Below are 115,343 nucleotides of genomic sequence, written 5' to 3' on the forward strand. Positions count from 1 at the left end.
TCGCTTCGGCTGGCGAACGGCCAGGAGCTGGTGCGGTGCGCCTTTTCTGGTTCCGCGCTCCTGGGCGTGCGCCCGGAAGATATTTTGCTGGTCCATGAGGAGCCGGCCAGTAAGGAGCTGGTCTTCCTTCTCCCCGTGCGTCGCACCGAGGACGTCGGCTCGCACCGCGTCCTTTCAGCCGAACTCGCGCCGGAGGTCATCCTCCGCATCGCGACGTCCCAGGGCGGGCGGTTCGAGGCAACCGACGCGGTTCGCATCGCCCTGCCCCGCGACCGCCTGCATCTGTTCGCATCGGTTACCGGCCGTGCGATCCCCAACGCATTCAACAATTGAAAGAGCACGAGTTCATGGATCTGCCTGCACGTTCTTATGCCGACTATATCGCCGACCCCGATCGGGCCTGTGCGATCATCGCCCACCGTGGTGTTTGGCATGAGGCCCCGGAAAACAGTCTGCTGGCGATTTGGAAGGCCATCGCAGTCGGTTGCGAAGTGGTGGAGATCGACGTGCGGCGCAGCGCCGACGGCGAGTTTTTCCTGTTGCACGATGACACGCTGGATCGAATGGCGGGCGTCAATCAGAGGCCCGAGACCCTGACGCTTCAGGAATTGCGCAGCCTGAAACTGCGCAATCGTGACGGCGGCGAATCCAATCTCTTGACGAGCGAAAGACTGCCCAGCCTGAAGGAAGTGTTCGATCTCACGCGCGGCCGCATTTTCGTTCACCTCGACATCAAGCATAGGCAAATGCTGCCGGAGGTCATGGCGCTTGCCCGCTCGATGGATGTCGACAGCCAGGTCGACTATTGGGGCGACCTGAAGACGCAGGCAGACCTCGCCTGGATCCGGGGGGCGGTGGAACCGCATGGCGTTCTCTTCATGGCCAAGACCCACCTCGACCATCCCGACGCGGGCAATCAGCTCGACCTGTTGTTCAAGCTTTCCCCTGCCCTGTGCGAGATCTATTTCGATCGGCTGGATCAGGTAGCGGCGCTAAAGGATAGATGCCGCGAGGCCGGCATCGCCCTCTGGTACAATACGCTCGATCCCGTTTCGTGCGCCGGTTTCACCGACACAGCCGCGCTCAAGGATCCTGACGCGATCTGGGGCCGCCTGATTGATGCTGGTATCTCCGCCATCCAGACCGATCATGCAGAGGTTCTGAAGACCTTCATCGCCGACCGCGCGAAGAACAAAAAGGCCTTGGCCCTATGAAGCCGAGTGGTTTGATTTGGAAAGACGACTGACCGGATGACATTCGACATTCACAAACTCGCAGACGTCCTGCGGGCGGCAGCGAAAGCGGAAATCCTGCCTCGGTTCGGCCGGCTCGGCGAGGGCGATGTCCGCACGAAGACCGAGGCGAAGGAGCTGGTCACCGAGGCTGATGAGGCCGCGGAGCGGTTCCTGAAACGCGCGTTCGCGGAAATGATGCCCGAGGCGCTGTTCATCGGCGAGGAATCGGCGGCCGCGGATCCCGCCTTGCTGGATATGGCGCTTGATGCCGACCTGGCCGTGGTGGTCGACCCCATAGACGGAACGGCCAATTTCGTCGCCGGTATGCCGCTCTTTGGTGTGATGGCAGCAGTCACACGGCGCGGCGAGACCGTCGCCGGCCTGATTTACGATCCGATGGGCGACGACTGGGTTCTGGCGGAAAACGGCAGCGGTGCCTTCCTCCTGCGACCGCAGGGCGACAAGCACCGGCTGAGCGTTGCCGCTCCTGTTCCACTCCAACAAATGGCTGGCTATGTCTCAACCGACTATCTGCCTGCCGAAATCAAATCCGGGATTCTGGCCAATCTCGCCAAACCGCGCATGTTCGCCAGCCATCGCTGCGCGGCGCACATGTATCGCGCGTTCTCCGGCGGCCATGCGCATTTTACCATGCTGGACAGGCTGACCCCCTGGGACCACCTCGCCGGCGTGCTCATTGCGACTGAGGCAGGTGGGCACGTCGCCTGCTTTGACCGATCGCCTTATGACATAAGCAGACGCACGGGCGCCTTGCTTGCAGCAACCGACCTCTACAGCTGGGACACTTTGATGCGTGAGGTTTTTGCGGTCTAGAGATTTTCCGCAGGGGTGGAGCCACGGATGACCAAATCGCCTGCCGTTGGAAGTTGGCCGCGCCAAGACGAGCTTTCGAGCCTGGTCGGGATGGAAGTCCAGCGCGTTCTGGCCCGCTACGACGAGGTCATGAAGGAACATGGTCCAGGCTCGTCGTGCATGGTGGGCTGCAACGCCGCCTCCGAAAGGTTGCCTTTGCCGGCACGCCAACAGGCGATGTATGACGATTTGGCAGCGCTGGCCTCCGGCTTCGTCGACAGGCTCGCGGCCGAGGCGGTGCGGCGCCTCGATGCCGGCGCCGGCGAGGCGGCCGAGCCAGTGGCGCCAGCTGGGGAAACGAAGCCTTCTGGTCCAAGGGCGAGCGACCGGCCAGGCGACTACATGCGCATCCAGGACTGGGCCGGACACATTGCCGGGCCGACATTTCTAGAAGAGCACTTCGGCATCCCGCGCTCGACATTGCATTGGTGGCAACGGCACAACGACGTGGTCGCACTGCGGAAAGGCGCCCGCAAGCATGTGTTCCCGCTCGCTCAGTTCGTCGACGGCAGGCCCGCGCCAGGAATTCGACAGGTGCTCGCCTCGATCACCAATCCTCGGGTCGCGTGGCTGTGGCTGACGCGTCCTTCGCCTCTTCTCCAGGGCCGCATCCCAATCGAAATGCTTAGACAAGATTCGACCGAAGACGTCGCTTTGGCTGCGAATGACTTTTCCTCGAATGCCGATCCGGTAGCGTTCGACGCCGTCGCGAAACGCGAGGTGCAATGAAGCCGCGCCGGTGACCGGCTGGAAGGCCTCCGCGACAAATGAGCTTTGAGATCATTTATGAGCCTGCTCACTGCCGGCTGAGTGATCCGAAGCAACTCTGTGGTGAGCGTCATGCTCCCGGTCATCATCACTGCCCGGAAAGATTTCAATCTGCCTGGGGTTCAGTTGCAAAGATGGTCCTCCCTGGCGATCGGCAATCCTCGGCTATGCTGAGCAAAGCCGGCGCCACCAATGTTCCGCGCTTTTGCCCCATCCACGTGAGATTGGGATTGGGCTCAACCCAAATCATCTCTGGTTCATGTTGCGGCAAAATCTCGCGCGGCCAAAGCGACTTCTTCGGCTAAGTCCTCTCTGAGCATTTCTATGGGAACGCGCCCGTCGAGAAGAGGCGAAGGGCGGATTAGCCACAGCCACGCGACCCGAGGATTGGTGATAGAGGCGAGCACCTGTCGAATTCCTGGCGCGGGCCTGCCGTCGACGAACTGAGCCAGCGGGAACACATGCTTGCGGGCGCCTTTCCGCAGTGCGACCACGTCGTTGTGCCGTTGCCACCAATGCAATGTCGAGCGCGGGATGCCGAAGTGCTCTTCTAGAAATGTCGGCCCGGCGGCCCGACCCGCCCAGTCTTGAATGCGCCTGGATTCGAAGTCGCGGAGCGCAACTTCCGTTTTCGGGGCCGCGGATCTATGCAGGCCCTCTGTTAGCTCCGCGAGAGAAAAAGCTTCACAGAGGCCCGGGTTGAAACGCAACGCTGTCTCGCTTGCGAGCCTGTGAACAAATTCGGACGCGAGACCGGACAGATCGTGGTGGATGGACTGTTGGTTCGTTGGCGTCAGCATGTCGCCGTCAGCAACGTTGCCGGCCTTCATGGGCGAGCCCGAACCTTGTGCTTTCATGACCTCGTCATACTGAGCCAAGACGCGCTGGACTTCCTTGGCAACCAGGCTTGAAAGGTCATGCAGGCGAGGTTCATTCCCGAAATCAAAAGACTTCGCCATGTCGTGGCTCCCCTAAGTGCCCAAGTGATAGCTCCCGTCTGCGCGTAAGCGTCTAGACCGTGAAAACCCCACGCATCAAAACGCGCCAGCTATCGGGATCGGTCGCCGATCGAGCAGCTCGGCCAGAGGTGCAGGGATCCCGGACGCATCGGTCAGCCCGTCGATCTCCACGAGCAGATCGAACAGCCCAAGGTCGATCTCGTGCTCACTGTTATACGGCATTCTCCATGCTCCTTCACGACACAATTCTCGCGGCAGATGCCGAAGACCTACTGGCACATGGTAGGCCCAAAGCTGGGCGCGTCGACGACCGGCGAGCTGTCGGAGGGGTTCCGGCTTCCGGACCCTGCTTTCCGCGGCCCAGAATCTAGTACGCAAATCATGTCAAGCACCCCCCCAGCCGCGCTAACTCGATGTAGCGGGTTTGGATCTCTCGGGTTATCGGTCCGGGTATGCCATCGGCGATAAGATGTCCGTCCACGGATATCACTGGCACTACGAAAGTGGACGCACTTGTCATAAATGCCTCGCGGGCGCACCTGACCTCTTCCAGACCAAACGCCCTCTCGTCCACGTTCAGCTGCTGAGAGTTGGCGATTTCCAAGACGGCATGCCGAGTGATCCCTCCCAATAGCGCATTTGAGACGCTCCTTGTAACAAGCGTTCCATCTGCAGAAACTATGAAGACATTGCTCGATCCGCCCTCGGTCAAAAGCCCGTCCTCAATATACAAGACCTCTTGAGCACCAGCCTCTGCCGCCAACCTCTTGGCCATGACCGCCGCAGTCAGCGAAATGGTCTTGATGTCTCGGCGCTGCCAGCGGAACTCAGGCATTGTGACCGCCCGCACGCCATCCCTGGCATAAGGTGAGCCCATTATGTCTTTGACTTGGGTGAACATCACCGTCGTCGGCGATAGTGTCGGCGAAGGAATGGCAAAATCACGCTCCGCCGCGCCTCGGGTAACTTGTAAATAGATCACTCCTTGGTTCAGACCATTCGCTGCGATCAGATCCCTTTGAAAACCCGTCCATTCCTTATCGGAATACGGATTTGAAATGTGCAGCTCTGCGAGTGATCTGCTTAGTCGCCTTAAGTGCGCAAAATTATCGACGAGCTTTCCGTCGACCACCGCGGTAACCTCATAGACGCCGTCGCCAAACGTGAAACCCCGATCGGTGATCGGTACTCGCGCGTGCTCGAACGCAACCAGATGACCATTCAGAAATGCAGTGCGTTGCATGGTCCTCTTTGCCTCCTCTTCTGCGGTTTAAGTCCGCGCTGGCTGTATCTCAGTTGCCGACCCGAATGCGCCCGCGCGGGAGGCCATGGTTTGGCGCAAATCCACCCAGTTGCTGCTCAGTGGTCCAGCATCGGCTTTACTGGCCAGCTCGGGGGAGCCATCCGCGGTGCCTGCTCACGCCCTCGCCACTTCACTACGCTCCGGTAGATCGTCTGGCGGAGTATCAAAAGCGAGGCCATGGCCAAACGCACCCATCACGCTGCAGATTTCGGCCGCGTTTTGCGCTCCTGCCTCGAGAGCGCGTCCAACATCAGACGACGTACACCATTCAAGAAGAAATCCTGCCGCGAACCCATCGCCCGCGCCGAGCGTGTCAACAACGGTGGCAGGCTTGACGCCTGCGGAATAGAGCATGCCATTTTGGACTGCGAGAGATCCCTCGCTTCCCCGCGTTCCGACTGCCAGCCCGCAGCCAGCCTCCGTCCATCTATGCAGTATCTTTATACCTTCCTCGGCGTTCACATCGCCGAGCGAGAGGAAAGCGATGTCGAGATGTCCCGCCAATCGTCCCAGATGCTCGTCGTTCCATCGGTTGGAGAGATCATAGGAGAGTGACCTGCATCTATTGGCGATGGACGGAATGTACGTGTCCAATCCGCTAAAGATGCTAGTGTGTACCACGTCGAACGAAGACATATACAGATAGTCATCTTCGGTTAGGGTTATGTCTCTGGCGACCCCTTTCCGGGAGCCTAGGAACCGCCGGTCCTCACCTTCGTGACCGATCAGAGTACAGGCGTTTGGCTTATGGGAGCGCCGGCAATGCGACAGGTCAATCCCGTCCTCGGACAACGATTGGTAGATTAAGTTCCCGTATTGGTCGAACGATAGGCATCCAAGGTAGCCTGCAGGCTGGCCCTGTCTCGCCCACATCCCCGCAACGTTGACGGTGTTTCCTCCAGGAAACATGAGTCCTTTATCGACGTACACATCTACGGTGTTATCACCGAGCCCAAGGAGCCGAGGCACAACGTTCCGCATCTAAATCCCCCTAGCTCCATGTGGAGCCTTTCAGCATGAGGCGATACAATCGCCCAGTAAGCTGGCAATAACCGTGAGCACTAACGGTGAGCACTGCGTATCTATAGTCCGAGCGCAAATCAGCGCCCCATTCAGCGACGCAGTGCTGCACCAACCAGTGTAGATCCTAGATTCCGGCCTTCAGATTTCCCGTCCCGGGAAGGGACTTCATGTACTGAGAAGTTAGGTTGGCCTCGACGATGTACACCCGGTCGGGGCGCGTTACGATAAAGGCGACATACTCCGCGATGTCTTGAGGTTGCAGCAACTTCGACTGATCATCGTCGTGATTCTCAGAGCGCTGCTGCGTAGCGACGGCACCGGGTAAGACTGCTGTTGCTTTGACGTTGTAGGCAACGCCCTCAGCATCTGTCGTTTCGGTGAAACCCAACGCCCCGAACTTGGATGCGGCGTAAGCGCCGAACTTCGCTCTAGCGACTTTGCCGGACCTTGAAACGATGTTGACGATGTGGCCTTGGCGCCGGTCGCACATGTGCTGAAAGAAGGCTTGGGTACAAAGAAAGGTGCCTTTGAGATTGATAGCCATCATCCAATCCCAATCTTCTTCCTTGATATTTGGTATGGCGTTGTGAATGGCGACGCCGCCATTGTTCACAAGGATGTCCACGGCACCGAAGCGCTTGAAGGCCGCCTGGGCCATGCTCTCCACCTGGTCCTTATATTGAATGTCAGTCTCAACTGGCAGGGCATCTCGTCCGAGTGCCCTGATTTCGGCCGCAACCGCTTCGATCTGGTCTAACTCAGGCGCCGCCAGCACGATGATGGCACCTTCCTTGGCGAACTCAAGCGCGATCGCCCGCCCTATGCCCCGTCCAGCCCCTGTAATGACTGCTGTCTTACCTTCGAGTTTCATCGGCACTTTTTCTCTCGATAAAGGTGAGAATCCCGCTCGTTAGGGAGCTGGAAAGAATTTTATCTGCGGTGACGGGTAGGTAGCGGCGGCACGCCCGCTGTATCGCTTACCCTCATTGGAGTATACCAATAGTCAACCAACGGATTCCTGTCAAGCAGATCGGTCGATCATTGAGGCTTCAGTGATCTCCAAGAGAGACGGAGGAGCCAGCAGTTTCTCGTTGCTGCGCCCAGGCAGCTACGATCTCGTTCGCCATATATAGATCTTGAAGCGATATCCCCGAGCTGTCGAACACGGTTACCGCATCAGGATCCTCTCGTCCGATGCGAGCACCGGACAACACCGACCCGATCGCGATTAGCTCCTGACTGTCTCGGGCATGCTGGAATTCGCCAACCTCGCGCGACTGCGCCGGAAGATCGCAACAAAGCCTCGCGCTCTCGAATAGTCGAGGCGGCAATTCCTGCTTCCCGACTCCGTCCGAGCCCATCGTCGAGATGTGCGTGCCCTGGTTGATCCAGTCTGCTTCGAAGAGCGGTTCCCTAGATGTGGTGGCGGTAACCACAATATCGGCCTCTCTGCATGATTGCTCGGGCCGTCCAGGTCTGGCAGGCAGTCCGTTTGTGCGCAGCCGCGCAGCGAGAGCCTCTGCCTTCTCCAGAGATCGACCGACTACAGAGATACTCTTGAGCTCTCTGATGCGCGAGATCGCCTCAACTTCGTAAAATGCCTGATGTCCCGTTCCGAAGATCGCAAGCGAACAGGCGTCTTGCCTAGCAAGTGCATCCGTTGCTACGGCATCAGCCGCTGCCGTCCGATATGCGTTGACACGCGAGCCCTCGACAATAGTGCCGATTCTGCCGCACGACTGATCGAAAAGCAGAGTTATCGAACTATGTCTCGGCATTTGCTGCAGATCGTTCGAAGGAAAATACGAGCCGACCTTTAACCCTGCCAGCGCCGGATCCGAGGCGGACTTGATAGTGAATCTGGCGTCGCTCGCACTGCCACGACCGATCACCACCGGAAAGCTGTTTGCGGCTGGCAAGCATGCGGCAATCAGCGCTTCACGTACGGCTTTGAATGCGAGGGCATGGCTTACCAGCGCCGAGGACTCGGCCTCCGTAATAAAGATCATAGGCATCCTCCATCTGACGCTCGGCTGTATCTCGGGAATAGTGCGAACCACCGTTGCCCATACCAGACAAATCGTCTATAACCGGACAAAATGTCAACCCCGGCTGTACGACTGCGGTTGGTGCTCGGATGACGCGTCTTACATCGAACCCGATTGCGGAAAGCTCTATTCTCTAAATCAGCCGAGCTTGTACTCCGACGAACGACGCCCGCTGGTCATCACGCCGACACTGGGGCATTTCTCCAGGACCGACAAAAGCGCGCCAGTTTTCTTTAGTTGAACAGAGAGGAGATAATGTTGATCGCTTCAGACAATGACGAATCCGGTCGAGTAATTTTGGTTTCCGGCAGCGATGGTGGAATCGGATCTGCGATCGTCGAGAATTTAATAACTCATGGCTACCGTGTCAGCCTTGGATCTCTTGACACGGGCTTGCTGGAAACAAAATTCGGCCCTGAAGCGCCCAACAAAATCTACCACTTCTTTGACGCCTTCGATAAGGAAAGCGCCACTCATTGGGTATCCAAGACGACCGAGGTCTTTGGCCGAATTGACGGGCTCGTGAACGCCATCGGCGGCGGCGGACGAGTTGCAATGATGGACGATAACGATCAGGCGCTGGATGAGGTTTGGGAACTATTTGTCAAGACGCCGTTGAGACTGACGCGGCTCTGCATGCCGTACCTCGAAAAAAGCGGGCGCGGCCGCGTGGTAAATATCGCGTCTTTGGCTGCAAAGCGCATCCGAAACGTCACTGTTGGATATGGAGCAGCAAAGTTCGCTCAACTGGGTCTTACTCATGCGACCCGCACGTATGGGTGGGAAAAGGGGATCCGAGCTACGGCAATCTGTCCTGGATGGGTGGGTACCGCGAAAAGTGTGGAGAAGGCGGCCAACCTGAAGATGCTTCCCGACGAAATGACCCATCCTTCGACGATCGCGCATATGGTGCGAACGGCAATCGAACTACCCAATAATGCGTCGATGGCGGAGATGGTTATAAACTGCGAGTTTGAAGACCTTTTCTAGCCATTCCTCTGACGTCCGGATGCCGGTGTTGAGCGGACCATCGTTCTCCTGTCGAGGTTCATAAACTCGGGCGATCGATCTGAATGTCATAAGCCTTCGGAACGATCGCGTGCGAGGCCTTGGGCGGGTTGCAGTTAGAACCGCCATTGCCCACATATGACAAATCGTCTATAGCCAGACAAAGAGTCCACCCAAAGGCGCACACGGTCCGTGCGCGGATCCGTATATGAGCGACGCATCCTACATCGAACCGATCGACGGAAAGCTCTATCCCCTAGATCAGCCGCGCTGGTGTTCCGACGAACGCCGACCATTACTCATCACGCCGACACCGGGCATCTCCCGGGACGACCTGGAGACCTCTAGCAAGTCTCTTTGGCGCTATCGTGCAGCATTACCTGTCGACATCCCGAACCCGATATCGATGGGAGAGGGGCTTACACCGATTATACAAAGGCAGTGGGACAACTATCGCCCCTTCTTTAAACTGGAGTTCCTCAACCCGACGGGCAGCTTCAAGGATCGCGGTACCAGCGTAATGCTTTCGTACCTGCGGCAGTGCGGGATCGCATCGATCCTTGAGGACAGCTCCGGCAATGGCGGCTCTTCAGTTGCCGGCTACGGTGCGGCTGGCGGCATACGAGTGAAGATTTTAACGCCGACTTCGACGTCATCTGTAAAGATCGCGCAGGCGCGAGCTTATGGAGCCGAGATTCAGCTTGTCGAGGGGCCGCGAGACGCATCAGAAGCCGAAGCGATACGCCAATCCGACGGAACGTTCTACGCTAGCCACAACTGGCAACCATTCTTCCTTGAAGGGACAAAAACGCAGGCCTACGAGATATGGGAGGACTTCGGTTTCCGGGCGCCCGACAACATCGTCATTCCAGTGGGAGGGGGTAGCAGCGTTCTTGGCCTTCATTTTGGTTTCAAAGAGCTCCTGACGGCTGGTCAAATTGCCAGGCTCCCAAGGCTATTCGTTGCTCAGCCGCTGAACTGTTCGCCCATCGACGCCAGCTTCAAAGCCGGCACTGACGAGGTCGTCGCGCGTCCTGTGGCGAAAACGGTAGCCGAAGGTGCGTCGATCCGGCACCCGATCAGGCTAAAGCAGATCATCGCGGCATTGCGGGAGAGCAAAGGCGACACAGTCGCGCTTAGCGAGGAGGAAATCGCGGCTGCCCTTCGCAAGTCATGTAGATATGGCCTCTTCATTGAGCCAACCAGTGCTGTTGCTTCGGCGGCGTTCGCCCGCCTGGTCGCAACGGCAGTAATCAGAGCTGAAGAAGAAACCGTGGTCATGCTGAGCGGAACTGGGCTTAAGGCGGCATCGACTGTGATCGACCTAGTTCAAACACCTCCAACACCATGAGCGTGAGACGCATGCCCAAGACGAAGACAGACGCCCATTCCAGAAGTGAAGAGCGGCAGCTTCTAATCGACCAGGTGAAGCAGATCGCCAGAGGCCTCGGGGAGACATTTGCTCCGTTTTGTGAGGTCGTCGTGCATGATCTGACCGATCCCAGTCATTCTATTGTCGAGATACATAACAGCCTATCGCAGCGCGCGGTCGGCGCGCCCGCGACTGAGCTCGGCATCGCCCGAATATCCGATCCCGCCTATCCGCAGGTGATCGCGAATTACGCGAACTCGCTGAACGACGGCAGGCAGCTGAAGAGCACCTCAATCGGTATTAAGGGCTCCGATGGCGAGTATGTTGCGGCACTCTGCCTTAACTTGGACCTCTCGCTTTTCCAGAATCTGCAAGCGATGCTCGGGCGCTTTGCAAGCGTAGACACGAGCATCGTCGCAGCCGAAACAATCCAGACTGCCGGAGCAGATACGATCCGACTGAAGATCGACGAGTTCGCTGCTGTCCGCGGAACCACTCCGAGGTCGCTGTCGCTCGATGATCGTAAAACGATCCTTCAAGAGCTGAAAGCAGGTGGATTTCTCGAGATCCGTCGCGCACCAGAGATCATCGCAACTCATATCGGAATTTCCAGGGCCACCGTCTACGCCAACTTCAAGTGAGCGAAGCCATTCAACCTCGCATCGGCCGGCGATACGGCCTCAAAATCCTTACCCGAAATTGGAGAGCAAAATGGAATATCGCCAGCTCGGGCGGTCCGGTCTGAAAGTCTCAACGCTCGCCATCGGAACGATGACGTTTGGGGGCGTTGGTTGGGCGAGGAAAACCGGACAACTTGATGTTCATGGCGCACGGCGACTTGTCGATCTGTGCCTTGATGCCGGCGTGAACCTGATAGACACCGCAGATGTCTACTCCAAAGGAGCGTCCGAGGAAATTATCGGAGAGATCCTGGGCGGCAAGCGTAAGAATGGCGTGCTTGTTGCTACAAAGGCTCGATTTGGAACAGGCGACGGCGTCAACGATGCCGGCTCTTCCCGCCAGCACTTGATTGAGGCATGCGAGGCGAGCCTCAAGCGGTTAAAGACCGACACGATCGATCTCTACCAGTTGCACGAATGGGATGGTCACACTCCGATCGAGGAGACGATGGAGGCCCTCGATACGCTCGTTCGCCACGGCAAAGTACGCTACATTGGATGCTCAAACTTCTCCGGCTGGCACATAATGAAAGCTCTCGGCGTGAGCGACCGAGATAAGCGACAACGATTTGTCAGCCAGCAGATTCATTACACACTTGAGGCTCGCGACGCAGAATACGAGCTGCTGCCAATTAGCGTAGACCAAGGGTTGGGTGTAATCATATGGAGTCCGCTCGCAGGCGGCCTGCTTTCCGGAAAGCACCGCCGCAATCAGGCCGTTCCGGAAGGAACTCGACAGTTCGCTGGCTGGACCGAGCCACCCGTTCGGGACGAGAATCGCCTGTGGAACATCGTCGATGCTCTGGTTTCGATCGCGGAGAAACGCCAAGTTTCTGCCGCCCAGGTCGCTCTTGCCTGGCTGATCGGTAGGAAGGTGGTGACCTCGGTCATTATCGGTGGTCGTACGGAAGAACAGTTCGTGGACAATCTGGCTGCGCGGGATCTCGTTCTTACTGCGGAGGAGCGCAAGCTTCTCGACGACGTCAGCCTTCCACCTCTGCTGTATCCTTACTGGCATCAACGTAACGAAGCGAAGGATCGGCTGAGCGAGGCGGACCTTGAACTGATCGCCTCTCATCCAAAACGGTGATCCTCACGGTTCAGTGGTGAGACGGCAACTCGTTCCTTTAGGGCCGGTGACACCCTTACTTAGGCGATGTGTTGCCGGCTCAAGATAGGAGCTGCGGCGCACGGTGCAAATGAGGCTCCGGACGCCGCACAAAAAACGAGCGCGAACCGCCGTTGGCCAGCCTGAACGAGCTGCCCTGGCCTGAGCATGTCCTTCACTCCGTTCCGAGGCGGCCGTGTGCGACTTGCGGTAGCCACGTCACGCGGCGGCAATCACACTTCACAACTTCTCGAAACGAGATGTCGGGTCATGTCCCCTCCGCTAGAAGCTCCCGTCGAAACGCGTCTGGCCCGACTGTCACCTGTCGCTCAATGGGGCGTCTTGGTCGGGCTTACTGCAATCCTGTCCGCGCTACTCGGCTATGCGCAGTTTCCTGCCCAATTCTTGATTGGACCGATGATCTCAGCCGTCATAGTCGGCGTGAACGGAGCGACGGTCCGCCTTCCAAAACGTTCATTCAACGTCGCACAGGGGATGGTGGGCATCTTGGTCGGAGCGTCGATCTCGGTCGGTATCGTCGCGGCCTTCCTCGACGATTGGTACGTGTTCTTGGCGGCAGTCCTCGGCACGTTGGTCGCCTCGAGCGTGCTCGGATGGCTAATCAGCAGCTGGAAGATTATGCCTGGAACCACCGGCGTGTGGGGTTCCCTGCCAGGTGCTTCGACGGCGATGGTCTTGATGGCCGGTGCCTTCGGCGCGGATGCCAGGTTAGTCGCGGTAATGCAATATCTAAGGCTGATCTTCGTCTCGCTTGCCGCCGCGATCATCGCAAAGCTTTGGGTGGCTCCGACGGGCGTTTCTATAAATGCCCCTGCTTGGTTCCCGTCGATCGACTGGATACCTTTCCTGTTGACGCTCGCCGTCGTTCTTGCCGGCGGCGCAAGCGGGCGAGCGCTGCGGCTGCCATCACCATTCTTCCTTGGGGCGTTCATTCTAGCGGTCGCGCTGCATCTCGGCGGGGGCATCTCATTTCAACTCCCCGAGTGGCTGCTCGCCACCAGCTTCACTGCAATCGGCTGGACAATTGGGCTGGATTTCACACGGCCCATACTGATGCACGCATTCCGAGCGTTGCCCCAGATCGCTGCGTCAATCCTCGCTTTGATGGCCATCTGCGGTGCGATTGCATGGGGACTGGTGCAGGTCTTCGACATCGATCCTCTCACCGCCTACCTCGCTATGAGTCCCGGCGGTCTAGAATCCGTCGCAATCATCGCGGCTGCGTCAAAGAACGTAGACCTTTCTTTCGTTATGGCCCTTCAGATGGCGCGACTCCTCATTGTGCTGATGTTTGGCCCGGCTATATCAAGATTCGTGGCGCGGCATGTGAGGGAGTGAGGTGGCTTCACCCGCGCGCCCTATTGGCGTCACGACACACGAAAGTGGTGAATCTGTCCGTCTTTTGAGAAGGTTTGCGGAATCTATTCCTGTTTGATGGAGGATTACAGTAGCCCTACGTCTTGGCCCAAAAGCGCGCCGGCTTGCTCGCTGAGCAGCGTAATGAAGGCTTTTGTTCTTGCGGCCGGGCGAGGCCCCGGTGGATAGATTGCGTGAACGTCCACGCGCCTGAACTCATAGTAGGGCAGGATGGGTACCAGCCTCCCTTCGGCGATTTCTCGGCGGCAGACGGCAGCGAACAATGGACCGATTCCCCTTTCCGCCAATACTGCCTCCATGAGCGGCCTCCAGTGATTGACGCGCCATGCGGTACGAAAGGGCACTTCTACCGGGCCGCCGTCTGGACCGATCAGACGCAGACGCTCATCCACTGCAAAACCAGTGAAACGGATGAAGGAGTGTGCCGTAAGTTCCCCCGGTTCGCGCGGCAGCCCATACCGCTCGATATAGCCGGGGGCGGCCAACAAGAGCCGCCGGATCGTCCCCAGCCGGCGGGCGATGAAATTGCCGCTTCCAATATCGCCGATGCGGATGGAAAGATCAACGCCTTCGGTTAGCGGATCGACGAAGCGATCGTTCAAGGTCAAATCGATCGCCAGAGCCGGATGCCGCGCCTGGAATTCGACAAGCAGCCTTGGCAATGTCATCTCTCCAAGCCCATGCGGCGCAGCGATCCGGAATGTTCCGGTCAGCGCTGTCTCGGCTGAAGCGACGGAAGCCTCTGCCTCTTCGGCTGCTTCAATAGCGCGCTTGGCATATTCATAGAAACGTGCCCCAGCGTCGGTCGCCTGCACCGAGCGTGTGGTCCTGTAGAGGAGCCGCGCGCTCAAATGCTTTTCCAGTTTCTCGACGCGTTCGCTGACGGTGGGTTGGCCGAGGCCCAAATCGCGCGCTGCGGCCGAAAGGCTGCCGCGTTCAATGACACGGGTGAAGATGCGCATGGCAGATAGCATATCCATGGCTGTAATCTATCGTCTTTTACGATCAATAACATCGTCATTTGCCATCTGCCAAAGATAATTCCGATTGACGAATTTGAAGACCGATCAACGGTCCAATCGGAGAACCAGTCTTGCAAACCAAAATCATCCAAGCAGGCAATACACAGCCCCAGCCGTTTGAGGGGCAGAATATCGTCATCATCGGCGGCTCCTCGGGGATCGGGCTCGCAACCGCCAGACAGGTAAAAGATGCTGGCGCAAATCTCTTTCTGGTATCCCGCAATCCGCAACGTCTACGGGAAGCTGCCGAAGCTATCGGTGGTGCAGTCCAGATCGTCTCGGACATTGCCGCCCCGCAGCCGGCAATGTTCGCCGAGATTGAAAGAATCGATCATCTGCTGATCACAGCCGGAACGGTGCACCTGAAGTCGCTCAAGGATCAGTCGGAGGCCGATCTGTTGCAGGTCATCAGCGAACGGCTGATTGGGCCACTCCTGGCCATCAAAGCGGCTCTCCCCCTTCTACATAGCGCAAGCTCGATTACCATGACCTCCGGGCAGTTCGCTTCCCGTCCCGCCGCCATCGGTGCCGTCGTGGCTGCGGCAGTCGCCGCAGTTGAAAGTACGGTTCGCGCGCTCGCCATTGAATTATCCCCGATGCGCGTCAACGCGGTTTCGCCGGGATGGGTGGATACGCCGTTGCTCGACGGCTTGATGGGCGAATCCAAACGGCAGGTGCTCGAGCAAACCGCCTCAACCCTGCCCAGCCGGAGCATCGGTCGGCCGGACGATATCGCGCAAGCTATTCTCTTCCTGATGGCCAACCGCTTTGTAACAGGAGAAGTATTGCATGTGGATGGCGGCGGCCGTTGGGTGTAGTGGAGTATCTGAGCTATCCGGTCTTTGACCCTGCTGATTTTTTAGCTCTGAGTGCTTAGTAAAGCGCAATTTTTTCCAATTTTGACGCGCGCGGCAGCTTCGCGAACATTAAGCCCGGCAGCCAGATGCTGGCGGGCCTTGGCAAGCTTATCTGGTGTGACAACGGTCTGACGGCCACCGCGTCGGCCGCGCTCCTCTGCGGCTTGCAGACCGGCACGGGTTCTTTCCCGGATCAGATCACGCTCAAACTGGGCCAGAGCGCCGAACAGATGGAAGACCAAGCGACCACCGGATGTCGTGGTGTTGATGTTCTCGGTGACGGAGCGGAAGCCGACGCCTTTGGCCTCCAACTCGGTGATGACGTCGATCAATTGCTTCATCGACCGACCGAGACGGTCGAGTTTCCAGACGGTGAGCGTGTCGCCGTCACGCGCATAGCGGATCGCGTCCGCCAGGCCGGGTCGATCGGTCTTCACACCCGATGCCTTGTCCTCGAACAACTTCTCACAACCTGCTTTGCGCAGGGCGTCGAGCTGCAACGCAGATCTTGTTCCCCCGTCGAGACCCTTGCATAGCCGATCGCGGTCATGAGGCATGATTTGTCCGTGTCGCAACCCCAGCTCTCAGCATCGCCCCGAATGAACAACCTTCGTAGCTTCGATAGTGGGTCGGCACGGCGCCGTTTCAGCCGAACACGGTCGCGCCGCGATCCGCGGTTCCGACCCACGCTCTGAACCCCGCGAAGAGCTCGCGACCCATGCCATAGTGCTCGCAGCGAAGGTGCCCAAGGGCGGGGGTGAGGGTGTTGAACTCGCACTCATCGCCCAAGAACATCAGCGTGGCCTCGTTGGCGGGGAAGCCAATCAGATCAGGGATGCATGATACAATCCCAAGTCGTTCTTTCGGCCCCTGGGTCAGGCAACGACCTCGGCAACCCACCGCCAAATAGAGGCCGCCGTTGGAATGTGGCCGGGCGGGGAGTCGCGAATCTTCATTAACCACGACGATGGCAGCCAGGTGCTTCCGACAATCGTTAGGCCCCAGTCGTCCCGGCAAGTGCCCGCGCTTCCAAGACACCCGCAGACCATCATCACCGGTTCTGTCTCAAAATGCCCTGGGCACAAATGTAAGCCCACGTCATATACGGCCCCAAGGTAGTGCCGTGCTGACTAGGGGCACGCGTTCCGGTTGGGTTCGCCATCGTCCCGCCAGCGCAATACAATCCTGGAATCAGGCTTCCATCCGGTTTCGTAGCCTGTCCGAAGCGATCAGTCCGAACACCGCCCTTGGTTCCGATCACTGACGCTTGGAACCGTATGGCGATAAACGGCGGCTTATCAATCGAAGCCATGAGACCGACATCAGCGGCCAGTTTCTTCTCATATATCGAGGCGACACCTCGACCAAATTCGGGATCCTGTCCCGCCTTCGCAAATCCGTTAAAACGAGAAACGGTCGCTTCCAATGTATCGCCGTCGACGCCTATTTTCCTCGCCAGCGCCTTAATCGTGGGGGCGGCTACAAGCCAACCTGCTTTGTTCTTGTGAAAAAAGCGAACTATCGTGTTTCGCTTCAACATTGGCCGATGGGAAATAACCCAAGCTGGCTGATGTTTCGGCCTCTGCGTCTTCGCGTCGATCTCTACGAGGCGACTGGAAATATAGTATTCGTATTCGCTGCAAAAGCGCTTGCCGCTTGCGTCCACAATAATCGCATCGGGTTCAGTGTGGAATTTAATAGCGATTCCGTGAATACGCCCCTCATAGATCACGGGGGGCTGGGCGTTGACGTTCGCCTGATCCATATATGCGAAGGCCGCGCCGGCGGCCGCAGCCATCTTATGCCCATCCCCCTCATTGGTCGGCGGGCTGCTCATAAACTCAACATCTACTGGGAAGTGCTTCGCGAGCATCACACTGTCCCATTCAAATCCTCCGGTCGCCAGCACAACACCTTGGCGGGCGCCGTATTCACACGCCGTTCCGTTTTGATCGACCTTAACGCCAACCACGGCGGAGCTCGCCGGATCTATAATAAGGTCAGTCACGCGGCTTGATGTCTTGAGAACACAGCCCTTGTCGAGGCACCCCTTGAGCAGCCCCACGACCATCGCATTTCCCATGACGGAAACTTGGTTGATCCGCCGACTTAGCAGGGTCAGGCTGTACCGAATTATCCCCCGGATTGGTTGCTTCAAAATCCTACCGGCCACCCTTTCATGATAGGTCAAGGTCAAAGGTATTGTCGACTTTCTGATGCGACGGCCAAGGCTGCCGAGTATTTTTCGGCTGATCGGTTTAGGCGAAAGGAGTCGTCCTGCCGCCTTAGAGCCGGTCGCTTCAAGGTTGGGATCGGAGACATCGGTAATCTTGAATCGTAGCGGAGAATTGCTTTCGACGGTGCGAAGCATGACAGCAGCGTTCTCGGCCTGCGCTTGCCACAATGCGTCCTCGGTCGATGCCCATCCGGGCGGTGCAACCGCTCGAATATAGTCCAACGCCTCGGCCGGAGAGTCCCTCAGACCTGCCTCTGTCATATAATGATTGGCAGGAATCCATGTCATGCCGGCCGACATGGCGCTTGTTCCGCCTATTTGGTCGCTCTTCTCAAGTATCAGAACCGTTTTTTTGCTCGCGGAAACGGTCAACGCAGCCGTTAGCGCGGCGACTCCGGAGCCGACAACAACAACATCGTACACTGTGTCTTCTGCATGTCTTTGGGAGCGAACAGTCATAGATTGTTCCAGTCGGTGCGCCGGCGCGTCACTTTGCTGATGAAATCAAGTGCGCCCATCGACAGGACCGAGGGCCGAGAGCACGCCCACATCTGAAGGGGCAGCGCCCGTTCTCATGGGCAAACGATGCTTATCGAAATGGCGTTCAACCACTCTTCCACCGCAGGAAATCAGCCAGCAGAGGACAAAATAGACAACCAGGATAAAGCCGTAGACTAGGAATGCAGGGCTTCTTCCAGTGGATATGGTCGTCTGCTCGATTATGACCTGCCCAGACCTCAACAGCTCATTTGCTCCAACAACAGCTCCGAGCGACGTTGCTTGCACCCAAGCTGTCACCAAACCAACATAGGGCGGGAGGATGACCGGCATAGCTTGGGGTAGGACAATGAGGATTAGACCTCTCCAGCCCCTCAGTCCGAAGGCCGTGGCTGCTTCCCGTTGTCCCATCGGTACAGCGACAAGACCTGCACGAATAACATAGGCCCCATTGGCGCCGCCCCAAAGCGACACCGCGACCGTGCTGGACCAGAAAGGGTCCAATGAAAAACCGAGCTCCGGCATAACGAAATAAATGAGAAACACTGTGACAATTAGAGGAATATCGCGGAGGACTTCGACCAGTAATCGACACGGACGGCTAAGCAGCGGTGATCGGAGCGAGAGTCCGGCTGTAAGGACGATGGCGAACAACGTTGCGCCTCCAACAACTGCCAAAGAAAGCCTGAGAGTCGTGATAAACCCTGCGACTAGAAAGTCCTTATATTCGAACAGCAGCACCGTTCACCTCCCGACATAAGGCCGGTCGAGCCGACGCTGCAGAATACTTCCGAGACCGGAGATGAAGAACACGCACATCAGGTACAGCACGCATATTGAAGCGAACATCTCGATAGCGCGAAGTTCATACGCGACGCGCTCTACCGCGACGAACGTCAGCTCGACCAACCCGATCGCTTGAAGGTAGGCTGAGTTCTTAACCGTGCTGACGACAGTGTTCATGATTGACGGTAGGGCAGCGCGGAGCGCTATGGGCAGGACGACAAATAGCCCATGATGCCACCGCCCGAGCCCGAGTGAAGCCGACGCGTCGCCTACTCCCGGTGGAACCGCCGCCACGCCAGCTCGAATATTTTCGATATGGAATGCACTTGCCCAGACGCTGAGTGCAGCAACGCCCGACCAGAATACCGACAGCTTGAGCCCGATAGCGGGCAACCCGTAGAAGATGAAGAAGATTTGCACGAGATACGGAGTGCCTCGGATGAGCTCCACGTACCCAGTTACTAAGTAGGAGGCGGGCCTAAGCCTGGTAGAGCGCAGCAGCGACGCAAGGAGGGCGATAATCAGCGAAAGAAGTATCGCTAAGGCACTTACTGACAATGTTACCTGTGCGCCTCCTAGCAGGTCTGGAAGAGCACGGAGAATGTAAGCGAAATCCATATCAGGCGTTCCCGGAAACACGCGGTGCAACGTGCCGGCGCCCAACGGCGCGCCGGCACGTTGAGGCCTTTAGCTCAGTGCATCTCTGCTTCCGGAGGCGCATCGGTTTCGTAGCGCTCCACCATCAGCTTGACCAGTCCCGCATTATCGACAAACTTAGGCACGACCCCCGCTTGGAACTTCTCCACTTTCATCTTCTTGATGGCGGCGTCCAGGAAGGCGAGTAGTTCGGGTTGGTTTTTCCGTACGCCAATGCCATTGGATCCGAGGTCGAACCCCTCTTCAACGACACGCAGTTCCGGATTGTTGAAGGCTATGGTCGCAATTACCTCTCCGTCAGCAGCGTAGCCGTCTGCTCGACCCTGAAGCAACGCCTGCACACTGTCGGCGGTGGTGTTCAACTGCATGACTTCGGTTTTAGGCATGTTCGCTTGGAACCATCTCGCCTGAGAGCCACCTTTCGTTGCCAAGATTGTCTTCCCAGCGAGGTCAGCGACCTTCTGAATAGGGCTGTCCTTCGGTACAACGATGCTGCTGGTGCCCCAGTAATAACTGTGGGTAAAATCGATTACCTCGGCGCGCTTCTTGGTCTTACCGAGAGTCGCGAGAATCAGGTCGATCTTGCCGGCCTCCAGCGACGGGATACGGGCGTCGCTGGTTACACTGGTCAGTTCGGCTTTGTCAGGCGAGCCAAAAGCGTAGACAGCAATCTGCTTTGCCATCGCCACCTCGATGCCCGTTGGCTGGCCGTCCGGACCAGAGAAGCCGAACGGTGGGGTATCGCATTTGACGCCGATTCGGATAACGCCGGCGTCCTTGATTGTCTGCGGTAGCGGCGGCAGCTCCTGCGCCTGTGCCGAGAGCGGTTGCGCAAGAACGACAGCGGCAAGAGCCCAGAGTGTGGACGCAGTCTTCAGAAGAGTAGTTCGCATTTTCCCATTCCCCTATTTTGTGTTGGTTATTTTACGCCTGTTTCTTCGCCCATCGAACGGATGTCGATTTGAGCAGCGAAGGTCTCAATGAAGAATTTGCTGTAGGAACTTCCGCGTCCGAGCCTCCTGGGGGTTGTCGAAGAACTGGTCAGGGCGCGAGATCTCAACGATTCTTCCCTCGTCCATGAAGACGACCCGATCGGCAACTTGTCGCGCGAAACCCATCTCGTGGGTCACGCAGATCATCGTCATGCCGTCAGCTGCAAGTTGCGCCATTGTATCGAGAACCTCTCTCACGAGTTCCGGATCCAAGGCTGATGTTGGCTCATCGAACAGCATGACTTTTGGGTTCATACACAGCGATCGGGCTATCGCAACGCGCTGCTGCTGCCCACCGGAGAGCTGGCTTGGATAGAACCCAGCCTTTTCCGGGATCCGAACGCGCTCGAGATATAGCATAGCGAGTTCCTCCGCGGCCTTCCGCTGGATTCCCTTCACCCAACGTGGTGCGATCGTGCAATTTTGAAGAATGGTCAGATGGGGGTACAGATTGAAGTTCTGGAACACCATTCCAACTCGCTGGCGCACCTGGTCAATGTTCCGCCGGCTGTCGTTCACTTCAATCCCGTTGACGCGTATCTCACCTTTCTGGTGCCGCTCGAGCCGATTGATGCAGCGGATCATCGTGGACTTGCCGGAGCCTGACGGTCCGCAGACGACAATCTTCTCTCCTTCGGAGACGCTGAAGCTCACGTCGCTCAACACATGCAACGAACCGAACCACTTGTTCACCCCCATCAACTGAACATACGGCCCGGCAACGACATCGCTCATAATCTATCCCCCGCCACGCGCTCGCCGTATCCGGGAGCCGTGGTCTACGTATTTGGATTACTCCAAGGCTATATCAATGTTGTTTTCTGATGCAACATCTTTTTTGCGCGACCGCTGGAGAAAGGTGTAATTGGATGATCGTTCGCCGGAGCCGTCTATGATCGAGAAGCAGTCGAAAATCCCCGTGTACCTACAGGTTCAGCGCTTCATTGAAGAGCTTATCGAAGGGGCCGATTATGGTCCTGGGGACCACATTCCGTCGGAGCGGGCTCTCGCCGACCAGCTCGATGTCAACAGGCTTACGGTCAGAAAAGCCATTGATCGACTGGTCTCCTACGGACGGCTGGAGCGCAACAGCACCAGTGGAACGAGAATCCCCGAGCCGAGGCTCCATCGACACGCGGAAACTGGCCCGAACTTCGGAAGTCTGACCCGAGCAATCCAGCTGAGCAGCGGGACTCCTAGCAGCAGACTTTTGCATTTCGAGCTGTCCAAGGCGAAAGATGCGATCGCCAGCAACCTCGCCATTCCTGTTGACACGGATGTCGTGATTGTCCGTCGACTCTGGCGCGTTGACGACATCCCGATCATCATAGAAACAAGCTACATCCCTGCAGCCACGGTCCCAAACCTGGAGGCGGAGGATCTGATCGCAGGACAGTCGCTGTACGCACTCTTCCGGGAGCGGTATGGTATCGTCGCCGCAATTAGCAAGAGGACGATCTCTGTTCACGTACCAACGAGCTTCGAAGAGAAGACGCTCATGCTGCCGCCGCATTCATCGACGCTGTTGATGCGAATGATCGTGGAGGATACAAATGGGCGTCCGATCGAGTACGTCCGCTCAGTAAACCATCCAGTTCATGTGAATTTCCAAACCGCGCCGCAAGCCTCGGAACAGGCTCAGGTCGGACTGACTGGGACGAAACAACTCTGAGTTCTTGAAGGGCCAATTGGCGAGGTAGGCATGACTCTATGCCAGGGAAGCCCTGGCATAGAGTACTCTCGCTTTCAGACCGCCACCTGGGCAATCGGTCTTTTAGTAGTCCATCTTCCACATATAGCGACGTACGGTCAGCGGGTGACCGCGTGCTTCCGAAAGAGCCACCGCGTAAGTCCGGAGGAGAGGAAGAAACACGAACGGCGTGAGGTACTCACGAACACCCTCGTCGACACCATCGAACTCGAATTCCTGCGCGTCAATTTCGAGAACTTTCTCACTGAACTTCCCTGCGAAATTGAGCGCCCGTTGGTCCATAGAACGACAATTGCCCAACCCCTTCAACACCACGAAAGGTACGTCGGAATCAGTAATTTCGAAAGGACCGTGAAAATACTCGCCAGAATGAATGGGCTGGGAATGTACCCATTGCATCTCCTGCAAAATGCAGCAGGCCCATAGGTATGCAACGCCGAAGTTAGCGCCGCTCGCCATGGTGTAGATCACCGGCTCTCGCTTGCGCAGTTGAGCCCAGGCGAGGGTTGCCTCGCGGTGCTTAGTCTGCGCTGCCGCAAGGACGCTCGGCACCGCTGCCAGGCCGCGGAGCAGATCGTTAAGCTTCCCGTTTCCCTCGAATTTCGCAAGAATCCCGAACACTATGCGAAGGACGATCGCTGAAGGTATGTCCGCCGAACCTGCATCAGGTGTCGCATCATAATCAACGCGTGCATCTACGGCCTGGGCCAAGGGGGAATCGCCCTTGATCGTCAGGCCGATAGTATAAGCCCCGCGCTCCTTAGCGTACTGGGCAGCGGCAACGGTTTCTGGCGTGTCGCCAGACTTGGAGCACAGTATTACGACGCTCGATCTGGAAAGTCGCGCCGAATTGCGCGCAATGAATTCGGCCGAATTGTAAGCGTCGGCAGCGATGGTCTTCGCCTCACGCTCCATGGCGTACTTGGCTACGTTCATTTGCGAGAATGAGCCCCCGCAAGCAACTAAATATACGTTATCGGGCTTGCCGCGAGCTTGGATGTCGGCGAGTGCAGCTTGGATCGCCGCTTCGATAGGCGAAGTCATAGATAATTCCCCTGTTTTCCGGAATGCCCGGGTGATAGACCAACTTCATCATTGGTATACTCCAACGAGTGACATGGTCAACAGCTATTTGGATTCGGCCGGTCAATCGAGACATCGAAATGGCCGACGCTTCCGGTGGACCAACACCTCGTTGACCATTCGAATGATTTAGTTCGGAGCCGCCCATCCGCCGGCCGACGGCTCTCAATCGCTCTTCGCGATGGAGCCCTCTTCCAACACTCGATATCGGGCGAATGCGTCGCCCGCGAACTCGACAGCATCCCGGGAAAGCTCCTGTGAGAGTCGAAGTCCGTCAAGACTCGGAAGCGTCGGGCATCTCAACGCGACCTTGTAGGGTCGAATGCCGATCTTGATCGCACCGTCCAGGGCGACGGCATTCACGGCGGCTTATAGCCTCGTTGATAGGCTAAGGTCGCGCAGCACGTCCTTGTGCAAGGATTCCATCTGCAGCTCACTAGCCTGCGACTGCGCCGCGAGCGGTAAGGGCCGATTGACGCCGATTAGGATGGCGGCGGGCGCCAGCAAATGAATATCAAGGAAGCATCTGCGTGACGAGCGCTGTGCCAAACTTGGCGCCGAGCATCACCGCCTGGTTGCTCACTTGCCTAGGCGAACATCGTGCGCTCGAACGGAGCGAGCTCGCCAGCTCGGGAACGTCAACTTCCGTGAGATATGTTGTGGTTTAAGGCTTTTGCCGATGGGTTCAACTGCGGCCGCTTAGACGCCAACCCGCCCGCCTGCGCTAAGGTCGGAAACGGATCGCGACTTCATCGCCATAATTGTGTCTCCCGGAACTGCCTTGGTGCCGGGCAATCAAGGGGCAAGACCGATCATTCTTATGCTGGCACTCGTCGGTACGTTGGGCGCGACAACGACCAACCTCCTCGTTTGGCATGTCTTCACCAGCAGGTGTAACCCCCGTCGATGACGAGGATGCTGCCGGTGACGTAGGTTGCAACGTGGCTGGCGAGGTAGAGCATGCCGTAGGCGACTTCCTCCGGCTTGGCGAGGCGGCTCATCGGCGTGTTGTGCTCCCAGACTTCCAACCATCCCGACTTGGTGATGGCGTCTTTGGTCATGTCGGTCATGACGAAGCCGGGTGCCACGGCGCTGACGCGGATACTATGCGGCGCGAGTTCCACCGCCATGGACTTGATCATCTGGTGGACGGCGGCCTTGCTGAGAGAAGAGCGATCACGACGCCTCGTCGTCGGCACCAATTTGCATGGGCAGATGGACGCAGATTTCCGCCCTATTCGGATCGGCCGCGTCCGACTCGGATGATGGGGCGGCGTCGTCGGTCGGTGTCGGCTCTTCTTCGTAATCGGCGTCATCCTGGACCTCGACATTTGGGTCCTGCCGCCCCGGAAACTCGGCTGGCCACGGCGCCGGCCTGTGTAGACACGATGAGATGGCGTGCACAATTCCATATTGATTGGCCTATCTCGCCCCTTATATGCAATTGTCCAGATTGTTCTATTTGTATAGTTTGTGCTATTAGTGCAGTATATATAGGCAAATTCGTGACATAACTGCAACTGTTACTGTATATGTCACGATATCTCGCGCTTGAAGTATTGAATAATTCAACGTGTCCGATAGCGTCAAAGTGCGAGCGGGCAGCGCGATGCGCATGGTTTCTCGATCGTGGGGAATGGGGAGGGGATGCTGTCTTTCAGCAAAGATACCCTGGCCCTTTTTTTAATCTTTTGAGTGGAGATCAAAATGAACATCAAGAGCCTTCTTCTCGGCTCCGCTGCGGCCTTGGCCGCGGTCACCGGCGCGCGCGCCGCTGATGCGGTTGTCGTCGCCGAGCCCGAACCGGCCGAATACGTGAAGATCTGCGACGTCTACGGCGCCGGCTACTTCTATATCCCCGGCACCGAAACCTGCCTGCGCATCGGCGGCTATGTTCGCTACGACATCGGCGGTGGCGACATTGGCTCGTTCGACGGTGCCAAAGCAACCGACCGCCAGGACGGCGATGTCCAGGACACCTGGAAGAAGAACGCCCGCTTCACGCTGAAGACCTGGACCGGCCAGGAAACCGAGCTCGGCACATTGAAGACCTACACCGAAATGCGCTTCAACTTCGGCAACACCGCAACCAGCAATTCCGCCTTCGACAAGGGCGTTTCGGTGAAGTTCGCCTGGATCCAGCTCGGTGGTCTCCGCGTCGGCAAGGACGAATCGGCCTTCGATACCTTCATCGGCTACGCCGGCAACGTCATCCAGGATACACTGGTTCCCTACGGCAACTTCGACACCAACGTCGTCCAGTACTACTTCGACGCCGGCAACGGCTTCTCGGCCGTGGTCTCCCTCGAAGAGGGTTCTGGCGCGGTCGGCACAATCGACAACTACGTTCCGCACGTCGTCGGCGGCTTGAAGTACACGCAGGGCTGGGGCGGCATCACCGGCGTCGTTGCCTATGACAGCAACTATGAAGAAGTGGCCGGCAAGGTTCGCTTGGACATCAAGCCGATGGACAAGCTGTCGCTGTTCATCATGGGCGGCTACGGCACCGACGACAATTTGTTGGATAATGCGAACAACGCAATCGACGCTAGCGGTCGCGGCTTCTACAAGCAATGGAGCGGCAACTGGGCAGTCTGGGGTGGTGGCACCTACACCATCAATGAGACGACCTCGTTCAACGCCCAGCTCTCTTATGACGAAGGCAAGAATTTCGGCGTCGCGGCGAACATTGCCTATGAAATCGTCAAGGGCCTCAAGGTCACGGCCGAAGTCGACTATCTGCATGTCGGCGAAGACACCGTCACCAACTGGACCAATGCCGACAAGGAAAGCAACATCGGCGGCGTCCTTCGCTTCCAGCGCTCGTTCTAGCGGATCGGGCAGAGAGCCTGGGACCCGCAACTTCGCTGTTGCTGGCCCCAGGCTTCGCCGGTTCCAGCCGGCGTTGGCAAACGGACTGCCCAAAAAGCGCTCGTCGGCGGCTCCTCCCAGAATGCTAAGATCCGTACTCCCCGGGTCGAAGCGTGCCGCCGATGCGAAGGGCGCCCTTGAGCAAGGCGCCCTTCATCCTGACCACATCCGTTGATGGGATTCCGCCCGTTTTGGTGATCTAGCAACAGAAGGAACACGGTACTTGGAACCTGCCCACGTGGGCTGGCGTCATCCCGGCGAAGCGAGACGGTGGCCGGTGTGATTGTCCGATGAGAGAGTCCACTTGGTTTTATTGGCAAACGAAGGCGGCCGGAGGGCGACACGCCCAGACCGATGATTGCCGCTCCCGTCTCGCAGGGATGACAACTGATAGCGATGAGAGAACCTGCAACTTGGCGCAGACGTCTTGATGACACGTTTGAATTTCTGTGCAGAATTCGGCGAAGTTCAACTCAGCAAGAAATATGTCGGCACCTGCTTTGTTACGCCGAACGATTTGGCGCTACGAACCTCCTGGCAGGACCAATTCCCCCGCCACATGCCTTAAGGCGTGAGCAGCTTTCGCATGTCCTGCTCGACGCTTGGCCAGAACAATGGTCCGAGCGCTATTTTTCAAAGGGCTACCTTGATCGTGATCCAACCATTCAGCTTGTAAGTCGTGGCAGCAGACCCTTCCGCTGGAGCGAAATGGGTGAAATGTGCAGGATCTGCCCATCCGGCTGGCGGATCATGGACGAGGCCACCGAGTTCAAGTTGTGCGAAGGTTTCACAATACCGTTCGCGACATTGGAACGGCAGGCGGTCGGCTTTTCCGTCGCCGGCGAAAAGCTGGACCCCGACCCACACGACCGTATCGCCTTTCAGTTCGTTGCCGCCTGTGCGTTCGGCTGTGCGGCTATTCTCGCGGATGGAAAAGGGAACTCGAAACCGGTGAGTTTGTCTTCACGACAAAGGGACGTTCTGAGTTGGGCCTCCGAAGGCTTGACCGTGGATGAGATCGCGGATCGCCTCAGCATCAGTCGCAATACGGCAGACACTCACCTGCGGGCGGCACGAGAGAGGCTCGGGGTAGCAAGCACTGTACATGCTGTCGCGGAAGCTTTTCGCCAAGGCTTGATTGCCTAACTCACGCAATCGCGTGATGCCGCCGCCTTTCGGAAACGACCATTGGTTGACCTCGAAAACTGGAGGTCAACCAAGATGCTTCTTATCGTTACAGCGCAAAATGCGGAAGAATATCAGGCGGAATTGGATCAGGCATTCCGTCTGCGCCACAAGGTGTTCGTCGAAGAAAAGGGCTGGATGGATCTGCGGCGCGACGACGCTCGTGACATCGACTGCTTTGACGACGAGCATGCCGTCCATATGCTCTTTACCGTCGAGGACCGCGTTGTCGGCTACCAACGCATGCTGCCTTCGACGCGACCCCATCTTTTGTCGGAGGTCCTGTTCGATCTTTGCGAAGGCGAACGGCCAGCTGGCGCAAACATCTGGGAATGGACGCGCTACTGCGTCGAACCGCAGTTTCGCGAACGCGGACGCATGCTCAGTCCCGTCGCGAATGCACTTTTGTCCGGTATTGTCGAGTGGGGCCTGGGCAGCGGCATCGACACCATCATCATCGAAATGAATCCGCTTTGGCTGCTGCGCCTGGTTCAATTGCATTTCAGGGTGACACCACTGGGCCTTCCGAAGATCATCGGCGGCGAAGAGACAGTCGCGGTGACAGCGCGTTTCGATGAACGCACGCTGCAAAGGCTTCGCGAGACGCGCAGCCCAGGCCTCAAAAGCTCGATCTCGTAGAGCGAGACATCGTCTGCGCACAAAGGAGTTGCAATGTGGCGCTCCATTCAGCTGATCACACTCTACTGTACGATCGTTATCGCGGAGGAAGGCAGCTTTCTCGGCGCCTCCCGTCAACTGCGAATTCATCATTCGGCGCTCAGCAGGCGTATCAGGCATCTTGAATTGATGTTGGGCGTGGCTTTGTTCGAACGCCATCCGGGCGGGGTCAAGGCAACGGTTGCCGGGGAACGTTTCCTCGTCAACCTGCGCCGCATTCTCAAAGACTTGGATGATGCGCTTGAGCAGGTTGGAGCACCGGGGTCGGGGAAGACGGTCCAATCACCGATCGGGTTGGATGCGTCACCTTGCAATTGCGCGTTTCTCAACGTCGTCGCTGGGTCGATGGGCAGTGATCCCAACGTAGCTGCCTTCATTGCGTTTCTGCGAAGGCGGCACCCGGTGTCTTGACACCCATCTTCGTCCGCGCGCGAACTAGCTGCTTTACAGACCATGCCGAGCTCGGCTGAACGCCCGATCCGTCGCCATGAATCGCGCCAGCATCGGTGCAATGAGCTTTGCCGGATCGATGACCGTCTGGCCTGTCTCGCGACCGAGCACTTCGGCATAGGCGACGAGATCGCGGTGAACGGTGGCGGGTAGCTCGACTGTGATCTTGACCGGCCGATCGTCGGGAATTGCGGAAAGTTTCAGCTTGGTCATGAAGGGTCCTTCGGTGCGCCATACGGCGCCAGCAAGAGATCGCGATTGACGATGACACGGACCGGGAAACCGGGTCGGATGGTTAGTGTTGGCTGGACATTCAGCTGGTCGCGCACGATCTGCTGACCGACATTGGAAACCGAATCCTGTGCGCTTTCGCGGATGGCCTTGGCGATATCGCTTTCGCCGTCGCTGGAACCAAGCGAGGTCCCGACGCCGAGGAGGGTGGAGAGCGCCGCGGCCCGAAACAATTGCCCCCAGTGATGGTCGACGTCGTCTTCCAGCCCGGAAAAACCTTGTGTGTCGGCGCCTTGCTGGCGTTCCAGCACGTTCGAGGTGCCATCGGGCATTATAAGCCGGTTCCAGACCAGCAGCACACGCGACTGGCCGAAGGCAATTTGGCTGTCGTACTGGCCAACCAGTCTTGTACCCTGGGGGATCATCAGGGATGAGCCTGTCGGACTGTCATAGACATTCTCCGTGACCTGAGCGGTGATCTGACCGGGAAGATCGGAACGAATGCCGGTGATGAGCGCGGCCGGGATGATTGTGCCGGCCTGCACCACGTACGGCGAGGCCTTCTGGGCGAGCCGTTCGCCACTGACCGTGCGTCGGTCGGACTCGGCGTTGACAAAGGCGAGCTTGCGGTCCGCCGAGTTCTGAGGGGAGTCGGGATCGAGCCTCGGCTGCTCGGCCAGCGGCAATGAACCGGACATGGCGTCCGCGGCAATATTGCCTGCACCAGCACCCTGTCGCACCGGATTTGCCGGCGCATTGGAGCCGACAAACAGTTTTGCGACGCGCGCCGCCTCGATCTCGGCCAGGCGGCGCTGCTCGTCGGGATCGGCGCGCGGTGCATCAATGTTCGGCACCGCCGTCGGCTGTCCACGCTCTTGAGCACGCAGGATCGGCCGGCCGAGATCACCAGGCAGCGCGGGACCGAGCTTTGGAACTCCGGCGTAATCTTTCGGCAGCGTCTGCAGCCCATCGGCAGTGGACCGGTTTTCGATGGTGAAGAGTTCAGACGGCTGTTCATTGCCACGCCGCCTCGTGTCGAGCGCCCAGATCAGCGTGCCGAGGATAGCAACACTGGCGAGCCCACCAAGGCCGATCAGCACCTTGCGCGAAAGGCGCGTGACCCTGGCTGGCTCGGGGCGAAGGCGCAGTTCCGCCCTGATGTCCTGATTGGGTGCGTTTGCAGCTTCGCTCATCGGAACAGCCCCGCACTGCGCTGCGGCCTTCTCCCATCGGTACGCACGATCCTGACACGCCGCTCCGACTGTTTATCGCCCAGCCTCAATTCGGCGGCGGCGAACAGCCGGTCGACGACATAGTAGTTTTGCCGGGCACGGTAGTTGACGAGTTCCGAGCCGCCTGATGGGCCGACAACGAACAATGGCGGCATTTCCCCCTGCCCGATGCCGGACGGAAACTCGATATAGACTTTTGCACCGTCGTCGAAGGCGCGTAGTGGCCTCCAGGGGGCCGCGTCGCCCTCGATGCGATAGCGGAAATTGAGCTTCTGGATGTCGACGCCGGCAGCGACCGGCTGCGCGGCGGAAGCTTGTACGTTCTGGTGCCGCAGCGCAATCAGCTGATCTTGCGGATATTGCCACGACACCGAGGCCATGTAGGTCTTTTCCGTTGAGCGCAGCTCGAGATGATAGGTGCGGCGGTCGCTGTTGATGACAAGGTTGGTCTGAAGATCGGGGCGCGTCGGCTTGACGAGGATATGGACCTGCAGCCGGTCCCCTGCCCCACTCTGCGTATCGCCGATGATCCAGCGCACCGTATCGCCGGCGGCGACGGGCCCGGAGCCGACAAGTTGCTCGCCTGGCTGCAGCGCGATGTCGGTGACCTGGCCGGGTGCAGCGTAGACCTGATAGAGCGCGCCTTCGCTCCAGGGATAGAGCTGGATCGCGTTGATAAAACCGTCGCGGACGGGCTGCATTCTTGCTGCCTCATTCGCCTGGATGACCCGCTGTTTCGGATCCGCCGGCTCTGCCTTGCTGATCTCGACCGGCTTCAACTGGCCGGGGAGCGGAAGGGGTTTCGGAAGCTCCACCACCTTCACGGGACCAGGCGGGTCGACCTTCTGCACTGCAGGCTTGGCATCATCATATTGGATCTCAGGCGGGATGTATTTTTTCGCAGCGCAGCCTGCGAGCGCTGTCGCCGATAGCAGTGCAACTGCGAGCACGTGCGCCGCTGTTACGTTGGGCGCGGTCTGTTCCGTTGCTTTGCGTGTTGGTGCCGCACACATCATGAAAGTTCCTTCGACCAGTTGATGGCGTTGACGTAGATACCGAGCGGATTGACCTTCAGCCGATCGGCGTCGCGGGGTTGTTGCGTGACGATGGTCAGGATGGCGGTCCAGCGCTCGGTGCCGGCCAGGCTGCCGTTGTCGTAATGGCGCTCGACCCATGCGACACGGAACGAGTCCGGCGTGGCGCGGATGACGCTGGAGACTTCGACCGCGATCTGGATCTTGCCAACCTTGGCAAAGGGGTCGTTCAGGCGGGCGTAGTCATTCAGCGAGACGGCACCACGATCGGTCGTGTAGTCGTAGGCACGCAGCCAATTCTGGCGGACGATGACGGGATCGTCCGCGATGCTTCTCACCTGTTCGATGAAACGGGCGAGATGCCATGCGATCTGCGGATCGGTCGGGCGATAGTCGGCAACGGCCGAAGCGACCACCTGCGCCTCGCCGAACTTGTCGACCTGAACCACCCACGGAACCACGGAGCCCCGCGTCGACTGCCAGACCAAGGCGGAAGCGAACCCTCCAGCCAGAATGAGCGAGCCGAAGGCCATCAGCCGCCAGTTTTTCGCCTGCACACGGGCCGAGCCCATGCGATCATCCCAGACCTGTGCGGCACGTTGGTATGGCGTCTCCGGCTGAGGCGTCGTTCCGTAGCGAATGGAAGGTCGTTTGAAGAGGTTCATCGGCGGTCGTCCTGATTGAGGGAAACATTCATCGAGCCGCCGCCGTGATCGCCGGAGCGGACGGAATGCGCGGCCATGCTCGCGCCATGGCTCATGGTCTGGCCGCGCTTCATGCGGTTGGCCCATGCCGGTGGTGATCCGGCACTGGATTCAGCCATCGACGCGCGCCCTGAGGCAGGAGCTGCTGGCTGCTCTCCACCCGTTGCGGTCCATGCGGCCGCGCCGCCAGCCTGCTGGCTGGAAGACAGGGCTGAAGCCGCGCGCGACATTGCCCGCTTCGCCGGCTGAACAGCAGCGCCGGCACCAGCCTTGGCGACACCTGCAATGCCGGCGGCCATCGAGCCTGCACCGCTCTGTCCAGATATTGCCGCTGCGAGGCCATAAGCTGTCGCGGTGCTGCCGGCCAAATGCGCGCCGCCACGTGCGGCGGCTGCCGACACGCGCCCACCTGCACTGAGCGCGCTCGCGGTGCCGCTCCATCCGGCGCGGGCGCCTATGACACCAGCAGCACCAAGGCCGGCGGCAGCGAGGCTGGTGCCGACGGCAGCACCCGCGCCGAGCTGCGGCGCGCCGGAAACAAGGCCGGTCGCGATGCCCGGACCGAAGATTGAAAGCCCCATCAGTGACAGGGCGCCGAGAACCAGAGACAGCGCATCCGTGATCGTCGGTTGTTCAGCGCCAAAGCCTTGAGTGAACTCGCCGAAGAGACCTGACCCGATGCCGACGATAACGGCGAGCACGAGGATCTTCACGCCTGAGGCGACGATGTTGCCGAGCACCTTTTCGGCAAGGAACGCGGTCCGATTGAAGAGCGCGAAGGGGATCAGCACAAAGCCGGCAAGCGTCGTCAGCTTAAACTCGATCAGGGTTACGAAGATCTGGACGGCGAGGATGAAGAAGGCGATCAGGACGATTGCCCAGGCGATCATCAGCACGGCGATCTGAACAAAATTCTCGAAGAAGGAGACGTAGCCCATCAACTGGCTGGCGGATTCGAGAATCGGATTGCCGGCATCGATGCCGACCTGCGCAACGCGTCCCGGCTGCAGGAGGGCTGAGCCTGAAAGTGTCGATCCTCCGGCCTTCAGGCCCAGTCCCGAAAAGCTCCCGAAGACGATGCCAGCGAGACGATTGAAGTTGCCGATGATGAAAGCGAAGAAGCCTATATAGAGCGTCTTCTTAACCAGCCGATGCAGCACGTCCTCGTCAGCACCCCAGGCCCAGAACAGGCCGGCGAGCGTGATGTCGATGACGATCAGGGTGGAGGTGAGGAACGCCACTTCCCCGCCAAGTAAGCCAAACCCGGAATCGATGTAGCGTGTAAAAGTCTCCAGGAAGCGGTCGATAATGCCGGTGTCGTTCATGGCTTCTTATTCTCGCCGATCGAACGGTCGATCCGGTCGAAGCGGTCGTCCGCTGGCCAAGCCGGCTTGTCGCTGTCGGCGGGCATGAAGAAGCGCCTGCGATTCTCTTCCCATGCGGCCTTGCATGCTGCTTCATCGACCGCTCGTTCACCGAGCTGGCGGCAACGCGTAAGTTCGCGGGAGAGCGGGCCGCCACTGGGATCGGCCGGCCGCAAGATTGGCGGTGACGTGAATCTCTCGTCGTTGCGCGACACGATGGTTGCAGCGACCGCCAACGCGAGCGCCGTCACCGCGACAAGTCGCGCCGTCATTCTCAGGTCCATGAGAAAAACCTCAGTCGTGGAACATACGGACCGGGGACGGTCGGTAGCCGCTGCCGGTCATGAAGCGGCTGAACTGCTCGCGTGCCTGCTCCTGCGCGGCGGCCTTCCTCGCCTCTTCGATTGCAACGGCCCTCCCTTGCGCGGCGAGCATCGCCGTGAGGTCGGCGGCCTGCTTTGCCTGCACGGCGAGAAGCTGATTGCCTGCCTGTGTAGCCTGCAAGACGCCGACGGCCGACTGACTGGCGTCGACAAGAGCGCTCGTCTGTTGCTGTGTCCCCTCGATGTTGTCGACGGCGACGGCTCCGGCTTTCAAAGAATGCTCGAAGGCCGAAACCGATGTCTGCCAGCGTTCGCGCGCGCCATCGACAAGCTGCTGGCTGGAAAGGTCCGAGCCGAAATTTTCGTAGGTCGAGGTAAACTGGCTCTCGATCTCCTGAACGCTGTAAGCGAGCTTGTCGGCCTCGCCGAGCAGGGTCTTCATCTGAGAGAAATTGCCTTCGATCTGGCCAAGCAGCGAGGTCGGCAGCGAGGTGAGGTTTTTCGCCTGGTTGATCAGCATCTGCGCTTCGTTCTGAAGCGAGGTGACCTGGTTCTGGATTTGCTCAAGCGCTCGCGACGCTGAGAGCAGGTTCTCGGCGTAGTTCCTGGGATCAAAGACAATGAGCGCCGATGCAGGCACTGATGACAAGCCGAGGACAATGGCGGTGACACTGGCTGCTGCCATGTGGCGAAAGCGAGAATTCTTGCCAACGGGATTCATGACGGAACCTCCTTTGTGGATTGATCGATGACGTTGGGGAGATCGGGAATGAGGTCTGCGGCCCAGGAGAGCCCTCGATCGGCAAGCCAGACCTCGAGGAAATGTTTCCGGCCGGCGTCAGTGATGATCCGGTCGATCGCTGCCTGATCGGATTTGGATGATGCGGCGCACAGAGCCAGCGCGATCGGACCAAGACCCAGATCGAACAGGCGATTGCCCCGCCGCGACTGGCAGTAGTAGTCGCGCTTCGGCGTTGCCCTGGCGACGATCTCGATCTGGCGGTCGTTGAGGCCGAAGCGGCGGTAGATCTCGGTGATCTGCGGCTCGATTGCGCGTTCGTTCGGCAGGAACAGCCGCGTCGGACAGCTCTCGACAATGGCTGGTGCGATCCTGCTGCCGTCGATGTCGGAAAGGGATTGTGTGGCGAAGATGACGGAAGCATTCTTCTTGCGAAGGGTCTTCAGCCATTCACGAAGCTGATCGGCGAAGCTTCCATCGTCGAGCGCCAGCCACCCCTCATCGATGATCAGCAGCGTCGGCCTGCCATCCATCCGCTGCTCGATGCGGTGGAAGAGATAGGCGAGCACGGCCGGTGCCGCGCCCGTGCCGATCAACCCCTCTGTCTCGAAAGCCTGGACGGAAGCTTCGCCAAGACGCTCGTGCTCGGCGTCGAGCAGCCGGCCATAGGGACCGCCAATGCAATAAGGCCGCAGCGCCTGCTTCAGCGGCGAGGATTGCAGGAGCACCGTCAGGCCGGTCAGTGTCCGTTCCTGTACCGGCGCAGAGGCCAGCGAAGTCAGGGCTGACCACAGATGTTCTTTCAGATCAGGCGTGACGGGAACGCCTTCGCGCAGAAGAATGTCGACCAGCCAGTCGGCTGCCCAGGCGCGCTCTGGAGTATGGTGGATGCGGCCAAGCGGCTGTAGCGAGACGGTGTCGACGTGGTCCGACAGGTCCGCCAGCGTCAGCAGAGCAAGCGGATCTTCCGCGCCCTGCCCGCTCACCGCATTGCTGCCAAGATTGTGCCAGTCGCCGTCCATGGCCAACATGGCCGCACGAATCGAGCCGCCGAAGTCGAACGCAAAGATCTGATTGTTTTCATAGCGCCGGAATTGCAGCGCCATCAGCGCGAGCAAGACCGATTTGCCCGCACCGGTCGGGCCAACAACAACGGTGTGGCCGACATCGCCGACATGCAGGGCGAACCGGAACGGGGTCGCGCCTTCAGTCCGGGCGAAGAACAGTGGCGGGGCGACAAAATGCTCATCCTCAACCGGTCCAGCCCAGACTGCCGAGAGTGGGATCATGTGAGCGAGATTCAGCGTCGACAGCGGCGGCTGGCGGACATTCGCATAGACATGACCTGGAATGCTGCCGAGCCACGCTTCGACGGCGTTGACGCCTTCGGCGATGCAGGTGAAATCCTTGCCCTGGATGACCTTTTCGACCAGCCTGAGTTTCTCGTCGGCGATCGATGGATCGGCATCCCATACCGTTACGGTGGCGGTGACATAAGCCTGGCCGATCTGGTCTGAGCCGAGGTCCTGAAGGGCGGCGTCCGCATCGGCCGCCTTGTTGGCGGCGTCCGTGTCGACGAGAACTGATGCCTCATTGGTCATCACTTCCTTGAGGATCGCGCCGATCGACTTGCGCTTGGCGAACCACTGGCGGCGGATTTTCGTCAGGAGCTTGGTGGCATCGGCCTTGTCGAGCATGATCGCGCGCGTCGACCAGCGGTAGGGGAAGGCAAGCCGATTGAGATCGTCGAGTATCCCGGGAAAGGTCATGGTGGGAAACCCGATGATGGTGAGCGTGCGAAGATGGACATTGCCGAGCCTCGGCTCCAGCCCGCCGGCGAGCGGCTGATCGACAAGAAGCGCATCGAGATGCATCGGCGTCTCGGGGACACGCACATGATGGCGCTTGGTGGAAACGCAGGAGTGAAGGTAAGTCAGCGTCTCGCCATCATCGAGCCAGGCGGCTTCGGGGACAAAACCTTCGACCAGGTTGAGCACCCGGTCGGTGCGGTCGACAAAGCTCTTCAGAAATTCCCACGGATCGAGGCCGCTTTTTGCCCGACCTTCATAGAGCCAACTCTCGATGCGCGAGGCTTCCTCGGCAGGCGGCAGCCAGGCCAAGGTGAGAAAATAATCGCTCTCAAACAGATCGCCATCCGATCGGCGATCGCTCCACCGACGCGGTCCTTGATCGGACTCGCCCTCGAACTGGTCACGACGTTCGAGATCGACCAACGCCGAAGCACTGTCAGGGAAAAGACCTTCAGGATAGTGCTGCGCGGCCAGGCGAACGGCTTCGACGAAGATCGCCCAGCCGGAACCGAGACGGCGAAGTGCACTGTTTAGCCGCGCCGTGGTCCCTACAAGTTCCGCCGGCGTGGCGGAATCCAGATCTGGCCCGCGGAAGCGAGCGGTTCGCTGGAACGAGCCATCCTTGTTGAGCACCACGCCCGGCGCCACTAAGGCGGCCCAGGGTAGGTAGTCCGAGAGGCCGGCGCTCGTCTTGCGATATTCGGTGAGGTTCATCATCGCGGAAAAACCTCTCAGCAACCGAAATTCGCGGGATAGCGCAGGTGCCGGCGGACGACGTCGATGAACTGTGCATCGCGCCTTGCCGCCCAGACGGCCGCGAAATGGCCAATCGCCCAGATGACGAGACCTGCGATCCAGAGGCGGAGGCCGAGCCCGACGGCGCCGGCGAGCGTGCCGTTGGCGATGGCGACCGCGCGCGGCGCGCCACCGAGCAGGATTGGTTCGGTGAGCGCGCGATGCACTGGCGCGAAAAAACCGCGGATGTCTTCGTCCATCAGATCAGCGCTCCGCCGCCGAACGAGAAGAATGACAGGAAGAAAGAACTGGCCGCGAAGGCGATCGACAGCCCGAACACGATCTGGATCAGCCGGCGGAATCCACCCGATGTGTCGCCGAAGGCAAGTGACAGGCCGGTGACGATGATGATGATCACCGCAACGATCTTGGCGACCGGTCCCTCGACAGATTCGAGGATCTGCTGAAGCGGTTCTTCCCAAGGCATGGAGGAGCCTGCAGCGTGGGCAGGCGCGATCATCATGGCCGCAACCGCGGCCGTTGTTGCAGCGAATTGGAGCGCCACGCCAAGCTTATGGATAGACGATGAAGTGAAGCGGATCGGATTCATTCTTGTGCTCCATGGAGAACTGGGGATTTGTGGCTGGTGCAGTCTCGAGCCTGGCTTCGAGCGTGCGGTAGTCGCCTGTGGCCGGATCGAGCCCTTCGACCCAGGCGATCTCGACCAGACGACGTGCAGCACCCCGGCCAGCGAGGACGGCGATGAGGTCAATGGTTTCGGCAATGAGCGCGCGCGGAACCATGACGACGGCCTCCTGAACGAGCTGCTCGAGTCGGCGCAGTGCGCCAAGGGCGGAACTGGCATGGATGGTGCCGATGCCGCCGGGGTGGCCGGTGCCCCAGGCTTTCAGCAGATCAAGCGCCTCGGCGCCGCGCACTTCGCCGATCGGGATGCGATCGGGGCGAAGCCGCAACGACGACTTCACCAGATCGGAGAGAGAGGCGACACCGTCCTTTGTGCGCAAGGCAACCAGATTTGGCGCCGCACACCGCAGTTCGCGGGTGTCCTCGATCAGCACGACGCGATCGGCGGTTTTGGCCACCTCCGCGAGCAGCGCATTGACCAGCGTGGTCTTGCCGGTTGACGTGCCGCCGGCGACCAGCACATTCTTGCGCCTCTCGACGGCGAGCCTTAGCACGTTGGCCTGGGCCTCCGTCATGATGCCGACGCTGACATAGTCTTCCAGCGAGAACACAGCGACTGCCGGCTTGCGGATCGCGAATGTCGGTGCCGTGACGACAGGCGGCAGCAGGCCCTCGAAGCGTTCGCCAGTCCCGGGCAGTTCGGCCGAGACGCGCGGCATACCCGAATGCGCCTCGGCGCCGACATGGTGAGCTACCAGCCGAACGATGCGCTCGCCGTCGGCCGGGATGAGGACTTCATCGGTTGCGACAAGTCCTTCTCTTAACCGGTCGACCCACAGCCGCCCGTCCGGGTTCAGCATCACCTCGACGATTGCTGGATCTTCAAGAAAGCCGGCGATGGCCGGACCGAGTGCGGTGCGCAGCATGCGTGCGCCGCGTGACACCGCTTCACTAGAGTGATGATTGGTTGTCACCGTGGTCCCCATTCTTCGCGGCGAGTTGGTTCGTGCCGGTGTCGGGGATGATTAGAAGAGGCAGGAATACCGACCTTGCAACAAGCAAAGCCGGCGATCGTGATGCGACGTGCAGAGACTTGCAGAATGCGGTGCGACTATCTCGTCGGCGTGGCTGCGCGCTCTATCTCGCCAGAGAATCATCCGCGTCGGCTGGCGACGCAGGCGGCACGTCGTCAGCGATTTCCTGTCTGAGTTTTGGCCCTTTGCTCAATCGGCGACCGAGCGCATCGACAAAGCTGTCATAGCGCTGCAGCCCCTTCGCACGGGCTTCAGCCTGCGCGGATTCCGGCAAGGCTGGGGTCGAGTTGAGCCAGAACCGCACGAACAGTGCCAGCGTCTCGATTGCGATGCCGACGTCGCGCTCGACGCGCTGGACACGCCGGTCGATCTGGTCGAGGCGACGGGTGATTGCCGCCTCCTTCCGTTCCTCGGCGTCGGGGGACAGGAATGACGCAATCGCAGCCTCAGCGATCAATGAGAGCGGGACATCACGACGAGCAGAGTAGTCGGCCAACGCGTTCATCACGTCCGGATCGAGATAGGCCGAGAGCCTCTTCTTCTTCGCGTTCCTCACAACTCAATGCCGTCGTTCGGATCAAGGGCGGCCTGCCGTGCGGCGCGGCGCATGACCCGGTCGACCGAGCGCTGACGGACCGCGTCGTCGTCAAGTTCGTCCCGGTCAAGGTCGAACTCGTCGTCGCGCTGTGTTGTTCGCTCCGGCGCGATGTCCTCGTGTTCGGGAATCTCGGGCTGGCGGCGGATGCCGCCATTTGCCGGATCCTCGTTCCGTGGATTCATGGAGGGCTTCGATTGCTGAGGATTGTCTTCCGACGCCGGAAGGACTGTTGGGCCGGTCCAGTTGTCGGGACGCGACATTCCCTGGGCCGTTTCTGGCTTCGGCGGCGGCAGGACACGCTCGGCAAGACGCGGATCGGCGAAGTGCCGCGCCTTCTTCGCTCGGATCGGGAACAGGCCTGACACCATGACGATGGCGTCGGTCGGCGGAAGTTGCATGATCTCGCCCGGAGTCATCAGGGCGCGCGCCGTTTCCTGCCGCGACACCATCAGATGCCCGAGCCAGGGCGACAACCTGTGCCCGGCATAGTTCTTCATGGCTCGCATCTCGGTTCCTGTTCCCAGCGAGTCCGACACACGCTTGGCCGTCCGTTCGTCGTTGGTGGCAAAGCTCACCCGCACATGACAATTATCGAGGATGGAATTGTTCGGGCCGTAGGCTTTTTCGATCTGATTGAGCGATTGGGCAATCAAGAAGGACTTGATGCCATAGCCGGCCATGAAGGCTAGCGCCGACTCGAAGAAATCAAGCCGGCCGAGCGCGGGAAACTCGTCGAGCATCATCAGAAGGCGTTGGCGCCGATCCCTTGCGTGCAGATCCTCAGTCAGCCTGCGGCCGATCTGGTTGAGCACAAGCCGGATCAGCGGCTTGGTGCGGCTGATGTCCGATGGGGGGACGACCAGATAGAGTGTCGTTGGACGCGCGCCCTCGACAAGATTGGCGATCCGCCAGTCGCAGCGAGACGTCACCTTCGCCACCACTGGGTCACGGTAGAGGCCCAGAAAACTCATGGCCGTCGAGAGCACACCGGAGCGCTCGTTCTCCGATTTGTTGAGCAGTTCTCGCGCCGCCGATGCGACGACCGGATGCGGACCGCCCTCACCCAGATGGCGCGTCAGCATCATGGTGCGCAATGTCGTTTCGATGGGCCGTTGCGGATCGGAGAGAAAATTGGCAACGCCGGCAAGAGTCTTGTCCGTTTCAGCATAAAGGACGTGCAAGATGGCGCCGACCAGCAACGCGTGGCTGGTTTTCTCCCAATGATTGCGGCGTTCCAATGATCCTTCCGGATCGACCAGCACATCAGCGACGTTCTGGACGTCGCGGACCTCCCATTCCCCACGTCGCACCTCGAGCAGGGGATTGTAAGCGGCCGAGGCCGCGTTGGTCGGATCGAACAGGAGCACGTGACCAAATCGCGATCGCCACCCCGCCGTCAGTTCCCAATTCTCGCCCTTGATGTCGTGGACAATCGCGCTTCCAGGCCAGGTCAGCAGCGATGGTACCACCAGGCCCACACCCTTGCCGCTTCGTGTCGGCGCGAAGCACAGAACGTGCTCAGGGCCGTCGTGGCGCAGATAATCCCGATCGTACTTGCCCAACACGACACCGTCGGGGCCGATCAAGCCTTCAGCCAAGATTTCATCGCGCGTCGCCCACCGCGCCGACCCGTAGGTGGCCGCGTTTTTCGCCTCGCGCGCACGCCACACCGACATACCGATGGCGGCAGCGATCGCAACAAAGCTTCCGCTCGCCGCGACCAGCGCACCTTCGAGAAAAATCTCGGGTGCATAGGCGTCATAGAAAAACCACCACCAGAAAAAAGCCGGCGGCGAGTAGATGGGCTGACCCGCAAGCTCGAACCAAGGCGAACCGAGTTGCGGCTGGAAGCCAAACCGCCATGCGGTCCACTGTGTCGCGCACCACGTGCTACCGAGAACGATCAGAAGCACGGTTAGAATCTGGCCCCACAATATCCTGGTAGCCGGCACGTTTTCACCCTTGGGGTTACCAATCGGGAGCCGTTAGAAAATGCCGCGATTGCGCATATGCAAGAACAAAGGACCAGGCAGGACGACATGGCGTGGCCGGACCTGGAGAGACTTGCGGGTTACGGTGCGCGGTCCAGGCGTTCAGAGTCCATTTGACATTGAGCAGGGGACTTCGACACGTCAGCCGCCGGGCTGTCGCATTTGGCATAGAAATGAGCCGACGCGCAGGGCAAAGACCGACACTGTGCCGTCTTGGACGAACGTTGACGGGCAGCGGCCAGCAGTTCACCCTTCGCTCGCTATGATATTCGGAACTCCACGAACCCTATGCAAGATGCAACAACACAGGCGACGAAGCGCGCCGCCACATCCAACCGGAGCCGGGCCGTCAGCGCGGATCTGATCGCCGTTGTGATAGCCGTGACGAATGGGGAACCGCGCGTTCTGACCATCGGACAGGCAGACGCTTTGCCGTCAGGCCCTTTTGAGCTCGGCCATCGATCCTTGCAGTCGGGTTTGAGGGCTTGGGTCGAGCGGCAGACCGGTCATCCGCTAGGCTACATCGAACAGCTCTATACGTTCGCAGATCGCGACAGGATTGGCGACGAGCGCGTACAGCGGGTGATCTCGATCAGCTATCTCGGCTTAACGCGGGAAGAGCAGACCGAAAGGTCTCCAACACATGGTTGGCAAGGCTGGTATGACTATTTTCCGTGGGAAGATCACCGTGCGGGCGTGCCACCTATCGTGCCTAATATCCTCATGCCCCGACTTCTGGCATGGGCCGACGAAGCCGCAGCCCCGAACATGCGCCTCGATCGCCGGCAGCGCGTGGAATTCGCCTTTGGCCTGGATGATCGTGGCTGGAACGAGGAACTCGCCCTGCAGCGATACGAACTGCTCTATGAAGCAGCGCTGGCGGCCGAAGCCACACGCGGCTCGGACAGCGGCAGTGCGCTGACCGCTCCCGGTCGACCGATGATTGCCGACCACCGCCGTATTCTGGCAACGGGAATCGCCAGGTTGCGGACCAAGATCAAATACCGGCCGGTTGTCTTCGAGCTGATGCCGCCAACATTTACACTCCTGCAATTGCAGCGCACCGTTGAAGCGCTCGCAGGTCGGCTCGTTCATAAGCCAAACTTTCGGCGTCTGATCGAAGACCAGGATCTGGTCGAGGAGACAGGTGAGACAATGTCAGATACCGGGGGGCGTCCAGCCAAGCGCTTCCGCTTTCGCCAAACGGTTCTGGCGGAGCGAGCTGTCGCAGGGACCAAATTGCCGCTCTCACGCGCTTGACATTGCTTATACTCAATATAAGAATATGCCTATTATACTCACCTGGAGAATAATAGGTAATGCCGATCGCCTCTGCATGTACAGCCGCGCTCTACGACCGGGTGCGACGGGTCATCCCACCGATCGAGTGGCCGGCATTCACCGACGATATCGGCGCCATCCTTGATCTGAAGCGGCAGCGAAATGCCGTTATCCTGGCGCACAACTACCAAACGCCGGAGATCTTCCACTGTGTCGCCGACATCGTTGGCGACAGCCTGGCGCTTGCCCGCAAGGCGATGTCAGTCGAAGCGGACGTCATTGTGCTTGCCGGCGTTCACTTCATGGCCGAGACGGCAAAGCTGCTCAATCCGCAGAAGACAGTACTCATTCCAGACCTGCGCGCTGGCTGTTCGCTGGCCGACTCAATTACCGCCGAAGACATCCGCCTGCTGCGGCAGCGCTATCCGGGCGTGCCTGTTGTCACCTATGTCAACACGTCAGCCGAGGTGAAAGCCGAGTCCGATATCTGCTGTACCTCAGGCAACGCGAAGGCTGTCGTCGAGTCGCTTGGCGTTCCTCAGGTGATCATGCTGCCAGATGAATATCTGGCCCAGAACATTGCCGCCCAGACCGATGTGGAGATCATCGCTTGGAAAGGACATTGCGAGGTGCATGAGCGCTTCACGCCTGCCGACATTCGCCAGCTGCGCGAGGACCATCCGGGTGTGACGGTACTGGCGCATCCCGAATGTCCGCCCGAAGTGGTGGCCGAGGCCGATTTCTCCGGCTCGACCGCGGCGATGTCCGACTATGTCGGGCGGCAAAAGCCACCCCGCGTCGTGCTGATGACGGAATGCTCGATGAGCGACAATGTCGCGGTCGAACACCCCGAGGTCGAGTTCATCCGGCCCTGCAATTTGTGCCCGTACATGAAGCGGATAACGCTCGCCAACATACGCACGGCGCTGGAGCAGAACCGCCATGAGGTGACCATCGCACCCGAGATTGCTGGGCGTGCGCGGCTGGCCGTCGAGCGGATGCTGGCGGTATGAGCGTGGACGCCCGCGACCTCGCCGGCCGGCCGATTATCATCGGCGGCGGCATAGCCGGGCTGATGACTGCGCTGCATCTGGCGCCTGAGCCGGTGCTTCTCCTGTCGAGATCGCCGCTTGGCGCCGACACATCGAGCGTGTGGGCGCAGGGTGGGCTGGCCGCCAGCCTGGGCGAAGATGATGAACCGGCGCTCCATCTTGCCGACACGCTCGCCGCAGGTGACGGCCTTTGCGATGCGGATACAGCAAGGCGCATCGTGTACGCGGCGCCGGCCGGGATCGAGAATCTGGCGCGCCTGGGGGTTGGCTTCGACCGCACACCCCAAGGAGCTCTGCGGCTCGGGTTGGAAGCCGCGCACAGCCGGCGGCGCATCGCTCATGCCGGAGGTGACGGCAGCGGACGGGAGGTCATGCGCGCCCTGGTCGCCGCGGTGCGTTCCACGCCGTCGATTGTGATTTTGGAAGGCGTGGAAGCAAGACGGTTGGCCATAGAGGACGGCAGAGTCGCCGGTGTGCTTGCGAACTGTTCGACAGGTCCGGTATTTCTCGCCACAGGGCGGGTCATTCTCGCCACTGGCGGGATCGGCGGCCTGTTCCAAGATTCAACCAACCCACTGGGCAGTTGCGGACAAGGCTTGGCGCTGGCAGCGCGTGCGGGCGCCGTGCTTGCCGACTTGGAGTTCATCCAGTTCCACCCGACCGCGCTTGACGGACTGGGCCGTCCGATGCCGCTCATCAGTGAGGCGGTTCGCGGGGAAGGCGCGATAGTCGTCGATGAGACAGGGCGGCGTTTTCTCGACCGCGTGCGTGGTGCGGAGCTCGCACCGCGCGACATCGTGGCGCGCGCAGTCTGGCAACATCTTGCAGACGGCCACCGCACCTTCCTCGATGTGCGCGAAAGGCCAGGCGCGATATTTGCGCGGCAATTTCCGACGATCGCATCAGCCTGCCGCGGCGTCGGCATCGATCCGGCACGAGACCTCATTCCCATCCGACCGGCCCAGCATTTCCACATGGGTGGTGTCGCCGTGGATCTCGCCGGGCGAACATCGGTTCAGGGACTTTGGGCCTGCGGAGAGGTTGCGTCGACCGGGCTGCACGGTGCCAATCGGCTCGCCAGCAACTCGCTGATCGAGGCCGTCGTTTACGCGCGCTGGGTTGCCGAAAGTGTCGCCGGGTCACCTGACGGGGGTGCAAAGCCAGCGATGGCAGCTGACCTGCCCGCGCCGGATCCAAGGCCTGTGCGTCCTCTCGTGTCACGGGCCCTCGGTGTCACGCGGGATGGCGAAGGGTTGAAGGAGGCTGCGCGGGCTTTGCTGCCGCTGTCGCAGCGGCACGACGCGGGGTCCGATCCCGCCGCCGTTGGGCTGATGATTGCGGTTGCCGCCTTGCAGCGCAGGGAAAGCCGCGGCGCTCACTACCGGACCGACTTTCCCTATCAAGCGGCCGTCGCGCGCCGTTCCGAAATCACGCTCGACGCGGCCATAGCCGCCGCGCGGGAACTCGCATGCCCCCAACTCTGGAAAGCATCCTCTGATGAGCCTCCCACCCCTTCCCGCAATCATGCTCGAACCGCTGGTGCGGACAGCTCTGCTTGAAGACCTCGGCAGGGCCGGCGACCTGACCTCGGGCGCTGTCGTAGCAAAGGACCATCATGTGACGACCGTGCTGAGAGCGCGCCAAGCCGGAACTGTCGCCGGGCTCGATCTGGCGATGCTCGCTTTCCGGCTCATCGATCCTGGCGTCGAAATGGTGGTCCATCGCGCGGACGGCAGCGAAGTCGCGCCCGGTGAGATCATTGCATCGGTCAGCGGTCCGGCCCGGGCCATGCTCACCGCCGAACGCACCGCGCTCAATTTTCTCTGTCATTTGAGCGGCATCGCCACAGCGACGGCGTCGGTCGTCACAGCCGTACGCGGCCATCGTGCAAAGATTGTCTGCACGCGCAAGACGACGCCGGGACTGCGAGCCGTCGAGAAATACGCCGTGCGTGCTGGGGGCGGTTCAAATCACCGCTTCGGCCTCGACGACGCCATCCTGATCAAGGACAACCACATCGCCATCGCCGGAGGAATTCACCCGGCGATCGAGCGCGCACGAAGCAGCATCGGTCATCTCGTCAAGATCGAAGTCGAGGTCGATACGCTTGGCCAGTTGGAAGAGGCCCTGGCCCTGGCCCCCGACGCCGTTCTGCTCGACAACATGTCCCTCGACGAGCTTCGTCGGGCGGTGGTCATGGTTGCCGGAAGGGCGATTACCGAGGCGTCGGGCAGGATAACGCCCACGACTGCGCCAGCCGTCGCCGCGACCGGCGTCGATCTGATTTCCATCGGCTGGTTGACCCACAGCGCGCCGATCCTCGACGTCGGTCTCGATTACCCTGAGCATTGACCGCAGCGGGCTGACCATCGGCAGTGACTTCTTCCCGACACGAAGGGCAACAGACCAATGCGAAAAATCGTCGCCGGCAAACTGCACGGCATCCACGTTACCGAAGCAAACCTCAACTACCATGGGTCGATAACGCTGGACCCTGCCCACTGCGAGGCAGCCGGGATTCTGCCCATGGAATTCGTGGAGATATGGAACAAGAATTCGGGTGCGCGGATTTCGACCTATGTCATTGTCGGCGAGCGAGGCTCACGATGCTGCATCCTCAACGGAGCGGCCGCCCGAACATGCCAGCCTGGAGACCAGATCATTGTCTGCAACTCCATTTACCTGGATGAAGCACAAATCACCTCGTTGAAGCCTCGGATCGTCACTTTCGATCAAAACAACCACATACTTGATCGCCTAACCTACTCAGTCGACCTTGATGCAAATGGCCGATACACCTTCGCCATCCTTGACGAGGCGAATACGGCCCTGGCGATTCCTGCCCTGGTCTCCGGGGCATGACTTGTCTCCTACGCAGGCACGAGGTTGTCCGCTGAGGCGACGGCCAAAACCGCTCAAAGTCCGAGACCTCGTTTCCTGCCAAAACTCCAATCCACAGCGCCACTAGCGCGGGCGACACCCGATACATGGCTGCTGACTTGCGTCTCAAGGGATGGCGACCAAGGCACGAGCTTGAACCCGAGCCCGTCATCGATCATGGCGAAGCGGCCGGAGGCTAGCGAAAACCTCTGTCGATAGATGCCGCCTATATGGTCGCCCTCAGCAGCCTTCGTGAACAGAAGCCCCGTCTCATCGGCGACCCGAGCGCCGAGTGCTTCAAGCTCCCGGCTGCGCAACACATCGATCAGGTTGCGGGCGAGGATGGCGCGTTGACCTTCGCGCCGGGCGAGGCCCTGCTCGATCAGATGATCAGTGCGATCCTTCAATGCCTGCCTTACGGTCGCGCCGAAGCCGCCCTCCCCGAGTTCAGCCGAGTCGCGCGCAACGAGCTGACGGTCGAGCCAGGTAGCACCCTCAGCGTGAGTCTGGTCCGCTACTGACAGATCGGAGCGAACAGCGAGTGCAGCACGGTGGCGTCCCTTGGCATCCTCGTAACGGCGAAGCTCGACGATGGAACCGGGCGCGGAATCGCCAGTGGCGTCGAGATCAGGAAACCGGATGTGGTGCGTACGTCCGTCGATGCCGTCGACGATTGCGTAGGCCGAGCCACGCAACTCGTCGTCCACTCCGCGTTCCAGCAGCCGCCCGATGACGGGCGTGTCGATTTTTTCGGCCGCCAGGACATAGCCCGCCGTTTCTCTGTCGATACCATGACCAACAAGACTGCGGTGCATGCGCTTGATGACGTCGCCGCGCTCACCGAGCGCGCGCAAGGTGGGTTCGGCTTCATCCGCCACGATCCATTGACCGGGACTGACCTGGTTGGCGAGGCCAAGGTTTTCCAGCTTGCGGAGCCGTCCAACCTTGAGCGTCAGGAACTCGTCCGGCTGGCGATCTGGATGCGGCGCGAGATCGATGATGCCATGAGGATCGGCATCGCGAACAAGCTGGCGGTCGAGCTGTGTCCAGCGCTCCGTATCGACCTGTCGTTCGATTGTCCGGCGGATGTCGTGGTCGGTCCGAGGTCCCAGGGTCTGGGTGAGGATATCGCTTGCCCGATCGCGCATGCCCTGGCGGATGTAGTCGCGTGAAATGACAAGGTTCTCGCCATCGTCGGCGACGCCGCGCACCAGGATATGAACGTGTGGATGCTCGGTGTTCCAGTGGTCGACGCCGATCCAGTCGAGCCTGGTGCCAAGATCGCGCTGCATGTCGGTCATCAAGTTGCGGGCGAAGCCTTTGAGGTCCCCCACTTCAGCCGCATCGTCCGGTGAGACAATGAAACGGAAATGATGCCGGTCCTCCTTGCAGCGATCGGAGAAGGCATCATGATCAGCCTTGCCCGTGTCAGGCCCAAACATCTTCGCCTTCTCGCCATCGCGCGTGACGCCGTCGCGGCGAAGGTATTTAAGGTGGGCGGCGAGCGGCGTCGATCCCTTGAACTGACGGATGATACGCGCCTTGACCACGACGCCACGCGAGCGGCCGTTGATGAGGCGATTGGCCCGGATGCTCGCTGACCTGCCGCGGCCGAAGGTCGAGGCGCGTGGCGAGGTGATCTGGCCCTTCCGCGAGATATGGCCGCCAGCTCGCTGAGCCGCAGCAAGCGCCTGGAAGATGAAGGGCCGCGCCCGCTGGCCGCCATGGGAGCGGATGCGACCCGGCCGAATGCGGAAGTCATCCCTGTTCACGGCCGTTTTCCCGCGAGGTGCGGTTTCTATTGGAAAGATTGACCAAATGGCAATCGCGCACCTCGCCGATTGCCGGAGAACATCGCAAAACGGCGTCAAAATCATAAGGAAAACAAACAACCGACCGAGCCGCACATCGCGGCCCTTTATCCTGCCATCCCTCTCCGTCCTCTCTCACGGCCAATCCTCCCACCGCAATTTCCGCGACGGAACAGACCGGAATGCGATTGACCAGGAGTGCTACGATCATTGTGGTGTCTCGGACGAACCATGCACAAACGGGCTCCGAATAGTGGGTGGCGGATTTAACGCATGATCACTGCGGGAGCCGATCGGTTGCGGTACGAGCGCCGTAAGATCGGTAACCCCTTCACCCACCGGTGTTCGTACGCTGGGTGAGCGGATCGCTGTGAACACAGTCTCGACGGGAACGTCGATCTCGCGCTCGCCTTGCGAAGTTGAGCCATTCCGCATGTTCACGACGCTCGCGAAAATCGCCGCTTCGAGTGCGCTCGCCCTGCCCGCTCCTCGATGTGCGCGCATCGGAATGGGAACCGAACCATTGATCAGGGGCGCCAGTTTCCTGATGTAGTCGATCGTCTCGCGCGGAAGTGGCCGGCCGGTAACAAGATGATCTTCGTATCGCCCAGGACCGGCATTGTAAGCAGCGAGGAAGCCGTTGCGGCCGAAGCGGTCGAGCATCTCGCGCAGATACGCTGCACCTGCAAAAATGTTGTCGCGCGGCTGATAAGGATCGACACCGAGGCGGTACTTGGCGCGCAGTCCTTGCCATGTCGCCGGCATGATCTGCATCAAGCCCATTGCTCCTTTGCTCGACACCGCATGGACATCACCAACGCTCTCGACATACATGACGGCGCGAAGCAATTGCTCGGGAAGCGCGAAGCGTTTGGCCGCTTCCCGGATATGCGTCGACCAGGGATCAGCGGACGAGATGGTACTGCTGGAGTGCGCCGGCCGCTCACGGTGCGCGGAAGGCTCAGCACAGACAATAGACGCCGTAAGGGCGACCATGACGCTTGCAGACAGCGCTGCAATGCCTCGGCTGATAAAAGCACCTGCACCACGATCCCGACGCGCCTGCAGCCTGCCACCGTGCTCGCTTCCGTCAAGGGCAAGGCTTCGCCGGCCGGACTTGCTTGCCGCAAACTGCGGCGCGACGAACGTCCTGAACGACGGGCAAGCGTCCGACCGCCCTTGACCTGCGCTGCGCGCGGCGGCCGCCTGATAGGCGATCGGGTCGAAGGGTTTGAACGGCGGCCGATCGATCAAAGGGTTTGACGCAGAAAGGCCGCTGAGGCGCAATCGGAGCATCCGATCACCCTCGCTCGTCGCGCTTCGACGGCCGGCTCCAGTGCAAGGCCCAGACGCTTTTCTCGGTATCGGACTGAAACAGATTGGCGCGGATCGGTTGCGTGAAGGACGGATCGTCGATGGAGACGGACAGATAGACGCCAGCCTTCTCGCCGGTGCGATCCCACGCCGCGCCGATCTCCATGCCTTCGCAGAAGACCCGATGGTCTGGCGCGTTTTCGGCGTCCGATTTCTCGGCAGGCAGGATGGCGAGTTTCGCGTCGAGCGTCAGCGTAGAGAGGTTACCGAAGAAGCCGTCGTCGTTGCGGGTGAAGGTGCCGATCTGGGCCATTGTGTTGCTCCTTTCATGAGCGTTCGTGAGGGTTGGTGCGAGCCGTCACGGCTCGCGGCGATCCGGTTCGCCGGAATCATCCGGTACCGGCGAAATGCGGTCGTTGGTCCAGACCGGGACCGCGCGGCCGATGATCGAATTAAGCGGGAGTGGGCCGAAATACCTGCCGTCGAAACTGTCAGCCGAGTTCCAGTTCATGAGGAAGACTTCACGATCGGCAATGATGCGGCAGCCCTTCCAGCCGGGCAGCGGCCGGCCACGACTGTCACGATCGAGCGCACGTCCAAAGGCCACGCCGTGGACGATGATGGAGGCGCCTCGCCGGCACACCATCGTGCCTCCGAGTGCCAACACATGCTTCAGCAGCGGCACGCCGTTCGGCAGGTATTCGCGTTGGGCAAGCAAATCCGCCAGCGGCTTGGGCGGCATGACGACGGCGATATCAGAAATGCCGATCCGGTCGACCGGCTCGACGTGGTAGAGCCCGGCCGGGACGCTCGCTGACGCGTTCCAGATGAACTTCGGTCGATGGTCGATCCATGCCGGCGCGGCGACGAGGACCGCGCCGCCGAACATCGCGACGATGATCGTTGCGCGCATGTTCATCGCTCAACTCGGCGGCGCAGGAGCCATGCCTCATGGCGCTGGCGCGTGTAGGGCCTGGGCGCCTCGCGCGCGGCGAACCTGCTGTGGGCGTGCCGCCAGTAGTCCGGCGACACATCAATGGGATCGATGCCGATCGCTTCGATAGCGTCGATGATCTTCAGCACCTTCTCGACGTTCGGCCATCCGATAACTGTAAGCAGGATGTCGGCGCCAGGCCGCACATAGGCGACGACGGTCGAGCAGCGCTGACCAGCGGCGACGGCGCGCAGGATATCGATGCGCGAAGCGACAGTGCCGAAGTCGTTCGCGGTCCAGCGAACGAAGGCGAAGATACTGCCTGGCGCAAAGGAGACGACACGACGGCTACGGTCAATGTTCCTGTTGGAAGCAACCTTGCCGAACCGGATGTAGTTCTCGATCCGCTTCTTCAGCCACAGAAGTTCGACGTGGGTGAGATTGCTCATACTGGCCCCCGTGATCGGAGGTCAGCAGCCAGCATGGCGAAACGAGGGGCGGAGAAAACCGTCGTGCTCCACGAGGAACAAGGGACATCGATCATTCGCGACCTGTCCGAAAGATCATGGCTGCGCTGTCGTCCACAGCCTCGTGGATCGGCGCTTTCAGTTAGAAAGAATCCGAAGGATTCACAGTTAGAAACGTTAGAGGAGCGGGTTCGGCAATCGCTGCAATGGCTTAAGCCCGATTCCGGTTCCTGATAGCACGGGAATCCGGTTCCCGATGGCACGGGAGTTGCGGTTCCTGATAGCACGGGCCTGTCCACAGTCATTTCACACCCCTAGTGATGCGGCCACGTGGCGCGAACGGCGTTGCGCTGGCGCTCACGAATGGATCGACAGGGTTGAGTTGGAAGTTCAGGCGTGACCGACCGTCGGGGTCGACGGAGAGTGCCAGCCGGTAGCCCGGCAGTGGCTGGCGTCGCACGATCTCGCGTAGGTCGAAGGTGAAGCGCTTGAAGGGCGACAGGCTGCCGGACTTCACGTGGAGGTGGCCGAGATCAAAGCTCCAACCATGGGTCTGGCGGCCACCGTGCTTGCGAACGAGACGATAAAGCCAGCGCTCCAGGCCGCCCGTTAGCCCGAAATATTGGCGGTCGATCGTGAGAATAAGTGCATCGTCGATGACGCCGGCATAGAACCAGTCGGGCAGGACGAGTTCGATGCCGAGTGGGCGCCCGTTGGCGTCCATTCGCTCCTTCCATTCGTTGATCCAGGAAAAGCGATGTCGCCGCCGCTCGGACGACTGGCGGATAGAAGTGGCAACCGTCGTCGATTGCAGCCGGTCAAGCGCGGCTTTCAGCCTGTCGTAAGAGTGAGCGGAGTCGCCACGCTCGATGAATGCAAGGATCTCATACGGCGTGGCCGTCATCAGACGCGACGTGCGAAGGCCTTTGTCACGTGCATCGACAATCTGACTGGCTGCCCAGATCAGGATGTCGGCGTCCCAGATCGTCGCCATGCCATGTTCGATCGTCGCCTCGACGCGGATCGAAACCTCGCCCATGCGAAAGTCGATCGGTGTCACGCGGCGGGATTTGGCGAGTGAGAAAAACGGCCACGACATCAGGTCTTGCGCATCGCGTGGCGTGATCACACTGGCGCGCGCGCGGAACAGATCAAGCTGCCCCTGATCGGTCGATCGAAGCTGCATTTTCTTTGCCCGCAGTATCAGGAGACGCGATGGCGCCGGCCGGCATAGGCTGGCGCGCGGGCGGCATGCGGCTTGGCAGGCGGAACAAAGGTCGCGTTGGCATCGCTGGTGGACGTGCGCGCACCAAGCTCGATCCAGGCGTGCAGATCGTCGATGTCATAGAGGACGCGACCACCGACTTTGCGGTATTTTGGTCCGGTGCCGTACGTCCGGTGCTTTTCTAGCGTGCGAGCGCAAAGGCCGACGATTGGTGCCGCCTCCTTGGTTCGCAGGTATTTTTGGGGCGCGTCCGCGGGACCCTTCGACATCGCTCGATCTCCATTCGGTTCTGCTGTCGTCCTGGCCTGCCGGGACGCGCGAAACGGACGATGGTCGAAATGAGAAAAGTCGAGGGAGGGCAAACATCGGGGGCTGTGTTTTTGCTCCCATGGGAAGAAGGACTCAGCGATCGGATTTTCGGCCGCGGCTGTGTGGATAGAAGAGAAGGTCGCGGTAGCCACCCCCGACAAGTCGATCGGCCCTTCGCAGGATCGCCCGAACCTTGTGCCGGAGATGATGGTCGCGCCAGTCTCGAGGCGCGACCGGCTCTCGTGACAAAAGCACCTCCGCGATCTCGCGGTAGACAGCCCCTGCACGACGGGCGTCATGAGCGCGCAGATTGAGAATATGCCTCGTCTTCGCTTGCTTCGGCACCGCGCCGTAGACCGGGCCAGGTGGTCGATGGTCGAGCGCCCGCCAGAACCGGCGCGCTGCGTCGAGCCGTGTCTCGAACGCCGCATCGAGTGGCAGGATGATAGCGTTGAATTCGGTCGCGCCGTTGCGGAGGTCTGTGACGAGATTATTTGTCCCGGTCGATGCAGGCCAAAGAATATGAAGCTCGTCGGCTTTCCAGACGGCGGCGCCGCTGAGTCTGGAAGGTTGAACAGTCTGATGCGAAGGGCTGACTGACGATCGGATTTGCGTGGCCCTCAGCACGCGCGGCGAGGCCTGTTCCGTCCAGACGATGTTCCCAGCTAACGGAAGTTCGTCACCGGTGACTGTGAAATCGCGCGCCCCAACGAGCGATGAAGTCGGGGGGACCAACAGGTTCTACGGCACCTGGGAGATGTGACGAAAGCTGACCCCACTCGGCGACAAAGTCGTCGTTCCTGATCAGATACTCGGCAGCGAACTCTGCAGGCATGTAGCCTTGCATGTCCGCGTAGGCTGCCGGATCGGTCCAATCGCCTTGCAATGCGCCAAATCCTCTCCCGGTACCCGCATCAGGCTGCGGGCTTCGGGATGAGCATCCCTGCCGATACGCAAATCGGGTAGTTGGAGAGTCGGCAAACCGCTGTGCTGATTCAGCAAACCATGGCCTTGGACGCTCAGTGTGGCGCACCGCCTGCAAGAAGATATCGGTAGCCGTTCGTCGTCATCCAGCGGGCGCGGGCAAGATGCGTCTCCCATGATCGGAACGCCCGCTCTGGTTCCTCAGCCGGGTCTATATGCAGGACGATCCTGGCCACCTCGCGCCAGTCCGCATCTTCAGCCGCCGCGTCGAGCAGGCGGATGTAGGTGAGCAGCCGCTCCTCATCATACCCGGTCAAGATCGAGGAATCTGGAGCAACGTCGGCAACATCGGGATCAAGCAGTGGTTTGAGCAAACGCGATTTCCATCTTTGAAGGCACTTTGTCGAGGATACTCCGTGGTTGAATACTCGACAAGGCGTTGCACTCCCGTGCATGGAAATTCGCGAGGTGTTTGCGCGCAATCTGAGGCGGCATCGGCAGGCGGCTGGGCTTTCGCAAGAAGAGCTTGCCCACCGCGCGGAAGTCGATCGCACCTATATCAGTGCGTTGGAACGCAGCGTCTACGGCGCGACGATCGACGTCGTCGACAAGCTGGCAAATGTTCTCGGGATTGAGGCCGCGGACCTTCTAAGGCGACCTCCATTGCGCGTCACAAAATAGAGGGCAATTTGCTCCCATTTGTCTTTGTTAGCACTCATGACATCAGTTGCATCGCGAGCCGGGCAGAGCCCGGCGAGCGGCCGCCGTGTTCAAAAACGGCAGCACGCGCCGACCCCGATAATCTGGTCGCTAGATATTCTTATGCTATGGCGGTCTCGTTGATGCGGCGGACCTGATAGGCCGCGCGGCGAGACGTTCGCTGCGCGGCCTTTCGTATGCTCATGCCGCCTTTTCCAACAGGGCCTTCGCCCTGCCTTCAAGCTCCAATCGGCTATCCTGATGCGCCTTGGTGCGGGCATGCGCGGTCATGCCCTGTACGAAATCGAAGATGCTCTCTGGCGGGCGGCCTTCCTCCTGCAAAACCGCCTCGATGATCCTGCCCGTTTCGCCCTTGGAGAAACCGCGCTTGCGCAGGAAGTTTTCGCGGTCCTCGTCGGTGCGGGCGACGATCTTCTCACGCGCGGCTTTGATGCCGGCGATGAACGGCGCGGGGCTTGAGTTCGCAAAGCGCTTCAAAGCGGGTGCTGCCTCATGAGCAAAACGAAGTGCTGCGAACTTCGAATGCCGGATGCTGATTTCTTCAAAGCCTTCCACCCCCCACAGATTGCGGTTCATGCAGACGGCGCGGAGATAGAAACTCGCTATGCCCAGAGTCTTCGAACCGACTTCCGAATTCCAGCAGTAGAAGCCGCGAAAATACAAATCCGGTTCGCCATTCGGAAGGCGTCCGGCTTCGATCGGGTGTGTGTCATCCACCAGAAACACGAAGACGTCGCGGTCGCTGGCGTAAAGTGTGGTGGTGTCCTTGATGATGTCCACAAGCGGATTGTGCGTCATCGTCGCCCAATCCAGAACGCCCGGCACCTTCCACATGGTGTCGCCGGTGCCATTGCCCGCGATCTTCATGACGGCGGTGACAAGCTCATGATCCCAGATGCGGCCATAGTCCGGTCCAGTCACGGCGCGAAGTTCAACGCGTCCGTCCTCCGTCTCGAGTGTCTTCATCAACTCTGCCCGATGGCTCAACAGACCGTGCTGCAAATTGATGCCTGCCAGAGGCGCAGGAAGCTGGCGCATGTAAGTTGCCGGTGCGCCGACAAGACTGCAAAGCTGGCCGAAGCTCCAATGCGTAGGCGCAATCGGTTGCTCCTGCCCGGGGACGATAAGCGAAAGCCGCTCTGAATTGTCGCGGGTGGCTTCGACGCGCAGGGCGCGACTCTCGACGGTGCGGGCGGTGGCGTGATCCGCTCGCTGTTTGACGGCATCATAAAGCTCGGTGAGGCTCAGATAGCGCTCGTCATCGGGACGCGAAAACCATTCCGAGGAAACTCGTCCGATCCTCTCGCCGCGCGAGATATCGACGCGAAAGCCGCTGGAAATCGCCTGCTGCCGGATATTGCTCTCGCTGTTGATAATGGTGGTCATGTTCATTGTGCTCACTCCTTTTTCCGTTGATGCCGAAGGCATGTCTCCCGGCATGCCTTCCGGGGGCGCGTGAGCGCGCGGGAGTGATGGGGGCCAATGCCGGCGCGCGGAGCCGGGCTGCACGGTCGAGCGGAGCGGATGGAAATTGATCACGACAATTACTGCAATCGGCCGCTTTGCGAGCCGGCGGCCCTGCTCTGCACAGGCGGCATTGGCGGGGAAGCGAGGGGAAAGTCTCCTCGCTTCCCTCAAACGATCGGAAAGGTGTTTACACAGGCGATTCGAACAAAAAAGGCGAAGCTTCAGAATTGAGACTGCGCCAATGGGGATCGTAGCGATTGCAAATAATCTGCCTGCGAGTAAACAGGCAAGATTGTACAGTATGTCCACAAGACCAGAGGAAAGCCCATGACCGCCGCCCCGGATCAGGAAGATCGTACCGATATCGTGTCGATCGCCGCCGACATTGTCGCCGCCTATGTGTCGAACAATCCACTGCCGGTCGGAGAGTTGCCTAAGCTGATTGGCGACATCCATGCCGCGCTGCAAGGGATCGGCACGCCGGCGACAGAGGCTGTGGTCAGGCAGGAACCGGCGGTTTCGATCAGGAAGTCGGTGACGCCGGATCACATCATCTGCCTGGAAGACGGAAAAAAGTTCAAATCGCTGAAGCGCCATATCGGAGTTCACTACAATCTGAGCCCCGAGGAATACCGACAGAAATGGAACCTGCCCGCCGACTATCCGATGGTGGCACCGAACTACGCGGCCACCCGCTCGGCATTGGCGAAGGCATCGGGCCTCGGGCGAAAGGCGGCAGCGCCTGTAGCGGAAAAACCCAAACGATCTGCTCGCGCGGCGGCAGCGACAACAACCCCAGCGGCAGTCAAGTCGCCGGTGAAGAAGGCACGCAAGGCAACCGTCAAAGCTTAGTGTGTTGCACCTGACAAAGGTGCCAGGAATGGCGGACCTGAACATGGCGAAGCCCCGCCTTGCGACGGGGCTTCGTTTGGTGGGCCGGATCACTCGGCGGCGCGGCGGGACCAGATGAGCGAGAAATCGCCCTCGGTGTCGGTCTCGACTAGGCTCGCATAGATCGGAGCGGGGAAGCTTGGATCGTCGAGCTTGACGGAGTGGTAGTCGCGACCTTCGCGCGAGGTCTTCTTCCATGCCGCGCCGAACTCGGTGGCACCGGCGAAGATGCGGAAGTCGGGGCCCTTTTCGTTGTCGCCTTCGGCTGGGGTGAACGATACCGACTTGACGTTGAGGTTGAGGGTCTTGACCGAGCCGGAGAAGCCGTTTGCAGTGCGCGAGAATGTGCCGATCGTGGCCATTGTGGTGGTTCCTTCCGTTTTCTCGGGCCGCGCCCATCGCGGCCTCGATGGTGGTCGTGGGACCGGAGACGATCGGTCCGCATCCCGGAGGGGCTGAAACGGAGTGGAAGACGGCGACGCGAGGCTTTCTTGGACCGCGAGGAATGGACGCGCAGCGGCCAGGGGAAGAAAACGCAGCGACGCCGTTGCGGGAAGACGATCGAGGCTGAGCGAAGCGAAGACGGTCTTCGGTCAGACCCAATCCATTCGAGGGCGCCGTGGGCGTGGCTTGGAATGACCAGACAGAAGGGAACGCCATGACGGCGACGTCGATCGCTCACGCACATTCTCGCGCACCGCGAATGCTAGGCCATTCTGGCCAAAGACGTGAACCTTCGCTTCTAGCGCCAGGGCGGTGTTGGTCACTACGCCCAAAACAGGTGACGAAGACATGGCTCGACTTCCCAGATTTTTCAGCTGAACCGCCATGCATTCGAAGCGGCATGGAAGGTGACTGCCAAGGGCAGCGGCCATCAAGCTGCCAAGTACCACAACGATTCCTGTTTCCGACAGATCCGATGCAAGCCTGGCTGCTATCGAAGGCGAGGATGACCTCGTCCCACCTGATCCGCCGCCGCATTGCCGAATGATACGACTACGGTGACGCTTCACGCACGATGAGGCATTGCCGGGAAAGGGCCGCCTCCCCACCGGGCGTCTGATGCCGCGATTGCTGCCTGACTTTGTCTCGATAAGAGTGGGGGAAATTTCCGGTTCTTGCATTGGTTTGCCCCGATTCCGCTTGTTGGGGCGATGACAGTGCGGAATCGCCTGTGGCATAAGGCCAGCCGTTCAACCAACACAACAGATGGGATGGAAACGATGGCTGTAAACACGATCGATATTGCCGAACGCCTTGCAGACGGGCATGGCCTGTCAAAAACCCAGGCAAAGACCATGGTCGAAGATGTGCTGAAGCGCATTGCGGAGGCCGCCGCCCAGGGCGAGGAAATCAGCCTCAACGGGTTCGGCAAGTTCAAGGTGCAGAACAAACCGGCTCGTGAGGGACGCAATCCATCTACTGGTGCGACGATCAAGATAGCAGCTTCCAAGAAAGTCGTCTTCCAGCCGGCAAAGGCTCTCAAGGACGCAGTGAACGGCTGATCATCCCTGCAGAACGACGATGCGTCCTGTCTGATCGCGAGGCGCTGTCGTGTGGGGCGATGGTGGCCGCAGGCCACGATCATCAACGGGTTCTCGATCGCTTCTCATTGCTGCCGTTCGCAGTGTCATGCTGGTCGAGGTCTCCGGCCCCGCCATCAGCGCGGCCGAAAGGTTCTCGGACCTGACGGCAAAGCTGGCCGGAACCGCGCTGCGGCTCCGGCCGTTTGCGGCTCACTCGGCGGCAACGTTGAAAGGCTCGCCTTGCTCGGCCAGGGCGCTGCTGTCGGTGAGCACAGCGTCCGCCATGTCGGGCTGAGCGGGTTCCGGCTCCAGTTCGGCAACGGCCGCCGATTTGGCATCTTCACCTTCCTCGTCATGCCATTTGGCGAACACTGGACTTTGCTCGGTGCGCAACACCGCAGGCAGCCATCCGGTTCCGGCGAGCAACTGCTCGGCGGCTTCGGCCATTGGCTGCTTTTTCAGGTCCGACAGCCTGTCCACTGCTTCGTTGCTGGCAGCGTCGCGTACGGCGTCGAGGATGTGTGCCTTGGTCACGCGCCCGAGATAGGTCCGGACGGTCGGCCTCCAATGTGCGGTCATGTCGAGGCTGACCGCCGTCGCCAGCCTGTCCGCCGTCTGGTTGGCGAGAGGCTTGCGCTCCCAAGGCTGCTTTACGGCATTGACGGTGAGCGAGGCGCAATGGGCGAACAACGCCATGATGCTTGCGTGGTCGAGCGACGCGATGAAGTCCCACAGGTCGGCCACATCGCGCGGCATATCCGCAGCCCACTCGGCATGTCGATCCGCCAGTGCCTTGCCAGCCGCCGTATCCTCAATGCCGTCCGCGTGACCGGCGAGGTAGACGCTGGTAGGGCGGATTTCGAGGCAGGGGGCTTCGGCACCCTGATAGAAGGTCTGCGCGGCAAGCGTATGGGTCACCGCGACAAGGGCGATGTTCGGCTGTTCGCCTAGCGCAAGCCGAAGCCCAAGCGTCCGATGAGCGGTCAGGTCGCGAATAAGAATATCAGACAGCGGCTTGCCGTCGTCCTCCGCTTCTTCCTCGTTCCCACCATCGCAATCCGAACCGGTGCCGGCTTCGATGATCTCGCCATCGTCGTTGACGGCGTAATCTTCGCCGCCTTGCAGCGTTACCGCTTCCGGCTCCGGCAACTCATCCTCGGCGCGAATGAAGCCACGTTCGATGCGCGCCGATCCGTCATGGGCAAGCACGACGAACACGCCACCGCGCGAAACAATATCAGGATCGTAGGCGTGACGCAGAGTGTCGATGCGCTCGATTTCCGCTTCAAGCTTGCCGAAACGCTGATCGACATCGTCCGGCAGTTCCTCGGCACTATCCCATTCCTGGGTGAGCCGGTTAAATTCGTCGGATGCCGTCGCATAGGCGGCTTTATCTTCTTCCGACAAATCCACAGGTTGCGGATAGGTGCGGCGCAAGCCGTTTGCGTGCGGGTAGTCGATATGGACATCCGCCCATTTCCAGCCCTCGGCCTGCCTGACGGCTTCCGAGATGCCTTGCAGCTTCTCGATCACCAACCGGTCGAGCAACGCAGCATCCTCGTAGAAGCCGCCGCGATCCTCGGTGAACAGGTCGCGCAGGATGGCGCCACCGGCTCCCATATAGGCTTCCGCGCCGACAAAGATGGCGCGGCGATCACTCGCCGCAACATGCGTCCGCGTCAGTTCGCGGCGGATGATGTAGGGATCGCGATTGTAGGTGAGGTTGTCGAAAACCTGTTCCTGCCGGGCGTGATCGTCAGTGATCGCAAACGCCATCAACTGGTCGAGGGTCAGATCGCCGTCGCGGTAGACCTGTATCAGCTTCGGACTGACCGCGCCGAGCCGCAGGCGCTGGCGTACGACATGGGCGGTGATGCCGAAGCGGGCAGCAATCTCCTCCGCACCCCATCCTCGTTCCTCGTGAAGCTCCCGGAACGCCTCGAACTGATCTGCGGGGTGCATATCCTCCCGGGTAATGTTCTCGTCCAGGCTGATCTCATGCGCGTCGTTCACGGTGTCGACGATGCAACGGATCGGTTCGGTCTTCTTGATCTGCTTGCGCTTAGCGCGCAGCAATTGCGCCAGTCTGCGGCCCTCGCCGATGCTTACGAAGTAGAAGCCGGTTTCCACGCCCTCGCCGTCACACTCCGGCTCCACCACAAGGTTTTGTAGGATGCCCTTGGCGGCGATGCTTGCCGCATAGGCTTCGATGATCGCCCCGCTGTGCGGGGTCTTGCGCGCATTGCGCGGCGACTTCTTCAACTTGTTCAGCGGAATGAAAACCTCGATGCCGCGATCGCTGACAGTTCCGGTCTTCGCACTCGTTTCAACAGTGGTCATGGTTCTGATCCTTTCCCGTTAGATGCCGAAGGCATGCCCCTCGGCATGCCTTCCGGGGGCGCGTGAGCGCGCGGCAGAGAGGGGGGCGCATGCCGGCGAGCGGAACTGGGCTGCGCGCCGAGCGAGGCGGATCGGATCAGGTCAGACGATGATGGGCAGTTGCCGCCTTGCGAGCGGGCGGCCCCGCTCTGTCGCAGGCGGCATTCGCGGGGGAGAGATGGCCGAGACCATCTCTCCCTGTGCAGATGTTGGAAACCAGAGTTTAGCTAATGGATGACCAAACTCATTCTAGACCGGCCGCTTGGCGACTGGTGGATGCGACGATTACGTCATTGCCCCCCTGCTTTCGTTGCCTCGGGAATTGCATCCTGGCGGCGCTCGCCCCGATTGCGGATCAGGCCGTCATTGAACATCTCCTTGACTTGCTCGAGCAGCTAAGACGGCTGGCCTCACAGATAGTTGGCTGACATTTCCACCTTGGCCTTTGCGCGCCAATGCCCCGATAACTGCAGCCCTCAAAGACGAAGCCGTCATAAGGCCAGCAGTTGTTCGTCCCTCAAATCGAAAAACCGGCAATTTCCTGTAGCTGTTTGGCCGCAATTGTGCTACTGTCTGCATGTTGTGGCATGTCCTGCCCGATACACTAGATGCAGAAAAAATATCTGTTGCGCGAAATCAACCAAAGTCATTTGAGGCGCAGTTATCGATGAAATTGATGACAAATGTCGCGTCGGCTGGCTATGTCGGAAGCGCACCAGCCGCCGTGGTCATCACTATCTGCACCCTTCGAAAGAAGAAGCGACCACCTCTCACGGCAACACCAGTTTCTTTGCCAATTGGTCCACAGGATGCCATCCAAACCGCTTGGATAGAAAAGCTACGCGCGCTCCAGCCCGAGGTCCTTGCCGGAGCACTCTATGCTGGTCGAGGGTTTGGACTGGCGACCCAGGCGGCAGAGATCGCTGAGGCCAGACTCTACATCATTTCTGCCGGATTGGGCCTGGTGGCCGCTGACCGGCAAGTCCCCCTCTACGGACTCACCGTCTCCAGCGGATACTCAGAGTCTGTCGCCGCCCGGATCTCAAGTGAATTCGATGTCGACGCTTGGTTTTCCAGCCTGCTGTCAGGTCCGCATTCGGATCAGTGGGCCGATGTGTTCGGCCAAAGTTCAGGGCGGGTGCTGATAGCACTCACTCGTCCTTATGCCGAGATGGTGGGCAAAAGCCTCAGTGAACTTGAACCTCAAGCCTTGGCGCGATTGCGAATCTTCGGCGCGTCTCTTGCACCAGCCTTGCCGGCTGCACTCCGCCCATCGCTTGTGCCGTACGACGATCGGCTGGATGCGATCCTGCCAGGTACTCGTGCCGACTTTTCTCAACGAGCCGTGCTCCACTTTACTCGGTTGGTGGCGGTCAACCGCAACTCATATGACCGGGATGCCGACTATGCAGCCGTGGAGGCGGCTCTGAGCGCGGTGACGCCCCCCGAACGCATGCGCCGGCCGCGCCGCAATGACGCGGAGATTGTCCAGCTAATTTTGGCACGACTTCATACGCAATCAGGTATTGCACGAATCCTCCGCGCGCTTCGGGATGAAGAAGGAATTGCGTGCGAGCAATCGCGGTTCAGTCGTCTCTACCGGACTGCCATGGATCAAAGGGAAGCAGCATGACCCGTCCGCGAAGGACCAACGAAGCAATGCTGGCTGTTCGCGCCGTCCGTACCGAACAGGCCGACAAGGCTGTCTATGCATTCTTTGTCGCCGGCGCCGATCTTCTCAAGTTTGCGGAGATCAGCCGCGTCCACCGCGACGGCGAAGGCTCCTTGCAGGGATTTCAGCGCAAAGGCATTAAGAGCCACGTTCAAGCGATCACGGAGTTTCTTGATCAGGGACCTGTACTATTCCCAAACGCAATCATTCTCGCGCTTTCGCCGCGCGCGCGTTTCACCCAGACGCGGGGCGAAAAGCCGGGCGGCGACGTAAAGTCGTGCGAGGCCGGAACATTGCGAATCCCGCTTCCACACGACGGCCCAAAAGCGGCTTGGATAGTCGACGGCCAGCAGCGTTCGATTGCCCTGTCTCAAGCTCAGAACAAGAGCTTCCCTGTCCCTGTCGTCGCGTTTGTGTCGGAAGAACTGTCCGTCCATCGCGAACAGTTCATCTTGGTCAACAAAGCCAAACCGCTCGATCCTCGGCTAATCAATGAATTGCTCCCAGAAGTTGACACAGCCTTTCCGCGTGACTTGTCGTCTCGGAAAATCCCGAGCGAACTCGTCAATCTCCTTCAGGTCTCTCCTGATTCTCCCTTCCAAGGCCTTATTAAAAGGCTTTCGGAAGATTCCGCGATCGCGGTGATCACGGACTCAGCATTGATCAAGGCGATTCGTAATAGCATCAACAGCGCTCTTGGCGCTCTTGCTCCGTACAAGGCGACCCCCGAATATCCCGCCGATGTCGATGCAATGTACCGTACGCTTATCGCTTACTGGACTGCTGTGCGCCGCGTCTTTCCTGAGGCGTGGGGTCGCCCACCGACCGAAAGCCGGCTAATGCACTCTGCAGGCATCGAGGCGATGAGTCTTTTGATGGATCGCATGATGTCGCGCGCTGCTCCTGGTACGGACCTGCTGCTACACGCGACCGAGTCGCTGACGCGCATCGCTCCATACTGTCGCTGGACCAACGGCCGGTGGGCGGAGTTGCAGCGCGACTGGAATGAGATTCAGAACGTTGGACGCGACATCAAATTGTTGTCTGGGCATCTAGCGCGCCTTGACCACATGCATGCCTTTGCAAAGGTCGCGTGATGCAATTCGTTTTCGCTGACAGCGTCGATACGATCGATCCAGAGTATGACTTTGTTGCTGATCGCAACGGCGCGGGCCGATCGGTTCACCGCGATGACCAGTATCCACACGAGTTCCTAGAACAGGCACCGTATGACGGTATCCTAGTTTCCCGCGGAATCGTCGGCGATGCTCGCCAGCCAGGAAAGTATTCAGAAGCTCAGTTGATGCGCTTTCGTCGCGAGGGCGCTCGACGATTTCTCCGCTATCCGATCGATCGATTTCCGGGAAGCTTGTTGATAGGCGACTGCGGCGCCTTCACCTATCGGAACCTACCGGAACCGCCCTATAAGGCCGACGACACAGCGGAATTCTATGCTGATGCCGGCTTCACGCATGGATGTTCGCCCGATCACCTCATCTTCGACTTTGACGACCTTGGGGTGACGCGGGCCTTGGACGACGTGCCAGATGATGTGCGCCGTCGCTACGAAATTACGCTGCAGAACGCGACTGAGTTCTACAAATCCGCCAAGAGCATAGGCCCAGGCTTCACGCCGATGGGGGTCATACAGGGTTGGTCGGCTGAGAGTATGGCGCAGGCTGCCCGCAACCTGGCCAGCATGGGATACGACTATTTAGCGATCGGCGGCACCGTGCCGTTGAGGATCGATCAGATTCGCCGAGTCCTACAAGCTCTGCGTGATGCTCTCCCCGATCGGGTTCGACTGCATCTTCTCGGTTTCGGGAAAATCGAGGAACTGGCCGTACTGGAACAGTACCGTGTAACCAGTTTCGATACGACGTCACCGCTCTTGCGCGCCTTCAAGGATGCCCGGAAGAATTACTGGGTGCGGACGCCCAACGGCGACCTCTCGTACTACACCGCAATTCGCATTCCGCAGGCCACCCAGAACAACAAGCTCAAGCATAAGGCGCTGGAAGGCAGCCTCAACCAGGAAGATGCGAGGCGTCTTGAAGACGCCGCGCTTCGCGGCGTGCGTGCCTACGCCGACGGTGGCGCGACCCTCGACCAAAGTCTTGATGCCGTGATGGACTATTGGGCCGCCCTGAATTGGCACGACGAGGCGTCACCAAGCCGTCGTGCCGACGCCGCAACCCGACAGCGCAAGGTCTACGCCCACACCCTTGGCGATCGTCCCTGGGAGCGATGTAACTGCCGAGTTTGTCGGGAGAGCGGCGTGGAGGCCGTGATCTTCCGCACCTCAAATCGCAACAAGCGACGCGGCATTCACAACCTCCACGTCTTTCACACCCATTTGAGCGAATTCCGACGGGAGAGCCTATGAACAAGCAAGATTTTCTTCGGTTTGATGCGCTGGCACCGGTTCAGAGCGAGAAACTGACGGTCTTCACCTTCATTGCGAATGCTGCGGAAGTTGCACGCATTGCTCGAATCGAGCGGGCGGGTCGCGATGATGGCGGCGCGCTCCAAGGTTTTCAGCGACCGCAGATCGCGGGGCACATTCGCGAAATCCGTGATTATCTCGAAAAGCCGAACTCAATCTTGCCCAATGCTATCGTGGTCGCCTTCATGGGGCACGCTTGGTTAGAGCCGGCGACGAATCCGGAAAGTCGCCTCTGCCAACTGGTCATAGATACATCCAAGGGCCCGCCCGGTTGGATCGTTGATGGACAACAGCGCTTCACGGCGCTTTCGGAACTGCGAGGCCGCGACTTCGAGGTGCTCGTGTCGGGTTTCCTCTGTGAGACAGAGGAGGAACTGCAAAAACAGTTCATCCTCGTGAATAACACCCGTCCGTTGCCAAAAGCGCTGGTGTACGAACTGCTCCCAAAAGTGGGAGATCTGCCGCACCGCATGTCAAGTCGATCACAGGCGGCACTGGCCACAGAGGCGCTTAACTATCGCAAGGGATCGTCCCTGAGGGGCTTGATCAAGCAACAGACAAACCCAAAGGGAGTCATTCGAGATACCGTTCTGCAGCGGGTAATCATGAATTCTCTAAGTGACGGAGCACTGCGTCTTTATGCGGGTGAAGATCAGCTTTTGCTTGACCAGGGCGTCACAATGATGAGCGAGTTCTACCATGCAGTGCAACACGTCTTTGCAGACGATTGGGCCGGTAAGACGCCCAAGACGTCTCGGTTGATTCATGGCACGGGCATTGTCGCGCTCGGGTATGTTATGGACTTTCTCAACAGCGTTACCGGCGCTGCCACACGCGACGAATTCGCGAATGGCTTACGGCTGCTAAAAGGAAAGACCGCTTGGAGCGAGGGCGAGTGGGAGTTCGGCGCTGAGCGCCGACGTTGGAATGGACTCCAGAACGTTCCGTCCGATGTCCGCCAATTATCACTTCACCTAGTCCAGGTCCTCAAGCGGCGCCTGGCCGAATCCGCGCGGGCAGCGTGAAAAATGAGTTACGCAGTCAAAGAGATGTTCTATTCGTTGCAGGGTGAAGGTCGCCACACTGGGCGGCCGGCCGTTTTCTGTCGATTTGCCGGTTGTAATCTTTGGAGTGGTCGGGAGCGCGACCGAGCGAAAGCCGCCTGCAATTTTTGTGACACCGATTTCGTTGGCGTCAACGGCATTGGCGGTGGACGGTTCAACGATGCATCTTCTTTGGCGATCGCGATCGAGAATATGTGGGGTGGTGGGACGTCCGAACGATTCGTCGTTCTAACGGGCGGCGAACCGCTTCTGCAGGTTGGGGATCAGCTTGTGTCGGCACTCCATGACCACGGGTTCGAAATTGCCTTAGAGACCAATGGCACGCTGGCGGCCCCCGATACGATTGATTGGATTACCGTTAGCCCCAAGGGTGCGACAACCTTGGCACAAACAACGGGAAACGAACTGAAACTTGTGTTTCCTCAAGCCGGTCTGGATCCTGCGGTTTTTGAGAAGCTCGCATTTGACCACTTCCTTCTGCAGCCTCTCGACGGTCCTATGCTCGAAGCAAATACGGCGGCGGCAATAGCATATTGCCTGCAGCATCCGCACTGGCGTCTGTCTCTCCAAACTCACAAATTCATGGGGATCCGATAATGTACGAACTGAGCAAGGAGTTTCGCTTCGACGCGGCGCACACGCTTCAACGTCAGGTTGAAGTCGAGCCGAGCCGCAGGATTCATGGCCATTCCTACCGCGCAGAAGTAGTCGTTCGCGGCCGTCCTGATCCGGAGAGTGGCATGGTAATCGATCTAGGACTGCTCGATCAGGCCCTCGAAGAGGCTCGCGATGGTCTCGACCACCGCTTTCTGGACGAGATTAATGACCTTGGACCCGCGACAATGGAAAACCTTTCGTCGTGGATCTGGCGGAAAGTCGCGCCCATCTGTCCGAACTTATGGCGAGTGACCGTAAGACGCGATAGCGACACGGGAGCCTGTAGTTTCTACGGTACGGAATCTCAATAATGTCCAATTCAAGCGCGCTCGTACTTTTTTCCGGCGGTCAAGATTCCGCTACATGTTTGGCTTGGGCTCTCAATCGGTTCGAGCACGTGGAGACGATTGGGTTCGACTATCGGCAGCGGCATCGAGCCGAACTCGACGCTCGAGGTGAATTCCGGGCGGGCTTGGAAAGTCATTTTCCGAAATGGGCTGCCAAACTCGGTGAGGATCGGGTGCTCGATCTATCTGTGCTTGGCGAGATAAGTGAGACTGCGTTGACACGCGACGTTGAGATAGCGGCAACCGAATCCGGGTTGCCGAACACTTTCGTGCCTGGGCGGAACATTATCTTCCTCACGTTTGCGGCTGCTGTCGCCTATCGTCGAGGTCTCAAGCACGTAGTGACTGGCGTTTGCGAAACAGACTTTTCCGGATATCCGGATTGCCGTGACGATACGGTGAAGGCGCTTCAGGTCGCTCTCAACCTAGGTATGGAGAGTCGTTTCGTGCTTGAAACTCCGCTTATGTGGATAGACAAGGCACAGACGTGGGCCCTTGCCGAAGAACTCGGTGGGCGCGCCTTGGTGAACTTGATCCGCACTAGCACTCTGACATGCTACGATGGGGACGTGGGGAACGTTCATGAGTGGGGCCGAGGCTGCGGCGTGTGCCCGGCATGCGAGTTGCGCGCGAAGGGATATCGACAGTTCGCCAAGCGACCTTCAACGCTGCCGCAGACTCAGGAGTTGTCCCATGGCTGAGATCGATCGCCTCCGTAGGGCGGAAGGAATCGTGTTCGCTTTGTGCTTTGCTGGATGCATCCCACTTGCGAACTGGTTGATCGGGAATGTTGGGACAACTTGCGTACCGAATGGTCCATGTCTGATTCCCGTCGCACCTGGACTTGAAGCTCCTAGCGGGGTGTTGGCGGTCGGTCTCGCTTTGGTGTTGCGCGACCTTGTTCAGCGGCGACTTGGATTAAGTTGGGCGGTCGCCGCAATCGCGATCGGTGCCTTGTTGTCCGCAAGTTTTGCGCCGCCAGCGCTGGTCGTTGCTTCCACTGCCGCTTTTCTGTTGTCGGAAATCGCTGACTTAGCGGTTTACACTCCGCTCCAGCGTCGCGGATTCATCCGCGCCGCCGTCGCAAGCAGCATGGTGGGGCTAGTTATCGACAGCATCGTGTTCCTCGGCCTTGCCTTTGGTTCCATTGAATTTTTAGCAGGACAAGTCGTGGGTAAGGCCTGGATGGTGTTGGCCGCCCTTCCATTCCTGGTATTGCTGCGCGCGCGAGACCGTCGTTTGGGCCTTGTGCCGGCTTGAAATCTGGAAAATGTTGATAGCTGCTATCAAGCCGCTACGGGATGTGGATGCAACACCAGATCGCCAAGAATGGAGAAAGCCTTCTATCTTGGAGGGCTGTTTTGGAATGCTCCTTGATGGCATCGGCACGCCGGCCGCCCTGTCTTGGCCATGGCTTCGCGAACGTGTGACTTGCGCCTGTGACTGTATAGCCGAGTTGCGCTGACCCTAGAAATGTCAGCCTCGCGCTCCGGCCGCACTGGTTACCGCGTCAAATACGATCGCAGGCACTTGGTCAAAACTGGAAATTAGATGATCTGGCTGTATCGACGCTTGGTCAGGCGCCCAGCGCGGCTGAAATCCTCCTGGGAAATAGATAGTTTCAAGCCCAACTGCCTTCGCCGGCGCGATATCCCGGTCGAGTTGGTCGCCAATCATGAAGGCCCGCGCAGGCGCACCGGTCAAGGAAAGCATCCGCCGATAGAAATCCGGTGTCTTCCGGCCTTCTATGATCCGATCAAAAAATCTGGTGAGTTCAAGAACGTCGGCATTCCGCTCAACCTTAGCCTTCGCCCCTTCTGTCACCATCAGAAGCAGGCAGCCCGAATCTTTAAGCTGACTGAGTCCCTCCGCGACGCCCTGGCGAATTCGTGGCGGCTTTGCCAGATCGCCAAAAAAACGTTCCTCGATCGCGGCGAGATCGCCGTCCGACAAGAGATAGTCCTTGCCGCCATTCCATACCGCCCGGGCAGCGTCGTTGGCTTGCACACCCCTGAGCGCCAGTTCGGTGGCACGCACAAGCAACCTAGGCGGATAGCGCAAACCGGCGTGATGACGCTCTGCGAGTGCCTGATCGATCGCACGCACGAACAGAAGGCGATCTGCTTGCGGCGTCACAATGCCAACCCTTGATTCGACAGCTCGAAGGAGAGCGAGTTGCGCGCCGGCGAACACTGCGTCCGTGTCCCACAACGTGTTATCGGCATCGATGAATACCGCCACCAGTTCAGAATCGCGAGCCATAGGTCACTGTCCGCTACACGGCTTTAATGCTGCAGTCCCTGATACGGAATTGTGGACCACAGGTTCCCGTGACAGGGTCAGTTCGATTCCGCAAGAGCCCGGCGTCGGCTTCGTTGGATTGATAGCGGTTTTGGCAATCATTAGGAGAACAATAAATACGATAAGAAAACGAAGTGCACAAGCAAGCAAAATTTGAGCTGGCTGGAGGTATCGAAGCTTGTCTGCGGTCTTTGTAGCGACCAAATATGCCTCACTAACGTAATTCTCTAGATATTTAACCTTCAGGTCTGACCTAAGTACAGCCACTTTTTTCCCATCTTTTTCTTGGGTAGTGACAAAGGAATTGACCCAGCCCGTCGGCGATACACCAATCATTTCCCGGAAGAAGAGGTAGGAACGAGTCGGTCCGGCTTGCCCATCCACTGTCGCCTCGGCCGGATACTTGAACGTGGTTCGCGTACCGTGGAAGGTGACTAGGGCGCCAGTCAACGCCGACAACACGAAGAGAAAGAAGGTCAAATACGTGGCTGCAAGAAGTACTTTACACCAGAATGGGACGGCACTGATTGTCTGCAGAGGGTAGTCGCTGCTAAAAGCCGCAAAGAACGCTCCAGCCAAGGCAGTTAGAAATGTTGTAACAGTAAGCAAACGAGTTGCCTTCTGGTCCTGATATTCGGTCTGTTGTTTTGCCTCGTTTAATGACGCCCGCGCGAGCTCGATCGCTTTGTCCAGTTGCAGGTCGCTAGGATCGATTTCTTTCCAATGCTTTGTCGCCTCGACCATCTCTTTGATGATCACAGCCGATGATACGCTCTCGATCTTTTGCGCTCCCAAGCGAGGATAGAAGTCGATACTGCGGTCAAAAAACGAGCGAACGATGGCTCTAAACCACCCCAGGTCAGCATCAGTGCCGATCTTCTCAGCGCGCGGCCCGGTTTCTCCATTTTGATTCTCGCTCACGATTCTCCCCCTCAGCAGTTTCGCCCGCATCTAGCATGGCTTAAATCTCCGGTCTGCCGTCTTACTGATGACGGAAGAGCCTCCGGGAGTTTCTGGTACTGCGTGATTCGCCAAAAGTGACTTTCGAGAATCCGGAGCCAGCGCACAAAGACTCGTCGGCCGGTGCTCTTCATGCCTCAATGGTCGCAGTTCCGCGTTGCCCCAACCCATTTCTTTATTTTGCCAACCCAAGCTGGCCGTGTCTTTCCGAAGTCCAAACGGCCAGCAGATCCCTTTTCGCAATAAATTGCTTCATGGCTATTGCATGACCTTGTAAAGGATGCCTATGCGGCACAGAGCAGGGGTTGAAGTATTCCTTAGTGTTTAAGCCCCCCTTCGGCTAATCCGCAATTGCGTATGGCAAATCAATTCTGCATGATGCCTCGGGGGGCGGATAGATGCGAACGACAAGTGATTTCAGATCGACTTTTTTGTCGGGTTTAAGGGGCCGAGCGTTCCATCGTGTGCCGGGACAAATGTGGCACCCGCATCGTTACGGGGCCTGATTCCTCTATGGCAACACGTTCAGCGGCAATTTTGACAGCTGCGATGATAGGCTACCTCTTTCAGCATCGGCTCTTCGGCTGCTGCAAGATCATCGGGATTGATGGACGCACGATCGACGTCAAGCTATGCGATGTCGGCTGCCGGCGCCTCTTCTCGCGTAGTGCGCTGGAAGGCGGCGACTTTAAGCGTGTTGTACTCCATCCCGGGGCACTGGCGATCGGCCCGCAAGGGCAATGCGTTATCAATGCCCTTGTCGAAGGCGACGAAGTGGGACCGCGTCGCTACCGAGTTATCTATGAGGATGGTCTAAGCGCGGCGGTGAGTGAGATCGAACTTCTGCCGCTGCCGGCGAGCCTCACTGATAGTCTTCCTGCGCGCCTTCTCCAGGGACGAATTGATCCTTATGCGCTATTTTCTGCCCGGCACCGGTTGCTTGTGGCGCTCACGCGCTTCAACCGGCAAGTGGGCGGCCTGCGAGCCTTGCTGGCCAGCCGGATCGACCTTCACCCTCATCAGGCGTTCGTCGCGGGAACCGTCATCCTCGACCCCGTGCGGCGCTACATCCTTGCTGACGAAGTGGGCCTCGGCAAAACGATTGAAGCCGGGGTCATTTTGCATGATCTTCTGTCGCGGCGCCCCGACGCCCGCGTTCTCGTGCTCACGCCCGGCCCGCTGACCCGCCAATGGCTGTGCGAAATGCACAGCAGTTTTGGTGGGCAGGCGTTCAAGCTTGCCGATCTTCATCCAATCGAGTCTATCGACTTACGTCGCTGGTCCAAGGTCATCTGCTCGACCAATTTTGCGCTCGACGGTCTCGACGAAGAACTGCTGGCAGTTCCCTGGGATCTGGTGGTGGTCGACGAGGTCCATCATCTACTCAATGCGCCGCACCTCTACGACATGGTGGAGCAACTCTCGCGCAGCGCGCGTGACCTTTTGCTGCTCAGCGCAATTCCAGTTCGGCGGCGAGAGTCCGAACTCTATCGCCTTCTCGCGCTGCTCGACCCGCGAACCTATGCCAAGGACGGCACCGGCGAAGAAGCATTCCTCGCCATCTACGAAGCACAGGAACCGCTCGGGCGCCGGCTCAACCTGCTGTCGCACGATCTCACAGACCTAGTGAGCGGCGAGGCCACCAATAAAGATGTAATCGCGCGCCTTGGTCGGCTGGTGTCGCTACCGATCCTTCGAGAAGACGAGCAACTTCACGCGTTGCTTGCCGCCGCCGAAGCCGAGCCAGAGCGCGTTGCGTCGCTTGCGCGAGAGGTCCATCTAACAGTATCGGAGCGCTATCGCGTCAATCGCCGTATCCTTCGCAATCGCCGAGAACGCCTAATCAGCCAGGATCGTCTGGCGGCGATTACCCGCATATCGACGCCGCTTCGCTACGAGCCCGATCAGATCGAAGGCGAGGCAGTTACTGCAGCCGAGGCAATGCTTGCGGCGCTCGCCGCCGACGCCAGCCTGTCGCGCGATATCCTACGTCCGTTTAGCCGCATCCTTCTGCAAGCGCTGGTCGATCCCATCGCCACGCTAGAGGTGCTAACCGCGCTGCGCGATGCACAGGCGGCAACAGTCAACTCCTATGGCCGGGAGATGCTGAATGCGGTAGTTGGTCTGGGTGGTGAGCGCTGGGCCGTCCAACTGTACACCGCCTGCGCGGGTGTCAAGGCGCACGTTGATCCCCGCCTGTTGTCAGCCGGGCTCCGTCTGGCGTCCAACTGGCAATCATCGCAGTCGTCATCGGCCCGCTGCGATGTGATGGTCTCACTGTTACGCGGAGAGATCGCCGCCGACCGGAAGACGCTGGTGTTTGCAGGCTTCCCCGGCGTTGCACAAAGACTCGCTACGCTCCTCAAGGACACGTTCGGCGAGAAGTTCGTGACCGAGTTCCGCAGCGATCTCGACGACATTACCAAGGAGGAAAATGTCCGGCGCTTCCGTGCCGAATCCAACGTCTCGATCATGGTCAGCGATGAAAGCGGTGGAGAGGGGCGCAACTTCCAGTTCGCACATAGTCTCGTCCACGCCGATCTCCCCTGGCACCTTGCGGTAATCGAGCAGCGCATCGGTCGCCTTGACCGTCTTGGCCGCGAGGCCATTTCCAACCAAGTCGTTTCGCATATCTGCGTCAGCGCCGGCGCGTGGGAATCTGGCCTTTTTGCCTGCTACCATGATGGACTCGACCTGTTCGGGACGTCGGTCAGCGGCCTAGAATTCGCGTTGCGCCACCTCCAGGACGAGATTGTCGATGCGGCGCTCACGGGTGGTCAGGATGAGATGCATGACCTAGTACCGCGGCTGAAGGCGATTGCCGCGGAAGAGCGCGTTCGCGACGATAGCGAGGCACTGCTCGATGAAGCTTCGTATCATGCGGCGCGCGCTGAACGTTTCATCCACACGCCGGCGCCGGGAATTGAGCCCGCGCTTGAGGCCGCCTTTCTCGACTATTTTCGGCTACTGGCTGGCGGCAAGGGCGTTTCAAGGCACGAGAGCGCGGACGGATCCGAGGGCCTTTGGTGCCTGCGGCCCGAGAATGTCCGGCACGGGGAACTCACTATCGTTGACAAGGACGCTGATGGCGAGCTTCGCAAGCGCATCGGCACATTCCGGCGCGCGCTCGCTCAGCGGCAGCGCGACGCAGAATTTTTCACCTACGGCAATCCGCTGTTTGATGCTGTAGTCAAATCACTCGGCCATCGTCTGACCGGGCGGACCTATGCGATTGCCTGCCAAGCCGCGGGCGCGACCAGCTTTATCGGCCTCGAGATGATTATTGCGGCGCGACCCCGCCTCGACACGAGCGACATCTCGCCAAGTCTTTTGAACCTCGCGGAAGCAATCTTCGGGACACGGCGGCGGCCGTTGTTCGTGCCCTTGTTCCAGGGCCAGAAGGTCGATGGACAGCAACTGGCCACCTTACGCAATTCACTGTCCGCGAAGGGTGAGGGGCCGCGTTGGCGCGATCTTAGCGGCGACGAGGTTCAGCAGTTCGTCCGGCGCGTCGATGGTGATCTGTCGACCTGCCTCAATCACGCAATGGAGCACGACATCCCCACCGTAAGACAGGTTTTCGCAAAGGAATTGACCGAGCCGCTGGCTTCCGAACGCGAACGCGTTGCGCTCCAACGGCGTCAGTTGACTGAAGGGGGCGATGCCGCCGGAGCAGCGGAAGCGGATATGTTGGAGCGCTACTCCGCGCTGATCGACAGTTGGGACATTGTCGTCGACGCGATCGGCTTTCTCGCCGTCAACGTGCGGGGCTGACATGGCGAGCTTTGCCTCTTCGACGGTAGGACCAACCCTAGCACAGCAGTTTCGCGCCGCTCTTTCGACCGGGACTGCACCCGAGATGATCGTATCGCCGCCCTCGACCTGGCACCCCGACTATCCCCGTTGGCGTTTCTTGGCCTTGCTCCAGCGTTCTTCCACGCCCACGCTCGATCATGGCGTACTGCTGCGGCAGGCGGTGCGCTGGTCGCGCGGGAGGCTCTTCATCGGGAACTGGACGTCCGAACTCGCCGCCGTCGGCGAGGCATGCGGGGTCACGCTTTCCGCGGCAGGCGATCTGATCGTTGCTCCATATTGCCCGGATTGGCTTTCCGGAGAGATCTGGCCCGACGGCCAGGGGCTTGACGAACCGCCCTTGTTGGCGACACCCGACGAGAGCCTCCCCGCAGAGCCGTGGCTGTGGTCGCTATCAAAAGGGCAAATGCGCAGTTGGCACTCCGCAGCGCAGAAGGAGGCCTGCTGGCAGGCGCTGACGGCACCGCCCGGCTCGACCACCTTGCTGGGCTTGCCGACCGGCGCGGGCAAGAGCTTAAGCTTCCAACTTGCCGCGCGGTTCAGCGCCGGTGTTACGATCGTTGTCGTACCGACCACGGCGCTCGCGATCGACCAGTACATCGCCGCCAAGGAAATCTTGGCCGACTTCCCGCATCTCGGCCCGCGCTATTATTCCGCCAGCGACACTGCAAGCGATCCCGCAGCGGTGCGCGCCGCCTTGCGCGATGGGAGTTGCCGATTACTCTTCGCATCGCCTGAATCCTTGGTGTCAGGCAGCTTGCGTCCAGTGATCGATGATCTGGCGGCCACAGGTCGGCTCGCCACTTTGGTGGTCGACGAAGCCCATATCATCGATTCCTGGGGTGGGCATTTCCGCGTGGAATTCCAGTTACTCGCACTCCGCCGGAGCCAATGGCTGAAGTCTAGCGGAGGATCGCTGCGTACTCTGCTACTTTCGGCGACGTTCACCCCGCATTGCCTCGACCTGCTGCGCGCGATGTTCGGTGGCGATCTATGGCGACAATTCGCCTGCCAGCGACTGCGCCCGGAGATTTCCTATTTCAGCAGTGGCTTCACGATGCCCGATGATCGCGAGGCGGCGCTAGTCGAGGCACTTCACCATCTGCCTCGTCCGCTGATCCTCTATGTAACCGAGGTCGGCGAGGCTGTTCGGCTCCGCGACATGCTTGTCAAGATCGGGTTTGCCGCGACAGAATGCTTTCACGGCGATACCTCCGGCGCTGATCGACGCCGGCTGCTGCTCGCGTGGCGAGCCAACGAGATCGAGATTATGGTGGCGACCTCCGCCTTCGGTATGGGGGTCGACAAGGCCGATGTCCGAGCCGTCGTTCACGCCTGCTACCCCGAAAATGTCCATCGCTACTACCAGGAAGTCGGGCGCGGCGGGCGCGATGGCGCGAAGTCCATCGCGCTTTGGATACCCTTGATGCCGAAGGATCGGACGGTAGCGACGAGCCTGCTGCCCAAAATGCTCGGCGCTGACCTCATCTCGCTGCGCTGGCAGACGATGTTGGGCGCGGCGCGCGACGAGGAGGGCGGCATTCTCAACATTCCGACCAATGCCAAGCACGAGCGGCTAATGGGTGGGCGCAGCTATGGCGAGAATATCCGATGGAACAAGCGGCTGTTGCTGATGATGGCACGCGCCCGCTTGATCGACCTCGTTGACCTCCAGTTCGAAGAGGACAGCACTCTTCCAGAAGGTCGGGTCGAGCGCGTGCGCCTACGCTGCAACTTCGTGCCAAGTGATCCTCGGATCGCAGAACTACTCAAATCGCCGCGCGAACACGATCTGCGCGAGGCAGGCCGCGGCATCAGGGCGCTCGACGACTATCTCGCAGGCACGGCCAAAATCTGTCGGCTGCTGCGCCGCGAATATGGCGCCGAAACGATCATTGCCTGTGGCGGCTGCATCGCCTGCCGCGACGAACCGCTCGATCGCTATTCGATCCCGGCGTTGGACTTCGATCCGCTGGGACCGACCAAGCCAAGGCTCGACATCGTCTCCTCAGAAATCTTCTCAAACGGCGCAAAGGCGATCGGCGCGTTGGCCGATCGCGTGGCCGACCTAATCAGTGAGCAGCGGCTCCTCCAGTTCCTTTGCGCACCCGACCTTCTTGGGCAGTTGACGACGGCGCTGGCGGTGCGCCTCCTCCCCGCCAGCCGGCACTTCTATCGGCTCGATGACACGCGGGAGATTGGCAGGCTCAATATAGATCCCGACAAGCATGTCGTCGCCATCCATGGGCGCATACCTGATCGCGCGGTGCTTCGCTTGCGCGCCGGGGCGCGGATTTCGCATCTCTTCCCCAAGGATGCGCAGATCACTGATGCCAATGACCGCGTCCTGCTCACCCATGAGGGCGCGTTCTTCTTTCCATCCTATGACGAATGGCGGACACAAATCTAATGTTCACGGACTCTGAAGCTACCCCTGCTCGCGTCGAAATGCTGCTCGAAGTGGTCCGTTCAATGAGCGATCGCAAGCTCGATTCGTCGACGATACGCCTGCTACTCCAGCCAGAGGGGCTTCCGGCGCGGACCAGCAAGAGTGACCAGGCCGGCCGCGCGATCACGGCGGCGCGGGAACTTGATCTCATCGAGGACCATGCTGACGGTATGATCCGCGCCAGCCGCACTCGCGACAACCGCTCCGCTCGGACGGCTGTGGTCGAAGCCATTGACGACAAAGTACTGCGCGACGACAAGATCGAACCCTGGTTTGGGCTCTTCTACGCCTTCTTGCTCGGGCGGGACGAGTCAGCTGCAGCTGGCAAAGAGGCGGGAGACCATTGGGAAGCGCGCTTCGAGCGGGAAGTGTTCGGCGGAGCCAAGCAGCCGAACCGGTTCAACGATAGCAAATATCGGGGCTTCCGGCGCTGGTTTCGCTATAGCGGGCTAGGCTGGCACGACGGCGAGGAACGCTTCCACCCAAACCCTTATGAGCGTATGGCGCGGCAACTTCCTGCCGTCTTCAACCCGGAGCGTGATCTTTCGATTGACACGTTCATGGACAGATTGTCTCAGCAATGCCCCGAACTTGACGGAGGGCATCTCTTCCTGAGAGCCAATCCGAACTGGGACAGATCCACCCGCGTGATTTCACTCGGTCTGTCGCATGCGCTGGTCGACCTTCATCTCGACGGAGTGCTAACGCTCAACTGCCCGCTCGATAGCGATGGCCTGAGTATCGCCAAGGCTGCACCGCCGCGGGACGGGGTTCATCTAAAGTCCGACCGTGTCTCCAGCGTGCGCTATGCCCCGGCCAAGGGAACCCGCTTCAATGGCTGAGCCGATCGTCGTGCCCACCAGATTGGGGCAACCGTGCTGGACCGATGCCAATATCGAGGCAACAGTGCGGACTGTCGCCGCGATGGGCGACGAAAGCGTTTCGCGCTTCCTCGCCACGCATGCGCCGATGTCGCACGTCCGCGTCGGCGACACCGAACGTACGCTCACCGACGCTAAGGTGTTCGAGCATATTGCGCGCTTGAGCGCGCGCGAGAATGTCGTGTTGGTGCACGGCGCGCCCGGCACCGGCAAGTCGCATCTCATTAACTGGGTGAAACTGCGTTACGACCACGCGCTGAAAACCGGACAGTTTGCCAATGTGCTGCCTGTGCTCGTGCGGCGGCGCACCGGAAGCCTCAAGGATGCGCTTGAGCAACTCGTCGAGCAACTGCCCCGCCGCTTTCACAAATATCTTGAGCCGGTGCAATCCGCGATCGACCGCATCTCCGAGAAGGAGGCGCGCAAGAAGCTTGCGACCGAACTCCATCTCGAACTCGGTGTTCGCTGGGAAGAGGCGGGCAGGCCGCCGCTGCCGCGCACGATCCGCCATCTCGCCGAAGCTTTCCACGCCGAGGGCTTCGGTGCCTGGCTCTGCCGCGAGGGCGGGGTGATCGACCGCAATATCCAGCAGTTGATCAGCCCGAGCGAAGTGCGCGACCGCGAGAGCTTTCCGCCCTTCACAGCGGACGAGTTCCGGATCGACAATCCGCAACAGCGCAGCCACGGCCTCAACACAGCCAATGTCCGCCGGCTGATCGACGAGTTCGCGGAGGAGCCGGAGTCCGCCCAAGAGGCGGCGCGCCTCTGCAACGAAAGCCTGCGCGCCGCGCTGCGCGAGTTGACCGGCCTCGGCAACGCGGCACTCTCAACGATTCTGCGCTCAATCCGCCAAGATTTGCAAAAAGAGAACAAACGGCTAGTGCTGCTGATCGAAGATGTCTCGACGCTTTCGGTGCTCGACGACGAAGTCGTCAACGCGGTCGAGCCGCAGGACGACGCCAGCCTCTGCGATCTCACGTCGGTCCTCGGGATGACGGAGCAGGCCTACCAGCGTCTGCGTGACAACCAATATCAACGCGTTGCCGGCAGCGGCCTGATTCTATCCTTTCCCGAGGACGCGACCGCTGCATTCTGGGCCGACGATAATGCGGAGATTGATCGTTTCATCGCGCGCTATCTGAATGCCGCGCGCCTGCCGGAACCGCAGGTCGCCCTAATCGCCGATCATCGGCAACTGGGGGGCGATGTGAGCGTCAGCGCGTGTGACGACTGCCCGGTAAGAGAGGCCTGTCATGCAGCGTTCGGCAGTGTGGCCTTTGGCGACACGGTCGTTGGCTTGTTTCCCTTCCGGCCGGGGACCGCACCTTATCTGCTCGACCATCTTGATAAGTCGCAGACAGGCGTTCGCCCGACCCAACGTGGCCTGCTCGACCATATTACCAAACCGGTGATGCGCCATATCGATGCGCTCGACCAAGGCGACCGCTATCCTCTGACCCTGCCGATCAGCCGACAGCCCCCAACCGATTGGCAAACGCTCGCCGAAACCTATCTCGGCGGATGGGCGGCTGGCGATCAGACACGTTTGCGCCTCTTGGTCGAAGCGTGGACACGCAAGACCAGAGTACCTGACATTGCCAGCGACCTGAATGCGTTGCTTAAGCCGTTCAGCCTGCCGGAGTTCAGCACTAAGGCCGCCGGTGGCGAATCGATCCAGACGGTTCGCGACCCTGCTGCGAGCGCAAAGGGAGCCGGCGGCCAAGCTACCGGCAGCGACGCAGTGGTGCCCCCACCGCCACCAGCCCCGGTCGATGCCGCCACACACAAGCGGCTCACGGATCTTCTCAACCGGCTTGAGCGCTGGTGGTCCGGTGAGAAGCTGGAGACCCCAAGAGACTATCAGGAGATGCTGCTCGATTTCTTGAAAGGTGCGCTTCCGCTCGACGACATCCGGTCTCCGGCGACGCCCGCCCAACGTCTGTTGCGTGAGGCAAATCGTGGTTCGATACGTATCCAGGACTCCGCCACCCAGGCCGTGCCAAACAGGGTCTCCTTCGCCTTCGAGCGCACCCAAGACAGCCATGATCTCATAGTCGCCTTGACCCATCATGCGGTCGAAGGCATGGGAACGTGGGACTTTCCGCAAGGCGAGCGCTACAAGAGGATTGTGGCGCGCTGGCTGCGCAAGCACCAGGACGCGATGCTTGCCTCGCTCGATCCCGTCGATCTTTCAACGACCGTGCCGATAAAGCACGCAACTAAGTTCTTGTGCATGTCGGCGATCATCGAGCGCCGCGCCGAACTGCCGCGCGATACGCCGGCCGCCTTGTCACACGTGACTTCTATCGAGGCGATAAAGCTGCCGACGGTCCTCACCGATCCGCTACGCAAACTCTATAGCGACCTGCCCGAGCGGCGGCGCATGCTGCAATCATTTCTCGTCGAGGAGACCAATCTTCCCCAAGGGGCGACGGGCGGCATACTCGTCATCGACCCCCAGGTGATCATAGAGGCAATCACCGAGGCGCGCAGTGATCCCTCGATCGCGCCCCTTCCCCCCGGCTTTTCGGCGGGATACTGGAAGTCGCGCTACCAAGCGCTCGACGGACTCAAGGCCTGGGCAGCGCTACCCGACGCGATCGCGACCGAGCGCGAAGCGATCGGCGAGTTGCTTCACAAGATCGATCATGTGCTGGCGCGCAACGGTTTTGCAACCGGCGGAGATTATGCTGGCTTCGTCGATTTCATCGCGGACATGGTTCGACTCATCGAGCTTTTAAAGTCATCCTTCCGCTGGCCGACTACCGATACCGACTTCTTCAGACGCGACAAGATTGCCGATCGCAGTGCGCCTATGGCCCAAATGTTGGTGAACGCCGCCGCGGTCGCGGAAGGGGCAAACGACACTGATGTCTTGCTGTTCGATCCGCAGGCGCTGCTTGAAGTCGCGGCCATAGTCGAGCGATGTCGGCTCCTGATCGAAGCAGCAAACGAATTTGCCGAGGCGAAGCAAGCTCATATGAGTGGGGAGGGCGACCCCGACGTGATCGAGGGCGAGATTGTCGCTGAGTTGAGACGGATCAGCGATGTTGCGCAGGGGGTCGTGGCATGAGCCGGATCTCAGACCTCATCGCATATATGAAAGGCATCCCCGACAAGGAGAAGCGCGCCACCCAGTTGCGAGAGATGGTCGCGATCCGCGACAAGCTCAGGAGCTCCGCTGACCTTGCCGAAAGATTGCGCAGCCTGAGTTCGGCGCTTGAGGCGGTCGAAGGCGCAAACTTTGTCGAAAAGGCCAAACAGGGCCTTGCGCAGGTGTCTGCTAGCGCAGCGCGATTCAAAGCGCGCCTCGAAACCGGAGCGGGTTTCGATCGCAAGCAGGCTGACGTCACGCTAACTGCGATCAACGAGCGCCTCCAAAATACGTCGGACGCTGTTACCAAGGGTTGGCGGACGCTGGTCGACGAACAGGGAAAACGCTACCAGCCGCTGGCCGAAGCCGCCGAACGCGCATCCCTTCCTGGTGCAGCAGCGCTCAATGCCGCGATCGCGCGGCTCGGAGATTGGCGCGACACCCCGCCCACGACTCCAGATGCGGCAGAAGTCTATGTAGCGAACGCCGCGCGCATCCCGGCCTCGATCGCCAATCTAGGTCTCGAAGGGCATGCCGGCAAGTTCATGATTGATGCGGCGAGCGGTCGCGCGAAGGCGAAGGATCTCCAGAATGCCGAGGTGCTCGCATTCCTTGGTGCCAATCCGGCAGTCTGGTCAATGCTGAAGGTCGGGCTCTAAATGACCATCCCATCGCCGACGTTCGTTTCGGACTTCCTCAATTTCATCGAAGAATGCGAGCAGCGGCTCCAGAATTGGGGCTTCTACGATGTCGCCTTCGACGAAGCCGACCTTTCGGCTCTCATCGAGACCGACGCGCCCGATCCGTTGCGCGAGGCATGGGATGCGCTTGCCACCGACGGCCTCGATCTTGGCACCCTGCTGACCCAAATGCGGCGCGCCGACCTCCTGCATCTGGTGTCCGATGGCTCGGGACGCGTCCGCAGCCGCTTTGCCGAAGGCCTTCGATTGCTTGCGCATCTGCGCCAGCGCTTCGGCTATCAGGACTGGGCGAGCGGCCGCCGCCTTGTCGCCGACATCAAGCTCCATCTCGCACCGCGACGCTATCCAGCGATCGGCATCACCGCCGACACCGCATGGGCCAGCATGGCGGCGTATGCGTCACAGCCGACCTTCCAGCGCGCAGTGTTTGAAGCTCTCGCGTCCCGGCCAGATGGAGGAGGCGCCTTCTCCTTCGCCGGGTTCCAGGTGCGCTCCTTCGAGCGGATTTTCCGATCCTATGGCGCCGAGGAGCAAAGCGGGACGGTGGTTTGCGCCAGCACCGGTGCGGGAAAGACTAAAGCGTTCTACATTCCCGCCTTCACCGCGATCGCTGGCGACCTCGGCAGATCGGCCAATCGCTTCACCAAGGTCATTGCGGTCTATCCGCGAAATGTCCTACTCGCCGATCAGCTCCGTGAAGCGATTTCCGAGGCGGGCAAGCTCAGCACACTCCTAAAGGCCAATGGCATTCGGCCCATCACGGTCGGGGCTTTGCTGGGGGATCTTCCGCCCGCCGACCAGTTTGATCTTGGGGACAAGAGCCGGTTCCTCAAACAATGGAAGCGCGTACATAATCGCGGATGGGTGGTGCCCTTCCTTCGCGCGCCCTTTCATGTCAGCCGTGGCGAACTCGTCTGGCTGGATGCCGATCGCAAGGCCGGACGGACCACCCTCTATCGCGTCGACGCGCTCGACGAGCCGCCGGAGATCTCCGATGGTGTCATCCAGTTGACCCGCGAAGGTCTGCAGGCCAATCCGCCCGATATCCTGTTCCTGTCGCTCGAGATGATGCATCGCGAGCTCGGCAATCCGGCTTGGGCCAAGACATTTGGCATCGGAGTCGAAGAGAAGCCGCGGCTGTTCCTGTTCGACGAGGTCCACAACTACAGCGGGCTGAGCGGCGCCCAAGCGCCCTGGATCATCGCGCGCTGGCGTCAGGCGGCGCGGCTTAAGGGACTGCATGTCGTCGGTTTGTCGGCAACGCTTCGTGACGCGCCCAAACATCTCGCAACGATCGGCTGCGTCAATCCCGAACGCGTGGTCGAATGCACCCCGATGGATGACGAACTCGAAGCTGAAGGCCGCGATTACACCGTCATCGTCAAGGGCGACGCTGCGTCCGGCGCCTCGCTGCTCGCCACGTCGATCCAGGCAGCCATGTTGCAATCGCGGCTGCTGACACCCGCCCATGTCAGCTATCCGCCGGGGACGAGCCTTGCCGGTCGGTCGCTCTATCTCCGCAAGGTCTTCGGCTTTACGGATCAACTTGACAGCCTCAACCGCTGGCTCCCCGATCTGGATGACGCTGAATGGAACCGCTTGGCCCAGTATCGGCTGCCGCCGGACAAATCCGGCCAGACGGTAAGCCAGTCGACCGAACGCGCAATGCTTGCGGACGGCCAGATTTGGTCGCTGCCAGATACGCTCGGCTATGACCTCCGCCAGGGCGCTCGAGTGAGCCGCTGCAGCTCTCAAGACCCAGGCGCCGATACCTCCTCCGACATCATCGTCGCCACCGCGAGCCTCGAGGTCGGCTACGATGACCCCGATGTCGGCGCCATTGTTCACCACAAGGCGCCGCGCAGCATTGCATCCTTCCTGCAGCGCAAGGGTCGGGCGGGGCGCACGCGCGGTTCGCGACCGACGACGCTCGTGATCTTGTCGGACTGGGGCCGCGACCGCTGGCTGTTTCAGAACAGCGAGCGCCTGTTCCAGCCGGACGTCGAACCAATCAAGGTGCCTTTGCTCAATCCCTATGTACAGCATGTCCAGGCGACGAGCTTCCTGCTCGACTGGCTCGGCCGGCGGGTGGGCGCAGCGGATCCGGTGCGCTATTTGCGGCGCCCCAGCAAATATGACGCAGGCGCGCGCGGACGCGCGGTCGCCTTGCTGCGCCGCCTGCTCGATCTCGGCGACGACTATGCCGCCTTCCGCCGCGATCTAGGCTGGGTGGTGCGCCATACCCAGCGGTTCAGTTCCGCGAGCGACGAGGACATCGACCGGATCGTCGACACGATGCTCTGGGAAGCGCCACGGCCAGTGCTTCGCCACGCCGTGCCGTCGCTGCTGCGCAAGCTCGAGGCCGAATGGCGTTTCGCCGATCTACGCCGGAGCAATGATCGCGAGGACAGCGCTGCGCGCCAGCCGCTTCCAAGCTTCATCCCCGCCGCATCCTTTGCCGATCTCGCGGCGTCGGATGTGACGGTCGACTTTCCGGGGACGAACAAGGACACTGAGACCCGCGGGATCGCGGCGCAACTCATTGAATCTTGTCCGGGGCGCGTCTCCAAGCGCTTTTCGGTAAGCCGCCAGGAGCGCGGCTATTGGCTCGCCGGGTCCGAGCAGCTTCTCACCGCGCCCAGTCCAGTCATGGTGCCGGCGCGCCAGTTCTTCCCCGACAGTCTCGCCATCGGCACTGACCGGGCCTCGGCAGCACTCCAGCCGCTGCGCGTGGCACTGGTCGAGCGGCCGCGCGACGTCAAGGACAGTAGCAATGCCGCCTGGCTCTGGGTGAATAGCGCCGAGCGTGTCGGCGATGGGCGCTCGCTTCCCTTGTTCAACCGGCAACATTGGCAAGACGTCTTCGACGACACGCGCGCCTATCTTCACGGCGACCTTAATGCAGTGCTGATTCGCCGTCGCACCAGTGAAGGCCGCTTCGACATCCTAATGAACCGCGGCGTTGAACGCCGCGGTACCGTCCTGCTCACGTCAACTTCGGACGATGGCGAGAAGGTGCGCGAGTTCGTCGGCTTTGAGCAGACGGTAGACGCCCTTGTATTCCAGATTCGCGAAGAGCATCTGCGCTCCCGCCCGTCGCTCGATGAGGCGACCATGGGCCGGCTGCGCCAGGACTATTTCAAGCATCTGCTCATGGACTCGTCGCTGCTGCGTGAAGCGGCGAGCAGCTTTACGCTCGAATGGCTGTGGCAAACCAGTCTTGCGATGCTCACCGCGACGGCGTTCAAGGGCAAGTGCAGCCTGAAGGTGGCGCAGGAGCGACTCTCCAGCAAGCGGGTAGCGTCGATCGGGCGAGTGCTTTCGCGTATGTTCAGCGTTTCCGCGCTCGACGATCACGATGCTGACGATCATGATGCCGGCGGCAAGACGCGTCAGCGGCTCGAGGCGCTCTGGTCCGACCCCGCTTGCGGCGTAGAAATCTCGCGCGCCGAGACCGCGCTGTGGTCAGACCTCGGCGAGGATTTCGAGGCCTGGCTGCGCCAGCGCCATTTACGAACGCTCGCCGAGGCCTGCCTCAGCGCCGTCCATGCCATTGCGACCGATGTCGGCGAGGGTGATCTCATGGTGGATGTCCTCAGCGATGACGGGAATCCGCGGATCGTCATTTCGGAAAGCGCACCCGGCGGCATCGGGCAGATCGAAGCTTTCGTGCAGACGTCGCTCGACGGTGACGGTGCGTTCGAGCGGGCGCTGGCGCACGCGCTTGGCTTCTGCACCCGCGCGCACATTAGCAAGAGCCTGGTCGCCGTCGCAGCACGCGCCCGCACGCCGGAGGCGCTCGCAGACGCCTTCGACACGGTCAGGCGTGCGCGGGGCTATCAGCAAACTCTCTCCGCGCAAGCGGGCCTCACTAGGACTTTGGAAGAGGCGGGCCTTGGTGCATCGCGCCAAAATGTCGTTGCAGTGACCGGCCACTTGCTCCAACAGAGCAGCGACTCGACCACCGACGCTTGGTTCGACGCCCTTAACCGCTTGTGGGCGAACAGAGAAGGGCGGCTTGGTGCGCCCATCGATGCGCGCGTTTTCGCCTATCTGTTGGTCGACTCCCCCAGTGTCCGGAGGCGCTTCTCGGCGATGATCGAGCGCAAGACCGGTCAACAGCCAACAGAGGTACAGCTGTTCGCGCGGATCCAGGATTTTCTGCTGCCCGGCTGCCACGACAGCTGTCCGCAATGCCTTGCTAACACCAATCGCTTCGCAGGCGACTTTCGTCCTTCGCGCGAACTGACCGACCACTGGCTAAGCGCTTCGGGGCCCAAGACGCCGTCGCTCTCGGTAGCGCCGGGTTGGGTCGAGCGGCTCCAGGCTCTGCTGGCGAACGAGGACAGGGTTGAGATCATCGGCGCCGTGGACGACCTGGGGGAAATCGCGCGGGCGCTGCAGACGCTCCTCACGGAGCCGTTTGAGCGCGATTATCTGCTCGTCTGGCCTATCCTGAGCGGCGTGTCGCGCAATCCTGACGGCTGGCGCGTGGGCGTCGAAATCCGCAACATGGGAGTGCGATGATGCGACCCGTGCTGCAAAGCCGCGACATCTGGACCCACGGCGGCGGCTGGCCGCTTCCCGACCTGCTGCGCTCGGCGCTGGCGTCGCTCCTGCTCTTGGGCGTGCATGACCGGCCGGCCTATTTTGCAAGCCCCTGGATCACCGATTTCGACCTGTTCGATAACCGCTTTAGGGACTTTGCCGCGCTATTTCCGCGTCTCGCCGAGCAGCCATGGATCCGTTTCTCGGATTATTTGAGCGTGCTCTCGACCAAGCTCGATGTGCGACTGCTCACCACCGATAATGACCGCTCGGGCGCCTTCATGAGCACCCCGGCGCTTAGGAATGCATCGCGCGTGGCGTGTCGCCTCGGCGACAACAAGTTCCACGAAAAGGGCATTCTCGCACCAACCTTCTACATTGAGGGATCGATGAACCTCACCCATTTCGGAGTTCGCGTGCGCGGCGAAAAAGTCGTCTATCACAGCGTCGTCGGCAATGGCGTGCCCGCAAAGATTGCGGCGGCCTATCTCGAGTTCGACCGTCATTGGAAGACGCTTGCATGAGCGACAACAACACGATCATGTCAATGCTCGACATGTTTGGTGCGCGACTTCCTGGGGATTTGGCTTTTTCGCTATCCCAAAACGGCAACGTTTCCGCCGACCATCCGCTCGCCGGCGAGATCGCCGCGGCGCTCGGCGGCAAGGCCGCGTCTCTCCCCTATCCTCGCAGGCAGGATGTCATGTGGGTGACCCTCGGTCCGACGGCGGAGGAGCTTCGGCGCGTGATCGAGGATCTGCGGTGTTGGGTTCTTCCGAGCTTCGGCTGGGAATCCGCGCCATCGATCGTCACGGAGGGCGGCGCGAGTGGACAAATGGGGTCGCTGTTGCTGGCGCAGTCGCCCCACGGCTATTTCCGCTGGCACAGCCGTCCGGCGGACACGAATCATCTCATCGCGCGCCTGGCCACGATGCGCGCGGTCATCGCGCAAGCACCCGCCCGCCAGTCGCAGCTGCGCCCAACCCTTGAAATGCTGCGCCGCCAGTTCACGCTGGGGCTCGCTACTGGCGACCGGGACACGGCGCTCCAGGCGATCGACCAAATCGACCAGCGCCAACTCGATACGGCGTCCAATGCGCTCTCGATGCGCATTCGCCTCGCGGCGGCTTTTGGCGACGATCGGGCGATCGTCGATAATCCGCAATTAGACATCCTTCTGTCGATGCAGGTGCCCCAGCGCGTCGTCGAAAGCGTGCTCCTGGCCCACCATGCGGTCTTTTTGGCTGATCACGAGGCTACCGGGGACATCAAGACTGCCCTTGCGGCCTATCTGCCCTTGTGCGACCGGCTTGCCGGGCTTGCCGATCATCCTGCGGATGATGCCGATACAGCAGTCGTGCGCATGGCGGCCTATGAGGCGGCGGTCACGGAAGACGCGCTCCGGCTCCATGAACTGGCAAACCGTTTTTCGGGCGATACGGTCGTTGCGGCGATCGCCGCGAGTCTGACGGCGATCGCGCCGCAGCCAGCTTCAGAACCCGCACCGCAACAGGTTGCAAAGACCGCAGCCCAGCCGGTCGCGTCGCCAATTGTAGAGCCCGTCGAGCCTCCTGTTGCCGAGGGTGAAACGGACAGAGCCGAGCGGGTCCTTGTCACGGCCGAACCCACGCCGCCGCTCGGCTGGTCGGACGTTCCTACGCTCGTTGCGACCAGCGCACACGAGCCCTTGGCGGCTTTCCTCCAGCACGCCGCTCTGATGCCCGACGCCTGCGATCCGGGTGACGGCGACTTCGTCATCGAACTCTTCACGGACTCGGGCATCACAGCGGATACGAAGAAGCGCGCCCAGGCTGATCAGGTCCTGACGACAGTCATCGACGCCTATGTCTGCGAGGAGCGGTTTCCGCGACGAGAACGCCTTACACTCTATCAGGCGGTGCTCGACATCTGGTCGTCGAACCGCGCACTGTCCACCGATCTGATAGACGGACAGTTGCTGCTCACCATGGCGGACGCACTGCTGCGTCTCGACGGCCGCTTGGAGGGCGTGGTCGCAACCGCGGTCACGCGCTGGTGGGAAGCCCGGCCGGTCCGCTCGCGCCTTGCCTGGCTTGGAGAAGCACTAGAGCTTCTCACTGAGCAGAGTACCGCTCAAGACTATCTTGCCGTATGGTACGCGGGTGCCGGCCTCATAAACATTGACCATGAAGGGTTTTCTGTCGCCGACCGGCATCTTTGGTATCGGCTTGGTCGCCGCCTCGGCCTGGACGTGGCCACGACCGACAAAGCGCTCGGTGGAGATTGGCAACCCCTCGAATCTGCGGACGACCCGCTGCTTGCGGCGGGGTTCAAGAAGATCGCAATAGTATCGTTGCATGAACGTGCGGCGCGAGAAGCGGCCGCGCAAATCGAACATCGCACGCAAGCCCATGTCGTTATAGTGACGGATCATGCTGCGGGCGAAGGCACCACATCAGCAGCAACGGCAGATGTCATCTTATTCGTGTGGGGTGCCGCCAAACACGCAGTTTATCGTGCTTTCGATAAGGTAAGAGATCGTCTCGAATATGTGCAAGGGACAGGTAGCGCAAGTATCGTCCGGGCGCTCGAACGCAGAGTTCGCGCGGCGGGAACCGAGATGTAGCGGTCTTCCACTATCATCGATCTCACATAGCGACAGCGGCGGTGCAAGAGCCGTAAATTTCGTTCTCCCTCGCCAGGGGCGGTCGAGGGCTTAGTGTTCGCCGGCGAGCATGATCGTGAGAACGCGGGCGGTCGCTTTCGGATCGGCCGGATCGTCGCTGCCGAACTGGAAAGCTCGGTCGAACCCTCTGCTAGACCTTGCCTTGTCAAATTATGGCTGCAAATTTCTTTGTAACCGCGTCGAAGCCCTTCTGCGTTTGGTGCAACTCGTTTGCCCACCAAGTCTTGTAGGTTGCGCCTGTCGAAAGCGTGCCCCGCAAATTCAGAAGATCTAACGTGTCCGAAAGGGGGCATAATCCTGAAATGGGCGCGATCAACGCATTGCGTCGACTAGTAGAGAATTACTTGTGGTAGTGGTCAAAGACAGCTTCAATCGTCTCGAGTGCTCTCTTGGTTTGTTCGGCCGAAGGCGGCTTCGCAGCCGTAAAGCCTATTTGGCCAGGCAAGTTCGTGGTCTTTGAGACAACGAGATATGTGATGTCTGGCCGACCAGCTGACGTTTCTTCCCGAGAGATCTCGTCAAGAATTGGTTTCCATGGGCCTTGGGCTGGAATGCCGAGCGCCGCGCCCAACTCGCTGTAGTAGATCGTGCGGCGTTGCTTCGCCCGATCGAGCAAAATTCCAGCAATCGCATCCTTGTGCTCTAGATACAGGACCATACTTTTCCGCTCCACCAACTGTCCATGCCAAAGCGGACACTTGCACAAGACGAGTGCAGGTTCAAATGGCACCCGGCTCCGAACGGTCCGCTAACAAAAGGCCGGACTGATCAAGACCATCCATGTGGCACTGTCCGCTTATTGTTCGCATACTCCATCACAGGTTCGAATGATCGGGCGCAAAGCCTGTTGGTGCGGGCGTTCTGCCGGCGTTGGACCGGTCGCGGGGAGCCTCGGGGGAACGGCCCGCCTTTTCAGCTTTCGCCGGAGTCCTGTCACCGAGCTGGCATCATTGGACGGCTGCGAGGCGGCAAGAGGTCGGCGCAATTAAGCATTGTGTGAAGAGACCGTCTATCATGACCATGGGAATTCGACGACTGGGATACAAAAGCCAGCGGTCGTGTATACAAGGCGGATGGTGACGGTGCCCGACCGGGGGTAGGGGCGATGATGGGTCCCCTCCTCCTCCCCGAACTGAGGTTTCCAATGACTAACTTCGCTGAAATTAGAACGTTTGATGCAACGACTTCCGACACGACGACCTACGGCATGGCAGTGGATGCAAGCTGGGGCGGCCACACGAAGAACGGCTACATCACGCTGCACGTCCTGAAGGGGCCGGATGAATACCCAGCGAAAGGCGCGGTGAGCCTGGGGTGGCGGATGCTTGAGCCACTGCTGAAGGTGATCGTAGAGCGCCAGATCGGACGCGAGTTGATGGCCGATGCGCTGCGTGGGCAGAGGCTCAAGGTCGTTGACGACTGGACCGACGAGGATGAGGCAGCCCTGGTCGCAGACAAGAAGCGGGAGGCCGAGGAGAAGGTCGCGCTCGCCGAGTACCGCAAGCACAACGAGGAGGCGCAGCAGGAGCATGCGCGCCAGGAAGGCGATCGCCCAGGCGACCGAGGCAGGGCGCAAGGAGGCGCAGAAGGGGCGCAACCGGGAGATCCTGGAAGCGATCAACGCAGCCGGCGGCAAGCCGGTTCTCGCCGAGTTCGAGTTCGAGGTGTCGGATGGCCGCCGGCTGAAGGCTGTCGAGTTGACGACCCATACAAGCGGTACGGCGCAGAGCCTGATCGGGGGCTTCTGCGCGAGTTGGGGCTGAAGCAGCGCGACTTCAGGATCGTCTGCGTGACGCTGGCCGGGAAGAGGCCGGGAGCATGAGCATGCGTTACATCATCATCGACCGCTACACCGGCTGCATCTGAGGCGACATTGCCGACTACGCGCAGCGTAGTGTGTCGTCCCCAGCTTAACCACGCCAGCCGAGCGCATAGTGGCGGTGGCGCCGTCCTCATTCGTCTTTCCAAACGACGCGCCGCTGCCTCGTTGATCTCCGCGCCGGCGACCGTCGGCGCTCTAAGGAAGAACGGCGTATAAACCGCAGTCCTGCGCGCGTCCGCAACAGTGGACGGTTGTCGCGCGGAGGAAGGAGGAAATTCGCCCCCGCTGCGGGCGGTGAACGGGACAGCCGTAGGAGCGTCAGCATAGCGCCGGCCGCAGGACGGGACGCGGGACCGACTGTCCCCGTCCGCGGCGGTCCGCCAAATCTTGCACCCTTTCATCTCCATTCAATTGCGTGGCAGCTTGTGAATTTCCAGCCTGACAGGCCCGCCCCTGTCACAACTCGTGCAAAAAAGCGCTCGCTCGACCGAACTGAACAGAGCGCCTTTTCCATAGCGCTCAATGAGGCCGGCTGGCTTCACCGTCGCATGGTGCGAACAGGATCTGCACCAGGCCCGCAACACATGCCATTCGCGTAGATCTCCGAGCGCAACATCGAGGCCGGCGTGAACGCTGCCGTCGATGATGGCCTGTGGCGGGATCTTTACCTCGCCCGGTGTCAGGATTTTCTCCATCACATGCCGGCTGTTGTAGTGAACCAGCAACATGCCTGGGCGGCGCCGGATGGCGGCTTGCCAGGCTGCCTGGCTCACCGTTGAATCGGGGGAACGCGAAATGGTTTCTGACAAGACCTGCTCCTCGCGATCCCAGACCTCGATCCGAAAATTGTCTTCCGCTGTTTTCGCCATAGCTTCGCCGGCCAGCGCGATTGACGCCGAGCCATGGTCCTTTGCTGCTCCAGATCACGCTGAAATAAGGAACATATTCCTCTCCCGTCAAGAGCCTGCTTGACTCTTTGTTCTCATTTTGTTCACATTGGCAGGATTAGGTCATAGGAGGCGAACCATGGAACTTCGCTTGAACATTGAAGGTGCGACGCCCGAAGAACTGGCACGTGGTATCGCTGCGGCCGAAGCTGTCTTCGCGCGGGCCGGCATTACGGCTTTGCAAGGCGCGGAAGGCCTGTTTGCGTTGGAAGGGTGGGATATCAAGGGCTTTCCAGAAGACGACAAGCCTACCGAAGAGGAGGACCGAGCTGCGGCAGTCTGGATGGAGGCCGACAAGGCTGCGACGACTGCATGTTGTGCGGACTGGCCGGAGGATGAAGTTCCGCACCATCAGACCATGGAACTGATCAACGTTCCCCGAACGAGATTGCAAGCCGAGGCGATTCCAGACACCTGGCCGGAGCGGAAGCAGCTCTATCCTGACGTCGTCAGGCGGCTGGAGATCACGACCGGCCCGGACCGCCAGATCGATTTCGATATTGCCTTCGTTCTCGGTTGGGTTCCAGAGCGGCCGACGCTGGATCGGGTCGAGCCGCTTTCTGACGATGGCGACCGTATCCCCTTCTTCACCAGCGACCTTGCCCAAGTCGAAGAGATGGCTCGCAAGGCGCTCAAGGACTGGACAACAATCTGCGTGGTCGACGAGGACGGTATCATTTTCCGGGAAGGAGTGGCGGCCTCGGATCCAAATGAGATCGCCGACTGGCTCGAGCGGCTCGATCTGAACCTGGCAAGGGTTGGGCTTGAAGCCGGCGCAACCGCAGCTTGGCTGTACAACGGCCTGAGGAAACGCGGACTGGCCGCAATCTGCATCGATCCGCGGCGGCTGCGGGCCTTGACCAAGACGATGCCGATCAAGAACGACCGGAATGACGCTCGCGCGATCGCCGGCTGCATGCGCGTTGGCTGGTTCTCCATCGTCCATGTCAAAAGTGATGAGAGCCAGGAAATCCGGATGCTTCTCTGCAACCGCCGTACGCTTCAGACGAAACAGATCGACATCGAGAACGAAATCCGCGGGACACTCCGTGTCTTCGGCATCAAGCTCGCCGGTCGCATAACCTCCGGCCCTTTCGAAGGGCGCGTTCTAGAGCTGATAGAGAACGCGCCTCGCCTGGCGGCCATGGTGAAACCGATGCTGATCGCTCGAGCGGCTCTTCGACAGCAATGCGCGGTGTTGCACAAGATGATGCTGGACATGGTTCGGAAGGACGAAACGTGCCGCCGGCTGATGACCATCCCTGGCGTCGGAGCGATCACCGCCGTGACCTATCTCACGACCATTGATGATCCAGCCCGTTTTGAACGTTCTCGAGACGTCGGTGCACATCTTGGCCTGACGCCGAAGAAATACGCTTCCGGTGAGGTCGACCGAAACAGCGGCATCTCCAAATGCGGTGACGTAGCGATGCGGTCCACCCTCTACCAAGCCAGTCTCGCGTTGCTGACGCGCTCGACCAAGAACTCGGGCATCAGGGCATGGGGTCTCGCGGTCGCGAAGAGACGCGGCCTTCGGCGGGCAGTGGTGGCCGTCGCTCGGAAGCTCGCCATCGTCATGCATCGTGTCTGGGCGGACGGAACCGAATATCGTTGGGAGAGCAAAGCCGCGACTGCCAACTGATTTGGCGTGAATCGAATTCCAGAATCTGCCTGAGGCAGAGTGATGTCCCGCAAGGACCTGGTCGAAGTGACTGCGCTGCAACGATTGTGCTCCAGCACGCTTTCGTAGATAGCAGCCTTCGATTATCGGACCACCATCTTGAGGCGATCAAGCATCGACCTCGTAGACAAGAGAGAGCCTCGCGGGACTTGACGTGCAGTTGGCAGAGGAAGGTTGCGGTGACAATCGCAATCAGACAAATCGTTGCACATGGGAGGCTCCGGACCTGGGCGACTTGATTACAGAAAGGCTATCGGGGGCACGATGAAAAGCGTATCGGCACTCAAGAGACCGTCCCGCGACCGTGTCAGCAGGCAATCTGAAACGGTTGTCCCTGCTTTTGTAAAGGGTAGCCTTGCAGTCCAGGGTCCCTGATCTACGATATGATCTACAGTCGGATGACCGGCTTGCAGCGTCGCAACAAATGTCCTTGTCACCATGGAACGTCACACCGTCGTCGTCGAGGGCACCTTAGCCTTTCGCATGCAGCGTGTCGCAGCCGCGCAAGCGGGTGACCACGGTCTCGACGTCGCCACAGTCCTGCTGCTCGCGGCGCGCCTTGCGGGTGGTTTCAGCCGACCAGCCGACCACGCAACGCTTGTGCCAATCATTTCCCGAGCACTTGCAGAGATTACTTTTGAAGAACTCGAAAAGGTCAAGGCAAGGCCTGGCATGGCGCGGGCTGTCCTCTCCAGTCTGGAGCGCGTGTGGGCCGCTGACATTCGCCTTGTCGATCCACTCAATCCAAGCGCCAGGCTGAGCGACCTTGGTCACATCGAAGCCTTCCTGCGCGAGCATCTTCCAATCGGCGCGCTGTTGCCCGTGGATCTGCGCGATCGGGCGCTTGCGCACATCGATCATGCGCGCACTGTCGTCGGCCCTCTCCATCTCCACCGTCTTGTTTCCGTCGAGCCGCTCTGGCGGCCCCTCATCGAAGCCCTCGCCTCGGTCATCGAAATCACGTGGGACGCGCCAGGCACGCGCGACCGGAGCTGGTTTCCTGGTAAGATCCTGGGAAGACCCCTGCAGCGCCCCGAACAGCTGATCTGTGAGGTTTGCGCCGATCCACGCGCGGAGGTTGTTGAAGCGCTTCGCTGGGCGCGTGCGTTGTTGAGCGATGGCGTGACACAAGCCAGCGAGATCGCGATCGCCAGTGCTGACTTGAGCGTGTGGGATGATCACATGCTGGTCCTGGCGGCGGACGCTGATCTGCCGATCCATTTCGCTGGCGGCGTTTCAGCCCTGAGCACGCGCGCCGGCCAGACCTGCGCGGCGCTCGCCGATGCGATGATCAACGGCCTGTCGCAAGATCGCATTCGTCGTCTGTCCCTGCTCTCCCCTTATCTGTCGGAGGCGCTCCCGGTTGATTGGATGAAAGGACTCTCCACCGAGGCGGGTCTGTTTGAGCCGGAGCATTGGGCGCAAATCTGGAGACACTCTCCCCTACCGATGGTCCTCCGATCGCAACGATCGTGATGCCGGTGCTTTATGACCTTGTGAACGGCGCAAAAGCTGCGGTCAAACTCGGAAAGTTGCTCCTGCGCGGCAGCAGCCTTGGGCTCTGGCAGGCCGCCCTTCGTTTGGCGCCGGCGGCAGCAATGGAGATGACCCTGACGTCGTTGCGCATCGCGGATGAGAGCGATCCTGCCAACAATGTAGTTTGGGCACGGGCAGCGGATCTGGTTGGCGCGCCACGCAAGCATATGCGTCTGCTTGGGCTTTCGAGCAGAAGCTGGCCGCGTGGCGACAATGCGGACCCGCTGCTGCCCGAGCATGTGCTCAACGAGCGCGAGTTAGTGGATCTGCCCCGGCTCGAGCGCGATCGGCTTGCCTTCGAGGTGCTGACCGGCCACCCAGATTCGAAGGTTACCCTGTCGCGCAGCAGGCGATCGGCCGAAGGCGCGTTCCTCGCCAAGAGCGGATTGCTGCAGCATCGGGTTGCCGAGCGTCCCCTCTCCCGGACGCGGACGCCGGAGCATGCGTTCAGCGAGGGTGATCGTCTGCTGGCTCGTGCCAAGGAAGCGCTCGCTTTGCCGCGCATACAGAGCGTCATTTCCTGCTGGACCAACTGGACGCGCAGGCTTGAGACAACGCCACATGACGGCGGGTTCCGAAAGGATCATCCGGCTGTTCTGCGCGCTCTGAGCTTGCCGCAATCCGCTACCTCACTGCGGCGGCTGTTGCGTGATCCCTTGGGCTATGTGTGGCTAAGAGTGTTGGGGATGACCGCGCCTGAGCTCGCGGTTCAGCCGCTGCAACTCGATGCGATGACCTTCGGCGAGCTGGTGCATGAATTGCTGCGCCTCGCGGTCGAGCGCATGCCTAACCTTGTCAGCGCAACGCCAGGAGAAATCGAAAGCGCGCTTGAGGCAGCAGCCCACAGCATCGCGGAGCACTGGCCGCTTGCCCGCGCAGTGCCGCCGAGCTTGCTCTGGCTGGACACGATCGAAGAGGCACGGCGACGGGCCCGCCGCGGACTGACGGTCGATGACCGCTTCGGTCCTGGTACCCACAGCTTCAGTGAGGTGCCATTCGGCACGCCTGAGTCGCAGGCAAAGCGCTCCGATCCCTGGCGCGAAGACCAAGAGGTCCTGATCGGCCGTTTCGGCATCCTCTTGCAGGGACGCATTGACCGTGTCGACGTGAAGCCCGACCGCCGTGGCGTCCGGATGTCCGACTACAAGACCGGCAGGACGCCGCGCGATCTGCGCGACGTCATCCTCGACGGCGGAGCGGAAGTTCAGCGCGCGCTCTACGCCGTCACCATCAAACAGCTAATCCCCGAGGTGAGCACGATCATCTCCCGTCTCGTCTACCTCGACACCATGGAACCTCCGGCGCGTCTTGAAGGCGAGGTGCTCGAACAAGCGGAAGAGACGCTGCTGCGCTTCATCGATATCGCGGTCGAAGGGCTCAGAGCTGGGATCGCCTATCCGGGACCAGATGCGTTCGCTGGCTACAATCAACTCAGGATCGCGCTGCCTGCGGCGCTCGACCGCTACCAGGGGCGCAAGGATGAAGGTTTCAATGCCGCGCAGCACAAGCTCGCGCCCCTTTGGAGGGAGCGGTGATGCTGAGCGATGCCCTCGAGCGCAGTCGCGTTCTTACGGAACTCGGCAAGACATTGCTGGTCGAAGCGGCCGCGGGCACGGGCAAGACGTCGCTGATTGCCGGCCGCGCCGTGATGCTGATGTTGTACGGTGCGCCGCCCCGCAGCATAGCCGCGATTACGTTTACCGAACTGGCTGCCAGCGAGCTGTCGCTGCGCGTTCGCGAATACGCAACCCAGCTGCTGGCAGGAGAAATCCCGAAGGTCCTGCGCGGCGCTGTAACCCTTGAGCTGCTCAACGAAAGGAAGGCTATCCTCAAGTCGGCAATCGATGCCTTCGACGAGATAACCGCGTGCACGATTCACGCGTTCTGCCAACAGATTATCATGGCCTATGCCGTCGAAACGGGACTCGATCCCGGATCGCGAATGATGGATGGGCCTGCGGCCGATGCGATGTTCGAGAGCGTCATCTCCAAATGGCTCTTCGAGCGTCTCTCCCTACAAACCAGGGAGGGCGAGGATCCGGTCGCGGTCCTCTCCAAGTTCGAACCTTTGAAGGTCGTCAAGGATAGCTTCGACCTTGCCAAGCTCAAGCTCGAACACCCAGGAGCCGGCACGGCTTCGGTCGACTTCTCGCTGCGCAAGGACATCGATTTTGTCGAGAGTGTCCGTGCGTTCCGATTCTGGCAAGCGGACTATCCCAAGGAAGGCCGCACCGCGACCCTGGTTGGCGAGTTCGAAACCCTCGCCGCATTCTACGAGAACTGCTTCGAGACGAAGCCGACCTTTGCTCGGCTATGGGAACTTGCCGACCCGCCACGCACTGCCACGATGAAATGGAACGAGTTCGCTTTTAAAAAGCAGCGTAATCTCGGCTATTGGAAATCGGCCTATGGCAAGGACAAAGGACCAGAACTCGATCAGCAGGCCGAGACGCATTCCCATGACTGTGAAACGCAATTCGCAGAGCTCCTCGGCCAGATCGGCGATGCCATGGTCGATCAAATGTCACGTGCCCTCGACCCCGTCACCGACCTTTATGTTGAGCGCAAGGGCGACGCGGCTGTCCTCGATTTCGACGACCTTCTGCTGCGCGCCCATGCCCTTGTGACGAAGAATGATGTGGTGCGCGAGGCTGTCGGTCGACGCTTTGCGCATATCCTGGTCGATGAATTTCAGGACACTGATCCCATCCAGGCCAGCATCCTGTTTTCGATCGCGGCGCGCGCCATGCCCGATCGCTGGCAGGATGCCGAACTTCGCGACGGGGCGCTGTTTGTGGTCGGCGATCCCAAGCAATCCATCTATGCCTTTCGTGGTGCCGACATCGATAGCTACAATCAGGCGAAAGGGACGATTGCACGCCTGGGGGATGACCGCGTCGTTCATATCGGGGCCAACTTTCGCTGCCAGCCAGGCATCATCGACTACGTGAACGCCGCATTCCAACCGGTTCTTGATGCCGACGGTCAGCCAAGTTATGGCGCACTCACCGCCACACGGGAGGGCGCCTTCCATGGCCTGCCTTCCGCGTCCCATGTGACCATCGGCGACGGTCGAACGGCGAGCATGCCCGAGCAGCGCGACGACGAGGCGGCCATCGTTGCACGGATATGTTCCAAACTCGTTGGCGCAATCGAGATCGAAGACGAGCACGATGGCAGGCGCCGCCTCCTTGAAGCGGGCGACATTGCCCTGCTTGCTCCAACCGGCACTGACCTCTGGCGCTACGAGCGGGCACTGGAGGCGCTCGGGCTTGCCGTCGCGTCGCAGGCCGGCAAGACGCTGTTGCTCCAGCAGGAAACCCAGGACGTTCTGGCGCTGCTGCGGACACTGGCGGATTCGCGCGACCGGCTTGCCTTCGGTGCCTTCATGCGTGGACCCATGGTCGGTCTAACCGATGAAGAGTTGCTCGACATCGCCGAAGAGGTCCATCAAGCCGGTCCAGACGCTTCACCGACTGGCCTTTTTGACATCACGACCCCGCCGGCTCTGGTGTCCCATCGCTTCGCCAGCTCCATCCTCGAGGTCCTGCAAAAACTCCGCGCGCGGGTGAACAACACCACGCCCCGCATTTTGTTGGCCGAGGCCATAGAGCAGCTTCAGCTGCGCGTCGCTCTGTCGGCGCGCAGCGGCAACAACCGGGCCGCGCGCTCACTTGCCAATCTTGATCGCATCGTTGAACTGGCGCGGCCATTTGATGTCCGGGGGCTCCGGTCTTTCGTCCGTCATCTCCAGCTCGATTGGGACCGTCGCGCCTCGCGGCAGGAAGGCCCGATCGACGCGTCAAAGGACGCGGTAGAGATCGTGACCATTCACAGCGCCAAAGGCCTGGAGTGGCCGGCGGTGATCCCCATCAACATGGGCACGCGTGCAAGACCCTCCGAGCGTTTCGTTCATCGTCAATCCGACAACACGCTGCACTGGATCATCGGCGGCGTCTGTTCCTCTGCGCTCAAGCGTGCTCGCGAGGAGCAAGCGCAGCGTCAGGCGCTGGAACATCAACGCATGTGGTATGTCGCCTCCACACGCGCCCGCGACCTGTTGGTCGTTCCCAATCTTTCGTCGGCCAAGCCAGGCGCTTGGTCGAAACTGCTCAACCTGAGATTCGACCTGCTTGAGGAATTAAAGTTCAACCAGCTCGAGCCACGCACGACCACCAATTTTGACGCGGCCGCGTTGCCTCAGGACGGAGGTACTTTCGCACGGCAAGCCGCCATCGTTCAGGCAGCCTCACCACCATTGCGCTGGGTCAATCCCAGCGCCCACGATGCGGATCGTGCTGAAATCCTCGCACCCACCATGGCAGCCGAACCGAGCAGCGCGTTCGAATATGTCGAGCCCATTGGGGCCGGCAGGACTCGTGGGCTGGTTCTTCACAAGCTTATGGAAGAACTTCTGACCGGCGAACTCTCGCCGCAGGATGACGTTGCCGCACGTGCTGAACGTCTTCTCAACGAGCTTCTTGCCATCGACCCCGTGGAGGGACCGCTACCGGCTCCAGGCGAACTCGCGGCGACCGCGTTGCAGACCTATCGGCTGCCGTATGTGCAACGACTCTTGCCCGTGCTTGTGCCTGAACTGTCTATCTGGGGCGAGATAGAGCCGGGCACTCTGCTCGCCGGGCGCGTCGATGCGATCGCAATCGAGGGCGGCAAAGTCTTGGAAGTTCTGGACTGGAAGAGCGATCGCGACACAAACCTGCACCGCGCTGCGTATGTCCAGCAGCTGCAGCGCTACCTTCAGGCAGCCTCGGCGCCACTCGGCGCGATCGTGTATATGACCACCGGCGAAATCGTGTCTGTCCTGCCGGTGAATCGAAGCTCACCAGCTACGCATCACAATCTTCGTTAGCCGCGAGCCGACAGTCTGATTTCGAGATGACCTGGCCAGACAACAGTCAGTGGCATCCGGCGTATCTCGTCACCAGAAGCATTCTTCCCCTACAATTAGATTGTAGTGCGGCTGGCGCGGAAGCTAACCGGCAATCCGAGACACTGTCCGCTGACTGAGCTGTTTGAGCCGGTGCTTGATGTGCCAAGATTCACCTTCTGCGCGGTAGCGTAGTATCAACTTCTCAGCTACCCCGATCCGGATGCCCGACCGATGCCAGCGTGTCGCTGGCCGCCGCTTGCACTCGCAGCTCCAGCTCGTGCGCCTCAGCAACGCCGACCCCGGTCAGATTGCCCAGCGCGCGGTCGATCCGGCCCCGCGCGGGATGCGCCGGGATCAGCAGCTCCGGTTGTTGGGCGAACGCGGCTTCGAACCAGCGCACGACGCGACCGCCGATACCAGCGGTGATCCACAGGCCCGTCGCGCGGGTGCTATCGAACCAGGCCTCCACGGCATCGAGGACAAAGTCGAGGTGCCGTGCCCGCGGCGCAACGAGGAGCAGCTTCATAGTGCAAAGCGCCACGAACACCGTCGGGCCGCCCCGCAGCAGGGGGCGCATTGTGGCTAGCAGCGGGTCGACGCGGTCGAAGAGTAGTGGCGGGAGATAGCTATTTGTCCCGTTGAATGGATCGTGGGTACTGAGGAGCATCTTCGCGATGATCCCGCCACTTTCCATGTCGATCCGCGAGCTGGCCGGATCGCCGGCATATTCCCACCGCTTGAGCGCGATCACCCGCTCAACCAGCTTGGCGCGCAAATCGGCAGGCCGAGAAGCGGTACGCTGGGGATCATTGAAATAGAGCGCGTCGGCCGCATGCATGACCGTCTGCGCGACCTCGCAGAAGGGCTCGTCTGGCAAATCGGTCACGAGCTTCAGATCGGTATCGAACGACATAGGCATGCCGTCGAGCAGCCGCTCGGCGAACAGCGCATAATAGTGCAGGTTCCAGTCGTGGGGATCGCGGTCGATCTCGGTATCAACCGACAGCCCCAACCCGTTCATCCGCGCGGTCCAGTCAGCATAGGCCGCGACCACCTCCTGCCGCCAGCCGATCGATCCCTTAGGCGCGGCCTGGATCATCGCCAGCCACTGCGCCGCAGCCGTGCTGTCGACGTGGACGATCTCGATCGCCTCGTCTTCGTCGAACTGTGCCGGCGGGACTGGTCCAGGAACGCGAATGCGCGAGCCGCGGCGCAGATGTGGACGCTCCTTGGGCCATGTCGGCCATGCAGATTCGGCGCCGCCATCCAGCCAGGCGACCTCGGCCGAGACCGCTGCATCAATCGCTGCGGCCCGCTCCGCTTCGAAACGCGCATGTTCGGCCTCGTCCTCCTGATAGCTCTTCCAGCGCCCGGTCATGCTTGCGAACGCCACGCGCATCGCCGCTTTGAAGAGCCTAGGCTCGATCTCGAGGATTCGCGAGAGGCCGGCGGAAAAGGCCGGCGCGACGCTGCGATCATCGCGCGTCGCGAGCCGGATCAGCGCATCTCGGTCCGCGTTGCTCCCGTTGCGCCCCCAGAGATGGATCAGCGCAAGCGTCGCGATCGCCGGGCGGTTGAAGCGCAGCGTGTGCTGCGAACCACCCCCGCGATCGGACAGCTCTTCCAACGCGACCGAGATGACCTGACGAACCCATTTCTCGTGCGTCGCGAGCAGCTCGTCATCCCCATCGCGTGCTACCAGCAAGGCAGTCGTGATCAGCCTCGTCGAGCGCGATTTGAGAACATCGGTATCACTGTCGTCGGGGAGATCGCCCTCTGCATACTCGACCGCATCGCGTGCCGTTGAGGCGGTGGCGTGCTCGCCTTCTCCACCCATAGCCAGACCGATGCGCGCCTCGATTTCGGTCGATCGGAGGAACTCGCCCCGCTTCCCCTCCATCGCTGCAAAATGAGCGGCCTCATCCGCGGGCGGCTGATAGGCCAGCTTACCCTCCCCGATGTCTGTCCAATTCGACCGCTGAAGCATGTTGTTGGCACAGCGTGCGATGAACCGCGCATCGCCCCAGTTCGAATAAGGTTCATAGGGCTCCAAGTTCTGGATCGCGGCGCCCAGCTGCTCACGCAGACGGTTCGCAATGGCATCGTCGCCCATATAATTGGGCACGATGTCAAGCAAGGACGCACCCCGTGACGGGCGGGCTTTCAAGTCGGCGAGCTTGACCTTTCCATCCGGCTCCTTCCCGATTGGAAAATCGATCCCCGACCCGATTTGATCATGGATCTGCCGCGCGTGGTCGGCAGCCAGCAACTCAGGGGCTGCGATAAACGGCGCGAGAACATCACGACCGACACCGAAATGCGACAGCAGCACGTCGATCGCGACAAGCAGATAGGCCGCACAGCTGCCCTCGGGTCCAAGGATGTCGGTGAGCACTTCATCGACGGGGACACCGTCGTCGAGGCGCTGCTGGCTCCACGCCTCGAGGGCCTTCAGTCCGGAGGCTGCTGAATATTCGTGGCTCTGGTCGCGAGACCACAAGTAGCTCGAAGTCCAGGGAAAGAAGCGCGTGCCATGGCCGAGATCGACGGTGAAGCCGTCGTCTTCCAGCGCAAGCCCGTTTGTGTTGAACGCTATCGCTTCCGCAACCAGCGTCCGAATCAGTCTCAACCCTTCGGCCGCCCCGGACTCCAACAGATCGAGAAATGGCGGCTGCGCTGGCGAGGCCGGCAGATAGTCGCCGTCAGCGAAGGTGAAGGCTCGCTCCATCGAGCGGTCATGGCGGCCGCGCCGCGCCCTCTTCTCGATGAGGCTCGACAACACGAGGTCCGTAAGCTCGGCCGGCGCAACCGGCGCGATCATCTTGGAAAACGGCCGGATCGCCTTGACCTTGTAGCTGTCCCGCTCGCCGCCGAGTTCCCTTAAATAAGCCTTCAACTGATCGGGCGCGAATTCGCCAAGCAACACGGCAGTCAGGCGCAGATGCTCGATCGCGCTACGCCCTACATCGCTCGCCAGCCGGCCGAAGCTTCGGTCTCCGGGGATCGTCACCTCGGCGTCGCGAACATCGAGCTGACGCAGCCAGCCGAACAGCATGACGGCCGCCTGCTCGGCGAACAATCGAAGGTGCTTGAGAAGATAGATCTGTATTTGGACCAGTTCTACCACCGCGCCGATCGCGGACATCGGGATCTCGGCAGCATGCGCCACCACCCAGCGCAGCACCAGAACTGCTGACCCGGTAATATTTGTACGATACGAGCGCGGCAGATTGACCTTGGACCCGTCCCGCATGGTCATCAAGTCGGCCGTCGCTACGGTCTCGGCCGCCGCGATCGTCGTGCACAATTCGATAAGGAGAGCTGCGCCGTCCGCCAATAGGCCAGCGCCGCACTTTTCGAGCAGCTCGAAGCCAGCCTCCGACCGCGGCAAGGCGAGGATCGCCTGGCGCCGCCATGATCCGTGCGCCTCTTGCGGAGACAGATGCGCGAGCAGATCGGTCCAGGCGCTGCAATTTGTCCCCTTCTCGAGCGCGAGGCGGCCGGCAAACTCGATACCGCGCGCAACGCGCGGCGATACGGGCACACTCAGATCGAGTTCGGTCAGACGGCTCGGATTCTCTGCGATGTAGTTCCCGATCGCCCAGTCGCGCAGCACGTCGTGATAGAAATCGAGCCGGTCGCGACGTACTTCCCTGAGCGTCAGCGTTCCGAGCAGATGCGACCGAGCAGAAGAATCCTCGAGCAGATCGATGCCGTCTTCTCCCTTCAAGGCACTGGCCGCGAGTGTGGCCAGCAACCGCTGCGCTGCGCGCACCTCGGGAGCAGGCGTGCCGTCCGCTCTCTTCCACCATAGGTCAGCCATTGCCGCTTCGGTGCGAACCTCGGTCGCGCTCGGCACCGTCAGCAGCCGGGATAGCCGATAAAGATTACGAGCAAGACCGGCGGCGGGATGCTCGGGGTGGAGCAGCAACCGGAGATCCGGCGCCTGATCGACTAGTATCGCGACTTCATCTTCCGACAACGGTCCGACGCTTATTTGGTGCGCGCCGCCCAGGACTGCACCTATCCCTTCGTCGAGCCAGGGTTCGACATCGCTATGTCCGACCGCGCGCATGGTTGCGATTACCGTAAAGCCAGGGATCGCGCTCGCCGCCCGCATGAGCTCGATGATCGTGCGCTGGCGTCCGCGATCGTCGAACATGTCGATGCCGTCGATGAAGAGCGTCGGGCCGCCGCTCGCGGCCAAATCGGTCAGAAACTCGACAGCCGAACCCGGGATGCCGAGCGCGTTGGAAAACGGCAGCCAGCCGCCTGGCGGCGTCGCGTCGCGGTCGAGCACGATAATCGGTGCCTGGCGCGCCATGCGTTCGGCGACATGCCGAAGAACCCCGGATTTGCCGACACCGGTATTCCCACGGATTTCAATGAACCGATGTGATTCGGATGCATCGTCAACCGCAGCGACAGCTTCCAATCGCGGCAAGGTCACACCTGCCACGCTCGTCCCGATATGGGCAAGCGTATTCTGCGCGAGCTCGGCGAGCTTGGCGCGTGCCGGCCCATAATCGCGCTCCCCGGCAAGCCGGAACCCTGCCTCGGCGAGATCGGCCCTGAGGCTATCTCGATCAATTTTACCGCCAGTGGTCCCGGTCTTGATCGACAGGTCGGTCAGCCGGCTCCATAGCGCCTCGGCACGGGCGACATCCTCGTCTGCCAGCGCCACCCGCGCGAGCGCCAGACCATAGGTCCGGGCAATCGGCGCCGTCGCTTCGAAATCGAACTCGAGGATGAGCATTCGCCGCAAAAGCGACCAGATCGCCTGGTCATCGTCAGCGATGCCGCCGGCGATCAAATGCTTTCGCGTCGTCGCGACGAAGTCGCGCATGTCCTTGCTCGCGACGCCCTTGGCGTCGATGCGGTTGAAGAACGCTGTCGCGCTGTCCGCGGTTTGCGCCCATTTGAGCACATCCTGATAGGCGCCAGAAATCTTGCGGCTGGTCCGCTGCGTCGCGATGCCGAGAAAGTGCCGGACTTCCGGGACAGAACCCACCACGCTCCGCGCAATTTGCGACGCGACATCCTGATAGACGGCATCGCCGGACGAGAAAGTGATATCCCGCTTCGACTGGATTTCGAGGATGAAGTTGCCCGCCGATCCCGCGCCCGAGACTATCAAGTCATCGAGCTTGAACCCTTGCTCCGTGCCCTGGAACCGAACGCTGACGACCCGGGCGTCGGGCAAACCGGGTGCCCGATTGCCCGTCAACAGCGCGAGCAGATACAGCGCGCCGAGCTCACCTTCGATATAGGCACCGGCCGGCCCCCGCGATGCCGGGCTCGAACCGCGCGCAATTTCGGGGCTGGGCTCCTTTTCCACCATCGATATGATTTGCAAGGAGTCGCCTTCCCAATCAAGTGAGCACAGTACTTTGTTCTAATGGGGCTCATCCTTTCCCTCGGCGGTCTTATCCTGGGTGCCTTTGTCTTTGGCGGGAGCGGTGCCTTGCGAGGCAAGTTCCGGCCGCGGATAATAAAGCCCCTTGCTGGCAATCTCCTGCAATTGCGGCACTGCCCAGGCTCCGCATTGCTCAAAGTGCCGCGCAATTGCTGCTTTCGAGTCCGGAGCGAGCCCCCAGGTCAATGGCGGCACAGGGCTTTCGAAGGTTGGCTCCTGCACCCACCGGCTTGCCTCCTGTTTCAGCCGCCGCTGCGCTTCGGCCTTTCCGTCAAGCTGGACGTCGGCTTCCGGGTCGCCGTGTTGGCGGCGCTGCGCCATATGCGTGAGGAACGCAAACTCCTGCACCTGATCGTCGAAGGGCGGCAATTCCTCAAGTGGGCCGAGCCCGAAGTGAAAATAGGTGTGTTCGACGATCTTGTCGCCAGCCGCGAAGGTTCCCCAGGTCCGGGACTGGGTATCACCCAGGCGGAGGTGATCGATGTGATCGGACAATCGCTTCGACAGACCGAGCCCTGCAAGGGATCTGGTGCTCATCAGGGTCAAGAAGGGCGACAGGATGTCGGGCGATTCGGAAATGGTGGTGTCAAGACCCAGATTAAGTTCAGGCGGAGCATCACACTTGCCCGCAAGGGTGGGATCGGACGTGATCTGGATAAGGACATATCTGACGAAGCGTTTCGTCGCCAGGAGCTCGGAGCAAGAACGGGCATAGCGGTTCTCGTTCTTCGCTCGTTCCCGGATTCTGTGGCATTGGATGTCATCGAGCTGCTCGGTCAGCCGCAGCAGAGACGACGCGCCATAATTATCGACATACCCGCCGTCGACCAGAGTGTCGAAATAACGTTCCTCCACCTTGCCGGAATAAGAAGCGACCACGCTCGGACTGATGGGGAAGGGCGTGCCCGACGCGTCAGTCCCCCAATGAAGCGTGAACCTGCCGCCCGGCGAAATCCCCGGGAAACGGGCGGAGTTGACGACGGCCGTGCTAACGCGTGTGGTCGGCAGGCCCAAACCGAAGATTTCAATGTCGGGGAGCGTAAGCGTCGCTGCCCCGACGTCGCCGAAATTGGATGTGACGGCGACCAGGCCGCGACTCGTCAGCGTCGAGTTCATGATCAGCGCCGGCCAGGGCCGCTGCGGCCAAAGCGCGTTCAACGATGAGGCAAACAAGGCCGATCCATAGGCATCGGCCCAAGACCGCTCAAACGCGCGCTCAAGGCTAATGCCGCGATCATCGAACAATCGGGCCGCTGGCCAGAAGATCGTCCTGAGCAGATCCCCGCTGAGCGCCGAGGCAACGACGGGCCCGAGAAACTCGCCGTCAAGCATGGCGCGCGCGCAAGGCGAAAGCCCTCCGGCCTGCGAAGGCCGACAGTCCGGCCGGCGCGGTCTTTCGGCAAGCTCGCCGACATAAATTGCAGATCCAAGCGAGCCGCCGGAAACCGCTGAAATTGCAAAGAGTCTGTTGGAGAAGTCCGGCACCTGGCGGTCGAGTTCCGAGAGCACGGTCGCCGTCCATTCGGCAGCCCGTATGCCGCCGCCAGCGCTTTCCACCAGAAGCATTGTCGCCTGGCCGTCCTTGTCTTGGTTACTGGCGAGCCAACAATCGAAGGATGTCTCGACCTGCATCATCCCTGCCGGAGCTGCCCCTTTTGGACATGCCAAGGCGGCGGGGATCGAAAACAGCTTTGGTTCGGGGATCTCACGGATCGGCGCCGCTCGGTAAAAGACAAAGCCGGCCACCGTCGACAGGATCACGCCCCGAAAGACATTTCTTCGCGCTGGCATGTGCGCAAAACAGCCAAGGATCGCGACAATCAAGGCCCCGATCGCAAAACATGAGCCGACCGGACCGAAGATGCTGCCGATCGCAGAGGCAAACACTGCAAATGTCAGAAACAGCAAAAGCGCCAGTGATAATATCCTGACGCGGAAGGCCTGAAGGACGGCTGCCGTTTTGACCAGGCCGCGCACGCTAGTGAACCAAAGCCACGGAATCAGCGCAAAGGCAAAGGCGACAACGCCGATTAGGGCCTGTCTATCGCTTCCTGTGAGGCCGACGGCCACGGTGAAAGCCACCATGAACATGCTCGCGGCAGCGACGGCAAATTGCTGTTGCCGCCGCCTGGTCGCCAGCGAAATCATGAAGAGGAAGCCAACCACTGAAAGAATGAGGGCTCCGCACAGGATCGAAAGTGAGCCCTGCACGGTCGCTGAGCTAGAGAGCAGCGCCTCCTGCCCGCCATCTGTGAACAAGGCGAAGCCGATCAGGCCGAGAACGAAGACGATTGATGCCACGATCCCCTCACCTCATGGACAGCCGTCCAACTCGAAGAGCGGCGGAACGGGCACGCAAGGCCCATCATGCGCTATCTGTTCGCGGAGCGCTATTTGGATCCTGATCGCAAGCTTCGCCGATCTCGATATCTCAACGACAAAGGGGCCTTCGATGCGAGATGAAAAGGATTGCCATTTCGGCGATTTCTATGTTTCAGACAGCGACGACGACTTTGGAAACGACGCTCGCCGAAGTGCCCAGAGCGATCCTTGCGGCGCGGCGGCGGTCAACGGTCGCTCTTTGCCAACAATTCCAGATTTTCACGCACGTCTTTCCCCATACGAACCGATGCAGCCGGCGCGGCTGCAAGCAGAAGACGCGCAGCGTTCGGCAGAGAGCAGTCCGAAGCCGAGAGGACCGCCGCGATCGGCGGCACATTGACGGTGGGCGTCGCCAGCCTGAAACGCCCTTCTCCTGCAAGATCGGACCACTTGTCGAAGATCCAGGAAACGAGCGGCTCGGCCACTCCGCTTCGCAGCTTCGAGGCGCGAACGTGGAAAAGCATCCATGCGCCCGCCCACCAAAGGATAACGGGCTCGCCCGTCACATCGCGCCGAAGGGTATCAACGGACAGTGCCGCCCCTTGGCGATCGGTGCCGATTGTTTTCTGCTTGCCAGCCATTCGCTCAAGAAGCGGGTGCAAGCCAGAAATCTCCGCCGTACCCAAGCCGGCTTGAACGACGCTATCCACAGCGGCGAACGCACCTGCAAGCGCGGCTGCGATCGAGAAACTGAGAAGCATGTCTTCACCTCCGCGCAAGACCTCCGGATCCGCGGCGTCATCTATGATCGCGGGCGGGACGACGCCGCGCTCGGGGTTTTGCAGTTGCTCGCCCAAGTCGCGTCCACCGCCAGCCGCCACCATGGCGCCCATTGCCGCGTGATGGCGCAGCAGCGGCACGAAGTCCGTCGCGTTGTGGCTGACGATGGCCTTGCGACCCGCCGCGATAATCCGCGAAATTTCCGACGAAAGAATCGGTCCCTTAAGCAGATGCCGCCGAAATTCCAGGTGGAACCCTGTCGGCCGAGGCAGAGCCTCGTCGGCGTCCGCAAGCATGTAATAGGCAAAGTCAAGGTCGCCCAGCGGATGTGACCGGATCTCTTCTGGAGGCTCCAGGTTGCTGGCGCAACCAGGAGCATAGCGAATGTCCTGAACGTCCGCGGGCACGCTGTGCGTCAGTTCATTGAACAGCCACAAAACCGCATGCCTCACCACGCGATGGCAATACGCTTCAGCAAGCGTTCCGTCAGGATCTATCGTTGGCAACTGCTCCAAGGCCTCACGCAACTTCATCACGGCAACGTCAGGACGTCCGGCGCAACACGCAGCATGCGCGGTATCGGCAAGCAAGCCGATCGCCATTGCCCGAACCGACGGTACCTGCAGATCAGATGCCTCGGTCCATGCCTGCTCGAACCAACGCTCAGCTTCGGCCCAGTCGCCCAATTCGGCGGCGCTGATGCCTGCTTCCCTGGCGATGTAGGCCCGCTCGAGCGCGTCCTGGCCGCCGGCGCGTGCTGCGGTGGCGAGCAAGGGCAAGGCTGCGGCATGATCGCGCCGCCGCCAATGGATCTTGGCGCGAGCACGCACCAGCGCTATGTCGAAACCAAACCGCTTCTCCGCGTCCGCAAGACAAGCAAAGGCGCGCTCGGCATCATCCCCGCTCTCATCGAGACAGATCGACTGGGCTATCGCGCAACGAACCGCGAGCGTCGGGTTCCGCCATCTTATCGCGATATCCGCGCAGGCACCATATTGGCCGGCCGCAGCCTCCCAATCGAAAGCGTCCGTTCGCGACTCCTTCAGCCATGCGTGCATGACCAGGATCGATATGTCGCCACGCCCGACCTGAAAGGAGGAGAAAAGTCGTTCCCGCAGCCCGGCAGGCTCTTGGTCGAGCCGCTCAAGCAGGGCGCGGAAACCCGCAACTGTCGTGATGTTGCGCATCTGAGTGGCGAACAGCACGCCGCTCACGTGATTTCCGCCTCTCTGGGATTGGAAACCTTGGCTGACCTCCGCCAAGCGCGTATCGGTTTCAGTCAAACGGTCGAAGCGCAAGAGAAGGTCGATCCATGACGGAAAAAGCTCGCCCGCACGTTCATGGACCAACAGCTTCGACAGAACCGAGCCTTCGAACAGCACTTGTCCCTTGACGTCAGCACGCTCCCGTTCAAGCGCCTTCCAGCATTGCTGAGCGTCTGCAGGAGCACCGTTGGGAAGCAGGGACAAGAGCTGAGCAAACCGCATCATCACGGACGCGAAGGGATTTGCGGGAAATATCGCGATGTCCGTTTGGAACGAACTAAGTTCGCCGAGAAAGGGAGTGACAAGTTCGAGTGCCTCGGCGTTGCAACGGATCACGCTGTCCGCAAAGGCGACAACCAGCGTCGCCTCGTCACTCTTCAGCGCATGGCGCATGGCAGTGCCAGCGTCAAGCACTGAAAGACGCCTGCTGCGCATCAGGGCGTCGGCGATGCAGCGATGAATAGCCCGACATTCTGCCGCGGCGAAAACCTCCAGTCCTGCCCCTTCAAGTAATGGCGATACGCGAAGACGGTCTCCATGCCATGGCTCGATCCAGGGGCCGACAAGGCGGTCAAGCGACAGGCCAGCAAGGGCAACGGGTGGAGCGACTGCCCCGAGTGTAATGGCCAGGCCACGGTCGAACGTGCCGCCAATCAAGCTGGTTCGAAGCAGCAGCGACTGCGCTTCTGCCGGGACCGCAGCGACAAGCCGCTGCCGCATCGCGCGGCGCTCCGCTCTCATTTCGGTCTGGATGTTACCGCCAAGCAGTGCTGCGACCGACGCCCGAGACCAGCCGGCCGCGGACAGGCGCAGAAGTATTGCTATTGTAAGCTGCGGATGGCCCAGCGAAGCCGCGCGATGAACGGCATCAGCGTATTTGACTTCTCCGCCCGTCGAGCTGACCAGGGCTGACACCTCACTGTCGCTGAAATAGGGGACTTCAACGACAGGCGATTGCTGAGGAGACAGCAGATGTTGTGTCGCCGGCGCCGGTGGTCGATATGTCGTGATGATCGCGGTCGCGTCGCGACGGCGCAGGCTTGCCATCAGCCGAAGAAGAAGGTCGCGTACGGTGGGATGATCGATCTCGTTCAGATCATCCAATATGACATGCGTCGGTGGGCGCACCACCAGCTCCCCCAATGCGACGGAGAGGCGCGATGCCGTCTCCGTGGGGCCAAGGTCGCGAAAATCGACGATGACCCAATGATCGTTGGTCCGTGACGCGGCGAGCCTTGCCAGAAGCGTTTTTCCAAGGCCTGTTGCCGCACTGGCGATTGCGATTCCCGTCCTGCACCGAATTGCATTGATGTCCGCCACGAGTTCTGTGCGTGGTGCGACAAGGAAAGGCATCGGAAGTTCGCTCGTCGGAACGAGCAGCGAAGGGCGTGAGAAAGGGCCGGCCGATCCGCTGAAGGCTGCAGGCAGTTGATCGACGGGCACAGACACCATCGAGACGCTATCAACCAGACGGAGCAGGTCGGCGCGACGCAATTGGCGAGAGCCCTTGGACGTTGCAGTCAGCAAGAGGCGCTCGACCATTGCCGGCAACAGGTTCCTGGCCACCTGGCTCGACAAGCGCCTCGCCGAGGCGACAAGTTCGATCAGGCCCGATTCAAGCTCATCTCGAAGGTCCTCAAAGCTTGATGCACCGCAGTGCCAATGGATTCGAGCGAGCATCTCCGATCGCAAAGTCTTGTCGTCTCGCGCCCCGACATAGGCCTTCGTCGCGGGTTTCAAATCGAGGGCCTCGAGCAGCTTGCGCAATGGCGCAACATCGGCACCAGCGGCGGCCTGACGCCAGTAATGCAATGCGGGTCGGCTATCGACTCGCTGATCCTTGCGGCGCTCGAGACCGATCTCGGCGGTCGTCAGATAATGCAGGGAGACCACTCGCGTAGGATTGCGCGCGACCGTGTCGACAAAATTATCAATTGCCGCACGCACATCGACCGACTGCAAGCTTATCTTGCCGCTCGCCGCCGTGTCCTTCACCTGGGTGCCGGCCAAGGCGTGGCGCGTCGTGACGGAATAATCCTCTGCCACCTCAAGGTGAAGCAGTTCGCCGTCAGCCAGTCCAACCCAGGCAAGGCCTGAGGCATAGAGCTGGTAGCCGTAGCCACGCAAGGCGGCGACCGCCTGGCGAGAAGGATCGCCATAGGGTGAACCGAGCCGGGGTCCAGAATCAAAAATGTCCATCTTCCATGCCCAGACCTGACGCCGTGAAAGCTACGGCCGATTCACGCTGCTATGCCGTTCCCTTGTAGATCGAGTTAACGTGTGCTACAAAACTCGTGACTTGTAACACAAATCGAGATGGTGATGCAACCCGACTCTTCCAGGACCGAATTCCTCCGCGCCCGTGTTACCGAGCGGACCAAAATCGACTTCGATGCGATCTGCCAGGAGCTTGGAAAGACGAGCACGGAGCAGATGCGCGAGCTTATCGAGGACTTCGTGCGCGAGAACTACAATGTCCTGACCGATCGCGTCGTCGTTCACATCTATCGGCCCGAAGGCTATAGTTTCGGCGCCTGGCGTGTCACGATCAAGTTGAGGAACCCGGCCGACATGACATGGAGCGGGACCTCTGTGCCTTTTCACTTGCCGGACCTGCCAAAGAGGCGGCTGATCTCGGATCCTGAATACCGCTCCGTCGTTGAAGGCGCTGATGGCCAGCCCACGCTCGGCGGCGTATTCGACGGGCCCGAGTGGCGCGGCCATGTCTATTCGAACGGCTCGGAAGAACCGGAAAATCCGACGCCGATTGTGCAGGTCGAGAAGGCTCTGCGCGACACGATCATCTCGGTCATCGGGCGTTTTTCACCGAAGTAGTTCACTAAACGCTGCGGTTGCCGCCGGGAAGCTGGCCCCGGGATGCAGGCCAATGCCGCGGGCCGGAGCATGGTCGGCACGGTGCTGCGCATTCTCGCTCGCTGCGCTCGGCGGTGGCAATTTGAGCTGCCGTGGACCCACGGAATGTGGCCAGCATACTGACCGGGCCACAGCCATCGAGCTTTTGTGCGTGGACTCATCAGGCGGGAAGGATCAGGTTTGCCTATCTAGCAGTGGCGGCTACCCTATGGCGCGGACGCGACCTATAGCGCGCTATCCGGAATGTCTGCTTTGAGGCGGTGGAAGGCCCGATTTCAATGACCGGCATGCTGCGCGAAGCCGCCGTTCGCGTCGTGGACAACGTACGTCGGCTTCGGGTCAGACTTTCCGCTCCCCGCCCAATCTTTGCAGCACCGAGACAGGTCCATCACGCCCAACACCGTAGAAAATATCGCAAGGTTTCAGAGTGAGGGGAAAGGCGGTAGCGCCCTACCGCTACCAACCCCCGACCGGCGAAGGCCCCCTTCAATACATCACGAACGAGGCAGTCGATCTTCCAGTCGAACCATCGGCGTAGGTGGACCTGTCCCTATCACAGGTCGAAACCGCCGATTACACGACGTCCGAGCTGAGGCTCTTTTCCCATCGCATACAATCGCCTTCAATTTCGGCTCACAGCTGAGGAGTACGAGATGACAAGGTCGAATGAAGAAGCACTGAAGCGTACAATCCGGAGGCACCAGTTGCGTGAAATGGTCCCGCTTGCCGACAGTACGATCTACGAAATGGAACAGCGGGGCGAATTTCCGCGACGCTTCGCTTTAAGCCCGAGATGCGTCGTTTGGGATCTGAGTGAGGTTCAAGCATGGCTCGCAGCCCGCCGCTCAAAGCCAATTCTCCGCGCCCCTAAACCGGACTTGACGCGGCGTCGGGCTCCGCCGGTCAGAGAGCAGGATCAGGCTGCAAGATCGGCATCAACGGCGGAATGAGTGTCGGGACGAATTTCTTGCCACCGACCCAGGCATCGACGATGTCCGACCATTCCTGCATCATGTGGCGGCGCTGCACCTCATACTCGGCCTTGTTGTAGACACCCCGCGACGAGCGTCCGTCCTCGTGGGCCAAGCATTTCTCGATCCAATCGCTGTTGAAGCCAAGTTCATTCAACAGCGTCGAGCCCGTTCGCCGCAGGTCATGAACCGTAAACGGCTCAAGGGGTAGCCCGTCGGATTTCGCGCGCTCGACGACGGCGTAAGTGACCCTATTGAAGGTGGCGCGCGACATCGGAGCATCCGCATCGTAACGCGATGGAAGAAGGTACCTGGAATTTCCGGCGCAGGTCTTCAGGGCGATCATGATGTCGAGCGCTTGGCGCGACAGGTACACGTTATGCGCCTTCGAGCGCTTCATCCGCTCCTTCGGGATCGTCCAGACCGCATTCTCGAAATCGACCTCGTCCCACACCGCGTCCTGCAGCTCGCTTTTGCGCACCATAGTGAGCAGGTAGAGCCGCATTCCCAACCGGATCGTTGGGAGCGTGGCGATGTGCTCAAGCTGCTTCAGCATCAAGCGAATTTCCGATGGCGAAAGCGAGCGGTCCTTTGGCACGAACGTCGCAATCGATGCGGGCCCAACTTCGTCAGCCGGATTGGCCACCTTCTCCCCGTGCAGAATCGCGAAGCCGTAAATCTGCTTCAGTATGTCTCGTACGTGGATAGCGGTGGCCGGCGCACCACGTTCAACGATGGAGCCACAGTGGGCTCTTAGATCGTCCGGCGTGATCTCCGTCAGGAGGCGATTGCGCCAGGCCGGAAGAAGCTCGCGCTCGAAGATGGAGCGCCGCATGGCGCGCGTGCTGTCGGCCATCGGCGCGGCGGTGAGCCACTTCTCCCCGAACTCGCCAAAACTCTTCGCCTCTTTGAGGCGGCGCTTGTCGCGCTGCTTCTCGATCGCCGGAGATCGTCCCTCGCCAATAGCGCGCTTCGCGTCGAGGCACTTCTCTCGGGCCAAGGCAAGCGAGATTCCCTCCCGCCCATACCTGCCTAGATAGACCGTCTCGCGGCGTCCGTTGAGCCTGTAATCAAGCCGAAACGAGATCGCGCCACTGGGCATGACCCGGACATACATGCCGTCACGGTCAGCAATCTTGTAGATTTTCTCTTTTGGTTTCAGCGCTTTAAGGGCGACATCCGTCAGCATTCCCGCTACCTCCTGAAAAGTACCGTCAGTACAATTTCGAGGCTCTTCGGCAGAAAATTTGTTTTATCTTCAATGCCTTAAGGCGTAAAAAAGTACCGTCAGAGCCTCACTGGATCTGACGGTACTTCGAAAAATCCGAGCTAGCAATATGCGGAAGGTCCGTCAGCCGGTCCGTCAAGTTCAATCTCTGCGCACCGATTGTCGCTGATTGTCTCTGAATGGATTTATATTTGTTATCAAATGGTTATGGCGCACAATGGCGTGTTTTCGGCGGCGTTGGGGTAGGCCTGAATCATTCCCACTCGATTGTCCCCGGCGGCTTCGAAGTGACGTCGTAGACGACGCGGTTGATGCCGCGGACTTCGTTGATGATGCGGGTGGCGGCGGCGCCGAGGAAGGCCATGTCGTAGTGGTAGAAATCCGCCGTCATGCCGTCGACCGAGGTGACGGCGCGCAGGGCGCAGACGAATTCGTAGGTGCGTCCGTCGCCCATCACGCCGACCGTCTGCACCGGCAGCAACACGGCGAAGGCCTGCCAGATGGCGTCGTAGAGGCCGGCCTTGCGGATCTCGTCGAGATAGATGGCGTCGGCTTCGCGCAGGATCTCCAGCTTTTCGCGGGTGATGCCGCCCGGGCAACGGATGGCGAGACCCGGACCAGGGAATGGATGCCGGCCAATGAAGCTCTCGGGCAGGCCGAGTTCCTTGCCGAGCGCCCTCACCTCGTCCTTGAACAGTTCGCGCAGGGGCTCGACTAGCTGCATGTTCATGCGCGCCGGCAGGCCGCCGACATTGTGATGCGACTTGATCGTCACCGACGGGCCGCCGGTGAAGGAGACGCTTTCGATGACGTCGGGATAGAGCGTGCCTTGCGCCAGGAAATCGGCGCCACCGAGTTTCTCGGCCTCCTCCTCGAACACCTCGATGAACAGCCGGCCGATGGTCTTGCGCTTTTTCTCGGGATCCGACTCGCCTTCAAGGGCGTCGATGAAACGGTCCGATGCGTTCACCAGAATGAGCGGCAAATTGTAGTGTTCGCGGAACATCGCCACGACGCCGGCGGCCTCGTCCTTGCGCATCAGGCCGTGGTCGACAAGGATGCAGGTCAGCTGGTCGCCGACCGCTTCGTGGATCAACAGCGCCGCGACGGAGGAGTCGACGCCGCCCGACAGTGCGCAGATGACCTTGCCCTTGCCGACCTGCTTGCGAATGGCCTCGATCGCGTGCTCGCGGTAGGCGCGCATGGTCCAGTCGCCCTCGATGCCGGCGATATTGTGGACGAAGTTCCGCAGCAGCCGGGCACCGTCCGGCGTATGCACCACCTCGGGGTGGAACATGATGCCGTACATCTTGCGCTCGATGTTGCCGAAGATGGCGAAGGGCGAGCCTTCCGACTTGCCGAACACTTCGAACGCCTGGGGCAAGGAGATGACACGGTCGCCATGGCTCATCCACACCTGGTGACGCTGGCCGGGGGCCCACAGGCCCTCGAACAGCGGGCTGTCCTTTTCGATCTCGACAAAGGCGCGGCCGAACTCGCGATGGTCGGAGCTTTCGGCGACGCCGCCCATCTGCACGCACATGGCCATCTGGCCGTAGCAGATGCCGAGCACCGGCACGCCGGCATCGA

At 60.4% G+C, this 115,343-nt stretch carries 98 protein-coding genes and 2 pseudogenes (2 of these 100 cut by a window edge); 47 read left to right on the plus strand and 53 right to left on the minus strand.

Annotated elements, in window-relative coordinates; translation table 11 throughout:
• The 4 genes in view from NKJ89_RS04080 to NKJ89_RS04095 are tightly spaced (at most 36 nt apart) and all read left to right on the plus strand, a layout consistent with a single transcriptional unit that may run on beyond the window.
• Positions 1-333: the 3' end of an ABC transporter ATP-binding protein gene (locus tag NKJ89_RS04080; RefSeq protein ID WP_352600113.1), read on the plus strand. Its footprint begins 765 nt before the window's first position; only the last 333 of its 1,098 coding nucleotides appear in the window; its start codon lies beyond the left edge, outside the window; it ends in the stop codon at positions 331-333.
• 14 nt (positions 334-347) lie between these two features.
• Positions 348-1,214, plus strand: a complete 867-nt coding sequence (locus NKJ89_RS04085; RefSeq protein WP_352600115.1) for a glycerophosphodiester phosphodiesterase family protein — start codon at positions 348-350, stop codon at positions 1,212-1,214.
• Positions 1,215-1,250: 36 nt separating this feature from the next.
• Positions 1,251-2,069, plus strand: a complete 819-nt coding sequence (locus tag NKJ89_RS04090) for an inositol monophosphatase family protein (protein ID WP_352600117.1) — start codon at positions 1,251-1,253, stop codon at positions 2,067-2,069.
• A gap of 27 nt (positions 2,070-2,096) precedes the next feature.
• The gene (locus NKJ89_RS04095; RefSeq protein WP_352600119.1) at positions 2,097-2,837 is read left to right on the plus strand and encodes an antitoxin Xre/MbcA/ParS-like domain-containing protein; all 741 of its coding nucleotides are present in this window, start codon (positions 2,097-2,099) and stop codon (positions 2,835-2,837) included.
• A 68-nt stretch (positions 2,838-2,905) separates the two neighbouring features.
• On the opposite strand, the pseudogene NKJ89_RS35700 reads toward NKJ89_RS04095, so the two are convergent.
• From NKJ89_RS35700 to NKJ89_RS04130, 7 genes and pseudogenes are all read right to left on the minus strand, one after another.
• Positions 2,906-2,965 (minus strand): annotated as a pseudogene (locus NKJ89_RS35700) (hypothetical protein); the annotation flags it as partial.
• A gap of 168 nt (positions 2,966-3,133) precedes the next feature.
• Positions 3,134-3,835 carry an antitoxin Xre/MbcA/ParS-like domain-containing protein gene (locus NKJ89_RS04105; protein WP_352600121.1) on the minus strand — a complete coding sequence of 234 codons (702 nt, stop codon included), beginning with the start codon at positions 3,833-3,835 and terminating at the stop codon, positions 3,134-3,136.
• Positions 3,836-3,910: 75 nt separating this feature from the next.
• Complete coding sequence (locus NKJ89_RS04110) at positions 3,911-4,057, minus strand: hypothetical protein (protein WP_352600123.1); 147 nt, start codon at positions 4,055-4,057, stop codon at positions 3,911-3,913.
• A 157-nt stretch (positions 4,058-4,214) separates the two neighbouring features.
• Positions 4,215-5,078, minus strand: a complete 864-nt coding sequence (locus tag NKJ89_RS04115) for a D-amino-acid transaminase (RefSeq protein ID WP_352600125.1) — start codon at positions 5,076-5,078, stop codon at positions 4,215-4,217.
• A gap of 174 nt (positions 5,079-5,252) precedes the next feature.
• Positions 5,253-6,119: a PfkB family carbohydrate kinase gene (locus NKJ89_RS04120; RefSeq protein WP_352600127.1), complete on the minus strand. Its 867-nt coding sequence runs from the start codon at positions 6,117-6,119 to the stop codon at positions 5,253-5,255.
• A gap of 166 nt (positions 6,120-6,285) precedes the next feature.
• Positions 6,286-7,032, minus strand: coding sequence for an SDR family oxidoreductase (locus NKJ89_RS04125; RefSeq protein ID WP_352600129.1), 747 nt, complete (start codon positions 7,030-7,032; stop codon positions 6,286-6,288).
• A 178-nt stretch (positions 7,033-7,210) separates the two neighbouring features.
• Positions 7,211-8,170: an ornithine cyclodeaminase family protein gene (locus NKJ89_RS04130; RefSeq protein WP_352600131.1), complete on the minus strand. Its 960-nt coding sequence runs from the start codon at positions 8,168-8,170 to the stop codon at positions 7,211-7,213.
• Positions 8,171-8,464: 294 nt separating this feature from the next.
• Between NKJ89_RS04130 and NKJ89_RS04135 the strand changes: the two genes are divergently transcribed.
• The 5 genes from NKJ89_RS04135 to NKJ89_RS04155 all read left to right on the plus strand — a co-directional run bounded on the left by NKJ89_RS04135 (position 8,465) and on the right by NKJ89_RS04155 (position 13,736).
• The gene (locus NKJ89_RS04135; protein ID WP_352600133.1) at positions 8,465-9,199 is read left to right on the plus strand and encodes an SDR family NAD(P)-dependent oxidoreductase; all 735 of its coding nucleotides are present in this window, start codon (positions 8,465-8,467) and stop codon (positions 9,197-9,199) included.
• A 226-nt stretch (positions 9,200-9,425) separates the two neighbouring features.
• Complete coding sequence (locus NKJ89_RS04140) at positions 9,426-10,568, plus strand: threonine synthase (protein ID WP_352600135.1); 1,143 nt, start codon at positions 9,426-9,428, stop codon at positions 10,566-10,568.
• A gap of 11 nt (positions 10,569-10,579) precedes the next feature.
• Entirely contained in the window at positions 10,580-11,230 is a 651-nt protein-coding gene (locus NKJ89_RS04145; protein WP_352600137.1) for a helix-turn-helix transcriptional regulator, read from the plus strand.
• A 70-nt stretch (positions 11,231-11,300) separates the two neighbouring features.
• Positions 11,301-12,359 carry an aldo/keto reductase gene (locus NKJ89_RS04150; protein ID WP_352600139.1) on the plus strand — a complete coding sequence of 353 codons (1,059 nt, stop codon included), beginning with the start codon at positions 11,301-11,303 and terminating at the stop codon, positions 12,357-12,359.
• Between the two features lie 288 nt (positions 12,360-12,647).
• Positions 12,648-13,736 (plus strand): AbrB family transcriptional regulator, encoded by a 1,089-nt coding sequence (locus tag NKJ89_RS04155; protein ID WP_352600141.1) that lies wholly within the window; start codon positions 12,648-12,650, stop codon positions 13,734-13,736.
• A 104-nt stretch (positions 13,737-13,840) separates the two neighbouring features.
• Here the strand turns inward: NKJ89_RS04155 and NKJ89_RS04160 are convergent, their stop codons facing one another.
• A complete protein-coding gene (locus NKJ89_RS04160; RefSeq protein ID WP_352600143.1) occupies positions 13,841-14,755 on the minus strand; it encodes a LysR family transcriptional regulator in 915 nt (304 codons plus the stop codon).
• 113 nt (positions 14,756-14,868) lie between these two features.
• On the opposite strand from NKJ89_RS04160, the gene NKJ89_RS04165 reads away from it, so the two are divergent.
• Positions 14,869-15,615 carry an SDR family oxidoreductase gene (locus NKJ89_RS04165; protein WP_352600145.1) on the plus strand — a complete coding sequence of 249 codons (747 nt, stop codon included), beginning with the start codon at positions 14,869-14,871 and terminating at the stop codon, positions 15,613-15,615.
• 41 nt (positions 15,616-15,656) lie between these two features.
• Here the strand turns inward: NKJ89_RS04165 and NKJ89_RS04170 are convergent, their stop codons facing one another.
• The 6 genes from NKJ89_RS04170 to NKJ89_RS04195 all read right to left on the minus strand — a co-directional run bounded on the left by NKJ89_RS04170 (position 15,657) and on the right by NKJ89_RS04195 (position 21,558).
• Positions 15,657-16,154: a recombinase family protein gene (locus tag NKJ89_RS04170; RefSeq protein WP_502904079.1), complete on the minus strand. Its 498-nt coding sequence runs from the start codon at positions 16,152-16,154 to the stop codon at positions 15,657-15,659.
• Between the two features lie 551 nt (positions 16,155-16,705).
• Positions 16,706-18,313 (minus strand): FAD-dependent oxidoreductase, encoded by a 1,608-nt coding sequence (locus NKJ89_RS04175; protein WP_352600147.1) that lies wholly within the window; start codon positions 18,311-18,313, stop codon positions 16,706-16,708.
• Positions 18,314-18,394: 81 nt separating this feature from the next.
• On the minus strand, positions 18,395-19,129 hold the full coding sequence (locus NKJ89_RS04180) for an amino acid ABC transporter permease (RefSeq protein WP_352600149.1): 735 nt from the start codon (positions 19,127-19,129) through the stop codon (positions 18,395-18,397).
• A 3-nt stretch (positions 19,130-19,132) separates the two neighbouring features.
• Positions 19,133-19,792 (minus strand): amino acid ABC transporter permease, encoded by a 660-nt coding sequence (locus tag NKJ89_RS04185; RefSeq protein WP_352600151.1) that lies wholly within the window; start codon positions 19,790-19,792, stop codon positions 19,133-19,135.
• Positions 19,793-19,866: 74 nt separating this feature from the next.
• The gene (locus NKJ89_RS04190; RefSeq protein WP_352600153.1) at positions 19,867-20,724 is read right to left on the minus strand and encodes a transporter substrate-binding domain-containing protein; all 858 of its coding nucleotides are present in this window, start codon (positions 20,722-20,724) and stop codon (positions 19,867-19,869) included.
• Positions 20,725-20,808: 84 nt separating this feature from the next.
• Complete coding sequence (locus NKJ89_RS04195) at positions 20,809-21,558, minus strand: amino acid ABC transporter ATP-binding protein (protein WP_352600155.1); 750 nt, start codon at positions 21,556-21,558, stop codon at positions 20,809-20,811.
• A gap of 157 nt (positions 21,559-21,715) precedes the next feature.
• Here NKJ89_RS04195 and NKJ89_RS04200 point away from each other — a divergent pair, with 157 nt between their 5' ends.
• Positions 21,716-22,495, plus strand: a complete 780-nt coding sequence (locus tag NKJ89_RS04200; RefSeq protein WP_352600157.1) for a GntR family transcriptional regulator — start codon at positions 21,716-21,718, stop codon at positions 22,493-22,495.
• A gap of 102 nt (positions 22,496-22,597) precedes the next feature.
• On the opposite strand, the gene NKJ89_RS04205 is transcribed toward NKJ89_RS04200, so the two are convergent.
• Positions 22,598-23,578, minus strand: a complete 981-nt coding sequence (locus tag NKJ89_RS04205; protein ID WP_352600159.1) for an SIS domain-containing protein — start codon at positions 23,576-23,578, stop codon at positions 22,598-22,600.
• A 920-nt stretch (positions 23,579-24,498) separates the two neighbouring features.
• Complete coding sequence (locus NKJ89_RS04210; RefSeq protein ID WP_352600161.1) at positions 24,499-25,029, minus strand: SDR family NAD(P)-dependent oxidoreductase; 531 nt, start codon at positions 25,027-25,029, stop codon at positions 24,499-24,501.
• Positions 25,030-25,324: 295 nt separating this feature from the next.
• Here NKJ89_RS04210 and NKJ89_RS04215 point away from each other — a divergent pair, with 295 nt between their 5' ends.
• The 4 genes from NKJ89_RS04215 to NKJ89_RS04230 all read left to right on the plus strand — a co-directional run bounded on the left by NKJ89_RS04215 (position 25,325) and on the right by NKJ89_RS04230 (position 28,762).
• Positions 25,325-26,449: a porin gene (locus NKJ89_RS04215; protein ID WP_352600163.1), complete on the plus strand. Its 1,125-nt coding sequence runs from the start codon at positions 25,325-25,327 to the stop codon at positions 26,447-26,449.
• Positions 26,450-26,884: 435 nt separating this feature from the next.
• Positions 26,885-27,634 carry a helix-turn-helix transcriptional regulator gene (locus tag NKJ89_RS04220; RefSeq protein ID WP_352600165.1) on the plus strand — a complete coding sequence of 250 codons (750 nt, stop codon included), beginning with the start codon at positions 26,885-26,887 and terminating at the stop codon, positions 27,632-27,634.
• A gap of 75 nt (positions 27,635-27,709) precedes the next feature.
• The gene (locus tag NKJ89_RS04225) at positions 27,710-28,312 is read left to right on the plus strand and encodes an acyl-homoserine-lactone synthase (RefSeq protein WP_352600166.1); all 603 of its coding nucleotides are present in this window, start codon (positions 27,710-27,712) and stop codon (positions 28,310-28,312) included.
• A gap of 33 nt (positions 28,313-28,345) precedes the next feature.
• The gene (locus NKJ89_RS04230) at positions 28,346-28,762 is read left to right on the plus strand and encodes a LysR family transcriptional regulator (protein WP_352600167.1); all 417 of its coding nucleotides are present in this window, start codon (positions 28,346-28,348) and stop codon (positions 28,760-28,762) included.
• A 33-nt stretch (positions 28,763-28,795) separates the two neighbouring features.
• Here the strand turns inward: NKJ89_RS04230 and NKJ89_RS04235 are convergent, their stop codons facing one another.
• The 13 genes from NKJ89_RS04235 to NKJ89_RS04295 form a co-directional block, all read right to left on the minus strand.
• Complete coding sequence (locus NKJ89_RS04235; RefSeq protein ID WP_352600169.1) at positions 28,796-29,014, minus strand: DUF2274 domain-containing protein; 219 nt, start codon at positions 29,012-29,014, stop codon at positions 28,796-28,798.
• Complete coding sequence (locus NKJ89_RS04240) at positions 29,011-30,225, minus strand: TraB/TrbI/VirB10 family type IV secretion system protein (protein ID WP_352600171.1); 1,215 nt, start codon at positions 30,223-30,225, stop codon at positions 29,011-29,013. The genes NKJ89_RS04235 and NKJ89_RS04240 overlap by 4 nt, the downstream gene beginning before the upstream one ends.
• Positions 30,222-31,280 carry a P-type conjugative transfer protein TrbG gene (gene trbG / locus NKJ89_RS04245; protein ID WP_352600173.1) on the minus strand — a complete coding sequence of 353 codons (1,059 nt, stop codon included), beginning with the start codon at positions 31,278-31,280 and terminating at the stop codon, positions 30,222-30,224. Before trbG ends, NKJ89_RS04240 begins: the two co-directional genes overlap by 4 nt.
• On the minus strand, positions 31,277-31,963 hold the full coding sequence (trbF, locus tag NKJ89_RS04250) for a conjugal transfer protein TrbF (RefSeq protein WP_352600175.1): 687 nt from the start codon (positions 31,961-31,963) through the stop codon (positions 31,277-31,279). Before trbF ends, trbG begins: the two co-directional genes overlap by 4 nt.
• Positions 31,960-33,327 (minus strand): P-type conjugative transfer protein TrbL, encoded by a 1,368-nt coding sequence (gene trbL / locus NKJ89_RS04255; protein WP_352600177.1) that lies wholly within the window; start codon positions 33,325-33,327, stop codon positions 31,960-31,962. The genes trbF and trbL overlap by 4 nt, the downstream gene beginning before the upstream one ends.
• Positions 33,324-33,638 (minus strand): putative entry exclusion protein TrbK-alt, encoded by a 315-nt coding sequence (gene trbK-alt, locus NKJ89_RS04260; RefSeq protein WP_352600178.1) that lies wholly within the window; start codon positions 33,636-33,638, stop codon positions 33,324-33,326. The genes trbL and trbK-alt overlap by 4 nt, the downstream gene beginning before the upstream one ends.
• 22 nt (positions 33,639-33,660) lie before the next feature.
• Positions 33,661-34,374: a P-type conjugative transfer protein TrbJ gene (trbJ, locus tag NKJ89_RS04265; protein WP_352600326.1), complete on the minus strand. Its 714-nt coding sequence runs from the start codon at positions 34,372-34,374 to the stop codon at positions 33,661-33,663.
• 32 nt (positions 34,375-34,406) lie between these two features.
• The gene (trbE, locus tag NKJ89_RS04270; protein WP_352600180.1) at positions 34,407-36,956 is read right to left on the minus strand and encodes a conjugal transfer protein TrbE; all 2,550 of its coding nucleotides are present in this window, start codon (positions 36,954-36,956) and stop codon (positions 34,407-34,409) included.
• Between the two features lie 14 nt (positions 36,957-36,970).
• Positions 36,971-37,234 carry a VirB3 family type IV secretion system protein gene (locus NKJ89_RS04275; RefSeq protein ID WP_352600182.1) on the minus strand — a complete coding sequence of 88 codons (264 nt, stop codon included), beginning with the start codon at positions 37,232-37,234 and terminating at the stop codon, positions 36,971-36,973.
• Positions 37,234-37,497, minus strand: coding sequence for a TrbC/VirB2 family type IV secretion system protein (locus NKJ89_RS04280; protein ID WP_245461199.1), 264 nt, complete (start codon positions 37,495-37,497; stop codon positions 37,234-37,236). The genes NKJ89_RS04275 and NKJ89_RS04280 overlap by 1 nt, the downstream gene beginning before the upstream one ends.
• A gap of 49 nt (positions 37,498-37,546) precedes the next feature.
• A complete protein-coding gene (gene trbB, locus NKJ89_RS04285; protein WP_502904084.1) occupies positions 37,547-38,545 on the minus strand; it encodes a P-type conjugative transfer ATPase TrbB in 999 nt (332 codons plus the stop codon).
• Positions 38,546-38,756: 211 nt separating this feature from the next.
• Positions 38,757-39,158 (minus strand): CopG family transcriptional regulator, encoded by a 402-nt coding sequence (locus tag NKJ89_RS04290; protein WP_352600330.1) that lies wholly within the window; start codon positions 39,156-39,158, stop codon positions 38,757-38,759.
• Positions 39,159-39,205: 47 nt separating this feature from the next.
• The gene (locus NKJ89_RS04295; RefSeq protein WP_352600186.1) at positions 39,206-41,203 is read right to left on the minus strand and encodes a conjugal transfer protein TraG; all 1,998 of its coding nucleotides are present in this window, start codon (positions 41,201-41,203) and stop codon (positions 39,206-39,208) included.
• 327 nt (positions 41,204-41,530) lie between these two features.
• Here NKJ89_RS04295 and NKJ89_RS04300 point away from each other — a divergent pair, with 327 nt between their 5' ends.
• The 5 genes from NKJ89_RS04300 to panD are packed head-to-tail and all read left to right on the plus strand — an operon-like array spanning position 41,531 to position 46,437.
• Positions 41,531-42,502 carry an NUDIX hydrolase gene (locus NKJ89_RS04300; protein ID WP_352600188.1) on the plus strand — a complete coding sequence of 324 codons (972 nt, stop codon included), beginning with the start codon at positions 41,531-41,533 and terminating at the stop codon, positions 42,500-42,502.
• Positions 42,503-42,561: 59 nt separating this feature from the next.
• Positions 42,562-43,536: a quinolinate synthase NadA gene (gene nadA / locus NKJ89_RS04305; RefSeq protein ID WP_352600189.1), complete on the plus strand. Its 975-nt coding sequence runs from the start codon at positions 42,562-42,564 to the stop codon at positions 43,534-43,536.
• On the plus strand, positions 43,533-45,134 hold the full coding sequence (locus NKJ89_RS04310) for an L-aspartate oxidase (RefSeq protein ID WP_352600191.1): 1,602 nt from the start codon (positions 43,533-43,535) through the stop codon (positions 45,132-45,134). The genes nadA and NKJ89_RS04310 overlap by 4 nt, the downstream gene beginning before the upstream one ends.
• Positions 45,073-45,927, plus strand: coding sequence for a carboxylating nicotinate-nucleotide diphosphorylase (gene nadC / locus NKJ89_RS04315; RefSeq protein WP_352600193.1), 855 nt, complete (start codon positions 45,073-45,075; stop codon positions 45,925-45,927). The genes NKJ89_RS04310 and nadC overlap by 62 nt, the downstream gene beginning before the upstream one ends.
• Positions 45,928-45,984: 57 nt before the next feature.
• A complete protein-coding gene (gene panD, locus NKJ89_RS04320; RefSeq protein ID WP_352600195.1) occupies positions 45,985-46,437 on the plus strand; it encodes an aspartate 1-decarboxylase in 453 nt (150 codons plus the stop codon).
• Positions 46,438-46,490: 53 nt separating this feature from the next.
• On the opposite strand, the gene NKJ89_RS04325 is transcribed toward panD, so the two are convergent.
• The 11 genes from NKJ89_RS04325 to NKJ89_RS04375 form a co-directional block, all read right to left on the minus strand.
• Positions 46,491-48,227 carry a relaxase/mobilization nuclease domain-containing protein gene (locus tag NKJ89_RS04325; RefSeq protein ID WP_352600197.1) on the minus strand — a complete coding sequence of 579 codons (1,737 nt, stop codon included), beginning with the start codon at positions 48,225-48,227 and terminating at the stop codon, positions 46,491-46,493.
• Complete coding sequence (locus NKJ89_RS04330) at positions 48,214-48,477, minus strand: hypothetical protein (RefSeq protein ID WP_352600199.1); 264 nt, start codon at positions 48,475-48,477, stop codon at positions 48,214-48,216. The genes NKJ89_RS04325 and NKJ89_RS04330 overlap by 14 nt, the downstream gene beginning before the upstream one ends.
• Positions 48,474-49,262 (minus strand): lytic transglycosylase domain-containing protein, encoded by a 789-nt coding sequence (locus NKJ89_RS04335; protein ID WP_352600201.1) that lies wholly within the window; start codon positions 49,260-49,262, stop codon positions 48,474-48,476. The genes NKJ89_RS04330 and NKJ89_RS04335 overlap by 4 nt, the downstream gene beginning before the upstream one ends.
• A gap of 304 nt (positions 49,263-49,566) precedes the next feature.
• A complete protein-coding gene (locus NKJ89_RS04340; RefSeq protein ID WP_352600203.1) occupies positions 49,567-49,893 on the minus strand; it encodes a DUF736 domain-containing protein in 327 nt (108 codons plus the stop codon).
• Positions 49,894-49,938: 45 nt separating this feature from the next.
• Positions 49,939-50,499, minus strand: a complete 561-nt coding sequence (locus tag NKJ89_RS04345; protein WP_352600205.1) for a S26 family signal peptidase — start codon at positions 50,497-50,499, stop codon at positions 49,939-49,941.
• Positions 50,496-50,963 (minus strand): DUF2840 domain-containing protein, encoded by a 468-nt coding sequence (locus NKJ89_RS04350; RefSeq protein WP_352600207.1) that lies wholly within the window; start codon positions 50,961-50,963, stop codon positions 50,496-50,498. Before NKJ89_RS04350 ends, NKJ89_RS04345 begins: the two co-directional genes overlap by 4 nt.
• Positions 50,964-51,282: 319 nt before the next feature.
• Positions 51,283-52,167, minus strand: a complete 885-nt coding sequence (locus NKJ89_RS04355) for a replication initiator protein A (RefSeq protein ID WP_352600209.1) — start codon at positions 52,165-52,167, stop codon at positions 51,283-51,285.
• A gap of 17 nt (positions 52,168-52,184) precedes the next feature.
• Positions 52,185-52,475, minus strand: a complete 291-nt coding sequence (locus NKJ89_RS04360; RefSeq protein ID WP_095084952.1) for a helix-turn-helix transcriptional regulator — start codon at positions 52,473-52,475, stop codon at positions 52,185-52,187.
• Positions 52,476-52,608: 133 nt separating this feature from the next.
• Positions 52,609-53,142, minus strand: a complete 534-nt coding sequence (locus NKJ89_RS04365; protein ID WP_352600211.1) for a DUF2285 domain-containing protein — start codon at positions 53,140-53,142, stop codon at positions 52,609-52,611.
• Positions 53,143-53,194: 52 nt separating this feature from the next.
• Positions 53,195-53,548 (minus strand): transcriptional regulator domain-containing protein, encoded by a 354-nt coding sequence (locus NKJ89_RS04370; protein ID WP_352600332.1) that lies wholly within the window; start codon positions 53,546-53,548, stop codon positions 53,195-53,197.
• On the minus strand, positions 53,535-53,813 hold the full coding sequence (locus NKJ89_RS04375; RefSeq protein WP_352600213.1) for a DNA -binding domain-containing protein: 279 nt from the start codon (positions 53,811-53,813) through the stop codon (positions 53,535-53,537). Before NKJ89_RS04375 ends, NKJ89_RS04370 begins: the two co-directional genes overlap by 14 nt.
• Before the next feature lie 79 nt (positions 53,814-53,892).
• Here NKJ89_RS04375 and NKJ89_RS04380 point away from each other — a divergent pair, with 79 nt between their 5' ends.
• The gene (locus NKJ89_RS04380; RefSeq protein WP_352600215.1) at positions 53,893-54,120 is read left to right on the plus strand and encodes a helix-turn-helix domain-containing protein; all 228 of its coding nucleotides are present in this window, start codon (positions 53,893-53,895) and stop codon (positions 54,118-54,120) included.
• A 219-nt stretch (positions 54,121-54,339) separates the two neighbouring features.
• Here NKJ89_RS04380 and NKJ89_RS04385 read toward each other — a convergent pair whose 3' ends face one another.
• Complete coding sequence (locus tag NKJ89_RS04385; protein WP_502904085.1) at positions 54,340-55,551, minus strand: DUF932 domain-containing protein; 1,212 nt, start codon at positions 55,549-55,551, stop codon at positions 54,340-54,342.
• Positions 55,552-55,953: 402 nt separating this feature from the next.
• Between NKJ89_RS04385 and NKJ89_RS04390 the strand changes: the two genes are divergently transcribed.
• Positions 55,954-56,478, plus strand: coding sequence for a Ros/MucR family transcriptional regulator (locus tag NKJ89_RS04390; RefSeq protein WP_352600217.1), 525 nt, complete (start codon positions 55,954-55,956; stop codon positions 56,476-56,478).
• A gap of 89 nt (positions 56,479-56,567) precedes the next feature.
• On the opposite strand, the gene NKJ89_RS04395 is transcribed toward NKJ89_RS04390, so the two are convergent.
• Positions 56,568-56,879 (minus strand): DUF736 domain-containing protein, encoded by a 312-nt coding sequence (locus NKJ89_RS04395; protein ID WP_352600219.1) that lies wholly within the window; start codon positions 56,877-56,879, stop codon positions 56,568-56,570.
• Positions 56,880-57,740: 861 nt separating this feature from the next.
• Between NKJ89_RS04395 and NKJ89_RS04400 the strand changes: the two genes are divergently transcribed.
• On the plus strand, positions 57,741-58,022 hold the full coding sequence (locus NKJ89_RS04400) for an HU family DNA-binding protein (protein ID WP_502904086.1): 282 nt from the start codon (positions 57,741-57,743) through the stop codon (positions 58,020-58,022).
• A gap of 231 nt (positions 58,023-58,253) precedes the next feature.
• On the opposite strand, the gene NKJ89_RS04405 is transcribed toward NKJ89_RS04400, so the two are convergent.
• Complete coding sequence (locus NKJ89_RS04405) at positions 58,254-60,383, minus strand: ParB/RepB/Spo0J family partition protein (protein ID WP_352600223.1); 2,130 nt, start codon at positions 60,381-60,383, stop codon at positions 58,254-58,256.
• 706 nt (positions 60,384-61,089) lie between these two features.
• Here NKJ89_RS04405 and NKJ89_RS04410 point away from each other — a divergent pair.
• From NKJ89_RS04410 to NKJ89_RS04445, 8 genes are read left to right on the plus strand one after another with little or no spacing between them, the layout of a single operon-like run.
• Entirely contained in the window at positions 61,090-62,055 is a 966-nt protein-coding gene (locus tag NKJ89_RS04410) for a hypothetical protein (RefSeq protein WP_352600225.1), read from the plus strand.
• Positions 62,052-63,191, plus strand: coding sequence for a DGQHR domain-containing protein DpdB (gene dbpB / locus NKJ89_RS04415; protein WP_352600227.1), 1,140 nt, complete (start codon positions 62,052-62,054; stop codon positions 63,189-63,191). Before NKJ89_RS04410 ends, dbpB (NKJ89_RS04415) begins: the two co-directional genes overlap by 4 nt.
• A complete protein-coding gene (gene dpdA / locus NKJ89_RS04420) occupies positions 63,191-64,480 on the plus strand; it encodes a tRNA-guanine transglycosylase DpdA (protein ID WP_352600336.1) in 1,290 nt (429 codons plus the stop codon). Before dbpB (NKJ89_RS04415) ends, dpdA begins: the two co-directional genes overlap by 1 nt.
• Positions 64,477-65,565, plus strand: a complete 1,089-nt coding sequence (dbpB, locus tag NKJ89_RS04425; RefSeq protein ID WP_352600229.1) for a DGQHR domain-containing protein DpdB — start codon at positions 64,477-64,479, stop codon at positions 65,563-65,565. Before dpdA ends, dbpB (NKJ89_RS04425) begins: the two co-directional genes overlap by 4 nt.
• A gap of 3 nt (positions 65,566-65,568) precedes the next feature.
• A complete protein-coding gene (gene queE / locus NKJ89_RS04430) occupies positions 65,569-66,201 on the plus strand; it encodes a 7-carboxy-7-deazaguanine synthase (protein ID WP_352600231.1) in 633 nt (210 codons plus the stop codon).
• Positions 66,201-66,572, plus strand: coding sequence for a 6-pyruvoyl trahydropterin synthase family protein (locus NKJ89_RS04435; protein ID WP_352600233.1), 372 nt, complete (start codon positions 66,201-66,203; stop codon positions 66,570-66,572). Before queE ends, NKJ89_RS04435 begins: the two co-directional genes overlap by 1 nt.
• A complete protein-coding gene (gene queC, locus NKJ89_RS04440) occupies positions 66,572-67,309 on the plus strand; it encodes a 7-cyano-7-deazaguanine synthase QueC (protein WP_352600235.1) in 738 nt (245 codons plus the stop codon). The genes NKJ89_RS04435 and queC overlap by 1 nt, the downstream gene beginning before the upstream one ends.
• On the plus strand, positions 67,302-67,868 hold the full coding sequence (locus NKJ89_RS04445; protein WP_352600237.1) for a VUT family protein: 567 nt from the start codon (positions 67,302-67,304) through the stop codon (positions 67,866-67,868). The genes queC and NKJ89_RS04445 overlap by 8 nt, the downstream gene beginning before the upstream one ends.
• Positions 67,869-68,084: 216 nt before the next feature.
• Here the strand turns inward: NKJ89_RS04445 and NKJ89_RS04450 are convergent, their stop codons facing one another.
• Together NKJ89_RS04450 and NKJ89_RS04455 are read right to left on the minus strand one after the other, a co-directional pair.
• A complete protein-coding gene (locus NKJ89_RS04450; protein WP_352600239.1) occupies positions 68,085-68,870 on the minus strand; it encodes an HAD family hydrolase in 786 nt (261 codons plus the stop codon).
• A gap of 3 nt (positions 68,871-68,873) precedes the next feature.
• Positions 68,874-69,830: a Pycsar system effector family protein gene (locus NKJ89_RS04455; protein ID WP_352600241.1), complete on the minus strand. Its 957-nt coding sequence runs from the start codon at positions 69,828-69,830 to the stop codon at positions 68,874-68,876.
• A gap of 588 nt (positions 69,831-70,418) precedes the next feature.
• Here NKJ89_RS04455 and NKJ89_RS04460 point away from each other — a divergent pair.
• From NKJ89_RS04460 to NKJ89_RS04495, 8 genes are all read left to right on the plus strand, one after another.
• Entirely contained in the window at positions 70,419-73,643 is a 3,225-nt protein-coding gene (locus NKJ89_RS04460) for an SNF2-related protein (RefSeq protein WP_352600243.1), read from the plus strand.
• Between the two features lie 85 nt (positions 73,644-73,728).
• A complete protein-coding gene (locus tag NKJ89_RS04465) occupies positions 73,729-76,092 on the plus strand; it encodes a DEAD/DEAH box helicase (RefSeq protein ID WP_352600245.1) in 2,364 nt (787 codons plus the stop codon).
• Entirely contained in the window at positions 76,092-76,973 is an 882-nt protein-coding gene (locus NKJ89_RS04470; RefSeq protein WP_502904081.1) for a hypothetical protein, read from the plus strand. Before NKJ89_RS04465 ends, NKJ89_RS04470 begins: the two co-directional genes overlap by 1 nt.
• On the plus strand, positions 76,966-80,085 hold the full coding sequence (locus tag NKJ89_RS04475; RefSeq protein ID WP_352600249.1) for a hypothetical protein: 3,120 nt from the start codon (positions 76,966-76,968) through the stop codon (positions 80,083-80,085). The genes NKJ89_RS04470 and NKJ89_RS04475 overlap by 8 nt, the downstream gene beginning before the upstream one ends.
• Positions 80,082-80,765: a hypothetical protein gene (locus tag NKJ89_RS04480; protein WP_352600251.1), complete on the plus strand. Its 684-nt coding sequence runs from the start codon at positions 80,082-80,084 to the stop codon at positions 80,763-80,765. The genes NKJ89_RS04475 and NKJ89_RS04480 overlap by 4 nt, the downstream gene beginning before the upstream one ends.
• Entirely contained in the window at positions 80,766-85,334 is a 4,569-nt protein-coding gene (dpdJ, locus tag NKJ89_RS04485) for a protein DpdJ (protein WP_352600253.1), read from the plus strand.
• Positions 85,331-85,879, plus strand: a complete 549-nt coding sequence (locus NKJ89_RS04490; protein ID WP_352600255.1) for a hypothetical protein — start codon at positions 85,331-85,333, stop codon at positions 85,877-85,879. The genes dpdJ and NKJ89_RS04490 overlap by 4 nt, the downstream gene beginning before the upstream one ends.
• Positions 85,876-87,960 carry a hypothetical protein gene (locus tag NKJ89_RS04495; RefSeq protein ID WP_352600257.1) on the plus strand — a complete coding sequence of 695 codons (2,085 nt, stop codon included), beginning with the start codon at positions 85,876-85,878 and terminating at the stop codon, positions 87,958-87,960. Before NKJ89_RS04490 ends, NKJ89_RS04495 begins: the two co-directional genes overlap by 4 nt.
• A gap of 90 nt (positions 87,961-88,050) precedes the next feature.
• Here the strand turns inward: NKJ89_RS04495 and NKJ89_RS04500 are convergent.
• Together NKJ89_RS04500 and NKJ89_RS04505 are read right to left on the minus strand one after the other, a co-directional pair.
• A pseudogene (locus NKJ89_RS04500) lies at positions 88,051-88,131 on the minus strand (DUF3768 domain-containing protein); the annotation flags it as partial.
• A gap of 229 nt (positions 88,132-88,360) precedes the next feature.
• Complete coding sequence (locus NKJ89_RS04505) at positions 88,361-88,678, minus strand: hypothetical protein (RefSeq protein WP_352600259.1); 318 nt, start codon at positions 88,676-88,678, stop codon at positions 88,361-88,363.
• 486 nt (positions 88,679-89,164) lie between these two features.
• On the opposite strand from NKJ89_RS04505, the gene NKJ89_RS04510 reads away from it, so the two are divergent.
• On the plus strand, positions 89,165-89,842 hold the full coding sequence (locus NKJ89_RS04510; RefSeq protein ID WP_352600261.1) for a hypothetical protein: 678 nt from the start codon (positions 89,165-89,167) through the stop codon (positions 89,840-89,842).
• A 407-nt stretch (positions 89,843-90,249) separates the two neighbouring features.
• Here the strand turns inward: NKJ89_RS04510 and NKJ89_RS04515 are convergent, their stop codons facing one another.
• The gene (locus NKJ89_RS04515) at positions 90,250-90,711 is read right to left on the minus strand and encodes a hypothetical protein (protein WP_352600262.1); all 462 of its coding nucleotides are present in this window, start codon (positions 90,709-90,711) and stop codon (positions 90,250-90,252) included.
• A 694-nt stretch (positions 90,712-91,405) separates the two neighbouring features.
• On the opposite strand from NKJ89_RS04515, the gene NKJ89_RS04520 reads away from it, so the two are divergent.
• The 4 genes from NKJ89_RS04520 to NKJ89_RS04535 all read left to right on the plus strand — a co-directional run bounded on the left by NKJ89_RS04520 (position 91,406) and on the right by NKJ89_RS04535 (position 98,876).
• Complete coding sequence (locus NKJ89_RS04520; protein WP_352600338.1) at positions 91,406-92,431, plus strand: IS110 family RNA-guided transposase; 1,026 nt, start codon at positions 91,406-91,408, stop codon at positions 92,429-92,431.
• A 477-nt stretch (positions 92,432-92,908) separates the two neighbouring features.
• A complete protein-coding gene (locus NKJ89_RS04525) occupies positions 92,909-93,946 on the plus strand; it encodes a PD-(D/E)XK nuclease family protein (protein WP_352600264.1) in 1,038 nt (345 codons plus the stop codon).
• 299 nt (positions 93,947-94,245) lie between these two features.
• Positions 94,246-95,541 (plus strand): PD-(D/E)XK nuclease family protein, encoded by a 1,296-nt coding sequence (locus NKJ89_RS04530; RefSeq protein WP_352600266.1) that lies wholly within the window; start codon positions 94,246-94,248, stop codon positions 95,539-95,541.
• Positions 95,541-98,876, plus strand: a complete 3,336-nt coding sequence (locus NKJ89_RS04535) for a UvrD-helicase domain-containing protein (RefSeq protein ID WP_352600268.1) — start codon at positions 95,541-95,543, stop codon at positions 98,874-98,876. The genes NKJ89_RS04530 and NKJ89_RS04535 overlap by 1 nt, the downstream gene beginning before the upstream one ends.
• 223 nt (positions 98,877-99,099) lie before the next feature.
• On the opposite strand, the gene NKJ89_RS04540 is transcribed toward NKJ89_RS04535, so the two are convergent.
• The 3 genes from NKJ89_RS04540 to NKJ89_RS04550 form a co-directional block, all read right to left on the minus strand.
• Complete coding sequence (locus NKJ89_RS04540) at positions 99,100-104,253, minus strand: NACHT domain-containing protein (protein WP_352600269.1); 5,154 nt, start codon at positions 104,251-104,253, stop codon at positions 99,100-99,102.
• 39 nt (positions 104,254-104,292) lie between these two features.
• Complete coding sequence (locus NKJ89_RS04545) at positions 104,293-105,798, minus strand: hypothetical protein (protein WP_352600271.1); 1,506 nt, start codon at positions 105,796-105,798, stop codon at positions 104,293-104,295.
• A gap of 1,082 nt (positions 105,799-106,880) precedes the next feature.
• Positions 106,881-110,222 (minus strand): ATP-binding protein, encoded by a 3,342-nt coding sequence (locus tag NKJ89_RS04550; protein WP_352600273.1) that lies wholly within the window; start codon positions 110,220-110,222, stop codon positions 106,881-106,883.
• Positions 110,223-110,342: 120 nt separating this feature from the next.
• On the opposite strand from NKJ89_RS04550, the gene NKJ89_RS04555 reads away from it, so the two are divergent.
• From NKJ89_RS04555 to NKJ89_RS04565, 3 genes are all read left to right on the plus strand, one after another.
• The gene (locus NKJ89_RS04555; RefSeq protein ID WP_352600275.1) at positions 110,343-110,777 is read left to right on the plus strand and encodes a hypothetical protein; all 435 of its coding nucleotides are present in this window, start codon (positions 110,343-110,345) and stop codon (positions 110,775-110,777) included.
• 225 nt (positions 110,778-111,002) lie between these two features.
• The gene (locus NKJ89_RS04560) at positions 111,003-111,515 is read left to right on the plus strand and encodes a hypothetical protein (protein WP_352600277.1); all 513 of its coding nucleotides are present in this window, start codon (positions 111,003-111,005) and stop codon (positions 111,513-111,515) included.
• Positions 111,516-112,207: 692 nt separating this feature from the next.
• Positions 112,208-112,504 (plus strand): helix-turn-helix transcriptional regulator, encoded by a 297-nt coding sequence (locus NKJ89_RS04565; RefSeq protein ID WP_352600279.1) that lies wholly within the window; start codon positions 112,208-112,210, stop codon positions 112,502-112,504.
• Here the strand turns inward: NKJ89_RS04565 and NKJ89_RS04570 are convergent.
• Both NKJ89_RS04570 and guaA read right to left on the minus strand, forming a co-directional pair.
• Entirely contained in the window at positions 112,458-113,714 is a 1,257-nt protein-coding gene (locus NKJ89_RS04570; RefSeq protein ID WP_352600281.1) for a tyrosine-type recombinase/integrase, read from the minus strand. The genes NKJ89_RS04565 and NKJ89_RS04570 overlap by 47 nt on opposite strands.
• Positions 113,715-114,006: 292 nt before the next feature.
• A protein-coding gene (guaA, locus tag NKJ89_RS04575) for a glutamine-hydrolyzing GMP synthase (RefSeq protein WP_352600283.1) crosses the window boundary here: on the minus strand, positions 114,007-115,343 show its 3' portion. Its footprint extends 226 nt past the window's final position; only the last 1,337 of its 1,563 coding nucleotides appear in the window; its start codon lies off the right edge, out of view; the stop codon is at positions 114,007-114,009.

Origin of the sequence: Mesorhizobium sp. M0047 (assembly GCF_040323315.1) — a bacterium.
GTDB lineage: Bacteria > Pseudomonadota > Alphaproteobacteria > Rhizobiales > Rhizobiaceae > Mesorhizobium.

Bases quoted from the DNA above. Each gene is read 5' to 3' on its own strand.
- NKJ89_RS04085 (WP_352600115.1), top strand. From the start codon at position 348: ATGGATCTGCCTGCACGTTCTTATGCCGACTATATCGCCGACCCCGAT.
- NKJ89_RS04090 (WP_352600117.1), top strand. From the start codon at position 1,251: ATGACATTCGACATTCACAAACTCGCAGACGTCCTGCGGGCGGCAGCG.
- NKJ89_RS04095 (WP_352600119.1), top strand. From the start codon at position 2,097: ATGACCAAATCGCCTGCCGTTGGAAGTTGGCCGCGCCAAGACGAGCTT.
- NKJ89_RS04105 (WP_352600121.1), bottom strand. From the start codon at position 3,835: ATGGCGAAGTCTTTTGATTTCGGGAATGAACCTCGCCTGCATGACCTT.
- NKJ89_RS04110 (WP_352600123.1), bottom strand. From the start codon at position 4,057: ATGCCGTATAACAGTGAGCACGAGATCGACCTTGGGCTGTTCGATCTG.
- NKJ89_RS04115 (WP_352600125.1), bottom strand. From the start codon at position 5,078: ATGCAACGCACTGCATTTCTGAATGGTCATCTGGTTGCGTTCGAGCAC.
- NKJ89_RS04120 (WP_352600127.1), bottom strand. From the start codon at position 6,119: ATGCGGAACGTTGTGCCTCGGCTCCTTGGGCTCGGTGATAACACCGTA.
- NKJ89_RS04125 (WP_352600129.1), bottom strand. From the start codon at position 7,032: ATGAAACTCGAAGGTAAGACAGCAGTCATTACAGGGGCTGGACGGGGC.
- NKJ89_RS04130 (WP_352600131.1), bottom strand. From the start codon at position 8,170: ATGATCTTTATTACGGAGGCCGAGTCCTCGGCGCTGGTAAGCCATGCC.
- NKJ89_RS04135 (WP_352600133.1), top strand. From the start codon at position 8,465: ATGTTGATCGCTTCAGACAATGACGAATCCGGTCGAGTAATTTTGGTT.
- NKJ89_RS04140 (WP_352600135.1), top strand. From the start codon at position 9,426: ATGAGCGACGCATCCTACATCGAACCGATCGACGGAAAGCTCTATCCC.
- NKJ89_RS04145 (WP_352600137.1), top strand. From the start codon at position 10,580: ATGCCCAAGACGAAGACAGACGCCCATTCCAGAAGTGAAGAGCGGCAG.
- NKJ89_RS04150 (WP_352600139.1), top strand. From the start codon at position 11,301: ATGGAATATCGCCAGCTCGGGCGGTCCGGTCTGAAAGTCTCAACGCTC.
- NKJ89_RS04155 (WP_352600141.1), top strand. From the start codon at position 12,648: ATGTCCCCTCCGCTAGAAGCTCCCGTCGAAACGCGTCTGGCCCGACTG.
- NKJ89_RS04160 (WP_352600143.1), bottom strand. From the start codon at position 14,755: ATGGATATGCTATCTGCCATGCGCATCTTCACCCGTGTCATTGAACGC.
- NKJ89_RS04185 (WP_352600151.1), bottom strand. From the start codon at position 19,792: ATGGATTTCGCTTACATTCTCCGTGCTCTTCCAGACCTGCTAGGAGGC.
- NKJ89_RS04190 (WP_352600153.1), bottom strand. From the start codon at position 20,724: ATGCGAACTACTCTTCTGAAGACTGCGTCCACACTCTGGGCTCTTGCC.
- NKJ89_RS04195 (WP_352600155.1), bottom strand. From the start codon at position 21,558: ATGAGCGATGTCGTTGCCGGGCCGTATGTTCAGTTGATGGGGGTGAAC.
- NKJ89_RS04200 (WP_352600157.1), top strand. From the start codon at position 21,716: ATGATCGAGAAGCAGTCGAAAATCCCCGTGTACCTACAGGTTCAGCGC.
- NKJ89_RS04205 (WP_352600159.1), bottom strand. From the start codon at position 23,578: ATGACTTCGCCTATCGAAGCGGCGATCCAAGCTGCACTCGCCGACATC.
- NKJ89_RS04210 (WP_352600161.1), bottom strand. From the start codon at position 25,029: ATGGAATTGTGCACGCCATCTCATCGTGTCTACACAGGCCGGCGCCGT.
- NKJ89_RS04215 (WP_352600163.1), top strand. From the start codon at position 25,325: ATGAACATCAAGAGCCTTCTTCTCGGCTCCGCTGCGGCCTTGGCCGCG.
- NKJ89_RS04220 (WP_352600165.1), top strand. From the start codon at position 26,885: ATGAGAGAACCTGCAACTTGGCGCAGACGTCTTGATGACACGTTTGAA.
- NKJ89_RS04225 (WP_352600166.1), top strand. From the start codon at position 27,710: ATGCTTCTTATCGTTACAGCGCAAAATGCGGAAGAATATCAGGCGGAA.
- NKJ89_RS04230 (WP_352600167.1), top strand. From the start codon at position 28,346: ATGTGGCGCTCCATTCAGCTGATCACACTCTACTGTACGATCGTTATC.
- NKJ89_RS04235 (WP_352600169.1), bottom strand. From the start codon at position 29,014: ATGACCAAGCTGAAACTTTCCGCAATTCCCGACGATCGGCCGGTCAAG.
- NKJ89_RS04240 (WP_352600171.1), bottom strand. From the start codon at position 30,225: ATGAGCGAAGCTGCAAACGCACCCAATCAGGACATCAGGGCGGAACTG.
- trbG (WP_352600173.1), bottom strand. From the start codon at position 31,280: ATGATGTGTGCGGCACCAACACGCAAAGCAACGGAACAGACCGCGCCC.
- trbF (WP_352600175.1), bottom strand. From the start codon at position 31,963: ATGAACCTCTTCAAACGACCTTCCATTCGCTACGGAACGACGCCTCAG.
- trbL (WP_352600177.1), bottom strand. From the start codon at position 33,327: ATGAACGACACCGGCATTATCGACCGCTTCCTGGAGACTTTTACACGC.
- trbK-alt (WP_352600178.1), bottom strand. From the start codon at position 33,638: ATGACGGCGCGACTTGTCGCGGTGACGGCGCTCGCGTTGGCGGTCGCT.
- trbJ (WP_352600326.1), bottom strand. From the start codon at position 34,374: ATGGCAGCAGCCAGTGTCACCGCCATTGTCCTCGGCTTGTCATCAGTG.
- trbE (WP_352600180.1), bottom strand. From the start codon at position 36,956: ATGATGAACCTCACCGAATATCGCAAGACGAGCGCCGGCCTCTCGGAC.
- NKJ89_RS04275 (WP_352600182.1), bottom strand. From the start codon at position 37,234: ATGGACGAAGACATCCGCGGTTTTTTCGCGCCAGTGCATCGCGCGCTC.
- NKJ89_RS04280 (WP_245461199.1), bottom strand. From the start codon at position 37,497: ATGATGATCGCGCCTGCCCACGCTGCAGGCTCCTCCATGCCTTGGGAA.
- trbB (WP_502904084.1), bottom strand. From the start codon at position 38,545: ATGCTGCGCACCGCACTCGGTCCGGCCATCGCCGGCTTTCTTGAAGAT.
- NKJ89_RS04290 (WP_352600330.1), bottom strand. From the start codon at position 39,158: ATGAACGCGTTGGCCGACTACTCTGCTCGTCGTGATGTCCCGCTCTCA.
- NKJ89_RS04300 (WP_352600188.1), top strand. From the start codon at position 41,531: ATGCAAGATGCAACAACACAGGCGACGAAGCGCGCCGCCACATCCAAC.
- nadA (WP_352600189.1), top strand. From the start codon at position 42,562: ATGCCGATCGCCTCTGCATGTACAGCCGCGCTCTACGACCGGGTGCGA.
- NKJ89_RS04310 (WP_352600191.1), top strand. From the start codon at position 43,533: ATGAGCGTGGACGCCCGCGACCTCGCCGGCCGGCCGATTATCATCGGC.
- nadC (WP_352600193.1), top strand. From the start codon at position 45,073: ATGAGCCTCCCACCCCTTCCCGCAATCATGCTCGAACCGCTGGTGCGG.
- panD (WP_352600195.1), top strand. From the start codon at position 45,985: ATGCGAAAAATCGTCGCCGGCAAACTGCACGGCATCCACGTTACCGAA.
- NKJ89_RS04330 (WP_352600199.1), bottom strand. From the start codon at position 48,477: ATGATCGTAGCACTCCTGGTCAATCGCATTCCGGTCTGTTCCGTCGCG.
- NKJ89_RS04335 (WP_352600201.1), bottom strand. From the start codon at position 49,262: ATGGTCGCCCTTACGGCGTCTATTGTCTGTGCTGAGCCTTCCGCGCAC.
- NKJ89_RS04340 (WP_352600203.1), bottom strand. From the start codon at position 49,893: ATGGCCCAGATCGGCACCTTCACCCGCAACGACGACGGCTTCTTCGGT.
- NKJ89_RS04345 (WP_352600205.1), bottom strand. From the start codon at position 50,499: ATGAACATGCGCGCAACGATCATCGTCGCGATGTTCGGCGGCGCGGTC.
- NKJ89_RS04350 (WP_352600207.1), bottom strand. From the start codon at position 50,963: ATGAGCAATCTCACCCACGTCGAACTTCTGTGGCTGAAGAAGCGGATC.
- NKJ89_RS04355 (WP_352600209.1), bottom strand. From the start codon at position 52,167: ATGCAGCTTCGATCGACCGATCAGGGGCAGCTTGATCTGTTCCGCGCG.
- NKJ89_RS04360 (WP_095084952.1), bottom strand. From the start codon at position 52,475: ATGTCGAAGGGTCCCGCGGACGCGCCCCAAAAATACCTGCGAACCAAG.
- NKJ89_RS04380 (WP_352600215.1), top strand. From the start codon at position 53,893: ATGGAAATTCGCGAGGTGTTTGCGCGCAATCTGAGGCGGCATCGGCAG.
- NKJ89_RS04385 (WP_502904085.1), bottom strand. From the start codon at position 55,551: ATGAACATGACCACCATTATCAACAGCGAGAGCAATATCCGGCAGCAG.
- NKJ89_RS04390 (WP_352600217.1), top strand. From the start codon at position 55,954: ATGACCGCCGCCCCGGATCAGGAAGATCGTACCGATATCGTGTCGATC.
- NKJ89_RS04395 (WP_352600219.1), bottom strand. From the start codon at position 56,879: ATGGCCACGATCGGCACATTCTCGCGCACTGCAAACGGCTTCTCCGGC.
- NKJ89_RS04400 (WP_502904086.1), top strand. From the start codon at position 57,741: ATGGCTGTAAACACGATCGATATTGCCGAACGCCTTGCAGACGGGCAT.
- NKJ89_RS04405 (WP_352600223.1), bottom strand. From the start codon at position 60,383: ATGACCACTGTTGAAACGAGTGCGAAGACCGGAACTGTCAGCGATCGC.
- NKJ89_RS04410 (WP_352600225.1), top strand. From the start codon at position 61,090: ATGAAATTGATGACAAATGTCGCGTCGGCTGGCTATGTCGGAAGCGCA.
- dbpB (WP_352600227.1), top strand. From the start codon at position 62,052: ATGACCCGTCCGCGAAGGACCAACGAAGCAATGCTGGCTGTTCGCGCC.
- dpdA (WP_352600336.1), top strand. From the start codon at position 63,191: ATGCAATTCGTTTTCGCTGACAGCGTCGATACGATCGATCCAGAGTAT.
- dbpB (WP_352600229.1), top strand. From the start codon at position 64,477: ATGAACAAGCAAGATTTTCTTCGGTTTGATGCGCTGGCACCGGTTCAG.
- queE (WP_352600231.1), top strand. From the start codon at position 65,569: ATGAGTTACGCAGTCAAAGAGATGTTCTATTCGTTGCAGGGTGAAGGT.
- NKJ89_RS04435 (WP_352600233.1), top strand. From the start codon at position 66,201: ATGTACGAACTGAGCAAGGAGTTTCGCTTCGACGCGGCGCACACGCTT.
- queC (WP_352600235.1), top strand. From the start codon at position 66,572: ATGTCCAATTCAAGCGCGCTCGTACTTTTTTCCGGCGGTCAAGATTCC.
- NKJ89_RS04445 (WP_352600237.1), top strand. From the start codon at position 67,302: ATGGCTGAGATCGATCGCCTCCGTAGGGCGGAAGGAATCGTGTTCGCT.
- NKJ89_RS04450 (WP_352600239.1), bottom strand. From the start codon at position 68,870: ATGGCTCGCGATTCTGAACTGGTGGCGGTATTCATCGATGCCGATAAC.
- NKJ89_RS04460 (WP_352600243.1), top strand. From the start codon at position 70,419: ATGATAGGCTACCTCTTTCAGCATCGGCTCTTCGGCTGCTGCAAGATC.
- NKJ89_RS04465 (WP_352600245.1), top strand. From the start codon at position 73,729: ATGATCGTATCGCCGCCCTCGACCTGGCACCCCGACTATCCCCGTTGG.
- NKJ89_RS04470 (WP_502904081.1), top strand. From the start codon at position 76,092: ATGTTCACGGACTCTGAAGCTACCCCTGCTCGCGTCGAAATGCTGCTC.
- NKJ89_RS04475 (WP_352600249.1), top strand. From the start codon at position 76,966: ATGGCTGAGCCGATCGTCGTGCCCACCAGATTGGGGCAACCGTGCTGG.
- NKJ89_RS04480 (WP_352600251.1), top strand. From the start codon at position 80,082: ATGAGCCGGATCTCAGACCTCATCGCATATATGAAAGGCATCCCCGAC.
- dpdJ (WP_352600253.1), top strand. From the start codon at position 80,766: ATGACCATCCCATCGCCGACGTTCGTTTCGGACTTCCTCAATTTCATC.
- NKJ89_RS04490 (WP_352600255.1), top strand. From the start codon at position 85,331: ATGATGCGACCCGTGCTGCAAAGCCGCGACATCTGGACCCACGGCGGC.
- NKJ89_RS04495 (WP_352600257.1), top strand. From the start codon at position 85,876: ATGAGCGACAACAACACGATCATGTCAATGCTCGACATGTTTGGTGCG.
- NKJ89_RS04505 (WP_352600259.1), bottom strand. From the start codon at position 88,678: ATGGTCCTGTATCTAGAGCACAAGGATGCGATTGCTGGAATTTTGCTC.
- NKJ89_RS04510 (WP_352600261.1), top strand. From the start codon at position 89,165: ATGACTAACTTCGCTGAAATTAGAACGTTTGATGCAACGACTTCCGAC.
- NKJ89_RS04515 (WP_352600262.1), bottom strand. From the start codon at position 90,711: ATGGCGAAAACAGCGGAAGACAATTTTCGGATCGAGGTCTGGGATCGC.
- NKJ89_RS04520 (WP_352600338.1), top strand. From the start codon at position 91,406: ATGGCTCGCAAGGCGCTCAAGGACTGGACAACAATCTGCGTGGTCGAC.
- NKJ89_RS04525 (WP_352600264.1), top strand. From the start codon at position 92,909: ATGGAACGTCACACCGTCGTCGTCGAGGGCACCTTAGCCTTTCGCATG.
- NKJ89_RS04535 (WP_352600268.1), top strand. From the start codon at position 95,541: ATGCTGAGCGATGCCCTCGAGCGCAGTCGCGTTCTTACGGAACTCGGC.
- NKJ89_RS04550 (WP_352600273.1), bottom strand. From the start codon at position 110,222: ATGGTCGAGCGCCTCTTGCTGACTGCAACGTCCAAGGGCTCTCGCCAA.
- NKJ89_RS04555 (WP_352600275.1), top strand. From the start codon at position 110,343: ATGGATTCGAGCGAGCATCTCCGATCGCAAAGTCTTGTCGTCTCGCGC.
- NKJ89_RS04560 (WP_352600277.1), top strand. From the start codon at position 111,003: ATGCAACCCGACTCTTCCAGGACCGAATTCCTCCGCGCCCGTGTTACC.
- NKJ89_RS04565 (WP_352600279.1), top strand. From the start codon at position 112,208: ATGACAAGGTCGAATGAAGAAGCACTGAAGCGTACAATCCGGAGGCAC.
- NKJ89_RS04570 (WP_352600281.1), bottom strand. From the start codon at position 113,714: ATGCTGACGGATGTCGCCCTTAAAGCGCTGAAACCAAAAGAGAAAATC.